Source organism: Mammaliicoccus lentus (genome assembly GCF_002902755.1).
Taxonomy (GTDB): domain Bacteria; phylum Bacillota; class Bacilli; order Staphylococcales; family Staphylococcaceae; genus Mammaliicoccus; species Mammaliicoccus lentus.
On sequence record NZ_PPRS01000007.1, the window covers coordinates 1 to 115,343 of the forward strand.

The following is a 115,343-nucleotide window of genomic DNA, read 5'->3' on the forward strand; positions in this document are numbered from 1 at the left end:
GTATTCTTCTAGATGATTATAGATTTTTATTTTATAACTATATTGAACGAGATAAAATGATAAAAAAGCAGAATAGACAAATAATATACTAAGAAGAAATGGTAAAATAAATCCATCATTTTTAAATAAATATCGTTTCACGAATTGTGATTCTCCCCTTAATGATTTCTAAGTCAATCTGTATATTACCATTATCGTTTTTATTGATTTTAAAAGATTTAATTTTATTTAATAAAGTTATATATCCTCTGCCATTTATACTTTTATAAATTTTAGAATTTAATAAGGTATACTCAGAACTCGAGAGTTTATGGGTAAAAATTATTTTATTATGAACCTGATTAAGTTTGATTTCAGCCTCTTTGCTCTCTTCTATAATATCTTTTCTAAACATTATTAATTCATATTCACTATGATTAAAAGCATTTTCTTTCAGAGCATATATACTTTGAATTAAGAATGGTATTAACGCTAATATAATCATTAAAAATGATAAAGATAATAACATTTCTAACATCGTAAACCCTTTGTTATTTCTGAACACAAACTTTTTCATAACTATACACGTCTTCCAAGCATACTTTGTCATTCAAATGACTTAATTTTATTTTAGTAGTATCGTACTTTATTTGTTTGGATTGTACTGATTGATATAGAATTTGATAAAGCTTAATTTGTTTCTGTTCACTTTGTATATGTTTATTTAATGTATGAACTATCGGTAATAAAGTGCCTCCTAACAATACGATAATAAATATAGATAACATTAAATCTATAAATACATAACCATTATTTTTCTTCAACAATTCTATACCTCCCTTTTTCAATACGAAATATGACAAGATAACGTTTATTATTAAACTCTAGTTTTAATGTTCCAAATTGATTGATATTACCTTCTCCATCGTAAACTAATGTAGTGAATTTATTATCTTTAGATATTTTTCCTTTATATAGATTAATTGAATTTATATTTCCGTTATTAATTTGATATTGTATTTTGGTTGAATTTGGTTTAAACCATACAAGTATAGGTTGTTTAGTTGATAAAGATTTGGTTTCTAAATATTCTAATTTTGTTTCAAAATCATTAATGCCACTTGTTAAACCAAATTTATCTACAGAATTAATTGAAATGTGTATTGTTATGAGAACAATAATACTTAGAATACTCAACACAATTACCATTTCTATTAACGTGAAGCCTTTATTATTCATTATTGAGCTACTACTTCTCCGTTATTTAAAACAATGTTCTGACCAGATTTACAAGTCAATTGATTCTCTTTTATGAACCCATCACTTACTAAATCATTAATTGAATTTGGCTTAGCATCGTGTTTTAATGTATATGCTTCTACTTGGCCAGCAACCATTTTAACTTGTGCCTGACAACCAGTACTTTTCACGGTTTCAGACTGCTTGCTTATGTTAGGGATTATAATTATAAGTAAAATACTTATAATTAATAATACGATTAACATCTCAATCAACGTGAAGCCTTCTTCTTTTTTAAAAAACTTTATATTTTTCATTCTTTCATTTAATGCCATCAACCATTTGTAGCATTGGTAAAATAATAATTAAATATAATGTGACGATTAGGAATGCCAAAGTTCCAAAGACGATGGGTTGTACCCACTTTAAATGTTTGATAATAGATTTTTCTAATTTCTCAAGCATATATACACTAAAATAATATAATTCTAAGTCTAATTTAGATTTATGTTCTCCATGTGTAATATATTGAATCAGAGTACTATCAAAACAATTCAAGTTATTAATCGCTTGAGGTAAGGAGTCTCCTGATTTGATCGATTGTTGAATAAATAATCCGATATATTTTAATACATCGTCTTTAGTCTGCATAATATAAATTTCAATTATTTTATGAAGCGGTATGCCATTTTGAATAAAAAATGAAAAGTCTCTAGATAATCTATATGAGCGATACATCGAAATATATTGATTCAAAATAGGAATTTTATTAAAAAAGTAGATTTTCTTTGATACTTCTATACCTATATAGAAAAAATAACCTAATAACAATGTGAGTATTGCGATTAAAAATATAATTAATAACGAAGTTGGTAAGTAAGAAAATATTGTAGATAATACTTTTAATGAGGTAGAGACATTTATGTTCATTGATTGATAAATTTCATTGAATTGAGGGATAATCGTATGATTAACTGCGGTTAGTAACATGAAAAATATAAAAAATAAAAGTGTTGGATATTGAATCGTTTTTATAAATTTTTGTTTCACTTGTTCTATCTATTTTAAATACAAAATTGAGTGATCTATAGAATCAATCATATTGCCATATTGTTCACCAAAATAAATTTGAGTGATAATAACTTGAGGATAATTTAAAAATGAAACAACTTCATGAAGATGACCAGTATTTTTTACTATTTCAATAAGCTTTTCCTTAATACGTAACCTTGATAATTGCGAAAATTGATCAGTTAGTAATTGTACTGATTCCATTAATGTGAAACCTTGCTTTAACATATCTGATAAGCGTGTTAAAAATAGTATTTGGTCTTTCTTTAATATATTGCCTTTCTTCATCATGATTTATTTTCTAAATATAGATTAATTTCATGACTAAATATATAAGTCATTTGTCTATATCTATTTCCTAATTGGTCATTTAAAAGTCTTTGATTGGCTATACATGCGATACCTTGTTTTATTTGCTCTTTAGATATTCCAAGTTCTAAAAGTCTATAAATAGCCCCTAAATTATCTTTCGCACGCATTGTAGATAATATTAAATGACCACTTAAACTTGCTTGTATAACTTGCTTGGCTGTTTCTTCATCTCTAATTTCTCCTATCATGACAACATCTGGATAACATCTTAAAATGGCTTTAAAAGAATTATGATAATTTATGTTTGCTTTTTCATTTACAGAAACTTGTACTACACCATCTAAAACTTGTTCAACTGGGTCTTCAATCGTAATAATATGTTTATCTTTAATTTGTTGTAAGTCATATAAAAATTGGTACATAATCGTCGATTTACCCGAACCGGTTGGTCCTGTGAACAAAAATAAGCCTTCGGAATTAAACATTTCTTCTTTAATCATTTTATAATTGTCATCAATATTATGGTCAATATATTCTTCGAAATATTTAGGCGTTAACCTAATTGAGCAAGACTCAATTCCTAGACTTAAAGGTAAAGTGGATATTCTTAAATAATATTTATATATATCATCAAATATATATTGACCACTTTGAGCTTTATTCCTTTCACTTACATCTAGATAAGCAATAAACTTCATATAAATTAATAAACGGTTATATAAAGCGTTATTAATATCACAATCATAAATCGTATTCTCACCACTTATCCTCAACTGAACTTTGACTCGATCCTCTTTCACTGGAATAAAATGAATGTCAGTTGCTTTCAAAATAATAGCATCTTTGATAATTGTCTTAAATAAAGTTTCCATAATCGCCTCCTAATATATATAAACGTAATGAAAACCTTGTTTTACTTACTATATACTTTATATTTTGTAGTAATGCCTATTTACTTTTACACATAGTAACTTTATAATTGTAAGTGACTAAGAAAGTAAACACAGAGGGGGTTCATAAGAAGATGGATAAAGTTTTTAAAACTCTAGGCTTCTGGACTGCTATATTTGCTACAATGTTTTATGTTGGCGGTATGAACATGATGGCTTATTTCTTCGTAGCTCAAACAGGATTTTTCGTATTGTTGGGATACTTAAAATTAACAGAAAGAATGTATATGTATATATTCGCACTATATTTAGTTGTATGCTTTGTTGGATTTACATATTATTCAACATTCTTACTAGAGCCAAGTTTCGGACATCATGGTTAATAGAAGTTTATCTCAACCTAAAAACACCAATTCGTTATTTAACGAATTGGTGTTTTTTATAGCTTTAACTAAAACCATTTAAATAAGGATTGCTCATTTCTTCTTGTTCTATTGTAGTATCTGGACCATGGCCAGGGAACACGGTTGTATCTGGATTTAAAGATAGAAGTTTATCTTCAATAGAATTTAATAAAGTTTGAGTATCTCCTTTATATAAATCTGTTCTACCTATTCCACCTTTAAACAGTGTATCTCCAACGATTGCAAAGTCATCAAATACAAACGTTAAACTGCCTGGTGAATGACCAGGTGTATGCAGAGCTTCAAACTCAAACTCACCTATAACATGATGTCCTTCATCAATCACTGTTGGTATTGTTTTTTGTACTACTTGAGGTAACTGATATGCTTCAAACTTTTTAGAACCATTTTTTACAGTATCAGTTAACCAAGATTTTTCTTCGTTATGAACATAAACTTCAACGCCCTGCTTGTTGACCACTGCATCTATTCCACCAATATGGTCAAAGTGTGCATGTGTTAATAATATGGCAGCTAATTTTTTATTAAATTTTTTTATACGTTCATTTATAAATTCACCGTTATCACCTGGATCGATAACTAATAGTTCACTTTCACCTTCAATTATATAACAATTTGTTTCAACTATTCCTAAAGAATAACTATGGACTTTCATTTTCTTTCCTCCTCTTGTAAAAAGTATCTCGACAAAACACAATATTAATTATACAATTAATATGATAATAAAAGAAAAATGTATTGGGGGTAATGGAATGCCATTTATCGACACAGGGGAACTATTTGAATTATTCGGAGTAAAGATACATATCGGTGTTAATATTTTCTCATTGTTAATGCTAGCGGTATTTATACTCGGAATATTCGGTTTAATTTCAGCATTCAAAAACAAAAATGTTTTAGGCATTCTTTTTGGTGCGATTACAGTAGTAGCATTTGGTTTCTTTTCACTTGCTACAATATTCACATATGGATATCCAATATTAAGTCATTAAAGAAAGACGAGTTAAAACTCGTCTTTTTTTTATTTGTCTAAATGTCTTTGTACTGAATCTAATTTTTCATTCATTTTTCTCGATTTGTCTCTTCTATCATCAATCCTAATATTTGTACAAACTCTATCTAGTCCTTTATTAAATGGACTTTCATGAATCTCTTGTACAACTTCTAATAAATCTTTTAAGTCACCTTCAATTAATGTGTTCATTGGTGTTAATTGAAAATCTATTTTACCAGCTTCTTTATGTTTTTCCAAAATTAATTGAATATCAGCGATATACTCACTTACACTTGGTCCTCCAGTCCCGACTGGAATTACTACGACATCTACAATTGCCATTATGCATTCTCCTTATCTATTACATATGTTTTAATCAATGCTGCTGCACCAATAATCCCTGCATCATTACCTAAACTCGCAACAACAATTTCTGTGTCTTCTTTAGCAGGCTTGAACGTCATTTTTTCATAATGCTCATTGATATATTCAATTAAAATATCACCGGCTTTACTAACGCCTCCCCCAATTATAATATATTTAGGGTTACTCATGACACTCATAATACTTGCCGCATACGCAATATAATTAGCAACTTTATCAATTATAAATAAACTAAACTCGTCTCCTATTTTTGCTGCATCAAAAACATCTTTTGCTGAAACATTTTTAGTTGTGATTAAGTCGTGGATACTAGATTTAACACTCATATTTGAATAATAATGGTGTACTAAATTAATAACACCAGTAGCAGAAGCTACAGTTTCTAAGCAACCTTTCATACCACAATTACATCGGAACCTTTTTTCATGATCTACTACGAAATGCCCAATTTCAGCTCCCGAACCATTATGTCCATGAACTAATTCATCGTTAGAGACGATTCCACCTCCAACGCCAGTTCCTAATGTGATGCAAACAACATCACTTTCGTTTTGTCCGCCACCTTTAAACTTCTCTCCTAAAGCAGCTACATTAGCATCATTATCTACATAAATTGGGCCATCAAAATATTGTTGCATGATTTTTCTAACTTCAATTTTACCTGTCCAATTTAAATTGACCGCTCCATGAACTATGCCATTATCAAAATCTATTGGCCCAGGTACTCCAATTCCCATCCCAAGTACGTCTGATAAAGTAATATCATGTTTTTTTAAATGTACGTTGAAAGAATCGGAGATATTCTCTAATATTCCTTCCCCTGCTTTATTAGTCGCTATTTCCCATTTTTCAACTATGTCTAATTTTTCATCGAAAATCCCTAATTTACAAGTAGTTCCGCCAATATCAGCTGATAGTATATATGTCATTTATTTTCAATCCTTCTCTGATTTATAATTAATCTTGCTTGTAAAAATGTTTCCTTCGAAATTAACATCGATTTGTATAAATCTTTAATTTCTTGCTCCATCATTTCTAATTGATCATCTTCATTTTTAAAATATATTATATAACCAAATTTTTTCAACAATTGTTGTACATCATATAAATTATTCATCTTTAACTCCTAAATGCTGCGATTTCTTTCTTCAAAGCACTGTAATTTTTATTATTTCCATTTAATTTTATCGCTTTATCATTAAATTTCTCTGCTTTATCGTAATCATCTTTTGCACGATAACCTAATGCGAGTTGATAATTTAAATCTGCTGAGTCTGGAAAAGCTTTTAATCCTTTTTCCCATTCTAGTATAGCCTCGTCTAATGACTTATCATTAGCTTTAATTAGACCGCTAAGTATATATGTTTCATCTGACTCAAAGTGCTTATTTTTTATATGTGTAATCATCTTTTCAGCGCTATTAAAATTCCCTTGATTCATAGCATCTTTCGTTAATTCATCATAAATATAATGTTGTTGCCTATTAAAAATTACGATTATGAGAATAATAGTTAATACGAAAAATCCAATGAAATATAACCATTTACGCTTATCGTTGTCCATCCATTTTTGAATGCAATACATAATGATAGCACCACCGATAAATCCACCTAAATGAGCAAAATGGTTAACATTATTTATGAATAACGTAAATAATGAAATAATCAAAATACCTATAAATGTTTGTAAAACAAATTGTTTATTAATATTACTTTTAGTAAATAGATAAACGATAAACGCACCAATTAACCCGAATATTGCGCCACTAGCACCAATCGAAATAGAAGTTGTATCAATACTTAAAGAAACGATGCCAGCGAATAAACCGGAAATTAAGTATATCGTCCCCATCTTTATAGAACCTATGGCTCCTTCTATCAATTTACCAAATACGATTAACGAGAACATATTCATAAGTAAATGTGTGATGTCTGCATGTAAAAACATGGAGGTAAACAATCTATACCATTCGCCATGCACCACATTGAAATGAACGAGTCCTCCATAATCTATTAAGCTAATTTGTGAATCTCGCTTAAACACTAGAACTATTGATAACCATACAATGACATTAGTTGCGATTAAAAAATATGTTACTGGTGAAAATTTCAACATAAATTTATCTATAAAACTAGCGTTTAATAATTTATTTTTATATGTTGTAACAGACATTAATTTATTACGTTTAATTTGATGTTTTGTCACTACATGTGATGTTACTTTCTCAAAATCTTTAATTTCATTAATAACATAGTATTTAATTTTAGGACGACTAGTTTGCTTAAACTCTGTTAAGTCCATCTCTTTATCAGATATATAAAATACATCTAACTGTTCAAAACTAAACCCTATAAACTCTATTAAATTACTAAGATGGTCTGTGACTTTTTTAAAGTCAAAGTCCACTTCTTGATGAGTTGGTGTTTTATGTATAAATCGTTTAACTGTTTTTTTAGCTTCATGAGTCAGCCAAATTTCGTCATTATTCTCATCAATTGATAATATTGTATAACCTTCTGTGTACACTAAATAATAAATCGACTTCCACATTCTTTTTAATTTTTCCATTTATTTTTCTCCATATACTTCTCTTGGTAATAATAATTCTTGTACTGGTACATCATGACTTTCTATATCAAAACCATGAATTTGTATTGGATATACTAAACTTAAAGTTGAACCAGTATAATCCGCAAGATATTTGTCAAAATATCCTCCACCATAACCAATCCGATAACCATCATGACGAAATACAACACCAGGTACAATAATTAAATCGATATCATCACTTATTTCCGTTTCTTTAGTAATAAATCTTATTCCTTTTGAATCGAATGATATAGAATTCATATCGTATAATCGCTGAAACTTCATTTCTTTTGTTAAGTAATTTGTCGTCGGTACATAAACTTCTTTATTTAATTTAAGCAATTCTTCGATAATAGGATCCGTATTCACTTCATGGTCCATGCTCAAAACAATTGCTACAGATTTAGCTTGTATAAAATAATCATGTTTAAATAATTGTTCATATAAATCTTCATCAAAAGTTAATTTTTGAGCTTTAGTTTGTTCTTTCATTTCTTGAAGCACTTTTTTTCTAAGTAATTTTTTAGTAGTCATGGTCTTCTACACTTCCTAAATAAATTATTTAAAACCACGTTAGACACCTTTAATAATAACATAAGAAATACAGGGTAAGGTAGTTGTTGCACCTTATAAATTCATTTTCATTATATAAAAATAAAAAACACATAACTATAAAATAGCCATGTGTTTTCATTCGTTTTATTATTTAGTTTCTCTATGAAGAGTGTGTTTACCGTCGCGAGCACAATATTTTTTCATTTCGATTCGCTCTGGGTTATTACGTTTATTCTTTTTAGAGATGTAGTTTCTTTCACCACAATCAGTACATGCTAAAGTTACGTTTACGCGCATGATGAACCCTCCTGTTCTTATTTCAATTAATATACGACCTTTTTATAATACCATCTATGGTTACAGAATTCCAGTATTATTTTTCAATAGATTCATAGTGTTCACCTGTTATATAGTAATAACAACTTTCACTTATATTTTTTATATGGTCGCCTATTCTTTCTAAATACCTTGCAGCTAAATGTGCTTGAGTCGAAATAAATGGATCATCATCTATTAAATAAGTTGTATTACTAATTTCTCTATACAAATCATCAATATCTGTATCTCTTTCAATAATCTCTTTGATTAATAATATATCTTTATTTCGAATTGCATTTTCTAAATCTTTTAACATTAACATCGCTAATTTACCCATTGTTTTTAATCTTGTAAGAATAAAATAATCAGTAATAATAACACGCTTCCTAATTTGAGCAATGTTCGTTGAGTTGTCCGCCATTCTTTCTAGTTCAGAAGCAATTTTAAGTGCAGAAATCATAACGCGCAAATCTGTAGCCATTGGTTGTTGTTTTGTAATTAATATTACTACTTTTTCATTAATATCATATTCCATTTTATTAATTTTACTATCATAAGCAATAAGTGCTCTAGCGTTTTTTTTATCTTCATCGCTTAACACTGACACAGACTGTTCTATCATATTATATACTTCTTTACCTAATTCAAATAAATCTTCTATAAGTGCTTTCAGTTCGCCTTCGTACTTTTCTCTTATAACCATATTAACCAAATCTCCCTGAAATGTAATCTTCAGTTTGTTTGTCAGCCGGATTAGAAAAGATTTTGTCAGTGTTATCAAATTCATTTACGTATCCATTTAAGAAGAAAGCTGTTTTATCAGAAATTCTAGCTGCTTGTTGCATGTTATGTGTAACAATAATGATAGAGTATTTTGATTTTAAGTCTTGTACTAACTCTTCAACTTTAAGAGTTGATATTGGATCTAAAGCCGATGTAGGTTCATCCATTAAAATAACATCAGGTTCTATTGCTAAACAACGTGCAATACAAATTCTTTGCTGTTGTCCCCCAGATAAACTGTAAGCATTTTGATCTAATTTATCTTTACACTCGTCCCAAATTGCAGCGCCTTTTAAAGAACGTTCTACAATTTCATCAAGAATTTTTTTATCTGTAATACCATGAATTCTAGGTCCATAAGTTATGTTATCATATATTGATTTAGGGAATGGATTTGGCTTTTGGAACACCATACCAACATTCGTTCTTAATTCTTCAACACTATATTTCTTATCAAAAATATTTTTATCTCTATAAATAATTTCTCCAGATGTTTTTACACTTGGAATTAATTCAATCATACGATTTAACGTTTTGATATAAGTTGATTTACCACAACCAGATGGTCCTATAATTGCTGTAACTTCATTTTCAGCAATATCTAAATTTATATTTTTTAAAGCATGGAAATCACCATACCATAAATCTAAATTGTTTGTTTTGTATACAATATTTTTTTCTTGTTCTATAATCTTTTTATTTTCTAAGTTTTCATTTGATGTAGCATTTTGAGATAACTCTCTTATTTTAACGTCTGTCATCATTATGACCCCTCTTCATTTTGATTTAAAGTTTACGTTGATATTTATTTCTAATATATATAGCTATTGAGTTCATTATTATGAGTATGATTAACAATACAATAATTGCCGCTGATGAGACCAATTGAAATTCAGCTTGTGGCAGTTTAGCCCAGTTGTATATTTGCATTGGTAAGGCCTGGAATGAATCAAATATACTATTTGGTGTTTTCATTAATATGGCTGGTATACCGATTACTACTAATGGAGCAGTTTCTCCTAACGCTCTCGATAAAGCTAATATGGTACCAGTTAATATTCCTGGTATAGAAGCTGGCAATACAACATTTTTAATTGTTTGCCACTTAGTACTGCCTAAGCCTAAAGAAGCTTCTCTAATAGACGAAGGCACTGATTTTAGCGCTTCTTGACTAGCTACAATGATAATTGGCAATATCATTAAAGACATCGTTAGTGCTGCTGCTATTACCGATTTCCCTAATGATAAATTCTCAAATCCTGCGCCTCGAACAAATATTGTTAGCCCTAATAAACCAAAGACTACTGATGGTACACCTGCTAAGTTAGAGATGTTCACTCTAATGAATTTTGTGAACCAATTTTCTTTAGCATATTCCACCATGTATATAGCTGTTCCTACTCCAAGAATGATAGATATTGGTGCAATCGTCATCATTAACCAAAGTGTACCAATTAACGCACCTTTAATACCTGCACTGCTTGGTGTCGTAGATGAGAAATTAGTAAAGAAATCCACATTAAGATGTGTCATTCCTTTTCTAAATATATCAAATAACAAAATAGCTAATACGACTAAACCTATTAGTGTACAAATTAAAAATACACTTTTAATAACTTTATTTTTCATTAGCCTAGTAGGTAATTTTTTGCGAACTATTGATTGATCTACTAAATTTGTATTCGACATATTAATACTCCTCTCTAAAGCGCTTCGTTACCCACTGAGAAATGATGTTCATAATAAATGTGAATAAGAACAATGTGAAACCAACCGCATATATACTGTAATAAATATCAGAACCATATGTTGCGTCACCAGTTGCAACTTGAACAATAAACCCTGTCATGGTTTGTATAGAACCTATTAAACTAAATGATGAATCCGGTGTGCTACCAGCTGCTAGTGAAACAATCATTGTTTCCCCAATTGCTCTAGAAATCGCTAATACAATTGAAGCAATGATGCCTGATAACGCTGCAGGAAACACTATTTTTGTAGCAAGTTCAAATTTAGTAGCTCCTAAACCTAATGCACCCTCTTTAATAGAATCAGGTACTGAACTCATAGCATCTTCACTCATACTTGTAATCATTGGTATAATCATGACCCCCACGACTAAACCTGGACTAATTGAGTTAAAGCTGCCTAATTCTGGGAAAACGCTTCTTAATATTGGTGTAACAAAAGTTAAAGCAAAGAAACCATAAACAATAGTTGGTATACCCGCTAAAATTTCTAAAATCGGCTTAATAATTCTTCTTGATTTATCCGATGCATACTCACTTAAATACAGTGCTGCTCCTAATCCAACTGGTACAGCAAAGACTGTTGCAACTGCAGTTACTTTTAAAGTACCGAGAATTAGAGAGAAAATTCCGTATTTAGGATCAGAAGAAAACGGCGCCCATTCTTTTGATAGTAGGAATTCCATTGGATTTACTCTTGTAAAGAAAGTTACTGTCTCAGTTAAAAGTGTAAATAATATCCCGATAGTTGTAAGTACTGAAACAGAGGCAATAAGTAGCAATACAATTGGAACTGCTTTATCAGCAAATACTTTTCCTTTATTATTATTATTTTTCTTTATTAATTCTTGAACAGAAGTTTGTTCTTTCATACAATTGACTCCTTCATTTTGAAAAAGGGCGACATTAAGACGCCCTTAGCTTTGATTGATTTTTATTTATTTTTTAAACTTTTCTAATGTTTCTTTATCTTTGTCATATTCTTCATCTTTAAGTGGAACATATCCTGCATCTTTAGATGCTTTCTTAGAATGTTCAATTACATATTCCATAAATCCGTGGAATGCATCATTTTCTTCTAGTGATTTATTTTTAGCGTATACAAACAATGGTCTACTTAAAGGATAAGAATTATCATTTATTGTTTTTTCTTCTGGTACTATTGCTTTATCTTTATCGTCTTTAATTTTCACTGCTTTTAATGAATCTTTATTTTCTTGATAGAAGTTATATCCAAAGAACCCAATTGAATCTTTGTTATCTTGCACTGATTTAACAATAACGTTTGTATCAGCATTTTTTTCTGATTTTAAATCTTTCTCATCTAATACTTCTTCACTAAAGAAATCGTAAGTACCGTGAGATTGGTCTGGTGAAAAAGCTTTTATTTTTTTATCTGGGAATTTAGAATTTACATCTTTCCAAGTTTTAGCTTCACCATTATAAATTTTTGCTAGTTCATCTTTACTCAATTCGTCTACAAAATCATTTTCTTTATTAACTGCTACTGTTAAACCATCTTGAGCTACTTTAAATTCTGTATATTCTATGTTTTCTTTTTTAAGTTTCTCTTTTTCTTCATCTTTAATTTCTCGAGATGCATTCGAAAAGTCTGTTTCACCAGCGATAAATTTTTCAAATCCTCCACCAGTTCCCGAAACCCCGATTGATACTGACACATCAGGCTGATCCTTTGAGAATTCTTCATTTATTTTTTCCATTACAGGTGCTACTGTTGAAGAACCATCACCTTTAACTTCACCACTTAATTTATCGTCTCCAGAAGATTTGCTTTCTCCTGAACTAGATTTTTCTGCTGCGCCTCCACAAGCACCTAATAATAGTGCAGAACTTAATGCAGTTGTAGTTCCAATCAATTGCCATTTTTTCATGTCAAATCCTCCTATTAATTACACCCTTAATCTTTATTACATCTTCACTTTACAATTACTTTATTAATTACAAATAAACCTAATGTAAAGTTTGTGTTAAGACGTTATGAAAGCGTTTATATCGTCATTAGTTGTGACAAATATAAGGCGAAAAGGCATAAAACAGCTAAATATAGCTGATAAAATAAAAGAGGAGCTTGGAATATAAATCCTCACTCAAAATAAATAAGTCCTCACTTTACTGATTTATTCAATTAGAAATGAGATATTATTTTTATATAAACTTCAATTTTGTTCGTGCATGCTTGCCTAGAGTATCTACTCTCTTCTTATTTCTTCATAAACAATAAGTGCGAGTAATAGATTGGTTAATTATGTTGCACGTGGACCTCGTCTTGCAACATTCGCTACTTTATTTACACAAATAAGAGGCTGAGACAATTTATTTGTCTCAGCCTCTTTATGAATTACTTCTTATCTTTAAAGTAATAATTTATGATATCTCTACCTAAGTCCCCACCTGGTAACCATGGTTCTGGTACTGGTTGGTTTGTATATGTGATTGAGAATGATAACTCAGGGTCTTTAGCTGGTGCATATCCTACATATGTTGAGTTAACCTGTGGTTTACCATCTTTAAATACTTCTGCTGTTCCAGTCTTACCTGCTGATCTAACTACAGTATCATGGAAACTAGAATACCCTGTTCCTTCTTCTTTATTAAATGCCATATCGAAACCTTTTTGGACTTGTTTTATTTCTTTATCATTATTGTTTACTTTGTTCATCACTTCACCTTTAAATGATTTCTTAATAGGTCCAAGTGAATCTTCATTAGTAGAATTTCTAATTTCTTTTGCTAAGTGTGGTTTTAAGCGGTAACCATCGTTAGCTATTGTAGAAACATATTGTGATAATTGTATTGGTGTATAAGTATCAAATTGTCCAATTGCTAAATCAATATAATTACCTGGATTATCTTTAATAGGTTCGATTTGACCTGCTGTTTCATTTGGTAAATCTATACCTGTTTTAACACCTAACCCTACTTGGTTTAACCCTTTTCTTAATTTAATACCGGCTTCTTCCACATCAGATGGTAATGACATACCACTATTATATGGTGTTTCCGCTAATAATAATGCTGTTTTATACATAAACACGTTAGATGAATGCATAAGTGCTTCAGCATCTGTTATTCTCTTCGTACCATCTTGGTTAAAGTAAGAACGTTTTGTTAAACCACCACTAAATTTTAATGGTTCATCGACCATTGAATCTCCAATTTTTAATGCATCGTTTTGATAACCCGCTAATAAAGTAGCGCCTTTTACAGATGAACCAACTGTATATTGACTTGTAATATTTCCGATATGATTGTCAGTAATTTTGCCATTTTCATCAATATCTCGACCTGCCATTGCAAGTACATCACCATTTCTTGGGTCTTGTACAACAACCATCACTCGATCCATATCTTTGGCACCTTTATTTCGTAATGATTCTATATGTTTATCAACATATTCTTCAACTTTTTTCTGTAAATCTATATCGATTGTTAAGACAAGATCATTACCTCTAGACCCTTCAGATATAACTTCAGAACTTGTTATTTTTCCGGATTTATCAGTAACGTATTTCATTTTTTTCTTAGAACCTTTTAGAATATCTTCATATTGGTATTCTAAATATGATTTACCTACTCTATCGTTTCTTGAATATCCTTTTGATAAATAGTCGTTTACTAATTCTTTCGGTAAACCTTCCTCTTTGCTAGAAACATCACCAAATAATGTTCTTAGTGTTTCTTCATATGGATATCTTCTTTCCCAGTCCATTGTCGTATTAACACCTGGTAATTCAGATAAATGTTGAGATACTGCTGCATATTCTTCATTGCCTACATCTTCATTTTTTATGACTACCGGGCTTAACTGAGAACCTGAATTCATTTCTCTAAAAATAGCTAAAACTTGTAAATCGTCTTTAGATAATTCATCTGTATATTTCTTCGTCACTTTATTGTATAAAGCTTCATCATAATCATCTTGACTTATGTTACCGTCAGAGAAAAGTGCTTGTTCATCTTTCATAAGTTTTTGCACTTTATCTTGATTTTTGATAATCCAGTAATCTTGTTTATCTCGATCTGTGATACGAGAAGTATCCATTTTTATTAAATGAGATAATTTTTCTGCAATATCTAAAATATCATCCTGACTCGTTCTTCTATCTCTTGTATATGTAATTGCTTTCTTAGATTCATTATCGACTAGTACTTTTCCATTTCTATCGTAAATTCGACCTCTAGGGACCGACTCGTTCACAGTTATTGATTCTGTACTATCAATTGTTCTCTTATACTCAGCACCTTTTACAATTTGTAAATACCCTAATCGCATAATTAAGACTGAGAATAAAATGACAACTATCCCTAAGATGATACTTACGCGTTTATTCATTAAAAGTCGAAATTCTTCTTCTTTAGATTTCTTTTTTAATCGTTTCAAGAACTAAACCTACCTTTTCAACTCTAATATAATACTTTCATAATATATGATTATAGCTAACAATGCCATTGATATAGTTGAAATTTTATAAAAAAAGAGAGCGAGAGGAAAATCTCTTTTTTCTAAAAAGATTTCGTTATCTCACCCCAGCTTGGATGATTAGGAATGAAAAAAGCTTGATATAAGAGAATTTCAATCCAATCAACTACTGCCAATAAAAAACAAGTCCGGGACAATTAATTATGCCCCGGACTCTATTAATAAATTATTTTGCTGCTTGGTATAATTCGTTTACTTTATCCCAATTTACAACATTCCAGAATGCACTGATATAATCTGGACGTTTATTTTGGTATTTCAAGTAGTAAGCGTGTTCCCAAACATCTAATCCTAATACAGGAATTTTACCTTCAGATAATGGGTTATCTTGGTTTGGAGTTGAAACGATTGATAATTCACCGTTATCTACAACTAACCATGCCCAACCTGAACCGAAGCGTCCAGCTGCTGCTGCTGCAAACTCTTCTTTAAATTTGTCTAATGAACCGAAAGTAGAACTGATTGCATCTACTACTTCGCCTGATGGTTCAGAAGCATTTGGAGTTAACATCTCCCAGAATAATGAGTGATTGTAATGTCCGCCACCATTGTTTTGAACTGCAGTACGGATATCATCTGGTACAGAATTTAAGTTTTTAATAATATCTTCAATAGATTTACTTTCTAAGTCAGTACCTTTAACTGCATCATTTAGTTTTGTTACATAAGTGTTATGGTGTTTCGTATGATGAATCTCCATTGTCTCTTTATCGATGTGTGGTTCTAATGCATCATACGCATATGGTAATTTTGGTAATTCAAAAGCCATAAATAATCATCCTCCTCATTTGTTTTACATACTTATCTTATCAAGTTTATTCTATTTAAACAAATCTTTTGTTTATTAATATTCAAAATATTTAGTTTAGTATTTAATCATGTTGCACTTAAATCGATTTATCATTATTATTAATTAAGAATGAGGTGAACGCATGCAATATGTTAATGAATTAAAGAGATTGATTAAGCATCCAAAAAAATATCCCATGTATAGAATTACTAAATTGAGATATGTTTTTCTACATATATTACTACTGAGTATAATTCTAATTATACCGAATACTATTCAGTATTTTCAAATCACTCAAAATATATCTACATTAGCTCACGAAGAAGTTGATGAAATTCCTAAGTTTAAAATACATAATAATGAAATGAAACTGTCTGAAGAAAAAATCATTAAACTAAATGATAAACATTCTATTGTATTTACTAAATCACAACAATTTAAAATGAAACCCGAACATCTAGTCGTCTTTAAACCACAGGACATAGAAATTTCAAATTATAATGATCATACTAAAATAAGTTATGGTTCTTTATCAAGTGTAATTCATGATGAAAAGGATTTATCTAGTTTTATCGATACTATTAATGCTTCCAAATATTTTTATTTCTCTATCATTATCTTACTATTATTGTTTATACAATTTATGAGTATTTCATTTAAAATTGCTATAGTTGCTTTTATAGGTCACTTAATTAGTATCCTGTTAAATAAAAAATCTAGATATATGACTTGGTTTAAAATGATAACATTTATTATATCTATCCCTACTTTAGTCTTATTATTAGGTATTCTTATTGGGAACGCTTTATTAATGTTTGTATCATGGTGTATAATAATTGTGGGCATTATTGTTACGGCGTATTATTTACCAAACGGAAAGAAACGTGCTAGTCTTAAACAATAATAAATTAAATAAAGGGGTCTTATCATGTCACAAATCACTCATCGTACTAAAACGAAGCCAGTTAAAGTGGGCAATTTAACAATAGGCGGTTCTGATGAAGTCGTTATTCAAAGTATGACGACTACTAAAACACATGATGTTGAAGCAACAGTAGCAGAAATCAAACGTTTAGAAGAAGCAGGTTGTCAAATAGTCCGTGTAGCTTGTCCTAACGAAGAAGATGCTTATGCTATTAAAGACATAAAGTCACAAATTAACATTCCACTTGTCGTAGATATACATTTCAATTATAAATTAGCATTAATTGCAATTGAAAACGGTGCTGATAAGATTCGTATCAATCCTGGTAATATAGGTAGAAGAGAAAAGGTAGAAGCCGTTGTAAAAGCATGTAAAGAAAAAAATATTCCAATAAGAATTGGCGTTAATGCAGGCTCTTTAGAAAAACATATTATAAAAAAATATGGTTACCCTACTGCAGATGGTATGGTAGAAAGCGCATTACACCATATTAAAATACTAGAAGATTTAGATTTTCATGATATTATCGTATCTATGAAAGCTAGTGATGTTAACTTAGCTATAGAAGCTTATACTAAAGCAGCACAAGCTTTTGATTACCCATTACATTTAGGTATTACAGAAAGTGGTACGTTATTTAATGGTACTGTTAAATCATCAGCAGGTTTAGGGGCTATTTTAAGTCTAGGCATTGGAAATACTTGTCGAATTTCATTATCTGCCGATCCAGTTGAAGAAGTTAAAGTAGCTAAATCTTTACTTAAAGCTTTCGGCTTAGCTAGTAATGCGGCTACTTTAATTGCATGCCCTACTTGTGGACGTATTGAAATTGATTTAATATCCATTGCCAACGAAGTTGAAGAATACATTTCTAACCTTCAAGTACCTTTAAAAGTAGCGGTATTGGGTTGTGCAGTAAATGGTCCTGGCGAAGCTCGTGAAGCTGATATAGGTATAGCTGGAGCACGTGGAGAAGGACTTTTATTCATGAAAGGTAAAACAGTTCGAAAAGTGCCAGAAGAAACAATGGTGGAAGAATTAAAAAAAGAAATCGATAAACTGGCAATAGAAATGGAAAAAGCATAAAGTTCAACAAAACAGGAAAAACAAATTAAGGCACAATAAATTTTATTTATTGTGTTTTTATTAAATTTATAAAAAGGTGATTTAAATGACTCGGAAACCAAGATTAGGAATAGATATTGATGGTACAGTTACATGTCCCAAAACTTTCGTTCCTTATTTACAGAAAGATTTTAATGAGAAATTACGTTATGAAGATATAACTGAATACAATTTAGCTAATGTATTAAAGTGTGAGGAAGAAGAAATGTTAAACTGGTTCAAAAATAATGAATCTTATATATATCAAAATTCCCCAGTTGCTGAAGGCGCTAAAGATATATTAAACCAGCTAAAACACGAATATGAATTATATTACATCAGTGCCAGACACCACTATTTAGAAGATATAACTAAGACTTGGTTTGATACACACAATATTCCTTTTGATCAAATCATATTAACAGGGAGCCACGATAAATTAAAGGTTACTAAAGAACAACGTATTGATGTATTCTTTGAAGATAAATTAGATAATGCTTTAGATATTAACGAAAAGCTTAATATCCCGGTCTTTTTATTCGATACGCCTTATAATCAAAAATCACTTAATAAAGGCATATATAGAATTAATAATTGGCATGACGTATCAAGCATTTTAAGTAAAATATAAAAAAGGACTTCTTCACTAGATTTAACAACTAATGAAGAAGTCCTTTTAATTTATCCCGTTTTACAATTTTCGCATTTACCGTATACTTCTAATTTATGTGAAGTAATTTCAACATTTCCTAACTGTTGTTTGATTACATCCATTGGACAAAAATCAATAACTTTTGTGTTTCCGCATGATTCACAAATAAAGTGATGATGGTGATGATCCTGACATGAAATTCTAAACTTCATTTCTCCATCTATTTCCGTACTTTCTATAATATTTAGAGATTTAAATAAATATAAGTTTCTATAGATAGTATCAAACGATAAACCTTTGTAATCATCTTTCAAAGCTTCTTGAATATATTTAGCCGTTATATATTTATCTTCATTAACAAATAATGAAATAATATCGCGGCGTTTATTTGTATATTTATGTCCTTCACTCTTCAAGATTTGAATGGCCTCTTCTACTTTCAAGATGATAGCCTCCTTTTTTTATCAATACTTTACTATAAGTAATACTTCCTAATAACTCTATTATCAATAAACCTACTATAATACCACCCGGAGAAATATTCAAATAGAATGAAAGTATTAATCCCAGTATTACAGATAATTCACCAAATAAGATACTTAATCCTATTAGTTGTTTAAAGCCTTTTGCTAGTCTCATACTCGTAGCAACTGGTAAAGTCATTAAACTACTGACTAATAATATTCCTACAACTCTCATTGAAGCGGAAATAACTAGCGCTACAATGACAATGAATAATAATTGAATCCACTTAGGCATCCCTATTACTCGAGAATATTCTTCATCAAATGATAAAACGAAAAGCGATTTATACAGTAACATAACAAATATTAATACGATGATTGTTATAGCCAATATCGTAAATAAGTCACTTAAATTTACAGCACTAATTGATCCAAATAAATAACCAAATAAATCTTGATTAAAGCCACTAGCTAAAGAAATAAAAATAACACTTATTCCAATACCTGCGCTCATAATAATTGGTATCGCGATTTCTTGATAATGTTTGTATTCAGTTCTTAACTCTTCAATTAATAAAGCACCTGCTATCGAAAAGATAATACCGAACCATATAGGATTTACAGCAGCAAATACTGGACTAATGCTCATAAAGAACAGTCCCATAGAGATACCACCAAGCGTCACATGGCTCAATGCATCCGCGATAAGAGATAATCTTCTTACAACGATAAAAGCACCAATTAAAGGCGCAATTAGCCCAACAAGAATACCACTAATAAACGAATATCTTATAAAATCAAAATTCATAAAAGCATCGATCATACACAGCACGACCTTTCGAGCTCATATGATTGTGTATGCTGTTCATACGTAACCCAATACGCATTAGAATCATTGGGTGTACCTTCCATATATCATAACTCCTAACCATTTTTGTTTTGTTTATTATACTTTAGTTTATGTAGCAAGAAGCTAATCACTTAAAATCATATTTATCCTATTAACTAACATTTTCATTTAAGTTACACAATTCTTACTTTTTTATTAATAATTTTTATAGTCATTTAAAGTACTATTAGTAGTGTAAATCGTATTCATTACTAAATCAACCTTAATTGTTTTATAAAATAAAGTTTTAACCTCAATGTATTATTTTAAAATAGTAATAAAAAATAGCCGCTTGTGTAGCACCACAAACGACTAAACTTCAATAAGCTATGGTAAAGTAGACCTATTATTATCTATGGCCTAACATTTTACACTTAGTACACCACCCAAAGCTACTGAGTGTTTTTAGATTTATATAGTAACATTACATTTTGTAATGCGCAATATTTTTTGTCTATTCGCTTATGGCTTCTTCTTCAACACAACAACTTCTATCGTGCTGATGGTCTACGAACTGGACTGGATGTCCATATATTTTAGAAATAGCTACTTCATCTAATGATTTGAATGATTCGCTTGTTCCATGGAAATGTATGTGTTGGTTTAGGCATGCTACTTTACTTGCCGTGTCTGCAACTACACCAATGTCGTGTGTTACTAAAATAATTGTGATTCCCTCTTCTTTCAGTTGTGTTAATAACTGATAGAATTCTGATACGTGTCGTGCATCTATACCAACAGTTGGTTCATCTAATATTAAAATGCTTGGTTTAGATATTAAAGCACGTGCGATAAAAGTTCTTTGTTGTTGCCCTCCTGATAATTGGGCTATATTTTCATTTTTTAAATTACTTATATTTAAACGTTCTAATATTTCATCGACTTTTGCTACATCATCTTTATTAAACCATTTAAACAAACCTTTATTTTTAGTTAATCCACTCATAACAACTTCTTTTACAGTTGCAGGAAATCCTGAACTAAATGCGTTAGATTTTTGAGATACATAACTTATTTTTTCCCATGATTTATATTGGTTTATTTTTTTACCACTTATATATATATCACCCTTTTGTAAAGGTAATAATCCTAAAATTAATTTTAATAACGTAGACTTACCTGATCCGTTCGGACCTACAATAGCTAAAAAGTCTCCTCTGTATATTTGGATATTAATATCTCTTAATGCTAATTTACTAGGATAACTATAACTTATGTTTTTTAATTCGAAAATTGGTGTTTCATTTTCCACATTATTCACCTCGTCAATAGATTACTATACAACGATTATTTATAAATGTAAATAGTAATGTTTACGAATAAAAAAGAATGCTATATGATTAGCATTCTTTTTTTATTATTGATTAAATATTTTATCTTTTAAATCTGGATCAAATGTACCATTCTTTATCATTTCAATCTCAAATTTATATGGTGGTTTTTTATTTTTCTTATCATCACCGACATATGGTGTTTCTAATATTTTTGGCACGTCATTGAAAGCTTCATGGTTTACAATATAATGTAATGCATCATAGCCAATAGAACCAAAACCTATATTTTCGTGTCTATCTTTTCTCGCACCTTGTGGGTTTTTACTATCGTTAACATGTAGCACTTTAATTCTATCAAGCCCTACAATTTTATCGAACTCATTTAATACACCGTCAAAGTCTTCTTTAACATTATATCCAGCATCATTTGTATGACATGTATCAAAACATACTGATAACCTTTCGTTATGTTCTACACCATCAATGATTTGAGCAAGTTCTTCGAAAGTTTTACCACATTCTGAACCTTTACCTGCCATTGTTTCTAAAGCAATACGAACATCATTATCGTTAGTTAAAACTTCATTTAAACCTTCTATAATTTTTTTAATACCTTTTTCTTCTCCAGCCCCAACGTGAGCGCCTGGATGTAAAACAATATCTTTCGCCCCAAGTGCTTCAGTACGTTCAATTTCAGATTGTAAAAATTCTACGCCTAAATTAAACACTTCAGGTTTCGTTGTATTCGCAATATTAATAATGTAAGGTGCATGAACAACAATATTTGAAAGGCCATACTCTTTCATAGCTGCTTGACCATTTTCAATATTTAAATCTTCTATTTTTTTGCGTCGTGTGTTTTGAGGCGCTCCAGTATAAATCATAAATGTTGAAGCATTATAACTAGCAGCTTCCTCTGCTGCTTGAAGTAACATCTTCTTACCACTCATAGAAACGTGAGATCCAATTAACATATCTGACACCTATCCTTTTCTACTTTGCTTTTTTGTACGTTTAGAATGTGCTTTTTTCTCTTTGAATTTCAGCTCATCTAATTCTTTCTTGAATTTCTTTTTATATCCTGGTTTTACTTTATTTTTTTTGTTACGTTTAATTCTTTGTTTTAAACTTTGTTCTATATTATCTTCTTTTTTAACACGTCTTGTACGTTTTTGACGATCTTTAATCTCGACAAATTCACCATTTTTTATATCAACGTGATTAAATTTATAGTTTTTCTTTTCGATTTGCGTAATTAAATCATCTTCATCAGGCGTATATAAAGTAATAGCAATACCTTTATAGTCTCCACGACCTGTACGACCAACTCTATGTGTAAAGAAGTCAATTTCTTTTGGCAAGTCATAGTTAATAACATGGCTTACACCTTCAATATCGATACCTCTTGAAGCTAAGTCACTTGCAACAACAAATTCGAAGTCTAACTGCTTAACACGTTTCATTTGTTGTGTACGTTCTCTTGGTGATAATCCACCATGAATAACACCAACTTTATAACCATGTTCAGATAAATAAGCCACTAACTCATTTGCTCTATCACGACTATTAGCAAAAATAATTGCTAAGTATGGATTAATAACGTCCATTACTTTTAACATTTTCGCTTGTTTCTCTTCACCTTTAGTAGGTATTAAATAAAAATCTATATTATCTTTATTAGATGATTCTGTTTCTATTTCAACAAATTCAGGTTTATCTAAATATTTATTTAAAAATGGATGTAATGCTTTAGGTATAGTTGCACTAAACACAGAAATTTGAGCAGATTTATCAAGTCTGCTAGCAATGCTGTCTACTTTAGGCATAAATCCTAAATCAATCATTAAATCCGCTTCGTCAATTACTACTGATTTTGCTAAATGTAAATCTAATGCTTTTTCTACAGCCATATCATCAATTCTATTTGGAGTTCCTACCACAACTTGTGGCGTGTTCTTAGACTTATCTATATCTCTTGATTTATCTGTACCACCAATATATAAATTGACTTTTATACCTTTTTTATATTCCGCTAAATGAGATGCAGCGTTATACAATTGTTTAGCTAACTCTCTTGTTGGAGCTAATATAATAACTTGTGGCTCTTTTAAATCTACATCTATTTTATCAAATAGTGGTAATAAAAATGCATGAGATTTACCTGTACCAGTTTGTGATTGTCCTATTATATTTGAACCCTTTTTAATTTTTGGTATTACACGTCGTTGTACTTCTGTCGGCTGGTTAAATTTCAAATCTTTAACTGCCTCAACTAATTCATTTTCTAATTGAAAATGTTCAAACGGATGCTTAGACATAAGCGACCCTCCTCGTTTCTTTTTCACTTCATATATTATATAGTAAATGAAAGTAATATGATAGAGTTTAAGGTTATTTTGATACTTTAATTAGTTTCAATCATTCTTGACACTTGTTATAATGATTAAGAATAAGGGGGGCTTTGTATGGAAATCGTTAAAATAACGCCTAGAGGATATTGTTATGGTGTTGTAGATGCCATGGTTATTGCACGAAATGCTTCATTAGATAAAACGTTACCGCGTCCGATATATATTTTAGGTATGATTGTTCATAATAAACATGTGACTGAAGCTTTTGAATCTGATGGTATTATTACTTTAGATGGCCCAAACAGACTAGAAATTTTAGAACAAATCAACGATGGAACTGTTATATTTACTGCGCACGGCGTTTCTCCAGAAGTTAAACGTCGCGCCAAAGAAAAAGGGCTTGTATGTATTGATGCCACTTGTCCTGATGTAGAAAACACACACCAATTAATTAGAAATATGAAATCAAATGGCTATAACGTTGTTTATATAGGTAAAAAAGGCCATCCAGAACCAGAAGGTGCAGTAGGAGTAGCACCAGATATTGTACATTTAGTTGAAACAATTGATGATATTAATGCTTTACCCGAGTCTTTAAAAGATAAAAAATTAATCGTAACTAATCAAACTACAATGTCTCAGTGGGATGTTAAACACCTTATGGACGAATTAAAAGAACAATATCCAAATATCGAAATACACGAAGAAATCTGCTTAGCGACTCAAGTTAGACAAGAAGCTGTTGCTAACCAAGCAAACCAAGCTGATTTATTAATTGTTGTTGGCGACCCAAAAAGTAACAACTCTAATAGATTAGCACAAGTCTCTAAAGAAATTGCACATACAAATGCCTATAGAATTTCAGATATAAGCGAACTAAAAATTGAGTGGTTGCAAGGTGTAAGTACCGTTGCAGTAACAGCAGGTGCTTCCACTCCTACACCAATTGTTAAAGAAGTAATTGATTATATTAAAAATTATGACCCAACAAATATTGACGTTGAAAAACTTAAAAGTAATGTGCCAGTTGAAAAAATATTACCAAAAATTAAAAAACCAAAGCCTGTAGAAATTATGAAGTAATAATGATTAAATATTATAAGTTGCAGTGAAAGATTTCAAATCGGTGGAGTTTTTCACTGCTTTTTTATAGGGTAAGTATTAAATAGATAAGTTTTATTGGATTAATTAAATAAAAAAAGTCTGCGACACAAACAAATGCCCCAGACTAATTGATTAAACCTATTAATTGTACTTATAGTTTATTACATATATTCGTAAGGATCAGTATTAATATTTGATGATACAACGTTTATTTCACCATTAGTCCAATCTTCTAGTAATGATTTTAATCCGTCTTTCATGACATATTCACTATAGTGATTGGCATCTAATACGTTTATACCATCCATTATTGAATCTAAAGCTTCATGATGTTTCACATCGCCTGTAATAAATAAATCAGCCTGTTTATTTTTAGCGATATGAGCATAACCAATACCAGCTCCACCTACTATAGCAATTCTCTTAATAGTAGCTTTTTTATCACCTATAAAACGAACTGCTGGTATATCTAACTGTGTTTTATAATGTCCAACAAAATCCTCTACAGAAAGTTCTTGTGGTAATTCTCCTATAATACCTAAACCTACTGAAGAAGCTTTCTCCATTTTAATAAAATCAAAAACAGGTTCCTCATAAGGATGATATTCGTATAATAATCGTGTTGCTAAAGCTTTATCTTTCCCATCAATCATTAACTCTAATTTCGTTTCATAAACTATTTTTGTTTTATTAGATGTACCTATATGGGGATTAGCATTTTCACTTGGCTTGAATTGGCCTTTACCTTGTGATTGGAAAAATACATTACTATATTCTTCTGTTTGAGCTAATTGATGATTATCAAATGCCTTTTTCATTTCTTCTACGTTTTCATCTGGTATAAATATTTGCAGTTTATAATATGTTTCATTTTGCTTATCTAAAATTTCCACATTAGTAAGTCCTATATTCTGACCTATCATATAACTTACACCTTTATCATACACATCTAAATTTGTATGAAGAGCAATTAATTGTATGTCATTTTGGATTAATTTTCTTATAATCGGTCCATAACTATCATTTGTGATGTTTTGAACACCTTTAAAAATTAAAGGATGATGTGCGATAATCGTATTGATATTTTGTTCAATTGCTTCATCTACTACTTCATTCGTGCAATCGAGAGTTGTTAGTATACCATTCACTTCATTTTCTTGGTTACCAACCAACAAACCTACATTATCCCATGATTCACTACTTGAGAATGGTACATGCTTATCTATTACTTGTAATAAGTCTTTAATAATCATCATAGCACCTCTTTAATCTGTTTTATTTGCGCCTGTATTTCATTATAACGAGTTTGGTCTTTATGATTTTTTAGCTGATTACTAATATTCTCTAAAGATTCAATTTCTCTTTCCCATTTTTCATAAAATAATTCATCTTTTTCTATCATTAATTTAGGACCAAACTTTAATTCATTCTCACTTAATTGCATTTTCCCTTTTTTAGCAACAATAATCTCGTATATATGCTTTTTATCTTTAATCAATTGCTCTGCTTCAATGTTGTATCCTAACTTTTTCAATACTTGTCTAATTGGTAACGCATGTATATTAGCTTGTAATATTAAATCAGGGTAATGTATCAATTTTTCTTTACCTTCATCTAATATTTGAGCAATTAAAGGTCCACCCATACCACATATTGTAATAACATCTACCGTACCATTTACAACTTCTAATCCATCGCCTAACTTTATCTCAATAGACTTCGAAAGTCCGTGTAACTCGGTGTTTTTTTGAGCTGATAGAAATGGCCCTTTAACAACTTCCCCTGCGATAGCTTCTTTTACTAAATTATTTTGAATGGCGTAAATAGGCAAATAAGCATGGTCTGATCCTATATCTGCTAATTTATTATGATTTAAGTACTCACTAACTTTTGTTAAACGTTTATTTATTTGGATCATGACATTTTCCTTTCATTAAAAAAATCTTTTGCCAAGGCAAAAGATTTTTTATTATTATTTAGCATCTTCTTTTAAATATTTGACAAGTGTGTCTAAATCTTTGTCTGAAATAGTCGCTTCGTCATGCGCAGGCATTGAACCTTTACCATCACGGATGATTTTTTTCATTTCACCAGCGTCATTAGAACTACCAGCTAATTTAGGACCCATTCCACCTTCAAGATTTTGTCCATGACAACTTGTACAATTATCTTTTGCAAATGTTGCAGCGTCAAACTTCTCAGTTTTTTCACCGCCACCTTTGCCTTCTTTTTCTTCATCCTTGTTAGCACCATGTGCTGACATGAAGAATATTAATCCCACACCGAGTAATAAAATCAGAATAAACGGGAAAACAGGATTACGATTCATTCATACAACCTCCCTTTTATTAAACCTTCATACAATTATATTTTATATTAAAACAACGCATTGTCAAAGGCTTTTTGGGATTAATATTAACTTTTACAAATTAGTCCATAAAATCTTTCAAGCGTTTACTTCTTGATGGGTGTCTTAATTTGCGTAAAGCTTTTGCTTCGATTTGTCTAATACGTTCTCTTGTTACACCAAATACTTTTCCTACTTCTTCTAAAGTACGTGTACGACCGTCATCAAGACCAAAACGTAATCTTAATACATTTTCTTCTCTATCCGTTAATGTGTCTAAAACATCCTCTAATTGCTCTTTTAATAATTCATAAGCAGCGTGGTCAGAAGGACTTTGTGCATCTTGATCTTCTATAAAGTCACCTAAATGACTGTCATCTTCTTCACCAATAGGCGTTTCAAGTGACACTGGTTCTTGAGCATTTTTCAAGATTTCGCGTACTTTTTCTGGTGGTAAATCCATTTCTTCACCAATTTCTTCTGGTGATGGATCTCTACCTAAATCTTGTAATAATTGTCTTTGAACACGAATTAATTTATTAATCGTTTCTACCATGTGTACTGGAATACGTATAGTACGTGCTTGGTCAGCTATAGCTCTAGTGATAGCTTGACGAATCCACCATGTAGCATAAGTTGAGAACTTGAATCCTTTGTTAAAGTCGAATTTTTCTACAGCTTTAATAAGACCCATGTTACCTTCTTGAATAAGGTCTAGGAATAACATACCTCTACCAACGTAACGTTTAGCTATACTTACTACAAGTCTTAAGTTCGCTTCAGCTAAACGAGACTTCGCTACTTCATCGCCTTTTTCTATTCTTTTAGCTAATTCAATTTCTTCTTGTGCTGTTAATAGATTTACACGTCCTATTTCTTTTAAGTACATTCTTACTGGGTCATTTATTTTTACACCTGGAGGAGCACTTAAGTCATTTAAACTTAATTTATCATCAGTATCAGTAGAATCTTTTTCGTTAATAAGATTGATTTCATTTTCATTGATCAAATCAAAGAAATCATCCATTTGATCTGAATCCATTTCATAATTTTGCAATTTATCAGCAATTTCTTCATGACTTAAATGTCCAGCTTTTTTACCTTGTTCAATTAATTGATGCTTAACTTGTTCAATTGTTAAAACTGCTTCATTGTTAGCGCTATTGATTTTATTTAATTCTTTGTCAGACATGAATAGGCCTCCCGGTTATTTAACTCTTACATTCTATTCCGATTATATTGTACAATTTGTTCCAAATACTGTCTTTGCAACGCCATATCACCTGATTGCATTGCTTTATTTAATTGTTCATTTAAATATTCGATTGTATTTTCTTTAATTTCTTCAGGACTGATTATATTAATATAGTCTTCAATTTCTTCACTTTCTGGATCGTCATTAATAAGCAATGAATCGAGGTACATAACGGTTTCCATAATATTATGATCTTCAATGTAACTCGAAAAATCACTAATATTAAAGACATCGTTATTCTTATAATACCCATTTAAACGTGAAAAAATCACTCTATTATTCAATGAAGTAAAATCTTCTTGATTAATCCTAGAATGATATTCTAAAAATAACTGTTTTTGATTCATAAAATGTTTTATTAATGCTTGTTCAGCTCTACCGACTTTATCTAGTTTTTTTTCCTTGAAATCCGGAACATATTGGTCGTAATCGATAGTATTTTGAACTATATTAGGCGAGAGTTGATTTTTTAGACTGTTAACATCTACTTTATACAAATCAGCAACTTGTTGCAATACTTTTTTTCTTAAAAAGTCTGAGCGAATAAGATTTATATCATTAATTAATTCTTCTAAGTGTTGCTCGTGTTTTAAATCGTTGTTTTCATTAGCATAATATAATTGTTGTGCTTTAAATCCAACAAATGATTGTTTTTGACTATCTACAAACGATTTAAACGCTTCGTTTCCGTACTCTGTAATATAATCATCAGGGTCCATTTTTTTAGGTAAATGAACTACATAAACATTTATACCTTCATTTAATAATATTTTACCTACATTTAAAGCTGCTTCATTCCCTGCGAAATCTCCATCATACAGCAAAGTTACATTAGATGCCAGTTTTTTGACCATAATAATATGTTCTTTTGATAAAGCTGTTCCCATTGTTGCTACAACTTGCTTTATATCCGCTTGATCTGCTTTAATAACATCCATAAAGCCTTCTAATAATATCACTTCATCGTTTTGTCTAATAAACTTTCTTGCTCGATCGATATTATAAAGCATTTTTCTCTTTTGAAATATAGGAGTTTCTGGGCTGTTTAAGTATTTAGGTGTCTGATCTGTATATGTACGCCCTGAGAAACCAACTGTTTTACCTTGAAAGTTTAATAACGGGAATATTATTCTATCTCTAAATCTGTCGAAATAATCAAAAGTTTCATCATTTCTACTTAATAACCCTGCCTCAAACGCTAATACTGCATCATATCCATTTTTTTCAAGAAAATCATGAGTAAATTTAGAATGGTTAGGTGAATAACCAATTTTTCTATCATTAATTAATTCATCTGTAAATCCTCTAGATTTTAAATATGCTAAAGCTTCTTCTCCTTCTTCAGTATGTTTCAAAATATAATGAAAGTTATTTGCCATTAGTTCGTGCATTTCAATCATTTTTATATGATCGTCTACTATTGCCTCAGAAGAACTCGGTTCATTACTTTCAACATGAATATCTACTCTACTTCCAAGTTCTTTTACTGCTTCAACAAATGGAATATCCTTAATTTCTTGAATAAATTGAAAGACGTTACCACCTTTTTTACAACCAAAACAATGACATATTTGTTTATCTTCAGAAACAGAAAAGGACGGTGTTTTTTCATCATGGAAAGGGCAAAGTCCAATATAATTACGACCTTTTTTTTCTAACTTTACATATTCACTTACAACATCTAATATGTCATTTTTTTCCCGAATTTCGTTTATTGTTTCTTGTTCAATTCTCATTATTTCACCCTTTAGCGGTTTTGTTGAGTAATGATTTTTATAATATCATTAGCTGTTTCTTCTATTGCTTTATCTGACACATCAAGTACAGGACAGCCAATTTTATCAACTACTTCTTCAAAATAGTGTAACTCTTCTTCAATACGGTCATCTTTCGCATAATTTGCATCATCACTTAAACCTAATTGTATTAATCTCGCTCTTCTAATGGCATTTAAATTTTTTTGATTAATTTTAAGCGCTATACATTTTTTTGGATCAATATCAAATAATCCTTCTGGAGGTGCTACTTCCGGAACTAATGGAACGTTCATCACTTTATATCTTTTGTGAGCTAAGTATTGCGATAAAGGGGTTTTAGAAGTTCTAGATACGCCTATTAGTACAATATCTGCTTTAGGTAATCCTCGTGGATCTCTTCCGTCATCATATTTAACAGCAAATTCAATAGCTTCTATCTTCTTAAAATAATCTTCATCTAATTTATGAATATTGCCTGGTTCATTAAGAGACTTTTCATTTAACTCATTGCTCAGTATTGTCATTAATGGCCCCATAATATCTACGTTTTCTATGTTATGTTCTTCTAGTTGTTCCTTTAAGTAATTTCTCATATCAGGTTTCACCAATGTATATACAACGATTGATTTTTGTTCTAAAGCGAGTGATACTACTTCATTAATATTATTTTCATTTTCGATGTAAGGCAATCTAACAATATCCAATGCATTACCTTCTGTTTTAAATTGTGAAGTACATGCTTTAGTTACAAGTTCAGCTGTTTCTCCTACTGAATCAGATGCAATGATTATTCTAATTTCTTCCATTTGAAATATTCCTCCTACTCGTCTTCGATAAGTGAAACAAAAGCTCTAGTTATAGTAGTTTTTGTTATTCTACCTTTAACCTTCAATTTATTATCTTTTACTTTTTTCACTACTGGTAATGCATCAATTTGCTTATCAATTAATAATTTAGCAGCATAGATTAATAAATCTTCTTCTAAACAAACTGTAATATTTGGCATGCGGCTCATATTTATACTTACTGGTGTCTCTTTTAAACTTTGACCACCAATTGCTGCTCTTAAAAGGTCTTTTCTTGAACATACACCTATTAAATAACCTTCTTTATCGATAACAAACAATGTTCCTACATCTTCTAAAAACATTTTACAAATTGCTTCATATACTGAAACACTTTCTTCTATAACAACTGGTATAGCCATAGATTCTTTAATTGTTATTTTTTTGATAGAATCACTTAATAATTGTGTACTAGATTTTCCTGTATAAAAATACCCCACCCTCGGTCTGGCATCTAAATATCCAGCCATTGTTAAAATAGCGAGATCCGGTCGTAAAGTTGCTCGCGTTAAGCTTAATCGTTGAGCAATTTTTTCTCCTGTTATCGGGCCATTATTTTTCACAATTTGAACGATTTGCTCTTGTCTTTGATTTAATTCGATTTCTCTCACCCCTTCAAACACAACTCAGTTATATTGATTATAACATGACTGATAAAATATACTCAATTTGAATACTTGTTTTTACTTGATTAGTACCAAATTGCGTGCTATATTTTAATTAACTTTGAAATTAAAAGCGAGTTAAGGACGGTGAAAGCTTAACAATAAAGTTTTGGCTTACAAATATATATATAAAGTGAGTGGCTACACTAATTTGGGTGGAACCGCGGGTAATATACTCGTCCCAAGGCATTGATACTTGATGTCTTGGGGCTTTTTTAATTAAATGAGGAGTGAATTTTTTTATGGCAAAAGATATGGATAAGATAGTTACGTTAGCGAAACACAGAGGTTTTGTATTCCCAGGAAGTGAAATTTATGGTGGTTTAGCTAACACATGGGATTATGGTCCTCTAGGTGTAGAATTAAAGAATAATATCAAAAAAGCTTGGTGGCAAAAATTTATTCAGCAGTCTCCGTATAACGTTGGTTTAGATGCTGCAATTTTAATGAATCCAAAAGCTTGGGAAGCATCAGGACATTTATCAAACTTTAACGACCCAATGATTGATAACAAAGATTCAAAAATTCGTTATAGAGCAGATAAATTAATTGAAGATTACATGCAAAATGTTGAAGGCGATGAGAACTTTATTGCTGATGGCATGAGCTTTGATGAAATGAAACAGTTAATTGAAGACAAAGGTATCACTTGTCCAGAAAGTGGAACAGCTAACTGGACTGACATTAGACAATTCAATTTAATGTTTAAAACTTTCCAAGGTGTAACAGAATCATCTACAAACGAAATTTTCTTACGTCCTGAAACTGCACAAGGTATTTTTGTTAACTACAAAAATGTTCAGCGTTCAATGCGTAAAAAATTACCATTCGGTATCGGACAAGTTGGTAAATCATTTAGAAATGAAATAACACCAGGTAACTTTATTTTCAGAACAAGAGAATTTGAACAAATGGAACTAGAATTCTTCTGTAAACCAGGTACTGAAATTGAATGGCAAAATTACTGGAAAGATTTCGCAGCAAATTGGTTAACAGATTTAGGTATTAAAAAAGAAAATACTAAAATGCGTGATCATGATGAAGATGAATTAAGTCACTATTCAAATGCTACAACTGATATTGAATATAAATTCCCGTTTGGTTGGGGAGAACTATGGGGTATCGCTTCAAGAACAGACTATGATTTAAAACAACATAGTGAATTCAGTGGTGAAGACTTCAATTATCACGATCAAGAAACAAATGAAAAATACATCCCTTATTGTATTGAACCATCACTTGGTGCAGACCGTGTAACATTAGCATTTTTATGTGATGCTTATGAAGAAGAAAACGAAGGTGAAAAAGAGCAACGTACAGTAATGCATTTCCACCCTGCTCTAGCACCATATAAAGCAGCAATTTTACCATTAAGTAAAAAGCTATCACCTGACGCTATTAAAGTTTATGAAAAATTAAGTGCAAACTTCGCAATCGACTTTGACGAATCACAATCTATTGGTAAACGTTACCGTCGACAAGACGAAATTGGTACACCTTACTGTATTACTTTCGACTTCGACTCATTAGAAGATAATCAAGTAACAGTACGTGACCGTGATACAATGGAACAAATTCGTATGCCAATTGATGAAGTTGAAAACTTCTTAGCGGAAAAAATTAAATTCTAATTTTTAATTTAGAAAACATACACCCCTTAAATGAAATTTAAACGCTCATTTAAGGGGTGTTTTTATATTTTTAAATTTTCAAGTTGCTTTATTAACTTTTTGGTTTTAAAAATAACGCCTATATATTCATCGTACATATTATCGCTAAGGTTTTGTATTTCTTTTTTTATATCATCATTGATTTTAAAACTATTTAAATTCTGTATTGGTAATTGATACATTAAATTCATAAGATACAATGCTCTATTTGAAATTCTAAATGCATGCTCATCATGAATTAATGCCTGATTACTTAAGGGACCATTATATATAAAGCTGTAAGCATTAAGTTGTTGTTGATCCATATCACCTGTTACAACACATGCATTAAACCTTGGTTCATAACCATATTTAGGCATACATTTTAAAGCGACAATCATACTCATTGTGTCAGCGTCGACACCCTTCTCTACCGCTTGAAAAACACCTAGCAATAATTCATAGAAAAATGCATCATGCTCTTCAGCTTCAAGTGCTTTATCTATTACTTCTATGCAATAAGCACCATAAGCGCTTTTAAATATATCACTTTGCATCTTTCTATGACTATTAATAATGTCAGCAGAAGTTAAAGTGCCCATTCCTTTAAATTTAGAAAAAATAAACAAGCCATGTACAAAGGGTTGAGTAGCACCTTGTAAATGATGACTTGTTTTTTTTGCACCTCTAGCCATAAGCGGAACTTTATGACCATGTTCATTTAAAATTGTAATGATTTTATTATTTTCACCGTAATCTACAGAGCGAATGACAAAACCTTCTTGTTTATAAAGCACTTTATCATCGCCTCCATTCTCATTAATACTCGTCTTCGCGATAACCCATTTGCTTAATAAAGTTAGGTTTATTACGCCAATCTTTTTGTACTTTAACCCATAAATCTAAATAAACTTTAGAACCTAACAACATTTCAATGTCTCTACGTGCCCGTTTACCTATTTCTTTAAGCATTTTTCCACCTTTACCGATGATAATACCTTTTTGTGAATCACGTTCTACATAAATTGTTGCTTCTACATGAACTTTTTCATTTTCAGCTTTTGTCATTTTATCAACATTTACACCTACTGCATGTGGTATTTCTTGATTCGTCAAATGCAAAGCTTTTTCTCTGATTAATTCTGCTACAACAAATTGTTCAGGGTGATCAGAAATTTGGTCTTTTGGATAATACATTGGACCTTCTTCAAGATATTTTTTGAATTGAGCTAATAACGTTTCAATATTTAAGCCTTCTAAAGCTGATATTGGAACAATTTCTGCAAATTCCATAGTTTTTTGATATTTTTCAATTTCAACTAATAATTGGTCAGGGTGTATTAAATCAATTTTATTTAAAACTAAAAACACTGGTGTTTTAGTTTGTTTAAGTAACTCAATGATATATTCATCACCTTTACCTATGTTTTCATCAACATTTACCATAAACATGATTAAATCCACTTCTTTTAAAGTGTTTTTCGCTATTTTCATCATGTAATCTCCTAAAGCATGTTTAGGTTTATGAATACCTGGAGTATCAATAAATATCATTTGTGCATCATCCGTTGTTAATACACCTTGTACTTTATTTCTAGTAGTTTGTGCTTTATCTGACATAATCGCAACTTTATGACCTATAACTTTATTCATAAATGTTGATTTGCCGACATTAGGTCTACCTATAATAGATATAAAACCTGATTTGAATTCGCTCATTTATCCTAAATCCTTTCCTGAGAAACCGAGTGGTAATAATTCATTAACAGTCGTTTCAATTCTTTCTTCTGTTTGATTTGTTAAAAATACTGGCATATCATCGTCACATAGTTCTTTAAGTACTTGTCTACATGTTCCACATGGTGAAGAAGGTTCATCAGCATCAACTGTAATTGTAATACATTTGAAATCACCGGGTCTATAACCATCTGACATTGCCGCCACTAAAGCTGATCGTTCTGCACAAATAGTTGATGGATAGGCTGCGTTCTCAATATTTGCGCCATAGTATGTTTTTCCGTCTTTCGTTATTAAATAAGCACCTACATTAAATTTAGAGTAAGGTGTATACGCTCTTTTTTGCGCTTCTCTAGCACCTTCATACCATTCTTTTAAAAATTCCATATTTTCCATCCCCTTAAAAAATATTTAACAATTTAGGTAAAAATATTATTATCCCGATAATGATAGCCATAATAGATGCTAATAATACTGCTAAAGCAGCTGTATCTTTAGCGTGCTTTGCTAGTATATGAAAATCATCAGTGTACATGTCTACAATGTATTCTATTGATGTATTGAGCACTTCTGTTATTAAGACTATAAAAATGGCAATTAAAACAAATAACCATTCATACATATTTAACTTAAAAACAAAACTCAAAACAATAACAATCAGTGCCATTAATAAATGAAATAAAAAATTATTATCTTTCTTTAGAATCGTAAAAAGTCCTACTACAGGAAATTTAAACCTATTAAAAAATTTATTCACGTGTAAGTCCAAACTCAGTTAAAATTTCATCTTGTCGTGAAAACATTTCTTTTTCTTCTGATTCTGTCATATGATCATAACCTAGTAAGTGTAAAAAGCCATGTAATGCTAAAAATCCTAATTCTCTACTTAAGCTATGATTATATGATTCTGCTTGCTCTTTAGCAACTTCTAAACAAATTATGATATCACCTAATATTCTAGGCATATCTAACCCTTCAATCTCTGGTTCATCTTCTTCTAGAGAAAATGAAATAACATCTGTTACTTTATCTTTATCTCTATAGTCTCTATTGATTGCTTGTATTTCGCTTTCATCGACAAATGAAATAGATAATTCTGCTTCTTCTTCAATTTTTTCCTTTTTAGCAGCAAATTTTAATAGTGATTCTATTTGTTCTTTCGTATCTTGATTAATGACGTTGTGATCATCAATAAAATCCATTGTTAACATGTTATTTCTCCTCTTCATAAGCGTTAATTATTTTACCAACTAATGGGTGTCTGACAACATCAGTTTGTTCTAAGTAAGTAATTTCAATACCTTTAATACCACTTAGCTTTTGGTCCGCTTCAATTAAACCACTTTTAACGCCTTTAGGTAAGTCAATTTGTGTTCTATCACCCGTGACTACCATTTTTGAGCCAAAACCTAATCTTGTTAAAAACATTTTCATTTGCGGTAAAGTTGTATTTTGGGCTTCGTCTAATATAACGAATGCGTCATCAAGCGTACGCCCTCTCATATAGGCTAAAGGAGCAATTTCAATTGTACCTCTTTCTATTAAGCGCGCTGTTTGCTCAGTCCCTAATATAGTGTGCAAACCATCATAAAGTGGTCTTAAATAAGGGTCGACTTTTTCTTTTAAATCGCCAGGTAAGAATCCTAAAGATTCTCCAGCTTCAACAGCTGGTCTTGTTAATACGATTCTTTTAACTTTACCTAAGCGTAACGCTCTTGCAGCCATTACGACAGCTAAGAATGTTTTTCCGGTACCTGCTGGTCCTATACCAAACACTAAATCATTATTCTTAATGTTATTAATATATATTCTTTGGCCCATTGTTTTGGCTCTAATTACTTTACCATTACTATCTTTCGCAACTTCTTCGTCGTATAAATTGACTAATTTATCAATTGTACCTTTTTCAGCCATTTTCACTGCTGCTTGTACATCATTTATCGTTATATTCGAACCACTTTCAATTACTTTAAGTAAATTCATTAATACACGTTCAGCTTTTTCAACATTTTCTAAACGTTTACCACGAACACTTATTTCTTGTCCTCGTGTTAAAATATCCACCTCGAGTTCTTCTTCAATATATTTTATATGCTCATCTCCATTACCTAGTAATGCTTGAGCTTGATCCATACTCTCGATTTGAATTAGTGTAGGCATTAAATAACTCCTTTATTAGTTGAATTGTTACCACTTTAAATGTACCAAACCTTTGTCTAACGTGCAATCTTATGCACTTTATTTTGAATATTATTTAAGTTTTCCTGTGATTTAATCATTTTATTTATTTTTTGAAATTCACGTAACCTATTACTATTATTTAACTTAATATCCGGATTGATTCGAATTAATGTAATAATAAATTCTCTTTCTTCTATTGGAGAAACTTTTTCTATAATTTCTCCTTTGTATACTATTTCTATCATACTATTTCCTTCGATAGATTTCGCCATATTTAACTGTTCAATATTAAATATATTATATGTTTTTTTGAAAAGACCTCTACGTATAGTCAAGAAGTGTTCTTTTACACTATATCTCTCTAGAAGTATATTAATTATAATTAAAAACACTAGAACAAAAGTAATAAAAATTAGTAATTTATTACTTATAAGTAACGGAATTAAAGATATTAAAAATAGCAAAATTGATATCATTATAGATGAAACACTTAGTTTCTTTTTAAATATCATTTTTATCACACCTTTGTTCTTACTAAGTTTATTGTAATTCTAAATCTACAATTTGTGAATAAAAACTAAAGGTATTATCAAAATAAAAACTCAGAGAAAATTCTAGTTGTAAGAATTTCCCCTGAGTTATGCTACTCTAATAAATGTTAATCTCTAGCTATTCAACTTATTTGATGCCCTCTGGTCTTTTAAGAATTTCTGACCAAATAATACCATTAACAACATTGTTCTCGTCAATATTTACAGCTTCATCATTAAATTTATGTTTACTATTTAAGTAGAGTTGTTTAACCATCGTTCTTCTAGTTCTTTCAGAAAGTTGAGTATTATGAATAATCTCATTAGCTTCTTCTTCAAGTTTTTCAAAGCTTTCCTGTTGAACTTTAGATAAAGATTGTTTTTCTTCTTTACTAAATTCTAATAAATTTTTGATTGCTTCTTTTTGACGCATTGGTTTATTTTTATGAATTTCTTCTTTTCTTTTATTAATCAATTCATTTTCATGAGCATCTGTTGACTGAGCTTGGCTTTGAGTTTGTGGCTGAGTTTCACTATTATTTTGCTTTGTATTTACTTGCTCAACATCTATCCCTTGTTTCTCTAGATGATTGGATAGTTGTTTAGCTAATTGTTTATAGTGGTTAGACATTCGATCAGTCGAACTAGTTTCAGCCTTTTCTTTATAGGAATAGAACTTTTTAACTAATTCTTGTAATTCTAGTTGAGCATTATCCACTTGATTACTAGCTTGTCTTTGGACTGGCTTTTTACTCGGATTTGGATGTGCAGGCCATTGAGTATTTTGCTTTTTCTTTTTATTTTTAGCGCCATTTTCAACTATGCCACTAATCACACTAATAATAATCCAAATAACAAAGATTATAATGCCTATCTCCATTTAAATCACCTCTCTTATTCGTTCGGTGAATTTGCGTCTTGTGGATTAGTACTCTTATTTATAGCTTCTCTCATACCAGTATCAGCTTCTATATTTTTTAAATTATAATAATCTTTAACGCCGATATTGCCTGATTTAAGTGCTTCAGCCATTGCAAGAGGTACTTCAGCTTCAGATTCAACAACTTTAGAACGCATTTCTTGTACACGTGCTTTCATTTCTTGTTCTGTAGCTACAGCCATTGCACGACGTTCTTCAGCTTTAGCTTGTGCAATATTTTTATCTGCAAGTGCTTGCTCAGTTTGAAGATCTGCACCGATGTTTTTACCGATATCCACGTCTGCGATATCTATAGATAAGATTTCAAATGCTGTACCTGAATCTAAACCTTTACTTAACACTGTTTGTGAAATACTGTCTGGATTTTCAAGTACTTTCGTATGGTGTTTACTTGAACCAATTGTTGATACAATACCTTCACCAACACGTGCGATGATTGTATCTTCACCAGCACCACCAACTAAGCGATCAATATTTGCTCTAACAGTAATTCTAGCTTTCGCTTTAACTTCAATACCATTCATAGCAACACCAGAAATAAATGGTGTTTCAATTACTTTAGGGTTAACTGACATTTGTACAGCTTCTAGAACGTCACGACCAGCTAGATCGATAGCTGCACCACGTTCAAATGCTAAGTTAATCTCAGCTCTTTGTGCTGCAATAATCGCATCTACTACTCTATCAACGTTACCTCCAGCTAAATAGTGAGATTCTAATTGATTTGTAGTTAATGCTAAACCTGCTTTATGTGCTTTAATTAACGGATTAATAACTCGTCTTGGTGAAACACGTCTTAAACGCATTCCGACTAATGTTCCTATTCCTACTTTAACGCCTGCAGCTACAGCTGAAATCCATAATCCAACTGGTACAAACGAGAATAGAATCATAAGTAATACAATAACAATTACCGCAATAATGATTATGGCGATTAAACCTGATAACATATGCAACTCTCCTTAATTTAAATTTCTCTTACGACTACTCTTGTACCTTCAACCTGTACAATTTTAACTTGTTGGTCTTTTTGAATAAAATTACCATCAGAAACAGCATCTATTCTATCATCATCAACAAGGATAATACCTGAGGGTCTCAGCGCTGTAAAAGTTGTACACACTTTACCAATTAAATGACTTCTATCATCATGTGATGTATAACCTGACTCTTTGTTTGTAGAATCTCTAAGAATGACTTTTTCAAAGAATGGTATTTTTCGATTAAAACCTTTCACTAATATCACCCACTCTATAGTTGTTAAAATTAAAGCAACTGCAATAATAGCGCCCATGATTAATAAATTATCACCAACTAATATAAAACTGCCGATAATTGCAATAAAACCAAGGATACCAAGTACAGCGCCTACAACAAATAATTCAATAATGACTAAAATAACACCAATTGAAAACAATAAAACGGACATTAAACTAATTTCATCAACTATTACAAAACCTATAAAAAATATAAGTGTACATATAAAACTTGCAATGCCGGCAAAGTTTATACGTTCTGAATATAGTTGATAAAGTGCGCCTAGAAAAATAATACAAGTCAAAATCAATGTAATAATTGGCGAAGATATAAAGTCACCAAATGAAGAAACACTTTGACTTGAAACAATACCTAAATTTATGTTGTTTTGAATAAACATAAGTATGTATTCATACGCTGATGTCAATATTACCACCCCTCTATTTCATTATACAATAAATCACCAGTGAACTAAAACGTATATATCTTTTATTCTAAATATTTTATAGAAAAGTTTTTTATTTTCAATTTTTACTATATTTTATTTAGAAAAAAGGAATAGAAAACTCATTTTTCTAAAAATATCGTATACCGATGAATAGGATTGAAAAAGCTTGATATATTTATATTTTACTTAAGTCAGCTATTGCCTATATAAAAAAGCAGTCCGAAACCTATAGGTCTCGGACTGCTTTAACATTTAATTTACGCAAGTAGATTTCATTATAATTAATTAATATTCTTTGAGGGAGTTCAATAGAAAATTAATTATTTAAATTTACGTTTGCGAGCTGCTTCTGATTTCTTCTTACGTTTAACGCTAGGTTTCTCATAGAACTCACGTTTACGCACTTCTTGAATCGTACCGCTTTTTGAAACTGTACGTTTAAAGCGACGTAATGCATCTTCGATTGATTCGTTTTTACGAACTACTGTTTTAGACATCTGTATTTCCCTCCCTCCAAATATCAACAAAGCTTTATATGTCAGTTACATAGTAAATATATTACTATGTACTTAAACATTATAAAATAAGTCATTTTTTAAGTCAATAATCATTTGCAATGAATCTTAATATGCAACTAATCTTTCGTCTTTATTTGTTGCATGATTGATTACTTTTACAAGTTTTCCTTTATTAATTGGATAACCTGGTTCTATTACTTTAACTTTTACTAATTCTCCAATTAGAGATTCATCTCCATCAAATTCTATCTTCATGTAATTATCTGCATAACCAACTAATTTACCATCTTTAGAGCCTTTTTCTTCAGGAATGACTTCTAATACAGTTTGGTCGAATTTTGATGCATAATCTTTTGCAAGTTGATTTGATAGTTCTATAAGTCTATGAACACGATCATTTTTAATGTCTTCATCTACTTGATCTGTCATTCTTGCTGCAGGTGTACCTGTTCTCATTGAATATGGGAAAACATGCAGTTCAGAGAATTGATGCTTAACTATGAAATCATAAGTTTCTTGGAATTCTTCTTCAGTTTCACCTGGGAAACCAACTATAACATCACTTGTTACTGCTAAACCAGGTAATGCTTTATGAAGTTTTTGTAGTCTTTCTGAAAAATGAGCCATAGTATATTTTCTTCTCATACGTTTCAATACAGAATCAGAACCGGATTGTAATGGAATATGCAAATGCCTTACGACTTTTGTAGATTTATCGATAACATCGATAACTTCATCTGTTAATTGACTCGCTTCTATAGAAGAAATTCTAATTCTTTCTAAGTTTTCTACTTCTTCTAAATCACGTAATAATTGCGCTAAGTTATAATCTTTTAAATCTTCACCATATCCACCTGTGTGAATACCAGTTAATACGATTTCTTTATATCCTGAATTTACAAGTGTTGTCGCTTGGCTAACTACTTGTTTAGGATCTCTTGAACGCATTAATCCTCTAGCCCATGGAATAATACAAAAAGTACAGAAATTATTACAGCCTTCTTGAATTTTTAATGAAGCACGAGTTCGGTCAGTGAAATAAGGTACTTCTAGTTCTTCATATTTTCTATTCTTCATGATGTTTCCAACACCATTTATTGGCTGTCTGCTTGTCTTATAGTCTTCAATATAAGAAATTAACTTATGACGATCTTGAGTACCTACAACGATATCTACTCCTGGTATCGCCATGATTTCTGCTGGAGATGTTTGCGCATAACAACCTGTTACACATACTACTGCATCAGGGTTTTTACGAATAGCTCTTCTTATAACTTGTCTACTCTTCTTGTCTCCTGTGTTAGTCACTGTACAAGTATTTATAATAAATACATCAGCGTTTGTTTCAAACTCTACTCTTTCGTAATCATTTTCCTTAAATAATTGCCAAATTGCTTCAGTTTCATAATGGTTAACTTTACAACCTAAAGTATGGAATGCTACTGTAGCCAACTATATTCACCTCATTAATTCTAATTGATAGCTTAAAGCAGCTAAAGCATACAATGGAGCGGTTTCAGCCCTTAATATTCTCGGTCCTAGACTTATGTTATATCCATCTTCAAATAAAGCAACTTCTTTTTCAGAAAGCCCACCTTCTGGCCCAAAGATGATTAAAACTTTTTGTCCCTTTTTTAAGTTAGAACCAATTTGATGTAAATTACTTGTTCCCCCACGTTTAGCTTCTTCTTCATAAGCTATTAATACATAATCATATTCATTTATAATATCACAAACAGAATTAAAATTCGACATATACCTGATATCTGGGATAGTCAAACGCATGCTTTGCTCACTTGCTTCTTTAATGATTTTTTGCCATCTATCAATCTTTTTAGACTGCTTTTTATGATCTAATTTAACTACAGAACGTTCAGATTGAACAGCAATAAAATGGTGTGCGCCCATTTCTGTTGCTTTTTGAATCATCCACTCATATTTATCGCCTTTTATTAATCCGCTAGCGATTGAAATCTCGACAGGTAATTCTGTCTGTCTCGTCGTATCTTCTAATGTCAGTACTTCTATATTTTGTTCATGAAAATCTATAATTTTGCAAATCATCGATTTTTGATCATTAAAAGTGATGATAATCTCATCATCAACTGTCATTCTCATTACATTTTTTATATGGTGTATGTCTTCGTTATTATGTAGAAAAAAACGCTGATTTAACTCAGCGTTTTCAAGTAAGAAGTATCTTTGCATTGTTCTCCTACTTTCTAGCTCTTATTGAAACCCAGCCGTTTTCTTTTAAAACTTTCTCAATTTTAAAACCAACTTCGGTTAATCTATTAGTGATTTCATCGCATTTCTCATCAATGATGCCAGATGTTATAAAGAAACCACCATCGTTAAGTCTATCGTAACTATCTTCTATCATTAAATCTATAACATGCGCTAAAATATTTGCAATAATAACATCGTATTGCTCAGTTTCTTCTGTTAATAAATTCCCAGTCTCAACTTTTATACTATTTTCGCAATGATTTTTTTCAAAGTTTTCTTTAGCAACTTTAACAGCTAAGTCATCTAAATCAATAGCTTTGATAGATTTAACGCCTAATAAATAGCACCCAATGCTTAAAATACCTGAGCCGGTACCAACATCAATCACTTTATGATTTGGCTCTACAACTTCTTCTATGTGTCTTAAACACATACTTGTAGTTGGATGATCTCCTGTACCAAAAGCCATCCCTGGATCAAGTTCTATACATAAACTGTCATCAGCGTTTTCATATTCTTCCCAACTAGGAACAATCGCAAAGCGTTCTGAAGCTTTAAAAGGATGAAAATAATTCTTCCATTCATTTTCCCAGTCTGATTCTTGAATGACCGTCTTTGAAAAAGCCAATACTTCCGGTTTAATACCATCAATATTTGAAATTGTATTTTTTATTTCTTGTTCTAGCGATTCAGTAAATACTAGTTCACTAAAATAACATTTCACTCTAATATCATGATCTGGGTAATCATCAGGATTTAATTCATATATTTCACCATAAACATCGATGTGTTCTTTATCTAGTTCAGATGAATCTTCAATAACAACACCATTTGCACCTAATTCATTTAATAGTGCTGTTACGACAGGTTCTGATTCTTCATTTATCATTATAGAATACTCAATCCAATTCACGGGCTATTCTCCTTTAAAGAACTTTTTAGCTCTATCTTTTAAACTTGAAGGTTGTTCTGTTAATGTTTCTCCACCAATTTCAGCGAATTCACGTAGTAATTCTTCTTGACGTTCTGTTAATTTATCCGGTGTTACAACTTTTACAGTTACGAAATAATCACCTTTACCATAACCATGAACATTTTGAATACCTTTTTCACGTAATCTGAACTGCTTACCAGTTTGTGTTCCTGCAGGTACTGTTAGTGCCACGCTGCCATTTAATGTCGGAACAGTTACTTCATCACCTAATGCTGCTTGAGGGAATGATAGATTTAAGTCGTAGAATATATCGTCTCCATCACGTTTGAATTTATCATGAGGTCTAACTCTAAATACCACATATAAATCACCTGCTGGACCACCATTAACACCTGGTCCACCTTTGCCTGCTAGACGAATTTGTTGATCATTATCTACACCTGCTGGTACTTTAACTTTGATTGTAACTTTTTTGTTTTGAGTACCTTTACCTTGACAATCTGGACATTTCTCTTCAAATTCTTGTCCAGTACCATTACATTCAGGACAAACTTTTTGCGTTTGCATTCTACCAAGAATTGTATTTTGTTCTACTGTTACATGACCTTGTCCATTACAATATGAACATGTTTTCTTCTTAGTTCCTGGTTTAGCACCGTTACCATGACAAGTATCACATTCTACATCTTTACGAACTGTAATATCTTTTTCAGTACCAAATACTGCTTCTTCGAATGATAACGTCATGCTATATTGTAAGTCATCACCTTGTCTCGGTGCATTAGGATCTCTTCTTGCACCGCCACCAAAGAATGAACCAAATATATCTTCGAATCCACCAAAGCCAGAGAAGTCTTGACCTCCAAATCCTTGTGATCCTCCACCAAATCCTTGTTGTGATGCATTATGTCCAAATCTATCATATTGAGCACGTTTATTTTCATCACTAAGAATTTCGTATGCTTCAGATAATTCTTTAAATTTGGCGTCAGCACCTTCTTCATGGTTTATATCTGGGTGATACTTTTTTGATAATTTTCTATAAGCTTTTTTAATTTCATCTTGTGAAGCATCTTTAGATACACCGAGTACTTCATAGTAATCTCTTTTAGCCAAAAAAATCTCTCCTTTACACATTGATATATTACTAGAAAAACTTGAATTAAAAAAGCCAAAGCCAATCACATTGACTTTGACTTTTTAATGAGTAATATTATTGTTTTTTATCTTCGTCGTTAACTTCAGTATACTCTGCATCTACTACATCATCATCTGAATTCCCTTGTCCTTCAGCTGATTCTGCACCTTGTTGTGCTTGAGCAGCTTGTTCATACATCTTCACTGATAATTGTTGAACGATTTCTTCAAGAGCATCTTTTTTAGTTCTGATATCTTCAATATCGTCGCCTTCTAATGCTTTTTTCAATTCTTCTTTAGCATCTTCAGCTTTAGTTTTTTCACTTTCGTCAACATTATCACCTAAGTCAGATAATGTTTTATCTACAGTGAATACCATTTGGTCTGCTTCATTTCTTAAATCGATTTCTTCACGACGTTTTTTGTCTTCTTCCGCATTTTTCTCTGCGTCTTTAACCATACGGTCGATTTCATCGTCTGATAGTGAAGAACTAGATTCGATTGTGATTTTTTGTTCTTTATTAGTACCTAAATCTTTAGCTGTAACATTTACAATACCGTTTTTGTCGATATCGAATGATACTTCGATTTGAGGTACACCACGTGGAGCTGGTGGTATATCAGTTAATTGGAATCTACCAAGTGTTTTGTTATCAGCTGCTAATTGACGCTCACCTTGTAATACGTGAATGTCTACCGCTGGTTGGTTATCAGCTGCTGTAGAGAATACTTGAGATTTAGATGTTGGGATAGTTGTGTTTCTTTCGATTAATACTGTAGAAACGCCACCCATTGTTTCAATACCTAATGATAATGGTGTTACGTCTAATAATACAACGTCTTTAACATCACCAGTTATAACGCCACCTTGAACAGCAGCACCCATTGCTACTACTTCATCTGGGTTAACACCTTTGTTAGGATCCTTACCGATTTCTTTTTTAATTGCATCTTGTACAGCTGGTATACGAGTAGAACCACCTACTAGAATTACTTCATCGATATCTGAATTAGATAATCCAGCATCTTTCATAGCTTGTCTAGTTGGACCCATAGTTTTTTCTACTAATTCACTAGTTAAAGCTTCGAATTTAGCTCTAGTTAAAGTAGTTTCTAAGTGTAATGGGCCATTAGCGCCACCTGAGATAAATGGTAATGAAATTTGTGTTGAAGATACACCTGATAAATCTTTCTTAGCTTTTTCTGCAGCGTCTTTTAGACGTTGTAAAGCCATTTTATCTTGTGATAAATCAATGCCATTTTCTTTTTTGAATTCTTCAGCTAAATATTGAATGATAACGTCGTCAAAATCGTCACCACCAAGTTTATTGTCACCAGCAGTTGCTAATACTTCGAATACACCGTCGCCTAATTCTAGAATAGACACGTCAAATGTACCACCACCAAGGTCAAATACAAGTACTTTTTGATCTTGCTCTGTTTTATCTAAACCGTATGCTAAAGCTGCTGCAGTTGGCTCGTTAATAATACGTTCTACTTCTAAGCCAGCGATTCTACCAGCGTCTTTAGTTGCTTGACGTTCAGAGTCATTAAAGTAAGCTGGAACTGTGATTACTGCTTTAGTTACGTTTTCGCCTAAATAACTTTCTGCTGTTGATTTAAGATTTTGTAGAATCATTGCTGAAATTTCTTGTGGAGTATACTCTTTATCTTCTACTTTTTCTTTGTAATCAGTACCCATATGACGTTTTACTGATTGAATTGTATTAGGGTTTGTTACTGCTTGACGCTTAGCAACTTCACCTACTTGAGTTTCACCGTCTTTAAATGCTACTACTGATGGTGTAGTTCTGTTACCTTCAGGGTTTTGAATAACTTTAGGTTCTCCACCTTCTAATACTGATACTACTGAATTTGTTGTACCTAAGTCTATACCTATTACTTTATTCATAAGAAAATTCCTCCAATTATTTATTTGCGTTTTAAATTCAATTAATTATTCATTTACTTTAACCATTGCTGGTCTTAAAACGCGTTCTTTTAATTTGTAACCTCTTTGTAGTTCTTCAGTAATAACACCTGATTCAAAATCAGGATTGCTATCTTGCATAACTGCTTGATGTACAGTTGGATCAAATTCTTTATTCTCTGACTCAATTTCTTCTAGACCATTTTCTTTTAATGATCTCAATAAGTCATCATAAACCATTTGTACACCTTTTTTAAATGATACGAAATCTTCTGATTCGCCTTCTTGTTTTAGTGCGCGATCCATGTTATCCAATGCTGGCAACACATCTGTTAAAACACGTTGCGCTTGGTAATCTTTCGCCACACTAGCTTCTTGTTTCATTCTACGCTTGTAATTTTCAAACTCAGCATACAAACGTAAGTATTTTTCTTCTTCTTCGTTTAATTTTTCTTTTAATTGTTCGAGTTCAGTTTCCGGAATTTCGACTGTTTTTTCAGTCTCTTCAACCTCTTCTACATTTTCAACTTCTTCATTTTCGTTACCATTAGTTTCTTCAGTGGCAACGTTTTGAGATTGTTCAGACGACTCGTCGAATTTTTCATTTTGATTTTCTTCCGTCATTTCATGCCCTCCATTTTCTTTCCTTATTTAAAAATGATTCAAAAGTTGAATCACTTTATTGTAATGCATTGCAGTTGGACCTATAACGGCTAAATGACCGCTTATATCTCCCGAAATCTCATAACTTGTACTTACTATTGAAATACCTTCTAAGTCCTGATTAATTTCTTGTCCAATGTTTACGCTAATGGAATCATTAGCTGTTTCGTTTAAAAATTGGGCAATTCGTTCAGATTCCAGATACTTTAAAATTGACTGTATCATGGACACATTCGAAACGTTTAACGCCTCAATCAAGTGCATTTTTCCACCTAAAAACATTTCTTCATTTTGATCATTAATTTGTGTAATTAGCGCGTACTTAAAATTATTTATAAATTGTTGATCAATAAATGACAACGTTAATGATTCTAACGTGTTTATCAATGTAGATAAAGTATTTTGCTTAAAATGTAGATTCAAGTAATTCATAAACTTTTCTATTTGTTCATGTGTTATGAGTTTAGAAATTTGTAAATGAACTTTCTCTACATATCCATCTGCAAAAACGATAACACTCATTAAATGATTAGGGTTCACTCTAACGAAATGAATTTCAAAAATATGTCTTGAAAATTTATTGGGTCCTAATACAACAGTCGTATAATGAGAACGATTGGATATTTCCAAAGCTAACCATTTTAGCATTGCATTAACATCATATTGATTATCATCATAAAATTGGTTGAACCAGTCTATTGATTGTTTACTACGTGATTTAACCTTTAGTAATTGGTCAACATAATGTCTAATTCCTTTTTCAGAAGGAACTCTTCCTGATGAAGTATGTGTCTTCTCGAGGAGTTCTAATTCTTCTAATTGTTTCATCTCATTTCTAACTGTTGCTGGGCTTATAGGCAATTGATGCCTTTCAATAATCGACTTAGAACCAATTGGCTGGCCTAACTCAACATAATCCTCAACAATTACATTTAGTATTTGTAATTGTCTCTCAGTAATCATGTTATCACCTCGATTAGCACTCTATCTATCCAAGTGCTAATTATAATTTATCAAATTGGTCAAAGTAAGTCAACATTAAACCCTCGAATTTTTGAAAGATTTTTCATTCTTTTATTTAAGTTAATAAAAACTGCTCAAATACTTCGTTACCAATGATTTGACCACGTTCACTTAAGTATAAATAATCTTCATTTTCATTTAACAAACCATTTTCCAATAAATTATTAACCTTTTGACCAAATACTTCTTCAATCGTTTGATCAAATTTTTTATAAAATCTAGATTTTGAAACACCTTCAGTCATGCGTAAGCCTAAGAACATTTGTTCTTCCATTTGCTCTTTCAATGTAACTTCACTATTTTGCAGTACAGGCATTTCTCCATTAGTTAGTTTATTTATATATTGATTAACCGGATTAATATTACTATATCTCACACCGTTTATATATCCGTGTGCGCCAGCTCCGAAACCATAATATTCTTCATTCTTCCAATATACTTTGTTATGAAGTGATTCATGGCCTACTTTAGAAAAATTAGATATTTCATATTGATGTAGAGGTGATTTTTTTAATTTATTTTGTAAGTGTTGATACATTTCTTCACCTAAATCTTCATTAGGTAATTTTAATTTTCCTTTTCTATATAAATTATAGAATTGAGTTTTAGGTTCAAGTATAAGTGCATAGCTTGAAATGTGGTCAACATCAAGTGATAATGCTTTATCTATTGATTCATCAAATTGTTTCAACGTTTGACCAGGTAAGTGAAACATTAAATCTAAACTAACTGAGCCTATATTATGTTTTCTAGATAACTTAACTGCTTTTTCAATATCGTCACTATGATGTGTACGTCCTAAAATTTCTAATAAACCATCATCAAAAGTTTGCACTCCAAGTGATAACCTATTAACACCATATTTTTTTAAAAGTTGAATTTTACCTTCAGTTAGTTCATCCGGGTTTGCTTCAAATGTATATTCATCAGTTACAGTAAATAAATCATTTATTGATATTAGTAGTTTTTCTAATTGAACTTCTGATAATGCTGTTGGCGTCCCACCTCCAACAAAAATTGTTTCTACAACTTTATCTTTGCGAGTAGACATTTCTTTTATTAAGCAATCTAAATATTCATCAACAGGCTGATTGGCTATAAAAAACTTATTAAAATCACAATAAGTACAAATTCTAACGCAGAAAGGTATATGAATATATACACTTTTAGCCATTTAAATCCTCCTTTAAAAATAAAAACAGCTACTTAAACGCAGCTGTTTCTTGTTTAATCTTCATCCATTTTCAGTACTGCTAGGAATGCATCTTGTGGAATCTCAACGTTTCCGACTGACTTCATCTTAGCTTTACCGGCTTTTTGTTTTTCAAGTAATTTACGTTTACGACTAATGTCACCACCGTAACATTTTGCTAATACATTTTTACCCATAGATTTTATGTTTGTACGTGCTACTATTTTATTACCAATTGCTGCTTGAACTGGCACCTCAAATTGTTGTCTAGGAATTAATGTTTTAAGTTTATCTACAATTGCTTTACCTCTTTCGTAAGCAAATTCTTTATGCACAATAAAGCTTAACGCATCTACTTGGTCTCCATTTAATAAGATATCCATTTTCACAAGTTTACTTTCTTGATATCCGATTAATTCATAGTCGAAAGAAGCATAACCTTTCGTATTAGACTTCAATTGATCAAAGAAATCAAATACAACTTCAGATAAAGGAATTTCATAAATAATATTCACTCGAATATCATCTAAATAATCCATTGTAACGAAATTACCACGTTTTTTCTGACATAATTCCATTACTGCTCCGACATAGTCACTTGGTACCATCATAGTCGCTTTAACATACGGTTCATAAATCGTGTTGATTTTTTGTGGATCTGGGAATTGTGAAGGGTTATCAATTTCAACTTTCTCTCCATCTGTTAATTCACATTCGTAAATAACTGAAGGTGCAGTTGCTATTAATTCAATGTTAAATTCACGTTCAATTCTTTCTTGTATGATTTCCATGTGTAATAATCCTAAAAATCCAGTTCTGAACCCAAAGCCTAATGCTTGAGATGTTTCTGCCTCAAATTCTAAAGAAGCATCATTCAATTGAAGTCTTTCTAAAGCTTCTCTTAAGTCATTATATTTACTATTGTCTATTGGATAAAGCCCACAGAATACCATTGGATTCATTTTCTTATAACCTTGAAGTGGTTTGTCTGCAGGTCTGTCAGCATTTGTTATCGTATCACCTACGTCAGAATCAGCAACGTTTTTAATAGATGCAATTATATATCCAACATCACCTACTGATAAAGTTTCAACTGGTAATGGTTTAGGTGTATTAATACCTACTTCCGCAACTTCAAAAGTTTTACCTGTGGACATCATTTGAATTTTGTCTCCGGCTTTAACTGACCCTTCAACTATTCTAATTGAAGAAATTACACCTCTATAAGCATCGTAAGTAGAATCAAATACTAATGCTTGTAGTGGATTTTCTGGGTCACCTTCTGGTGGTGGTACTATTTCAACGACTTTCTCTAATATTTCTTCGATACCAATATTAGCTTTCGCACTTGCAAGTACCGCATCACTCGCATCTAAACCAATAACATCTTCAACTTCTTGCTTTACCCTTTCCGGTTCAGCAGCAGGTAAATCGATTTTGTTTATTACTGGAATCAACTCTAAGTCATTGTCTAAAGCAAGATAAACGTTTGCTAAAGTTTGTGCTTCGATACCTTGAGCTGCATCTACGATTAGAATAGCCCCTTCACATGCAGCTAATGAACGTGATACTTCATAAGTAAAATCGACGTGTCCCGGTGTATCAATTAAATGTAGTATGTATGTTTCCCCATCTTTCGCTGTATAATTTAATTGAACAGCGTTTAATTTGATAGTTATACCACGTTCTCTTTCTAAATCCATTGAATCTAATAATTGAGACTTCATATCTCTCGTCTCAACACTTTTCGTATTTTCCAAAATTCTATCAGCTAATGTTGATTTTCCATGATCAATATGAGCAATAATAGAAAAGTTTCTTATTTTCTTTTGGCGCTCTAGGCGTTTCATTCTGTCCATTTGAACTCCAACTTTCTCGTTAATTTTACATCTTCAGATGTAAGTAGCATCTTTGATATGATACCTTCTTTATAGAATAAATGCAAACCAATTACCAAACTGTTCATAAAGTGTTAAGCTTTATAAGGAATATGTAAATAATGATTGCACTTAAGGCGTACATTTGATAAAATATTTTTTGTTGCAATCAAATTATTTGATCACGGACAACATATTTAGGAGGTGACTCTCATGCCAAACATTAAATCTGCAATTAAACGTGTTTCTGTAACTGAAAAGAAAGACGCTGCAAACATTTCACAAAAAAATGATATGCGTTCAGCTGTTAAATCTGCAAGAACTGCTATCGAAAATAATGCTGATAACAAAGGTGAATTAGTTTCATTAGCTATCAAAAAGGTTGATAAAGCTTCTAAAAAGAACTTAATTCATTCAAATAAAGCTAACAGAATTAAATCTAGCTTAATGTCTAAAGCTAACTAATTAACAAAAGCTACAGTTCATCTGTAGCTTTTTTATTTTTAAATTTTCAAGATAAACAACTCTAAAATTAAAACTTTATCCATGTATGAAGATTTTAATTCATAGTCAGTATCAGCACATATATCTATCGTCTTTAACAGTCTTTCTAAAGATAAATTTCTTATAATTCTTAAGGCTAATTTCACTCTATAAGGATGTACTCCTATTGTTTTAGCAATTTGTTGCTCACTGTAACTTTTGCCGGCTAATATTTTACATTGATAGTACAATCTATAATTACTTGTTATTAATGCTAACAACTTAATAGGCTCTTCTTTCAAATTTATTAAATCTTTTAGCAATTCAATAGACTTCTCTTTTTTTCCTTTTTGTATATACTCCGTTAATAAAAATACATTTTGTTCAAGAGAACGGCTAACTATTTCAGTAACATCTTTTTTATTAATAACTGGTTCATCACCAATAAATAAAATTAATTTTTCTAATTCTGCATGTATAATATTAAATTGAATACCAGTTAACTCTAAAAATGCGACGAGTGCGTCTTCTTTAATGTCTTTATACTGCTCATTTAAATATGACTTAATCCATTGTTTCATTTCTTGTTCTGACATTTGCTCTATTTTATTTAGTGTTGCATTCTTTTTAACAGTTTTTACGAGTTTCTTTCTTTCATCTAATTTTTCGTTACTTACATCAAAAACTACTAGCGTATCTCCATCATATTGCTCTATAAATTCAAGTAAAGCATCAGTACTATGGTTAATGCTATTATTCACTTTTTCACCTGTAAATAAGTAAGCATTTTTAATATGAACAACTTTCTTGTCTGAGAGGAAAGGTAAAGTTAACGCTTCTTCTATTGCATTAGAAATGGGTGTTTCGTATAAATCATATTTGGCGTAATTGAATTCATCACGCCCTTCTTTTAAATATTGATTGATAATTTCGTTAGATTTTTTCTCTATTAATGCATCTACTGCACCATAATTTAATACAATATTATCTTTCAAAATAAGTCTTCCTCTCTTATAAAGTTCTAATTAAGTATAGCATTTTTAAGCTTATTATCATATAATGAATGTAAGTATAGGAGGGAGTCATATGAACAGATTTGAAGGTGAAAATACTCAAGGGCGTAACAATGACGTTAAAGACTCTGGATTAGGTTTTATTGTAGGCTTCTTATTTTTAGCAGCGATTTATATCATTGCTCAAGTATTCAGCTTACTACCTAACTAATAGTACATATTTATATTTTTTAATCAAGGCTGGGACATAATAATGTCTCAGCCTGATTTATTGTAATCGTATAAACCATTAGTTGTTGATATCCCAGCTTTAGTCAATGTGATGGTTATTCCCCCTATATCTTGCGTGTTTAATATTTTACATTTATGGTTTTGAAGTTTTTTAATAGTTACTTTTTTAGGTAAGCCATATTTATTTCCTCTACCAGCACTTATAATACATAACCTAGGTTTCACTCAAGATAAAAATTCTTCAGTTGAACTCGTTGAACTACCATGATGTCCGACTTTTAAAATATCATATTGATGATCAATTTTATTTAAAACAGCTCGTTCATTATTCTGCGTTGCATCTCCTGTAGAAATTATCTTCTTATTGTAAACTTCTAATTCCGTTATGATTGAATTTTCATTTTTATCAGGATGACTTTTTGTATCTTGATTATAAAACCTATAAATCGCTTTACCTACTTTTATATTTTTCAACCCTACACTATCAATAATAGTTATTCCTTTTTGTTCAAGGCTACTAATTAGTAACTTCAATTCTTTGTTATCCCAAGTTCTTTTATTTATTATTAGATTTTTAATTTTTATTTTTTGACTTAATTCTTCTAGTTCTCCCATATGATCTAAATGTGGATGTGATACAATTAAATAATCGATTTTTCGAATGCCTTTTTCATGAAGTTCAGGTATTAATACAGACTTTGTACAAGAAAGTTCATTATCTTTGATTTGCCAGTCTTTTTTATTTGATAACATTTTACCGCCTGTATCTATCATTACAATTTGATTTGTATCTTTATGATATGAAACCATTGCATCCCCTTGTCCCACATCCAAAAACCTTAATATCACTCTATCTTCTTTAAAATCATAAGTTATAGTTATAATAACTAATATAAAAATAATAATAGCTTTAAAAATTTTCTTTTTAAGAATATACATACTTATCATCACACAAATAATAAATATTAGAAAATACGATATATGAGAAAGATTCCTTACTACAATATCTTCTATATTGAAATTATTTATTATTTGTATAATATCAATAGTTATACTTAACATTAAATCTGTTAAATATATCAAAATATTAGGTACAAAGCCGATTGTTACATAGATAATCAAAAAAATCATAACTAGAGGGAATAATATTAATTCAAACCAAGGAATAAAAAAGAAGTTGGTTAATAAACCTAACCATTGAAAAGTATTAAAATGCATAATAAGAATAGGAAAAGTAGAAATTTGAGCTATTAAGTTAATACATATTAGTTTATAAATGAAATGAAATGTTTTAATAATGGGGATAGTAAGTAGTAAAAATGTAGAAACTAAATAAGATAATTGAAAACCTATGTCATAAATTATAAACGGTTTATACATGACAGACAAAATAAAGGTAATTGAAAGAATTTGTAGTGAATCAAGACGTGTAAACTTTTTAATCACAAGATATAACATTACAACAGCTACTGCTCTAATAACACTTGGACTTAATCCTGTTAATACTGCATATATAGGTAATAAAATAAAAATAATCAGTTCTGCCTGATGATATCTTAGCTTAAATTTCAACAATATATTAAACAAAAACACACTGAGTAAAGCAACATGTGAACCACTTACTGCATACAAGTGGTATATACCTAAATGTATTAATTCTTCAATTCGTTCGCTAGATAAATACTTCGTTTCTCCTAAAGTCAATGCAATAATATCTTCAATATATTTTGAATTTAACCTTTTTAAATTTAAAATAAGATGTTCCCTATGAAACTGCAATTTTTCTAAAAGATTCAATTTACTATTAATACAAGATTTGAGAAACAGTTGTTTAATTTTAATGATGCCTTCAATATCTTGTTGGATAAGATATTCTTTATAGTTAAACTTCAAACTATTAGTATTAGGTAAAGGGTTACTATAATCATAATAAACTTCACATTTTTTAAATAAAGGTAAGTTATTAAGGATTTTATCTTTTTCTTCTTTAGATTTAATTGTGTAATAAACTTGATAAGTTTCACCTTTTTGTTGAGCAATTGATTTAAATAAATCACCGTCAATTACCATATCATCTTTAAATTCTATAAAATCATGTAACGGTGCTTTGTTACGCTTTTCATGATTAAACGAATCCAATTGTGGTAGTTGTATTGACGGTAAAATTAAATAACCAATTACGACAAAGATAATACCAAGTATCGCAATTCTATATGATTTCAATTTGATCATACAACTTAGCATGACTATACTTAAAAATATCATCCCGATATAAATATTAAAGACAATTAAAATACCTGATAATAAATATAAGGCTAAGTAAAAATACATAACGCTGCGTAACCTATTATTTTAAATATTTCATAATATCTTCAGGATGGAAATCAATTCTTTCAAAATGAACACCTGATTGTTCTAATAACTGAATCGCATATGTATGATTGTGATAATCGTCTGCATAATAAATTTGTTTAATGCCAGCTTGTATTATAGATTTAGTACAGTTTAAACAAGGAAAGTGTGTTACATATATTGTTGCGTCTTCTGAAGATACACCCAATTTTGCGCACTGAATAATAGCGTTCATTTCAGCATGGATTGTTCTTATACAATGTCCGTCGACAACTAAACATCCATTATCAATACAATGTTCTTCACCTGAAACAGACCCATTGTATCCCCCTGCAATCACTCTATTATCTTTAACGATAGTTGCACCTACCGACAACCTTTCACATGTTGATCTTAGTGATAACAAATGGCTTTGAGCCATAAAATATTCCTTCCACTTGATTCTTTCCATATTAATCATCCAACCTTTCATATACTATTATTGTAAGTATTATGTTTATGAAATGCAATTTCAATTTAAAATGACATATTCTTTCAAAGATTCTACTGTTTTATCTCCAAATCCTTTTATCTTCTTCATATCGTCTATAGATTTAAAATCTCCTTTTGCTTCTCTATATTTTATAATTGCGTCGGCTTTACTTGGTCCTATCCCGGGTATTTTCTGTATTTGTTCTTTAGTTGCAGTATTAATATTTACTTCAACATTTTCATTTTGACTACTTTGCTTATTCAAATTTGAAGGTATTTTTTCACCTTTCATTGGAACATATATACTCATTTGATCTTTTAATTTCTCTGAAAGATTTAATTTAGATAAGTCAGCTTACTCATTTATTTGTGCTTTCTTTAAAACATCATTTATTCTTTCTGAAGATTTCATTTCATATGTTTTTGGAAATTTAACAGCTCCTTTAACATCTACAATTACTTCTTTAATATTTTCTTTAGATGATATTTCTCTCCTATCTATTTCTTGCTTTGATTCTTTACTTTCTTCATTTTCAATCATTCCACTATTATTTTTATTTATAGTTTCTATTGGCTCTTCCTCTGGTTCATTCATTCCAAAAATTAATTTCAGTATGATAATCAAAGCTATAAATCCAATTAAAATATAACGATAATATTGCGAAAAATACTCCTTAATCATTTTGATTTTATCCAAAAAAACACCTCCTACATATATAAACGTAAAAGGTGTCAAAAATTACTTATTCATTTTTTGAGCAACGATAAATTGTCTATCGCCTTGTTCACTATACGTATCTATATCAAAATCAGTGAATTTTGTTTTAATTTCAAATCCTGCTAGTTTTAATAATTCTTCGTATAAACTTATTTCAAAAGTACATTGGTAGTGCTCTTCATCAAATCGTTCGTATAAACCATCTTCGCGTTCTACGAAAAATGACATCTGATGATAAACGCTATTAGGTTCTTCTCCTGTTATAGCCTGCCAAATTAGCGTAAGGCGTTCTTCTTCATCGATATAATTTTGGTTATTAAATTGATGATTCATCTTATATATGCTATGGACATCAAAAATAAATATACCCTCGTCTTTTAAATATTTATCTATATAATTAAATACTTGTAATATATCTTCCGGTTCAGTCACATAGTTTAAACTATCACAAAATATAGTAATCATATCATATTGATTTGGTAGTTCTAAATCTCTCATATCTTGACAATACCAATTTATAGATGGATTACGAAACTCTGCTATTTCTAGCATTTCTTGACTAATGTCTACACCACTCACTTGACCATATTCAGTCAATTGCGAAGTTAATGTACCTGTTCCACAACCTATATCTAATATTTCATTTTCTGAGCTACTTATAAAATGCTCAACTATATATTTCCACTTATGATAAGGTTGATCAGCTGTCAACAAATCATAATAATCGCTCATTCTATTATAAGCCATTAAGACATAACCTCATTCAAGGTAATGATTGGTGCATCTTTGTATAATCTTTCCAAGTTATAATAATCTCTTTCTTCTCTATGGAATACATGTACGACTACATTACCTAAATCGATTAAAATCCATCTTGCTTCGTTAAAGCCTTCTAGTCTTTTGACATTAACTTCATTGATTTCCGCTTCGTCTTTAACATTTCTAGCGATAGCTTGTACTTGTTTATCACTATTACCATGACAAACTACAAAGTAATCAGCAACATCACTAATACCTTGCATATCGATTGCTATTATATCTTCTGCACGTTTATCATCACATGCAATTAAACTTTGTTTCATTAATTCATTCGAATTCATTTAATCATTCCTTTATTGTTCTGTATGCATATTATAATAATTTAAGCATTCAATTGTTTTTAAATGTACAGTTTTATCTTTACCAACTAAATGTAACACTGTTCGTTTAGATATTTCATAAATCGCTTTATCTAAATTTTTATCTTTAAACACGATATCTCTAATATCATCTACACCAGGTTGCGTTCTTTTAGGTTCAATATAATCAGCGATAAAGATTATTTTCTCAGTTTTATTCATATGCGCTCTACCAGTAGTGTGGTTATATATCGCATAATATACTTCCTCATCATCAATTTCATATTCATCTTTTAATCTTGCAGCTGCCACTGGCCCATGTAAAATCTCAGATCCATAGCTTAATAAATCTTGACCTAAATCATACTTCGTTACACTTTGATACAACTCTGATAACTCTTCATATTTACATAAGTCATGTAGAATGCCTGCGAGCTCAACTTTTTTCGGATCTCCATCAAAAATTTCCGCCATTTTCTTACCAGTTTCTGCTACTCTTATTGAATGGTTATAACGTTTTGTGGGTAAAGTTTCTTCTACGAGTTTAACTGCTTTTTTAATCTTCATACAACCGTCCCCTTTTGATATATCTTTCAATTCTTGGTGTAACTAACATCTTGACTGAATGATGATTTTTACAACGATTTCGTATACTCGTCGAGCTTATATCCATCCTTGGGATATTTAGGGATAACATACCACTATCAACATTTTGTTTATCTACTTCTCTATTGACCACTACAAACGTAACCATTTCTTTCAATTTATCAATATTTCTCCATTTATCTAAATTTACATATTGATCTGTTCCGATGATTAAATAGATTTGATATTCTGGATATTCATTTTGAATTTCACTAATAGTATCAAAAGTATAACTTGTTCCTTGTCTGTTTATTTCTCTTTTATCAATTACGCCGAATTCTAAATCTTCAATTGCTAACTTTAGCATGTCAATTCTTTCATTTTCTAACAACTGAGATTCATTGTGGCTTTTTAAAGGTGATTGATAACTTGGTAAAAACACAAACTCATCTGGTTTAACAAATTGATAGGCTTCACTCGCAACTAACATATGGCCTACATGTATTGGATTGAATTGGCCACCGTATATCATGATTTTTTTCATTTTATTTAAGGTAATTCTATTTTTTTGTTTTCTTTAGATTCTTTATAAAGAATAATGATACTACCTATAAGTTGAACGAGTTCACTTTCAGTTTGTTCAGATATTGAATTTGCTACTTCTTTATGATCATCCATGTTGTTTTGTAAAATGTGTACTTTAATTAATTCTCTTTTTTCTAATGCCTCGTTTAATTGTTCTATCATGTTTTCACTTATTCCGCCTTTACCTATTTGGAATATTGGATCTAAGTGATGTGCTTCTTTTCTTAAATATCTCTTTTGTTTACCTGTTAACATATTTATCTCCTTTTAAGTTCTTCTATAACTTTATTTTTCATTGCTTTTATATCCGCAGTTTCACCTGTCCATATTTTAAAACTTTCTGCACCTTGGTATATAAACATATCTAAACCATTATATATAGTTAATCCTCTACTTTCACATGCTCGTAAAAGTGGTGTTTTGTCTGGGATATAAATAATATCACAGACTAAAGCATTTGCGTGAATTTCTTCTATAGGTATAATGAGTTCATCCGATGATTCATTCATACCAACTGGTGTCGTATTAATAATAATATCGAATTCGTTCAAAATAGGCTTTATTTTATCTAATTGATACTGATTAATATCTAAATTCCAATTTTCAAATCTTTCAAGACTGCGATTTGCTACAGAAATTTTCCTTTCAGTATACTTCATCATTTCAGCGACTATGCCTTTACTTGCACCGCCAGCACCTAGTACAAGTATATTTTTGCCTGCTATAGAACCATAATTATCTAGTAAACCTTTAACAAATCCAATACCATCTGTATTATAACCTGTCCATTTATCACCATCTATATGAACAGTATTAACAGCTCCTATATGCTCAGCATTTGTAGAAATTTCATCTAAGTATGGAATAATCGTTTCTTTATGTGGAATCGTAATATTAAATCCATCAAGTTCTTTTTCTTTTATGATATCTCTTATATGCTGCATATGTTTAGGGTCTATATCAAGTGCTATATATTCATCATCTCTTTCTAACGCTTCAAAGTTATTTAAATGCATAATTGGAGAAAGAGAATGTCCTATTGGATGTCCTATAACTGCAAATTTCATGTCGCTCACCTCTTATAAAATTGATTTTCTTGATGTAACCTCTACCTCTTTAGGTGCTATTACGTTTATTTCTGCGCCTTCGTCCACTGTAATAAAGCCTAACCCAGAAATCATAATATCACGTCTTTCATCTTTAACAAATATTTCATTGTTTTTCAAATTATTAAAATTAAAATTTTCTTTAGAATATGGTGGTTTTAATAATTCCCCAATTTGGCGTTCCCATAGATCATCAGCATTTTCTAGCTTTGTTCTATGAATATTCAAATCATTTGAAATGAAACAAGTTAATGAACGACGTCCACCTTTTTTATAATCAACTCTTACTAGCCCACCTAAGAATAAAGATTGTTCTTCATTCAATTGATAAACTTTAGGTTTAATTTCTTTTTTCGGCATTATTACTTTTAATTCTTTATCTGTAACATAATGAGTCATTTGATGACTTTGGATAATTCCAGGTGTATCAAACATATAAGAATCATCATCTAAAGGTATATCTATCATATCTAAAGTTGTACCTGGAAAATGACTTGTTGTGATAACATCTTTTTCTCCAACACTCTTTTCAATCAAACGATTTATAAGCGTAGATTTACCTACGTTTGTCGTACCTACAACAAAGACATCTTTTCTATCTCTGATTTCTTCTATTGTGCCTAATAGTTCATCAATTCCTTGATTTTTAGCGGCAGAAATAAGTACAACTTTGTCAGGATTTAAACCATAATCTTTCGCTCTTTGTCTCAGCCATATTTCTACTCTCTTTTTATTAATGGCTTTTGGTAAAATATCCATCTTGTTTGCAACTAAAATCACTTTTTTCTTTCCTACAATATCCTTTAGTCGATGTATCATTGAACCTTCCAAATCAAATACGTCCACTACGTTTACAATCAAACCATCTTCATTATGAAGTGATTTCAACATATTTAAAAAATCATCACTTGTTAAATCTACATCTTGTACTTCATTATAATTTTTTAGTCTGAAACACCTTTTACAAATTACATCTTCTTTATGCAAGCTGGATTTTGGAACGTAACCCGCTTCGTTCGGGTGTTCTGATTGTAAGGTTGCCCCACAACCAATACATTTTGCTGTTTCTGTCAAATTTATTCCTCCCAATTAATTAAACCTTTTCTTTTGAAACGATTTAATAATCTTCTTTCTATTAATCGATTAAATTTAGTAATTAAACCGTCTGTTTTTTTCACAGGAACAACCATAATTGTATATAAACCATTTCGGTTGCCTCCAAATACATCTGTTAACATTTGATCGCCTATTACAACCACTTCTGATTTTTGTACATTCATAAGATGAGAAGCTTGTCTAAACGCTTTACCTCTTGGCTTACGAGCTTTAAATATAAAATCAATGTTTAATGTTTTTGAAAATGATTCTACACGCTTTTGACCGTTATTAGAAACAATCGTTACAGTAATATCATTTTCTTTCATTCGTTCAAACCAATTTCTCACATCATCTGTTGGATCTTTAACATCCCAACCAACTAAAGTGTTATCTAAATCTGTAATAATAGCTTTAATGCCTTTACTTTTTAAATGCTCTGGACGAATATGATAAATTGATTCTACATATTCATTTGGTAAAAAATATTTTGTAAATATACCCATGTTTACACCTCTATATTATTTCTTATTCTAACATAAAAATAACTTAAATTTCTTTTACATAAAACAAAATAAAAGTGTTGCAAACCTTTAAAGATTTGCAACACTCAATATTATTCTGTAATTTCACGGTCAGAAGATTTTTCAACATCTGTATTCGCATAAATTACAAATCCAACAAGTGCTGTAGCAATGACAGCGATAGCCATTAATATTAACATTTTACTGCCTCCTTATGCCACTCTATTTAATAATAATTTTACAATTTTACTTGAGTTCACGCAAGCAACTTTTAAGAATTCATCAAAAGTCACATCTGATTCTTTATCAGCTAAATCTGAAACTGCTCTTGTTACTATAATCGGAACTTCATATTGATAACAAGTTTGCGCAATAGCGCCAGCTTCCATTTCAACGACACTAGCTGTAGGGAATGTTTCTTTTATTACTCTTCTTTGTTCTAAAGAACCAATAAAACTATCAGCTGTTGCAACTTCTCCAACAACTCCGTTTAATTCTAATTCTTCAATTGTTGAACGCGCACTTTTAATTAAATGATTTTCTGTCGTATAAGATTCAGGCATGCCAGGAACTTGTCCCATTTTATACCCAAATGCAGTAGCATTTACATCATGATAGTAAACTTTATTACTTATAATAATGTCACCTATATTTAAATTAGGATCAATAGCTCCAGCTGAACCAGTGTTAATAATTAGATCTGGTTTAAAATCATTAATCATTAAAGCGGTAGTAATTGCTGCATTAACTTTACCTATACCACTTTGTGCAAGAACTATTTCTTTTCCTTCTAAATGTCCTTTATAGAATATAACATGTGCTTTTTTAATTGTTTCTTTATTTTCTATAGCGGATTTTAATATTTCAACTTCTTCTTCCATTGCTCCAATAATACCTATCATGTTAAATCACTCCATCATGTTCATTCTTATATATATTAACATAATAGACTTAATTATAGATATAAATTTAATTATTCCATAAATCTTGTAGACCTTGTAGAGATAAGACACCTGCTATCAATGTCGTTAATACAGCTATTACACCTATTACAAGCATCCAAGTTGGATGTCTATAATCTCCAACAATACTCTTTTTACGAGACGCTATTAAGATTGTTCCTAAAGTAACTGGTAATATTAATCCATTCATAGCACCTGCAATTATTAATAACTTAACTGGTTTACCAATCGTTAAGAAAATAATAGAAGAAATTACAATAAATAATATAATTACTAAGTTTTTATGGTTTTTAATTGATGGATGTAGCGATTGTATAAAAGTAGTACTTGTATAAGCACAACCAATAACTGACGATAAAGCCGCTGCAAATAATACAACTCCAAAAACTTGTTTGCCAACTGGACCTAGGACATGTTCAAATACCGATGCTGGAGGGTTATCTGGATTAAGTGTAAATCCAGTGACTACAACACCTAAAACAGCTAGAAATAAAAATGTTCTCATTACGCCTGTTGTTAATATACCCGAAATTGCAGCTCTGTTAACAAAAGGAATGTAATGCTTACCAGTTATACCGGCCTCGAGTAATCTATGTGCTCCAGCAAATGTAATATAACCACCTACCGTACCACCAACTAATGTAATAATCGGTACTATCAGCTTATTAATATCATCTGGTACTATCATTTTTTGAGCTGCTTCCATTACAGGCGGTTTTGTTAAAACCATAACATAAGCAACAATTGCTATCATTAGAACACCTAGTATTTGTGTAATAATATCTACAACTTTCTGTGCATTTCTAACAATAAATATTAATATTGCTAATACACCAGTTATACCGGCACCTATCCGTACATCAATACCAAAAATTGCATTTAAACCTAGACCTGCACCTGCTACGTTACCAATGTTAAATGCAAGTCCACCAATAGCAATTAATACCGCAATAAATGTACCTAAACCTTTGAATACATCATTAGCAATATCTTGGCCGCCTTTACCGACTACTGTAATTACTCGCCATATATTAATTTGAGCACCTATGTCTATAATAATAGATGCTAAAATAGCAAAAGCAAAACTAGCCATAAACTGTTCTGTGAATACTGCCGTTTGTGTTAAAAATGCTGGGCCAATAGAAGATGTGGCCATCAAGAATACGGCACCCCATAGTATTCTACGATGTTTATTAGTATATTCAAATGGCTTGCTTAAATCATCATACCCCTTTTGTTCTTTCATGTACATTCCTCCTAGTTTAACGCTTTAATCTCAATACCTTCAGATTTAAATTGCTTTATTATTTCTTTTACAAAATTTAAAGCATGTTCACCATCACCATGAACACAAATTGTATCTGCTTCTATATCTATTTCTTTACCGTTTATAGATGTTACTTTCGATTCTTTTACCATTTTTAATACTTGATTAACCGCTTGTTGTGTATCGGTTATTAGAGCACCTTCTTTCTTTCTAGAAACCAACTGTGCATCGTCTTCATAAGCTCTATCAGCAAAAACTTCACTTTTATATTTAAGATCAAGACGCTTACAAGATTTAATAAGTTCACTGTTAGACAATCCTACGAGAAATAACTGGTCATCAAAGTCTTTTACAGCCTTAACAATAGCATCAGCTATCTTTGAATCCCTAGCACCCATTTGGTACAAAGCGCCATGAGGTTTTACATGATAAAGTTTTGTATCATGTATTTTACAAAATGCTGACAGTGCACCTAATTGATAAATAACCAAATCATATACTTCTTGCGGTGTTACATCAATATTTCTTCTTCCAAACCCTATTAAATCTTGGTAGCCCGGATGTGCACCGATATGAATATTATGTTGTTTAGCAATTTCAACTGTTTGATTCATAACATGTTGATCACCTGCGTGAAAACCACATGCTACGTTTGCTGAAGTTATTAAAGGTAATATCGTCTCATCATCACCTAATTTATAATTACCAAAACTTTCACCTAAATCACAATTTAAATCAACTTGCATGATTCCCATCTCCTTTATACTATTTTATGTTCATGTAAGAATTTAATTGTTATATCATTGTCTATGTATGGTTGATAACTTAAGACTCGATACAAGAAGTCTAATGTAGTAGGAAATCCTTCTATTACAGTCTCTTCAAGCGTACCTTTCATTTTTTCTATAGCTTCTTGACGATTAGCCCCTTTAACAAGTATTTTAGCAACTAATGAATCATAATAAGGCGGTATTTCATAGCCATTATATAACATGCTATCTATTCTTGTATTAAATCCATTAGGTAAGTGAAGCGCATTCACTTTACCAGCAGCCGGTCTAAATTTCTTCTCAGGATCCTCTGCATTAATTCGACATTCAATAACATGTCCATTAAAATTAATATCTTCTTGTTTGATTTTTAAATGTTCACCATTAGCCATTAATATCTGTTGTTTAATTAAATCAATATCAGTTAATAGTTCTGTGACAGTATGTTCTACTTGAATTCTTGTATTCATTTCTAAGAAATAATAACCATCATCTGTCAATAAAAATTCAATTGTTCCTGCCCCTTCATAATCACAAGCTAATGCAGCTTTTACAGCATCTTCATGTAATGAATCTCGTGTGTCTTTGTCTAAGGCCGCACAAGGTGCTTCTTCTATTAATTTTTGGTTCTTTCTTTGTATAGAACAATCTCTTTCACCTAAATGGACAGCTTCTTTATGTTTACTTCCTAAAACTTGTACTTCCACATGTCTTGCTTTATCTATAAATGCTTCGATATATACTCGTTTATCATTAAAATATTTTTCACCTTCAGATTGTGCTTCTTTAAAATATTTTTCTACTTCGGTTTCATCATTTACGATTCGAATACCTTTACCACCACCACCGCTGGCAGCTTTAATCACAAATGGATAATTAATTTCTTTAGCTATGTTTTTTGCATCAGCGACATCTGTAACCTCCCCAATAGATCCTGGAATAATTGGTACATCAGCATTATACATTGTTTCTCTAGCTTTAATTTTATCTCCCATCAAATCCATAGTGCTATAACTTGGACCTACAAATATAAGATTTTCTTCGTCTACTCTTTTTCTAAATGTAGTTGATTCAGATAAAAAGCCATAACCAGGATGTATTGCCTCAGCTTTACTCATTCTACATGCTTCTAAAATACGCTCGATATCCAAATAACTGTCTATAGATTGATTGGGTCCAATACAATACGCTTCATCTGCTAATTGTACATGTAAACTATCTTTATCTGCTTCTGAATAAATAGCTATGGTTGTGATGTTCATCATCCTACAAGTCCTGATAATTCTAACAGCAATTTCTCCTCTATTAGCTATTAATAAACGTTTAATCATTACAATTCCCCTTTTTTACTTTAATGTAAAGATTGTTTGTCCGTATTCAACTGGTTCTCCATGGTCAATATGTATTTCTTCAATAACACCATCTTCATCACTCGTTATTTCATTAAGAACTTTCATCGATTCTATATATCCTACTACTTGTCCTTTGTTTACTTTATCTCCTATATTTACTAATGGATTAGATAACGTTTCTTCATCTTGAAGATAAAAAGTACCAATAATTTCAGCATTTATAGATTTTGGTTCAGATTCTTCATTAGTATTTTGTTTAGTTGTTTCTTTAGGTTGTTGTACTACTTCTGAATTATGAGAATTTAAATCTAATTCAACTTGAAACTGTTCTTCTTTATATTTCATATAAGGAATATCATTCGTTTTCATTAAATTGATTAATTGTTCTACTTTTTCTATACTCATTTTTATTTCCCCTTTATTAATTGTCCTAATTTTTTAGATTTAGGTCTAATAAAATCTAATGATTTGAATTTTTTAATCTTTATTAGGTCTAAATCACGTTTCACCTTGTTTGAATATTCTTTGTATGATTCATTGGCTTCTTCGACTGAAATCCATTTAAATGTTATTTCATCATTTGCCTTTAATTGAGATAATCTTTCTCTGCCCACGAAACTAACTGTAGCTATCTTAGTGTAGCCACCTATTGTTTGTCTGTCGTTTAGAAGAATAATAGGTTGGCCATTGCTTGGTATTTGGACGCTACCAGGTGCAATTGGTTCAGATATAATATCCGCACTATCCAGATGTTCTAAGTTAGATTCTCCGATTATTCGATAGCCCATCCTATCTGACATATCCGAAATCTTATAAACTTGTTCTGTTAATAACCTTTTTGAAGCATCAGTAAACTGGTCGAATTGTAATCCTTTTATTATTGGTATAATATATTTTTCCTCGTCTTCTTCAACATTAAACTTATTACCTATGACGTCGTGGTTTAAATTTTTATCTTTAAAGCTTAAAGTGTCACCAGACTTTAATGTTCTACCTTTGTACCCACCTATACCACTACGTGTATGAGTTGATAAACTACCTAAAATAGGATCAATATTCAACAATTTATGAAATGCTAAATATCCTCTTGTTCCTTTAGTGATTTGCTTAATATTTAAAACTTGACCTTTATCTACAAAAATTGCAGTATTTACCGGTACAGTTAAATTATCTAAATATATTTCAGCGTCATATGCGACAAATGTAATAATGTTTGATTCTGAAAATTTCAATGTCGGACCATTTAAAGTAACTTCTAACACAGCTGAATTTTCATTATCTACCAATGCAGTAGCTAATTTATAAAAATATTGATTCATAACGCCAGCAACTGAAAAACCATCTTTTTCATGTTTATACCTACCTAAATCTTGTACTGTTGTAAACAACCCAGGTTTTATTACTTTCATCTCACTTCACCAACTAACTGATTATAATCATACGTACCATCTAATATCTCTTTCTCAATTTTGTTATAAGTTTCTTCGTCTATTGATTCAAAAGAAATATAGTCTCCAGCTTCATATAAAATCATTGGATCACGATTTAAATTAAATACATCTATAGGTGTCCTACCGATAATTTGCCATCCCCCTGGAGATTCTTTAGGGTATAAACCAGTTTGGTTATTAGCAATCCCAACAGATCCGGCTGCAATTTTCTTTCTCGGTGTTTCCTTTCTCGGTGTATGTATTTTCTTGTCTAATCCACCTAAAAATGGAAATCCTGGTAAAAATCCTATAGCATATATTAAATATTGCCCACCAGTGTGAATATTAATAACATCCTCTTTTGTTATATTTGCATGATCTGCAACTACATTTAAGTCCGGTCCATATTGCTCCCCATAAACAACTGGTAATGTAATGCACTTTTTAGATTGGTTAGATGATTTTTTAGTTTTTTCTATTTCGTTTAATTTCAAGTCTTCTAACAATTGCTCATATGTAAAATTCAAACCATCAAACTCAACCATAATAGAATTATACGAAGTTGTAACACTTAGTACACCTGGATGATTTAATTCTTCTAGTTGCATAGCTAAAAATGAAATTTTTTCTTTTACATCAGGATTAATTTCATTTTTATCATAAATCATGAAATGTGTTTCGCTAATCGCTTTTATATTCAATTTTACCCCCCTTTTTATTAGCCATAATAATCAGACTATTTAAATTAATACTTCACTATAATAACATGAATTAAATCAAAACAAAAAGGCTGTTTATACATTTAATGGAAATGCATAAACAGCCTTTTTATATTTTGTAAAAATATTTAGTCTATTTTTACTATTTTAACTTTCATTTCATTACCATTTGGTAATGGAACATTTACTTCTTGATTTAATTTTTTACCTATTAATGCTTTAGCAATTGGAGATTCGTTAGAAATTTTACCTTCAAATGGGTCTGCTTCAGCTGAACCTACTATTTTGTAGCTTTCTTCTTCGTCGCCTGGTATTTCTGTAAAAGTAACTGTTCTACCAATTTGAATTTCATTTTTAGCACCATTATCTTCGATAATTTGAGCGTGACGAATCATATTTTCTATTTTTTGAATTTCTTGTTCAATAAAGCCTTGCTCATCTTTTGCTGCATCGTATTCTGAGTTCTCAGATAAGTCACCAAAGCTACGAGCAACTTTTATTTTTTCAACGACTTCTGGTCGTTTAACTGTTTTTAATTCTTCTAATTCTTGTTCTAATTTTTCAAAACCTTCCTGTGTCATAGGAAATTCTTTTTGTGTTTCCATTCTTCCATCTTCCTTTACTTTGTAATTATTTAGATATTTTGGACTAATGATTGAATCTTAGTCGTCATGATGTCTATTGCAACCTTATTACTACCACCTTCAGGGATAATGATGTCTGCATATTTTTTTGTAGGTTCTATAAATTGAATATGCATAGGTCTAACAACTGATAGGTATTGATCTATTACTGAATCCATTGTACGTCCACGCTCTTTAATATCTCTCGTTAAACGTCGAAGTATTCTAAGATCAGCGTCAGTATCAACATAAATCTTAACATCCATCAAATCTCTTAAATCTTCATTTTCTAAAGCGAATATACCTTCAAGTATAATTACATCTTTAGGTTCGAACCTAATTGTCTTATCACTTCTAGTATGATTTGAATAATCATAAGTTGGAACTTCAATTACATTTCCCTCTTTAAGATTTTTTAAATCATTCACTAACCTTTCGTTATCGAAAGCAAATGGATGATCATAATTTGTCTTCAACCTATCTTCAAAAGACATATGTGATTGATCTTTATAATAGTAATCTTGTTCAATTAAAGCAACACTATATCCATCTAAATCTTTCATTATCTCGGATGTTACAGAAGTTTTCCCTGAACCAGAACCCCCTGCAATACCTATTATTGTTGTCTTTCCCATCAAACTAATCCCTTTCTCATCATATTATTTGGGTATATTGGATGATCCACTTTAATTTGTATTATTTGTAGTGGATGTCTCGCTGCATCTAATTCCACGCCATCTTCGTCATATATTTTATCAATAACTTGTGTGAAATTATCAATTTCAGGTCCAAAGAATTCAATTTTCTGACCAGGCTTAAAATAATTTCTTTGTTGAATAGTTGCAATTTGTGATTCTGGGTCATAGTCTATCACTAAACCACAAAAATCAAAAGGTGTTTTTTTATTTGCTTCGCGGCCAAACATTTGCTCTTCAAAATGAGGGACACCTTCAAAGAATGCTGGAGCTGTATCTCTATTAGCACATTTATCAAGTTCAACTAACCATTCTGGATCAATTTTAAAGTTCTCTGGATCTTCAGCGTAGCTATCGATAACTTTTCTGTAAACGGATACAACTGTTGCGATATAGTGCATAGATTTCATACGACCTTCAATTTTTAAAGAATCAATACCGATGTCCATCATTTTAGGTATAGATTCGATTAATTTCAAGTCTTTTGGACTCATTGCAAACGGTGTTGTATCTTCATCGCCAAAATAAGGCTCTAATTCGCCATCTTCTTCAACTGTTATTAAATCATAATCCCAACGGCAACTTTGACAACAACCACCTCTATTTGAGTCTCTCGCTGTCATATGATTGCTTAATGTACATCTGCCAGAGTATGCAATACACATAGCACCGTGGATGAAAGTTTCTATTTCAATATCTACTTTTTCTTTCATTTCACGCATTTCTTCAGCACTAGTTTCACGAGCTAACACGACTCTTTCTAAGCCTTCTTCTTTCCAATATTGAACAGCGCGATAATTAGATAATGACTGTTGTGTACTTAAATGAATTTCTAAATTAGGCGCAACACGTTTACATGTTTCAATAATAAGTGGATCGGCAACTATTATGCCATGAGCACCTGTATTACTTAATCCTTTTAAGTAATCTTCCAAGCCTGGAATATTCTCATCATGAGCAAATATGTTTGTCGTAACGTATATTTTAGCACCATATTTATCAGCAAACTGAACACCTTCAGCTATCTCTTCCATAGTGAAATTATCAGCATTAGATCTCAACCCATATTCTTGTCCACCTAAAAAGACAGCGTCTGCACCATAATGGACAGCAATTTTTAATTTTTCTAAATTGCCTGCAGGTGCTAGTAATTCTGGTTTTTTCAATTTTGATTTACGACTAGCGCCAATAGGTTCTAATACTTTCATTTTAATCATTCCTTTAATCTAACTTAGTAAACTGTTTGTTTAAATAAGAAACCTTGATCCATTGGACGATGATCTTTTTGAACATCTTCAATAGGCTCTAATAACATAAATTTTTCATCTTCATACAATTCTGGGTCTTCGTAATATAAATCGATGGCTTGTCTATACTGCTCTGTAGCTACATTTATATATTCTTCTGTTTGTAAAACACCATCAATTTTTAAACTGTCAATATTTGCTTCTAATAGCTCTTCTAAATCTTCAATTAAACAAATATCATTAGGACTCATAATATGCGTACCATTGCTATCTTCATAAATTGGATATTTATTACTTCGTTCTTCATCATACAATAGCATATCTTTATTTTCTTCTCTGTTTTCTATCTTCATTACTTTATCTTGATACATAAAGTAATTACCTAGCAGTTTACGTTTAGATTGGAACATACATGTCATTCCATGAACTTGCACTTCTATTTCCACATTGCTGTTTTTCTTTATTTCGATTACTTCTTCTATGCTTAGTTCACGTGCAAGAACTGCTCTATTAGCACCGCGTTCTCCCCAATAATTACATTGGAAATGATTTGTGACAATAGTTTCAGCATTCCAATTTAAAGGTATTGGGTTCTCTTGTTCTTTTACTGCCATCAATACTGCAGGATCTCCAAAAATAATGCGGTCAACGTTTAATTCATGTAATAAATCAATATATGCTTCTAGATCAGCTATATGTTCATTATGAAAAATAGCATTTACAGCTACATATGCTTTTTTACCATGTTCATGAATAATTTTAATAGCCTCACGTAATTCGGGTTCTTTAAATTCTCCTGCTAGTCTTAAGCCAAATTTTTCTTCACCAATGACAAACGCATCTGCACCTAATTCAATTAAAGTCTCAATGTGGTTGATTGACTTAGGCGTAACTAGTAATTCTGTCATACTTCTAACTCCTTTTTAGAAATAGCTATGCCATCTCCTACGTTCATTAAAGTTGTCTTATAGTCTTTGCGATTTATTAACCACTCATTATAATTTTTAACTTTTTTAACCATTTGTCTTACATTTCTACTTCTAACAATATCGATATCACTTACAAATCCATGATATAAAATATTATCAGTAATAATGACCCCATCATTTTTTAAAAATGGCTCATATAGCTCGAAAAACTTTTGTGATTGAGCCTTAGCTGCATCAATAAATATCATATCAAATTTAATTTCATTTGGAATGAATTTTTCTGCTTTTAAAGCATCAGCGAAAATGGGATGAACTTGATTTTCAAAACCATATTGTTTTATATTGCGAGCAGCTAGCTCATACATTTCTTCATTTCTTTCAATAGTCCAAACTTTAATATCGTTATGACATGAAGCGAAATGCATTGCACTATATCCAATAGCTGTACCAATTTCTAAAATATTTTTAGCTTCTTTTATTCTAATAATTTGTTTTACAAATTCGGTCGATATCTTATCCATAATTGGGACATTATGTTGAGCAGCATACGGTCTCAAATCATCAATTTGAGATGAGTTTTGAAATAACAATTGTTCAATATACTCTATATCTTTATCCATGTCATGACTTCCTTACACTTGAATATAATAAAAAACCCAACTAGTTTATATAACTAGTTAGTATGTCTCACTCATTTATTTATATGGTTTTATAAACATTAGATATTTTATCACATAATGACATAAATAGTAAGAGTAAATTTAAAACAAGAACGCTTATAATCAGTTTCAGCGTTCTTGCTTTAATATTTTATTTAGATTGGTTTTCTTTTTGTTCTTTTAAACTAGATGAGAATAATACTTTACCACTATTGTTTTTTGTAAAATAATAGTAATCCGTATCTGGTGGATTAATTGTTGTACTAGCTGTTTCTTCAGAAATATTGCTTATTGGTCCAATTGGAATACCCTTGTGTGTATAAGAGTTATATTTGGAGTCATTATTAAAGTCACTTTCTGACAAATCCTCATTTGGTTCTTTTCTAACTGCATATCTAACAGTCGCGTCAGAATCTAAAGCACTTTGCGGGTTATTTTCTATTCTGTTTATTAATAACGAAATATATCTTGATTTGTCAGTTATCTTCTTCATTTCCGACTCAACTATTGAAGATATTGTCATACATTCATGGAATGTAATTTCAGTTTCTTGGTAGTTTTTTGTTATCTTAAAAGCACCATTGTCTTTATATTTCTTAAATGTAGTGTCATAAGTATTCTTCAACATTTCATCTATAATATCATCTAATGATACATCACTTTCTGAATATTGATATGTATTCGGAGCTAAATACCCTTCTAAAGGATATCTAATATCTTTATTCATTATCTCGTCAGTTAACATGTCAGGATATTTTTTTTGGAATTTCTTTATGTAGTCTCTATCCCGCATTTTCTTCTTAAAAGTTTCTCTTGATATTGAAGTGTTCTCTTCTACTACTCCCGCTATTAGTTCAATTGTAGAACCTTCTTTTATTTCAAATTGAACTGCAGTTTTTAAATAAACTTTACCAGATTCTAAACTTTTCGCTATTTCTTTGAGCGTCATAGATGGCGAAAACTTATATTCACCTGCTTGAAAGCTAGAAATATTATTTAATTTTAAATAATATTTGAATGTCGTAGCGTTTCTTATAATATTTTTATCTGCAAGTTGGTGACTTAACGTTTCAGTCGTAGTATTTGGATTAACAGTTATGATAATTTTTTCATTGCTGTCAGCATTTACTGGTCTCGTATTTACTCCTGCAACAATTAACCCTATTAAAACTGTTAGTATAAATAATAAGAAAAGGATGACTAAAATCGTTAAACTTATATACTTAGATAACAACCTTGCATCTTTATAAATACTATTTTTCTTCATAAGCCACTTTTACTCCTTAGATAAATAAATTGTCCCTAATGATTATATCACATTAGGGACAAAGTGTACTATTACAAGTGAAGTTTAGATATCATCCATTTCAGTGTTTACGATTTCTTCAATCATATCCCACTCTTCATCTGTTTCAACTGGTAATAATTTCCCGCCTTCACCGTCATCATTAGCTTCATTAATCATTGGAATCAGTTCAATTTCTTCGTCTTGATCCGAACCTTCTTCTGCTAAGATGATATATTCTTTTTTGAATTCAGGATGGTAGAATTCTAACACTTTACGATAAAGAACTTCGTTATTATTCTCATCGATTAAAGTTAGTAATTCCTCTTCGTTATTAATTTCTAAATGTCCTTCATGATTTTGTTCACTCATTATTAATTCTCCTCTGTATGCGTTATTTAATAGAATCCAAATAACCTTGTAATATAAATACTGCAGCCATTTTATCTATTACTTTTTTTCTTTTTTTACGAGATACGTCCGCTTCAAGTAATGTTCGTTCAGCGCCGACAGTACTTAATCTTTCATCCCACAATTTCAACTTCAAATCAGGTCTTTTCTTCTCTAATAATTCTTTAAAGTAGATGGAAGCTTCACCACGTGGGCCGATTGAATTATTCATATTCTTAGGCAATCCAATAATGACAGTGTCAACATCATATTGATCTATAATTTTGATTAATTCATCAAAGCCAAAATCTTCTGTTTCTTCGTTAATTTGGAGTGTATCGATACCTTGAGCTGTCCATCCCATAGCGTCACTTACAGCTACACCTATAGTCTTACTTCCAACGTCTAAACCAATTATCCTCTTGTTAAGCATTGAATTCATTTTCTTGCTTTAAATAAGTTGATACTAGTTCTTCCATTATATCATCTCTGTCTAAGCGTCTTATTTGATTTCTAGCTTCATTGTGTCTAGGGATATACGCAGGATCACCAGAAAGTAAATATCCAACAATTTGATTTACTGGATTATATCCTCTTTCTTCTAAAGTGCGATAAACATTTTGTAGTACTGTTTTGACATCTTCTTTTGGAAATTCATCATAATTAAATTTCATTGTTTTATCAAAATTATTCATCTTTTTTTACACTCCTTAACTCCATTAACTTAGTATTAATTATATCATATTCCTTTAATACTTAAAATTATAGAGTTTTAATGTAGTTTTTAACAAACTGTAATGCTTCTGTTACTTTGGAAGGATCAGTACCGCCACCTTGTGCCATATCAGGACGACCGCCACCTTTACCATTAGTAATTTGAGCAGCTTCTTTAATGATATCTCCTGCTTTAACTTTATCTGTTAATGATTTTGGAACTGAAGCTACTAATGATACTTTTTCGCCGTTAACACTTGCTAACAACAATACGGTATCTTGCATTTTTGATTTATAGTCATCCATAATTGTTCTCAATACTTTTGGATTTTCTGCTTCAACTTGTGTAGACAATACTTTTATACCGTTAATTTCTTCTACACTTTCTTCAATATTACCTGTTTTTAAATCCGTAATAACTTTATTTTTATGTTGAAGTTCTTTTTCTAAGTCTTTAATTTGTTGTTGAATTTGATCAATTTTTTCTATTGTTCTATCTTGCTCTTTTACTTTAACATGACTCATTACATCGTTAAGAATTTGCTCTGTTTCTTTTAATGTTTCGTATGCTACCTTGCCAGTTACTGCTTCTATTCTTCTTACACCTGCACCAGTACCTGATTCTGAAACGATTTTAAACAATCCAATTTCGCTTGTGTTTTGGACATGTATACCACCACAAAGCTCAATAGAGAATGGCGACATATCTACAACGCGTACAATATCACCGTATTTTTCACCGAATAATGCCATTGCACCTTTTTCTTTAGCTTTATCGATAGACATTTCTTCAATTTGGACTGCAATGTTTTCCCAAATTTTTTCGTTCACTATTTGCTCTATTTGTTCTAATTCTTCAGCAGTTACTTGTCCAAAGTGAGAGAAATCAAATCTTAATCTTTCGCTTTCAACTAGTGAACCAGCTTGGTTAACATGATTTCCTAATACTTCTTTTAATGCTGCATGTAATAAATGGGTAGCAGAATGATTTTTTGTAATACTTCTTCTTTCATCTTTATTTACAAATGCATCAACTGTAGTGCCTACATGAACTTGTCCAAATGTAACATGACCAGTGTGTAAGTTTTGACCATTTGGTGCTTTAGTAACTTCTGTCACTGCAATTTCGAATTGATCATGTCTAATGATTCCTGTATCGGCAACTTGTCCACCAGAAATTGCATAAAATGGCGTTTCTCTTAAAATAAATTGTATCGTTTCTCCACTTTCTGCTTCTTCACATATTTCGCCGTTTAGAATAATATCTGTGAGTTCTGTTTGTATTTCTGTTTTATCATAACCAACAAATGTGCTCGGTGTTGTTAATTTACTCAACACTTCATTTTGAACTTGCATAGATTGCGTTTTTTGACGAGCTGCTCTTGCTCTCTCTCTTTGCTGACGCATTTCATCCGCAAAGCCTTCTTCATCTATTGATATACCTTCTTGAGTTGTGATTTCTTCTGTTAACTCAATTGGGAAACCGTAAGTATCATAAAGTTTAAATGCATCTGAACCTGATAATATATGATTATTCTCTTTAGCTTTAAGCATCATCGTGTTAAGAATCGCAAGACCTTCTTCTAAAGTTTCATGGAAACGGTCTTCTTCTGATTTAACTACTTTCTTGATGAAATCGCTTTGTTCTTTTACATTTGGATAGTATGGTTCCATTATTTCTGCAACAATATCAACTAGTTTATATAAGAATGGTTCATTAATTTTTAAACTTTGGCTAAAACGTACTGCTCTTCTTAATAACCTTCTTAATACGTATCCACGACCTTCGTTAGCAGGTAGTGCGCCATCACTAATAGCAAAACTAATCGTTCTAATATGATCAGAAATAACTTTGAATGCTGTATCTTGTTCTTTATTTTCTCGATATTTCAAACCACTAATAAGTTCTACTTGTTCAATAATTGGAATAAATAAATCAGTATCATAGTTTGTTGGAACATCTTGAGCAATAGATGTCATTCTTTCTAGACCCAATCCCGTATCAATATTTTGATTAGGTAATGGTGTATATGTGTGATCACTATTATGGTTAAACTCACTGAATACTAAATTCCAAACTTCTAAGTAACGCTCGTTTTCTCCACCTGGATACATTTCTTCTTCAGGATCTTCTTGTCCATATGTTTCACCGCGGTCATAAAAGATTTCAGTATTAGGTCCAGACGGTCCTTCACCTATATCCCAAAAGTTACCTTCGATTCTAATAATTCTACTCTCTTCCAAACCAATCATGTCACGCCACAAATCATAAGCTTCTGTATCTTCTGGATGTATCGTAACGTACAGTTTTTCAGGATCCATAGCCATCCAACGTTCGCTTGTTAAAAACTCCCATGCATATTGAATAGCTTCTTTTTTGAAATAGTTACCAATTGAGAAATTACCTAACATTTCAAAGAATGTATGATGTCTTGCCGTAAACCCTACATTTTCAATATCGTTTGTACGAATTGCCTTTTGAGCGTTAACAATTTTAGGATTTTTAGGTATTTCACGGCCATCGAAATATTTCTTCAATGTCGCAACCCCAGAATTTATCCATAATAACGTATCATCATCGATAGGTACTAAAGGTGCTGATGGTTCAACCATATGCCCTTTTTCTACGAAGAAATCAATGTACATCTGTCTTATTTCACTAGCTTTTAAATTTTTCATTCAAATCACTCCTCAAAATAAATAAAAAACGCCCATCCCTAAAAAAGGGACGAACGTATCGCGGTACCACCCTAGTTATGACACAATGTCATCACTTTAAGTTTATTTGATTATAGTTCAAAGAAGCAGCGTTCAATAAATAATGTCATGTTTTTCACCAACCAACATGTCTCTCTAAGCGATTATTTATTTACTCCTCTTCTTTTCTTATTCTATTTGATTATAAGCAGAGTTATTTTGTATGTCAATTATTTCATGAAGTCATAAGGTGTTTTATTTTGCATGTTTATCATTGGATCAATTTCATACATATTTTCTTCTGTCAGTATCAAATTTTTGATTTCAGTTGGTTCCTCTGTATCATCATTACTAAAATACAGTTTAAGTTTTGTATCGAAAGACGTCATACGTCCATTTCCTAATGTTTTAATACCTTGATTAAAAGCATTTTCCTCACCACAGACAACTAAAGACTGTTTTGCTCTTGTTAAACCAGTATATAAAATGTTTTTCTGTAACATTCTAAAGTATTGTCTAACAATAGGCATGATAACAATCGGAAATTCCGAGCCTTGTGATTTATGAATTGAACAACAATATGCATGTGTAACCTCTGATAAATCTTGTTTCGTGTAAGTTATTTCATTTCCCTCATAATCAACGATAATAACATCTTTCCCTAAAGCATTTTCTTCAGCTTTATATACGCCTATAACAACACCAATATCACCATTAAACACGTTATCGTCCGGTCTATTAATAAGCTGTAGTACTTTATCCTGTTCACGATACTCTACTTCACCGTATTGTAAAAACCTTGTTTCTTCAGTTTTAGGATTTAAAATGTCTTGAAGTAATTGATTTAACTTATTGATACCAGCTGGACCACGATATATTGGCGCAAGAACTTGAATATCTTGCATATTATATCCTTTTTTAACTGCACCTTGAACAACTTTTTCAACGACTGAAGCAATTTGGTTACTGTTACAACTGATAAATGAGCGGTCATGATGTTTTTCATTAATAGAAACTGGAATATTATTTTTTATTTTATGTGCTAAATCAATGATTGATGAACCTTCTTGTTGCCTATATACTTCTGTTAAGTTCACACGTGGAATGACTTTTGAATCAATTAAATCTTTGAATATTTGACCAGGTCCAACTGAAGGTAATTGATCTTCATCACCTACAAAAATAATTTGCGCATAATCAGGTACTGCTCTTAAAAATTGGTACATTAACCATGTATCAACCATAGACATTTCATCCAATATAATTAAATGAGCATGTATATCATTATCTAATACATCATCAGGTTGAGTATCTTTACTCCAACCTATCAATCTATGGATAGTCATGGCTTCTAAACCAGTTGATTCACTTAATCTTTTAGCTGCTCTTCCTGTTGGAGCTGCTAAAACTATTGGAAAATCAGTTCCTTCTTGATAATCATCATAATCCAAACTAACGCCATGAATTTCAGAATATAGCTCACATATTCCTCTTATAACAGTCGTCTTACCTGTACCAGGACCACCTGTTAATAACATCATTTTATTATTGATGGCTGTTTCGAGTGCATTCTTCTGCCCTTCAGCATAAGAAACGTCATTCATGTCTTCTATTTCACCAATATGAAGTTGTAAATCACTTTTTTCAATTTCTTTTAAATCTTCTTGGTGTTGATACAATCTATGCATAATTTGAACACTTTTAGCTTCTGAGTAATATAAAGATGGCATGAAACAATTATTGTCTTCTATTATAATTTTACTTTCTTCACTCATCTCAACCATAACATCATTAATTTGCTCTTTTGCTACAACTTCAGGTTGGTTATGATTTAATAATTCATATGCACCATTGATCAAAATATCAATCGGTAAAAATGTATGACCGTTTTGTAACGATTGCTGATCTAAATAGTAATTCACACCCGCCACAACACGTTCATTATGGTCTTTTGAAATACCAATTTGTTCAGCGATTTGGTCTGCTCTTTGAAAACCAATACCATTTATATCCATAACTAATCGATAAGGAGACTGTTTTATGATGTTCATTGTTTCTTCTTTATACGTTTGATAAATACTCATGGCTAGTTTAGGTCCAAACCCTAATTCATTTAACTTTATCATGATGCGTTCTATCGCTTGATTTTCTCTTATAGATTCTACTATAGTACTACGTTTTTGTTTGTTTAATTTAGGTATTTCTTCTAATACATCTGGATCATCCAATATTTTTTGTAGTGCATTTTCACCCAATTTATTGACGATTGTCTCTGCAGTTTTCTTACCTATTCCTTTAAATAAATCACTGGACAAATAATGAATGACACCTTGTTTCGTTTGAGGTAATTCTTTCTCGAAAGTGTCAGCTTGAAGTTGCTTTCCATATTTAGGATGTTCAATAACCTTACCTTTAAAAAGATAAGTTTCACCTTCTACAATTTGAGGAAAATACCCTACTATAGTGACTTCATGGTCAAAATCTTCATTTGAATCCATCACATCAACTTTTATAACAGTGTAATAGTTATCACTATTTTGAAATAATATTCTAATAACTTCACCTTTAACATGTGAAAGATCAAATAAAGATAAATTTTCCAATGCTAGTCCTCCTCTGACATTTGTTCAAACATTTTAATTGCGTGTCCACTTAATAAATGGTCCGGTTGTATCTCTACTGCTTTATTGAAGTATTGTAACGCTTCTTCAGCATCTTCATTTTTCATATATTTTGCTAATCCTAAATTATATAATGCATCCACATGTTGTGAATCTTTTTCAAGCACATTTTCTAATTGCGTAATGGCTTCTCCAAACATTTCTACTTGGCAAAGTGTTAAACCATATTGAAAAGCTATTTCTAAGTCATCTGGTTTTAGTTCATGAGCTCTCATAACGTATGGCATTGCTTCAGTATGTGCTCCTAATTCGTTAAAACACATGCCTAACATAAAGTTAGTATCTGAATCATTTAAACCTTTTTGAATAGCAAATTGATATAATTTAACAGCTTCATCAAATCTTTGTTGATTGTAATATAAATTCGCTAAACTATAATATGCACCACCGTGCTCTTCATTTATAGTAATAGCTTTTTGGAAGAATTTTTCTGCTTTTTCTATTTCATCCGCTTCAGCCAAAATAGTACCCGCATTAATGTAATTCGTCACTTCATTTGGATTCTCTTCTATATTTTCAAATAAACATTTGAGTGCTTCATCAAATTTTTTATTTTCTATTAATTCTACGATTTCATTTTCGTTATGCATGATTTAACTCCTTTAAAATTATCATTGACTACCATTATAACAAAATTAAAAAGAGGTGTATCTTAAAAGATATCACCTCTAAAAATTTTATACCATATAGTCTAATTGCTTTTCAGTTTTATATACTTCATCAATTGTAGCGCCACCTAAACAAACTTCACCATCATATAATACGACAGCTTGTCCAGGTGTAATTGCTCTTACTGGTTCTTCAAAAATGACTTTAATTTGGTTATCTGAAATTTTTTCTACTGTAACATTTGTATCTTTTTGTCTATATCTAAATTTTGCAGAACACTGAATTGGTGTGCTGAAATCTAATTCATTGATGAAAGAAATATCAGAAGCGATTAAGTAATCACTATATAAAGATTCATGGTGAAAGCCTTGTTCAACATATAACACATTATCTTTAAGGTTTTTACCTACAACAAACCATGGATCTCCGTCTCCGCCAATTCCTAGACCATGTCTTTGTCCAATTGTATAATACATTAAACCAGTATGTTCTCCCATATCTACGCCTTCAAGTGTTTGCATTTTACCATTTTGAGCAGGTAAATATTGAGATAAAAATGTTTTAAAGTTTTTTTCGCCGATAAAACAAATACCCGTAGAATCTTTCTTTTTAGCAGTTGCTAAATCTTGTTCTTCTGCAATTTTTCGTACTTCACTTTTTTCTAATTCTCCTAATGGGAACATAACTTTAGAAAGTTGTTCTTCTGTTAATTGGTTTAAGAAATAAGTTTGGTCCTTATTATTGTCTACGCCTCTAAGCATTTCTACTTTATCGCTATCGCGTCTTACACGAGCATAATGACCTGTAGCAACATAATCTGCTCCAAGTTTTAAAGCATGATTTAAAAATGCTTTGAATTTAATTTCTTTATTACACATAACATCAGGGTTTGGTGTTCTTCCTTTTTTATACTCATCTAAGAAATACGTAAACACTTTATCCCAATATTCTTTTTCAAAATTTACTGCATAATAAGGAATATCTAGTTGGTTACATACTGCAATAACATCATTATAGTCTTCAGTAGCTGTACAGACACCATTTTCATCAGTGTCATCCCAATTTTTCATAAATATGCCTACGACATCATAACCTTGTTCTTTTAATATATGCGCAGTTACAGAACTATCTACGCCCCCGCTCATACCTACGACTACACGGGTAGATTGATTATTCATTTTCTTCCTCCTTAAATTGATGATATATTTTCATAATTGCACTTACAATATAGTTAATCTCTTCTTCAGTTGTCTCTAATCCAAAACTAAATCTTACAGATTTTTTCGTTCTTTCTTCATTGCCAAACATCGCTTGTAGTACATGAGATGGTAGTGTAGATCCAGCTGTACAAGCAGAACCACTTGAAACATAAATATTAGACATATCCAATAACGTAAGCATTGTTTCAACTTCTATAAATGGAAAGTATAAATTCGTTATATGGCCGGTTGTATCTGTCATACTTCCATTAAGTTCAAATGGTATCGCATTTTGTTGTAATCCTACGATTAAATTTTGCTTTAAATTCATTAAGTGTACATTTTGGTAATCCATATTTTCATTAGCTTCAATTATAGCCGTTGCCATTCCACAAATATAAGGAACATTCTCAGTACCTGCTCTTCTCTTTAGTTCTTGTTCTCCACCTTGAATAAATGTATTAAACTGAATATCCTTTTTAACAAGCAAAGCACCTATACCTTTTGGACCACCAAATTTATGAGCTGTAATACTTAGCATATCCATAGGCATTTCATTAAAATCAATAGGCATATGTCCAATTGCTTGAACAGCATCGACATGGAATGTAATTTCTTGTCCTTCAATTATTTCGGCAATCTCATATAAAGGTTGAACAGTTCCAACTTCATTATTAACAAGCATAATTGAAATTAAAGTTGTATCTGGTCTAATGCTCTCTTTTAAATGTTCTAAATCTACAACACCATTTGGATGAACATCTAAATAAGTGACTTCAAATCCTTCACGCTCAAGTTCTTCAAAGACATGCAATACAGAATGATGCTCTATACTGCTTGTGATAATATGCTTTCCTTTATTTTCTTTTTTTCTCGCAACGCCTTTTATTGCCGTATTGTTTGCTTCTGTCGCACCACTTGTAAATATAATTTCATTTGGTTGAGACCCTAAAACAGATGCAATGTCTCTTCTCGCTTGATCTAAATATTTCCTCCCATCTCTACCTATAGAATGTATAGAAGATGGATTTCCATAATGCTCTGATAATATTTCTGTTATTTTTTCAGTAACAACAGGTTTTACTGGCGTTGTCGCTGCATAATCTGCATATACTTTCATCTTGAACGTCCTTTCTTAGTTTTCAATGTCACTATTCTAGCACCATTTTATAAAATTGACTAGAAGTCTGTTTCTTTATTTCTTTCATCTGTATATTGCTCTAATATTTTTAACTCATCCTTCATCGATTCAGCATCAATAGGTGTATTAATAGATACATTTTCATGAATGAGCTTACAGTTTTCAATCTTCCAAACTTGGTCTCTTATTTCATCTTTAAAAATTTCATCATGCGACACAATAATTACTGCACCATTAAAACTTTGGATTAATTGTATGATTTTCTCTTGCATACCAATATCAAAATAATTAGTTGGTTCATCTAAAATTAAGATGTGTGGGTTAGAAAAATATAATTTTACAAATTGTAACCTGCACTTTTCTCCCATTGATAACTGACGAACTTTATCATTCATCCTGCTTTTATCAAAATAAAAACTCGCTAAAATAGTCCTCGCGTCTGTTATCGTCATATTCTCAATATCCATAACTTCTTCTAATACCGAGTTGTTTGGGTTTAAATTTTGAAAATCTTGCGAGAAGTATCCTATGTCTAAGTCAGGGTGCTTTTTGACAGCTCCACTCATTGGTAATAAGTTACCTAAAATTAATTGTATCAATGTAGATTTACCGGACCCATTTTTACCTTCTATAATTACAGTTTGATTTCTTTTTATTTCAAAATAAGTGTCTTTAAAAATTTCACGACTCTTATATGAAAATGAAACATTTTCGAATCTTACTAAATAATGTGATTTAAATTCATTATTTTCTATAGAAAAGGATTTATTTTCTTCTAACGGATTATCAGATTTTGATTCTTCTAATTTACGATTTAACTGATGTTCTTTTGATTTAAATCTTTTAGCTAATTTACTTAATTGTTTTTGAGCATATGGACTTCGAACAGAAGCTTTCTGAGCAGCGCTTTGATACCATTCTTTGTATTTCTTAATACTTTCTTCTATTGCTTTTTGTTCTTTCTGTTCTTTTTCATATTTTAATTTTTCTGTTTCAATTTCAATATCTTTTTGATTTTTATAATCATCATAATGACCTGAATATCGAGTTGCACCATCTTTTGTGAGTTCTAAAATAGCATATGGTGTTTCATTTAAAAACTCTCTATCATGCGAAACGAATAGAATAGCTCTTTGTTCTGATTTAAAAGCTTTTATTAGCCACACTTTCATCTCTTTATCCATATGGTTAGTTGGTTCGTCTATTAATAATAATGGTGCATCTGATAAAATAACTTTTAAAAATGAGACTTTAGTTTGCTCACCACCACTTAAAGTGCCTATCTTTTGCTCAAAATGTGTTGATGATAATCCTAATTTATTTCCTTCAATAATAATGTTATTTTCAACGTTATATCCGTCTAATTCTATATAACTATTTAAAGAATCAATGTCAGATAAATCTTTTCTCAATCCAACTAACTTTGGATATGCAGACATGACATAATCCATAACATCAATATCATCATATTTACTTAAATCTTGTTCCATCATGGCTGTATCAATCAATTCATTTTTATGAATATGATGTAATAGCGTAGATTTACCAACACCATTAACGCCGATAATGGCTAAATGCTCATGGTCTTCGATATGAAATGACAAACGTTTTATAAGCTGTTTATTCTCAATTTCTAATGGTTTTTCTTCAAATAAAAATAGCATAATGTTGCCTCCCGACCCATGTATTACACATACAAGGACGCACCATTACACTATTCTCAGTAATGGTGGCTTACAATATTTAGACATATTTATCCAATCATATTTAGACATATTTATCCAATCATCATTGTGTAATACAATGGTATTTTTACGTAATCAAATTAAGTGCGTAAAAATTATTGGATGTCCATGTCTAATATTGATGCCACCTTTCGCTAAATTTCCATATAGTATAACGAGAAGTTTTACATTAGTCAACTTTTAATGAGCAATTTCATAGAGCGCCTTCTTTACTATTGTTATACTTCGATTATATAAATAAGTAAGGAGAATTAAACATGCAATCACATTTCCCAATTTCTGCTTTGAATCTTGTTCCTTTAAGAAAAGGAGAATCAGAGCAAGAAGCGATTCAAAATATGGTACAACTTGCACAACATGTAGAAAAATTAGGTTACGAACGTTATTGGATAGCTGAACATCACAATGCACCTAATTTAGTAAGTTCTGCAACTGCTTTATTAATACAACATACTTTAGAACATACAGATTCAATCATGGTAGGTTCAGGTGGTATCATGCTTCCTAACCACGCTCCACTAGTCGTAGCAGAACAATTTGGTACAATGGCTACTATGTTTCCAAACCGCCTTAATTTAGGACTTGGTCGCGCTCCCGGCACTGATATGATGACTGCTTCTGCACTAAGACGTGATTCACATAAAGGTGTATATACATTCGGAGATGACATTAAACAATTATTAAAATATTTCGGTCCTGAAGAAGATCAATCATATGTAAGACCTTACCCTGGTGTAGATACAAATATCCCTATATACGTGTTAGGTTCATCAACAGATTCTGCACACTTAGCAGCTCGCCTTGGTCTACCTTATGTGTTTGCAGCTCATTTTGCACCACAACAAATGGCACAAGCTATAGAAATTTATCGTGATTTATTCGAACCATCTGAGTATTTAGATAAACCACGTGTGACAGTATGTTTAAATGTCATAATAGGAGAAACAGATGAAGAAGCAACATATTTATCATCCACTATGCATTTAATGTTCTTAGGTATTGTTAGAAATTCACGTTTACCATTACAACCACCAACAGATCAATTAGAAAATATTTGGTCACCTCAAGAAAAATATATGGCACAAGATAAAACAAACACTTCATTTATAGGTAGTGAAGAAACAGTTAAAAAACAATTTTTAGCATTCCAAGAAAAATATAATGTAGATGAAATTATGGCAGTTAGTTATATTTATGATTTAGATAAACAGTATAAATCATTTGAATCATTCAAAAAAGTAGTAGACGAAATATACAGTGAGTAAATTAGATATAAAAACACACAGTCCGAGACATTTTTAAATGTCTCGGACTGTGTGTTTATGTTCTATTTTAAATTATTATTAATATATTCTTGTACACTTGAATTGAATAGGACACCACTGTTATGTTCACCTGTAACGCCACCATAATGAATACCAATCAATTCTTTATTAGCGTTAAATATAGGTGAACCTGAATTACCACCGTATGTGCTTAAATCATATGTAATGCTACTGCCTGAAGCGGATAATACATTACCTTTACTTTCCCATAAAGTAGCTAATGGCTTGTCACCAGGATAACCTGTAACTGTAATTGGATCACCTTTTTTCACAGATGATGTATCTACTGGACTTGAAGGTTGAACTACATCACCAATAGACTGTCCTTTACTATTCTTACCAACATGGACCACAGCTAAATCTTCTCCATCTGGAGCAGTTGTGTAATCAGTAGCTGTGAAAGTACCAAACGGGTAATTTCCTTCGCCATTTGCTCCTGGTGAGAATTTCAATTGAGATGCATCACCATTCGTAAAGTCTACTACATGTTTATTTGTTAAAATTGTATTTTTACCTACTACAACCCCAGATGCTATAGACGTACCGCCTATATCAGCAAATGCTACAGATTGGTAATGTCCAGAAGTCGTGTCTGTTATTTGCGTGCGGTCATTCTTAGGTAATATGACTCTTGGTTGTTTTGGTTCATTATGTGCATTTGCTTCTAATGGTGCACTAACTAAACCAACCATAATAACGGAGACTAAGGCCAACATAAATATTTTTAATCTATTCATTTAAAACACTCCTTTGTTGTAATGTACAATTATTTTAATATGAAATTAATATTCTAGGATAAAAATACCCTACTTTGATATTATTTATACCCAACTGTTAACTTTTATAGCAGTTTTTTACAGTTGGGCACTGAAATCGTACACTTAGGCATAAAAAAAGAGATTGAACGCTCGCGTTCAATCTCAATTATTTTTAAATATAGAACATATAACCTTCTAATTCATCTTGCTTTGTATAGTTCGCTAAATATTCTAAAGTCGTATTATCCAGCACTTCTTTAACAGCGTCACGTATTCTTATCCATAACTGTTGTTGAGCTGGAGGTTCATCTTCTATTCCTTCGACTAGTGTAATTGGTCCTTCTAATAACCTTATAACATCCCCAGCAGTGATTTCAGATGGTGATTTTTGTAATTCATATCCCCCTTTTGCACCTCTGACACTTTTAATAAGACCAGCATTTCTTAATGGCCCTACCAATTGTTCTAAATATAAATCACTTAAATTATTTTCTTCGGCGATAGACTTCAATGATGTACATCCTTGACCATAACGCTTGGTCAACGATATCATTAGTGTTAAGCCATATCGTCCCTTAGTTGAAATTTTCATGTACTACACCTCTTGTTTTCTTTAAAAAGTATTGTTTAACTTATTTTATCATTTTTTTGACAGTTTGAGTAATTAGAAAGGTTGATCACAGATGAAAAACGAACCGTTAGCATATAGAATGCGTCCAAAAACGATAGATGATGTCATTAGTCAAGATCATTTAGTTGGACCTAAAGCCATTATTAGACGAATGGTAGAAACTAAAAGATTAACGTCTATGATTTTTTATGGGCCCCCAGGAATAGGAAAAACAAGCATTGCACAAGCTATTGCAGGTAGTACACAATATAAGTTTAGACAGCTTAACGCTGTTACAAACACGAAAAAAGATATGCAACTTGTCGTAGAAGAAGCTAAAATTTCTGGACAAGTTATATTACTGTTAGATGAGATTCACAGATTAGATAAAGCGAAGCAAGACTTTTTATTACCTCACTTAGAATCGGGCAAAATAGTTTTAATTGGTGCAACCACTTCAAATCCATATCATGCTATTAATCCAGCGATTAGAAGTAGAGCTCAAATTTTCGAATTATATCCGCTAGAAGAGGAAGACATTATAGAAGCTTTAAATCGTGCATTAAACGATGAAGAAAATGGATTATTATCATATCAACCTGAAGTAGATGAAGAAGCAATCGCTTATTTCGCACAAGCTAGTTATGGTGATGTAAGAAGCGCTTTGAATGCATTAGAACTAGCTGTATTAAGCGCAGATATCGAAAATGACACTCGACACGTTACGGTTGAAGACGCAAAAACATGTATACAAAAAAGCGCTTTTCAGCATGACAAAGATGGTGATCAACACTACGATGTCATGAGCGCATTCCAAAAATCTATTAGAGGTAGTGATGTAGATGCTGCACTACATTATTTAGCACGACTTATAGAAGCTGGAGACTTACCTACTATAGCTAGGCGTTTATTAGTTATTAGCTATGAAGATATTGGTTTAGCTTCACCAGGCGCTGCAGCAAGAACATTATCAGCAATTGAAGCAAGTGAACGATTAGGATTTCCCGAAGCACGTATTCCATTAAGTCAGGCAGTTATAGAGCTGTGCCTCTCTCCTAAATCTAACTCAGCTATTACCTCAATAGATTCAGCATTATCAGATATTAAAAATGGTAAAGCAGGTCTTGTGCCAAAACATTTAAAAGATGGACACTATCAAGGTGCTAAAGATTTAGGTAACGCAATAGGCTATAAATATCCTCATAACTATGAAAATAGTTATGTAAAACAACAATATTTACCTGATACGTTAAAGCATAAACAATACTACCAACCAAAATTAACATCCAAAGCTGAACAACAATTTGCAGAAGTCTACAAAAATTTAAAAAACAAAAAGTAATTTATAATAAAGTCATCTAGAATATAAACGGAGTCAACATTATACAAAATCGTAGGAAATATCACTCTAACAGGCTTGTTTATCATCACTAGCTCGTTAGAGAATGTAACGAGCTTGTCTTATATTTCATGCACGTTAGAGAATCCATTATTCTCTTATTCATTATAAACAATAAGCTACACGTACTTATATAATAAAAACAGGCTGGGACATATAAATGTCTCAGCCTGTTGTTTTTACTTATCTTTAACTCTCTTAACATGAATATCTTTTAGTATGTCATTCACTACATAACTAGCACAAATCAATCCTACTGTACTTGGTACAAAAGCATTTGAAGATGGTGGCATTTGTGCTTTTCTAACTTTAGCATTTTTATCTCCGACGACTTCATTAACATCTTCTCTTATTACAATAGGACTTTCATCACTAAATACTACATTTATTCCTTTATGAATTCCCATTTTTCTAAGTTTAAGACGAATAATTTTTGCCATTGGATCAGTATGTGTTTTTGAAATATCAGCAATTTCAAATCTAGTAGGGTCTGTTTTATTTGCAGCCCCCATACTTGAAATCACGTTGATGTTTCTTTCTAAACATTCTTTCATAAGATGTATTTTGTACATAATTGTATCACTAGCATCTAAAAAATAATCTATATCGTATTCATTAAATAATGCTTCGTATGTTTCTTCTGTATAAAACATATGTAATGAAGTGACTTTGCAATCTGGGTTGATTAATCTAATGCGTTCTTCCATTAAATCAACTTTAGATTGTCCAATTGTTGTAGTAAGTGCATGTAATTGTCTATTCACATTTGTAATATCTACATCATCTTTATCGATTAAAATTATATGTCCTATATTCGTTCTTGCTAGTGCTTCAGCAGCAAAAGAACCAACGCCGCCTACTCCTAGTACAACAACTGTTTTGCTTTCAAGTAAATCTAATCCTTCTTTACCAATCGCTAACTCATTTCTTGAGAATTGATGTTTAGTCATATTTTTAACTCCTTTACACAAAAATACGCAAGACATAGAGTCTTGCGTACCGATAGAATCCAATTGTGCCGTAATATTGCGTGCTAGATCATTTTGGCCTGCTAAATACAGGTGGGTGCCCTGTTTCTTATTTTGCATGTCCTCCTTAAGAGGCGTATGCGCTATTAAGAAAACCCATTAGGCTCCCTTGATCGAAAGTGTTAGGTCAAAATACATAAAGCGTATCACGAACACTTCAGATGTCTACCTTATAAATTTATTTTATCATAATTCTTTTAAATAACAAGTATTTATACTTTTGTTATTCTTCGTCTAAATCTAATTGTAAATGTAATTCTTGTAATTGGCTATTTGATACTTTGCTTGGTGCGTCAGTTAATAAACAAGATGCGCTTGCTGTTTTAGGGAAAGCAATTGTATCGCGTAAATTAGTTCTACCAGCCAATAACATAACAAGTCTATCCAACCCTAAAGCAATTCCACCATGTGGAGGTGCTCCATATTTAAACGCTTCTATTAAGAAACCGAATTGTTCTTGAGCTTCCTCATCTGTAAACCCTAAAGCTTTAAACATTTTTTCTTGTAAGTCAGATTTGTGGATTCTGATTGAACCCCCACCTAATTCAAATCCATTTAATACAATGTCATAAGCATTTGCTTCAACATTTGTAGGATCTGTTTCTAACATATCTTCGTGTTCTTTTTTAGGAGCAGTGAATGGATGATGGGCAGCAACATAACGGTTAGTATCTTCGTCATATTCAAATAATGGCCAATCTGTAACCCATAAGAAGTTATATTGATTAGGATCTATTAAGCCACGTTCTTTACCAAGTTTATTTCTTAATTGAGCTAAACTAGCTGCAACAACATCTTTTTTATCTGCAACAAATAGAATTAAATCACCAGATTTTGCTTCTGTTTCTTTTAATAATTCTTCTGTGTGTGATTCATTAAAGAATTTGCTAATTGGACCGTTTAATCCTTCATCAGTTACTTTAACCCAAGCTAAACCTTTAGCTCCGTATATACTTGCAAATGATTGTAATTGATCAATATCTTTTCTTGAATAGTCGTCTGCTCCATTTTCAACAACTATCGCTTTAACTTCCCCACCGTTTTCAACAGCACCTTTAAATACTTTGAATTCCATTTGTGAAGCTAATTGTGATAAATTGATTAATTCCATACCGAAACGTGTATCTGGTTTATCAATACCATATCTCTCCATTGCTTCAGCGTAAGTCATACGAGGGAATGGTGTCGTAATATCGATTCCTTTAACGTCTTTCATAATACGTTTCATTAAACCTTCGTTCATTGTCATAACATCTTCTTGATCAACGAAACTCATTTCGATATCTATTTGAGTAAACTCAGGCTGTCTATCAGCTCTTAAATCTTCATCTCTGAAACATTTAACGATTTGATAATACTTATCAAAACCGCCTATCATTAATAACTGTTTAAAAATTTGTGGTGATTGAGGTAATGCATAAAATTCACCATCATGGACACGTGATGGAACTAAGTAGTCTCTAGCCCCTTCTGGTGTTGATTTCGTTAAAACAGGTGTTTCAACCTCAAAGAAATCTCCTTCATCTAAGTAGTTTCTAACAGAGCGTGTAATTTGATGTCTCATTTTAAATGTTTGAGCTAAACTTTCTCTACGTAAATCTATATATCTATATTTAAGACGAACATTTTCATCTATATCATTTACATCTGTAATTGAGAACGGTGGTGTTTCAGATTCATTTAATATTTCTATACTTGAAACTTGCACTTCTACTTTACCAGTTTTAATTTTATCATTAACTGATTTTTCATCTCTTTTAGTTACTTGACCTTTAACTTGTATAACATATTCAGAACGAACTTTATCAGCAATTTTTAAAGCTTCATCTGAAAAATCTGGGTTAAAAACAATTTGTACTACGCCTTCACGGTCACGTAAATCTATAAAAATAAGTCCGCCAAGGTCACGTCTTTTTTGTACCCATCCGTTTAAAGTTACTGTCTGTCCAATATATTCTTCTGTTACACTTCCACAATAAGTTGTTCTTTTATTCATTATGATTCCACCTTTAAATAATTCTCTAATTCTGAAAATGCTACTGGTTCACTTTCGCCAGTTTTCATATTTTTAACTTCTACTTGCTCTTTTTGTAATTCATCTTCACCAATAACAATTGTATAAGTTGCATTTAATCTGTCAGCTTGTTTCATTTGGCCTTTTAATTTTCTACTTAAGTAATCTTTGTCACAACTAATACCTGCTAATCTTAGTTTATTAAGTAATTCTACTGAATAATGATCAGCTTGCTCTCCCATAGTAGCAATGAATAAATCTATAGAGTCTTCTTGTTCTATTTCAATGCCTTCCGCCTCTAGAGCGAGCAATAGTCTTTCAATACTTAAAGCAAATCCTATACCTGTTTCTTTTGGACCATCTAATAATTCTAATAATCCATTATAACGTCCACCGCCACATAGAGTTGTAATAGCTCCGAATCCTTCTGCATTGCTCATTACTTCAAATGCAGTGTGCGTATAATAATCTAAACCACGTACTAAATTGCTATCAATTTCATATTCAATACCAATTTCATCTAATAGTGTTTTAACTTCTTCGAAATAACTTTTTGAATAATCATTCAAGTATTCAGTAATTTTCGGCGCATTTTTTACAGCTTCTTTATCTCGATCAACTTTACAATCTAGAATGCGCATTGGATTTGTATAAAGTCTGTTTTGACAATCTTGACAAAATGTATCAATGACTGGCTCAAAATGTTCTTGTAATGCTTTAGAATAATCTGCTCTTGATTCAGCATCACCAATACTGTTAATAACTAGTTTTAAGTTTTTCAAACCGAATGACTGATAAATGTGTACAAGCATTGCAATAATTTCAACATCGATTGCAGGATTTTCTGATCCAATTGCTTCTACTCCAAATTGAACGAATTGACGATAACGTCCTTTTTGTTTTCTTTCGTATCTAAACATAGGACCAGTATAATATAATTTTACAGGCTGATTCGCATTACCTTGCATTTTATTTTCTATGAAACTTCTCACTACACTAGCAGTACCCTCAGGTCTCAATGTGAGACTTCTATCACCTTTATCTTTAAATGTGTACATTTCTTTCTGTACGACATCAGTTGAATCTCCAACACCTCTACTAAATAAATCCGTGCTTTCAAATATAGGTGTTCTAATTTCTTTATAATTATAAATTTTCATCAGTTCGTGTAATTTATTTTCAATATACTGCCATTTATAACTATCTTTCGGCAAAATATCTTGTGTGCCACGTGGTATATTTATCATTTAATTTCCTCCTTAAAATTAAAAAAGTCCCTTGTATGCTTAATAAACATACAAGGGACGAAGATTCCGTGTTGCCACCCTAATTAGTATTCTCTATAAAAGAATACTCACTTAACAACATTGTAACGGATGTCAATCGATCTTACTTTCATAAGATTCCCTCTTCTTGTGTTCAAAAGTATACGTGGCATCTTTATAACTTTCAGCACATGTTATAATCTCTGTGTTCAGCCTAAAGTGTATACTATTCAAGAATAAACGGTAAGTTTATATTTAGTAATTTATATTAATAGTAACCCCATAATTAATTTCAGTCAACATTTAATTTGAAAAGTAAACTTTCAAACCATCTACAATACCAGTTTCAACTATGTGTCTGTATTTGCGATCAACGATTAAGTTTTCATCAGTTGGGTTGCTTATATATCCAAGTTCTAATAATACAGCAGGTGACTTAGCTTGTCTAATAACTTGGAAGTTTTCATTTCTTACCCCTCTATCAGACAAGATAGACTTTTGATTGATTGAAGTGTGTAAAGTTTTTGCGAAATCTTTATGACTTTCATGATGATAATAAACTGTTAAACCATGTGGATTAGAAGATTCAAGTGCGTCATTATGTATGCTTATGAATACATCTCCATCAGCTTGTCTATCTTTTAATTTAACGTACTCATCTTTTGAACGTGTTAATTTTACTTTAGCACCTTCATCTTTTAACATTTTTTCCAATTCTTTAGCAGTTTTTAACGTCATTACTTTTTCTGTTACGTCTTTGTGTTTGGAGCTTGCCGCGCCTTGATCACTTCCACCATGCCCTGGATCAAGTACAATGGTTTTACCCTTTAATGGTTTTTGGACTGGATCCACATCTTCTTTAATATCTAAATTTGTATGCCAACCAGCAATCCAACCCTTTTCATTGTCACTATTAATGACTTCAAACCATTTACCTTCTCTATCTATGATTTCAAACTTATCTCCATCTTTAACATCAAATATAATTGGATAAAATGCAGCTGGACCGGTTCTCAGTTCACCATCTTCTATCATAGAAAGTGACTTAGGTTCTTCATCTTCTTGTGTTAAGAGATTAATAATAATAATAATAATTAATGCTAATAATATTAATCCCACGATAATAATCGGTATTGGCTTTAGTTTCTTTTTTTTAAACCATAAGCTTATTCGGTTCATTGAATAATACCATCCTTGCTTTCGAAAATAATCGTTATTGGACCATCATTAACAAGTGATATATCCATATGTGCACCAAATTCACCACTTTTGACAGGTATACCATAAGAAGCTAATTGTTCATTAAAATATCTATATATATTGTTAGCTTCGGTTGGTTCTTTAGCATTCGTAAACCCAGGTCTATTTCCTTTTTTTACTGAAGCATATATTGTGAATTGTGAAATAGATAGTATTTCCCCATCAATTTGATGTATATCTAAATTCATTTTACCTTGGTCATCTTCAAAAATTCGAGTTTTGGCGATTTTTTTAGCAATGGCGTCAGCATCTTTATACGTTGACTCTTCACCAACTCCTACTAGCAATAAAAAACCTTGTTTAATTTCATTTTGAATATTTTCAGATGTCACTTTAGCTTGACTTACTTTTTGTAAAACAACTTTCAAAATATCACCTCTTAATTCCATACACGGGTAACTGTATAGATATCGCCTAATTGTTTTATTTTATCAACAATTCGATAAACGTCATTAACGTTTTTAACCATAACACTTATGTTTATAACAGCATTTTTATCTATATCAGCTTTACCTGAAACTTTTACTAATTGTACTTTAATTGAATTTACAACTTGCAAGACTTCATTTAACAAGCCATTTCGATCGTATCCTGTAATTTCCAAATCAACTTGGTAACTTTTTTGTTCATTTGTATTTTTAACCCATTCTACATCAATTAATCTCTCGGTTTCATTAATAATATTAGGGCAATCTTTTCTATGTACTTTTACCCCATGTCCTTTTGTAATGTAGCCGATGATATCATCACCAGGGATAGGGTTACAGCACTTCGATAATTTGATTAACATATTGTCCAAGCCCTCTACATAAACACCTGTTTCAGTACGTATATCATTTTTAATCGGCATAGACTTACTGACTTCTTGAACTTGGTTTAATGACTGTTTTTTACGTTCTATTCTAATTTTTTCAGATAATCTATTAACAGCTTGTAACGCGGTGATGCCTCCAAATCCTACTGCTGCATATAAATCATCTTCGTTCGAAAAATTATATTTCTCATTTACATTTTTGATATTCTCAGAAGTTAATACTTCATCTACGTTGAAACCTTGTTCTTTAATTTCAGCTTCAATCATAAACTTGCCTTTTTCAATGTTTGCAGATCTATCTTGTTTCTTAAAGAAACTGCGAATTTTGCTTTTAGCACTTGAAGAACGCACAATTTTCAACCAATCTCGACTCGGTCCATATGAATGTTTACTCGTTCTAATTTCAACTATATCTCCAGTAGATAATTTATAATCAATCGGCACGATTTTACCGTTTACTTTTGCTCCTATCATCTTATTCCCCACTTCACTGTGGACAGAGTAAGCAAAGTCTATTGGTACAGCACCATAAGGAAGTTCTACAACATCACTTTCTGGCGTAAAGACGTAAACTTTATCACTTTGTAAATCATATTTTAATGATTCCATAAATTCTTCAGCGTCTGGAGATGTGTTATCTGTTTCAGCTATCTCTTGTAACCAACTCATTTTTTGTAAATATTCTTCAGATTTATTGCTTAAGTTTTTACCTTCTTTATAAGCCCAATGAGCAGCAACACCATGTTCAGCTATTTCATGCATCTCATATGTTCTGATTTGAATTTCTAAAGGATCGCCATTTGGTCCAACTACCGTTGTATGCAATGATTGATACATATTTTGTTTTGGCATAGCTATATAGTCTTTAAATCTGCCAGGCATAGGTTTCCAAAGTGTGTGCACTAAGCCCAATACAGCATAACAATCTTTAATAGATGGCACTATGACTCTAATAGCTAATAAATCAAATATTTGTTCAAATTGCTTTTTTTGTTTAACCATTTTTCTATAGATGCTATATATATGTTTAGGTCGTCCGCTTATGTCGCCAGAAATATCCATAACTTCCATTTCTGATTCAATATCTTTAACAGCATTAGCAATATATGTTTCACGTTCACTTCTTTTTTTCTTCATAAGATTAACTATTCTGAAATATTGAACGCTATCTATATATCTTAAAGAAATATCCTCCAGTTCCCATTTAATCGTATTAATACCTAATCTATGAGCTAAAGGTGCGTATATTTCCAATGTTTCTTTTGCTATTCTTTTTTGCTTTTCTTTTGGCATGGCTTTTAAAGTTCTGACGTTATGAAGCCTATCTGCTAATTTCACAAGTATAACTCTTACGTCCTTAGCGATTGCTATAAATAGTTTACGATGGTTTTCAGCTTGCTGCGTTTCTTTTGATTTATATTTTACTTTTTTAAGTTTTGTCACACCATCTACTATAATTGCAACTTCTTCATTAAACATTTCAACCAAATCATCGTAAGTATAAGGTGTATCCTCAATTACATCATGTAAAAATCCAGCAACAATTGTTGGGCCATCTAACTTCATTTCAGTCAAAATACCTGCAACTTGTATTGGATGCATAATATAAGGTAAATTATTTTTTCTAATTTGGCCTTGATGTGCTTTAAAAGCTAAATCGTAACTTTTTTCAACTAATTTGTAAGCTTCTTCGGATAAGTAGCTTTTAGCTTTATATAAAACATCATCAGCACTATAAGGATATTCTTTATTCATAGGGACACCACCTCATCACAAATTTCTCTTTAATATTACTATTATAGCAATTAATATAAGTAATATGCCACATATAATTATTATATTTAATCTAAAAATAAAATAGTCACAAAAGTGACTATTTTATTTGAGTATTTACATACTATTCATCATATGAAATTAAAGATACAACATCGTATCCTTTTAGTTTATCTATTCCGTGTAAATATTTCAATTCTATTAAGAAAGCAATACCTACTACAATACCACCTAGTGATTCCACCAAATGGATAGCAGCTTCTATTGTACCGCCTGTTGCTAATAAATCATCAGTAATAAGCACACGTTGACCAGGTTTAATTGCGTCTCTATGCATTGTTAAAACGTTAGAGCCATATTCTAAATCATATTCATAACGAATAACTTCACGAGGTAATTTACCTTCTTTACGAACAGGTGCAAAACCAATTCCCATAGCATAAGACACAGGGCACCCTATAATGAATCCTCTTGCTTCAGGTCCAACTACTACATCTACTTGTTTGTTTTTAGCATAACTTACAATTTGGTCAGTTGCATATTTATATGCTTCCCCATTGTCCATAATTGTTGTAATATCTTTAAAATTAACCCCTTCTTTTGGCCAATCTTGTACTTCTGAAACATATTGTTTTAAATCCATTAAACTTCCTCCTCAACGTTGCCTATCAATGACTGAATCCATTTGATTAAAGATTGACTGTCATTATATAACAATGTCTTTTCAATTTCTATTTGTCTTTTCTTCTCTTGATACAACGGCGCACTTTGAATGCTATTCTTTTCCGCTTCTTTATTCACTTTTATTATACCATCATTTATTGTAATAAAGTCTAATTCATAAAAGCAATTTAATATGAATTTTAATTGATCAGGTTTAATTTTCAAAAATTGACAAAGTTGCATACCTTCAGTTTGAATATTTGTTTCTGCTTTACTGAGTAATGCTTTATATGTTTCTTTAAATTTTTGTTCATTAGGTAAACCTTCAAAGTATGAATTAGATTGACCTTTAAAAACTAAATAATATTTATCTGCATTAACTTGATTTAAAGTTGTTTTTAAATCATCTAAATCTTTTGGTAAATCTCTAAGCACACACGCTTCAACATTTCTTTCATATCCTTCTCCATAGAACACATATCTATCATTTAGTTTTTCTTCTGTTGAATTAACTACAAACAAAGCGTCTTTTTGATTAATTTTCAATAAGTCTTGTTTATTTTTACTTCTATAATCGAATACTGTATGTTCATTACCTAACTCTAAATCTTTTACGATTATTTGTGGAGATTGATGTCCATTCCATTCGTTTACATTTAAGCTGCCCGCTATATTAATAGTTGTTTCATTTGTTATGTCGTGTTGAAGATGTCCGAAATTCCAATGAAGTGCTGCAATATTTTTGTCGGTTAATGTAAGTTTTAAATGTTTTTCACTTTGTCCAATACCTTTTACCGAATTAACCTGCACATTTTTCACTGCAAATAATGGTGCAGAAATATCAGTTCCAAAAGGTCGTAATCTCTCTAAGTCAAAAATATTTTCAACTGAAATGTCAGATACTTGAATTTCTGAATCCACAGTTAATTGCGGTAATAGTGGTTTACCTTCTGTTAACTTATACATTTCATCATTTAAAGCTTTTTTTAATGATTCTATAGCATCAATATCTAACGTCATACCTGCTGCCATATGATGACCACCAAACTTTTGTATAAGTTCAGAGTTATTTTGAAGAAATTCAAACATAGATACTTGTTCAATACTTCTAGCTGATCCTTTAGCATGATTTTGCTCTATATCCACATTTAACAAGATAGTTGGTAAATGATATTGTTCAACAATTCTTGATGCTACTATTCCGAGAACACCCTCGTTCCAATCTTCTTTTGCTAAAACTAAAAATTGTGCGTTGGTGTCAATTTGTTCTTGAGCGAGCACAAGAGCTTCTTCTGTAATAGTTTCAACTATTGCTTTTCTTTCAGTATTAAAATGATCCACTTCTTCAGCAAGAAATGTCGCTTCATCGCTGTCTTCACACATCAATAATTCACATGCTAATCTAGCATCATCCAGACGACCAACCGCATTTAATCTTGGGCCAATTATAAATCCTACAGTTTGTTCACTGACTTCATCAGTGTAATCTGCGACTTCTAATAGTGCTTTAATACCTGGGGAAGGTTTTTCATTTAAAATGTTTAAACCTCTCTTGACCATATATCTATTCTCATCAGTTAAACTCACTAAATCTGCAATAGTACCGATTGCTACAAGTCCAAGAAAATAATCGGGCAAGTCCGCCTTAAGTGCTTTACATAATTTATAAGAAACCCCTACACCTGCTAAATATTCAAATGGATAGTCGAAGTCAGGGTGCACAGGATGGACGATAGCATATGCATTAGGTTTTGTAATACCAAATTCGTGATGATCTGTTACGATAACGTCTATCCCCAATTCATTAGCAATATCTATTTCATGATGCCCTTGAACACCATTGTCTACTGTAATGATTAAAGTAACGTCCTCATCATGAGCATTGCGAAATGCCCCTTCACTTGGACCATATCCTTCTGTAAATCTATTCGGAATATACCAACCGACTTGAGCTCCAAGTGATTCTAACGTTTTTACGAGAATTGTTGTTGATGTCACACCATCAGCATCATAATCACCATATACTAATATTTTCTCACTATTTTCTATAGCTTTATGTATTCTTGAAACAGCTTTCTCCATATCACTTAACAACATAGGATCATGAAAAAGTTCTTCTTTAGAAAGTAAATGTTCGATATCAGTTTGTGTTGTATAACCTTTAGAAACTAATGCTTTTTCTAATAGCGGGGAAATATTAAATTTTTTAATTATCTGTTTGTCTATTTCTATAGTTTGTCTAGGTATAGACCATTGATAACGTGCTTTAGTCATAACAAATCTCCTCATTTCTACTCAAAACATTATACATGAAAAATTAATGATTCTCTACTAAACAAATTAAGCATATCAAAATAAATATTTTTTGCATAGAATTGATAAACTTCAACTGCATAAAAAAGCACTTATCAAAGCAGACACATAAAGTGTAGCTTTGATAAGTGCTCATGAATTTTAAACGAGTATTTTTTCGTCGTTTGATTTTTTCTCTTCGTAGACAACTAATTTGCCGTCATCAGAATTTTTAAGTTGTTTCTTTTTCAACATGCCCCATAGCGGAACTGCCACGAACACAGATGAGAACACACCTGAAATCAGTCCTATAAGTAATGCTAATGAGAAGTTGAATATACTTGATGATCCAAAGATTAATAGTCCAATTACAACTATTACAACGGTTAACACTGTATTAATTGATCTCGTCATTGTTTGTCTAATAGATGAATTTACAATCATATCAATTGTTTCTGGGTCTTTTATAACTTTGATTTTACGTAAGTTTTCACGAACCCTATCAAATGTAACGATTGTATCGTTTATGGAATAACCGATTATCGTTAATACAGCAGCAATAAATGTAATATCTACTTCTAATCTAAATAAGCTAAACACTGTTACAATCATGAACACATCGTGTAGAAGTGCTAATACTGCAGTAGTTCCCATTCGCCATTCGAATCTAAATGTAACATAAATGACGATACCAAGCGCTGCAATGCCTAAAGCTTTCAATGCGTTTACTGCGAGCTCTTGGCCAACTACAGGAGATACTGTACTAACATTAGGGTCATGACCTAAAGTATCTTTAAAATCAGATTTAACTTTTTTTATCTCCGATTTATCTAAAGCATCTTTAAACTGTACAGTAGCCATTTTATTACCCGAACCACTTGTCGTAACTTGAGAAGGTTCTAATCCCATATCTTTAAATTGTTTAGATACTTGTTCAGTTTTTATTGCATTATCAGATTGTAAATCAACTCTTGTACCACTTGTGAAGTCGATACCGAGATTTAATTTAAATATAGATATTATAATCGCACCAACAATAATAGTTATGATACTAAATGTTAAGAACGGTTTTGCAAGTTTAACAAAATTAACTTTATCATAAGGTGTGCTTAAATCATGCACATCTAATTTTTCGCTAATATCATGTCTTGATTTTTTAGATATGCCGAACCAAGTAAACTTTTTGTTAAAGTAATTTGAGTTAATCAAGATTGATAACAGTAATCTTGTTAAGAATACTGATGCTACAAAACTCATCAGAATAGATAGTAATAACATTGTTGCGAAACCTTTAACGGAACTTTCACCAAATACAAATAATACTAATGCAGCTAATATTGTCGTTAAGTTAGCATCTAGTATTGTAACAAATGATGAACCCGAACCTTTTTTGAAGGCTTGTTTCAATGTCCTTCCGATTCTTAACTCATCTTTTATCCGTTCATACATAATAATATTCGCGTCTACAGCCATACCTACACCTAACACCAGAGCAGCTAGACCAGGTAAAGTAAGAACACCTGAAATAAAGTTGAATGCTAATAATGTTAAATAAACATAAGCGCTTAATGTAACAACAGCAACAACACCAGGTAATCTATAGTAGATTAACATGAATAAAAATACGATACCTACACCAATTGTAGAGGCAAAAATCGTTTCATCTAAAGCATCTTGACCAAACTGAGCACCTACTGAAGTAGAATAAACTTCATCTAATTTAACTGGTAAAGAACCTGAATTTAATAAGTCAGCGATTTGTTTTGCTTCTTTAACGCCTTCTTCACCTTTAAATCCGCCTGATATTTCTACATTTTCAGAATTGATAGGCTGACTAACTGTCGCTGCAGAAATATACTTAGGCTCTTTGCCTTCTTGTTCTTTCTTAGCTTCTTTTTCGTAGCTATCTCCATTTTCGTAATCCATCCAAATAACCATCAGGTTTGGATTCATTTTAGATACTTTTTCAGTTACTCCTTTAAATTTTTCTGCATCTTTTAATTTAAGTGTAACTGCTACTTCATTTGTATTATCTTTAAAACCTTGTTTAGCGCCACCTTGTACTAAATCTTTACCTGATAATAGTACATTATCTTTAGCATCTCTAATTGTTAAGTTAGCTTGAGTCGAAAGTACTTCACGAGCCTCGTTTTGATCTTTAATACCCGCTAATTGTACTCTTATTCTATTGCCTTCCTCAACTTGAATCTTCGGTTCAGAAACACCCAATACGTTAACACGTGATTCCAAAGTTTTGGCGGTCGATTTAACAGCGTCTTTATCTATTTTGTCACCTTTATCTAAAGGATTGACTTGATAAAGAACTTCAAATCCACCTTGTAAGTCTAGACCTAAATTTACATTCTTCGTTATATTTTTACCGGTTGATCCTATTAAAGTAAAAATCAACACCGAGAGAAGTAAAAAGGCTATAATTCTACTACGCTTTTTCACGATAACACCTCTTACTTTTTTTAGTTCACTATATATGTTATAGCATACATTACCAGTTTTTGAATAGTCATAACGTACATGTATCAAAAAAAGACATGGATAACCATGTCTTTAACGTTAAATATATTAAACTAATTCCATCAAAATGTAAACTTTTTTATGAAGGGTCTACTTGTTTGATAGCAGGTTTTTCAAAAGTAATTTCTTGACCTTTGTCATTTACAGTAACAACAACGATTGATTCGTCAACTGCTCTAACTGTACCTTTAATTCCACCAATTGAAGTAACTTTTTGACCTACTTCTAAGCGGTTTAATAATTCGCGATGCTCTTTTGCTCTTTTTTGTTGTGGTCTAATCATTAAGAACCAAACAAGTGCAAATATCAAAATAATTGGTAATAATTGTACTAATACTTCCATAATCATACTCCTTTAAAAGTTTTTGGGGTTATCTACATTTAGTCCATATTGTTCGAAAAATTCATCTTTGAAATCAAGTAATCGATCTTCTCTTATTGCTTGGCGAACATTCTCCATCAATTTTAATAAGAAATACAAATTATGATATGTAGTAAGACGAATTCCAAATGTTTCATCTGCTTTAATCAGATGACGCAAATAAGCTTTAGTATAGTTTCTACATGTGTAACAATCACATTCAGGATCTAATGGTGATAAATCTGTTTGATATTTCGCATTTTTTATCACTACTCTACCTTGTGAAGTCATACATGTACCATTTCTAGCTATACGTGTTGGTAAAACACAATCAAACATATCGATACCTCTAATTGAGCATTCGATTAATGCATCAGGTGAGCCAACGCCCATTAAATATCTTGGTTTATTAAATGGCATTAACGGTGTCGTATGTTCAACCATTCTGTACATCACAGGTTTCGGTTCTCCAACTGATAAACCGCCAATCGCATAACCAGGAAAATCAAGTGAAACTAAATCTTTAGCACTCTGCTCTCTAAGATCGTTGTATTCCCCACCTTGGATTATACCAAATAGAGCTTGATCTTCAGGACGTTTATGAGCTTCAAGACATCTTTCAGCCCATCTAGACGTTCTTTCAATTGATTTCTTTACATAATCATACTCAGATGGCATAGGAGGACACTCATCAAACGCCATCATAATGTCTGAACCAAGATCGTTTTGAATATGCGTTGCCTTTTCTGGACTTAAAAACAATTTAGAACCATTTAAATGATGTCTAAAATGCACACCTTCTTCTTCAATCTTTCTCATATCACTTAAACTGAATACTTGAAAGCCTCCTGAATCAGTTAATATTGGTCCATCCCAATTCATAAACTTATGTAATCCACCCACCTTAGAAATGATATCACTTCCAGGTTGTAACCACAAATGATAGGTATTGCTTAAAATGATTTTCGCTTCCATTTGTTTAAGTTCTTCAGGACTCATCGTTTTTACAGTTGCTTTTGTACCAACTGGCATGAACATTGGTGTCTCAAATGAACCATGTGGTGTATGAACGATTCCCAATCTTGCACCAGACTGTTTACAAGTTTTAATATGCTCATATGTTACTGCAGGCATGTCTTTTTCTCCTTCACTATATAATAATCATTGCATCCCCAAAACTAAAGAATCTATATTCAGATTCAACAGCATGACGATAAGCATTTAAAATATTTTCGCGCGATGACAGCGCTGAAACTAACATGATTAAAGTAGATTTTGGTAAATGGAAATTTGTAATTAAGCCATCAATCGCTTTAAATTCATACCCAGGATATATAAAGATATCTGTCCAGCCACTTTCGGCTATGAATTTATCATTCCTACTTCGTATTGTTTCTAACGTTCTTGTTGAAGTAGTACCAACTGAAATAATTTTTTTACCATCGGCTTTAACTTTATTTAATAATTCAGCAGTATCTTCAGACATTTGATAATACTCTGAATGCATTTCATGTTCGTCGATATTATCTACACTTACCGGTCTGAATGTACCTAATCCTACGTGTAAAGTTATAAATGCAACATGTACACCTCTATCTCTAATTTCTTGTAATAGATTTTTAGTGAAATGTAGTCCTGCAGTTGGTGCTGCAGCTGATCCAACAGCTTTAGCATAAACAGTTTGATATCGGTCTTGATCATCTAGTCTTTCTTTAATGTAAGGAGGTAATGGCATTTCACCAAGTTCATCCAAACGTTCTTGTAAAATGCCTCCATACGAAAGTTTCATAATTCTACCACCTTGGTCTAACTCTTTAACACAAGTAGCAATTATTTTACCTTCCCCAAAAGATACACTTTGATTTATCTTTATACGTTTTGCAGGTTTGATAAGTACTTCCCATTCGTCATTCTCTTGTTGTGTTAGCATTAACATTTCAACTTTCGCACCAGTTTCTTCTTTAATTCCAAATAATCTAGCAGGCATGACTTTTGTATCATTTAGTACTAAACAATCTCCCGGTGATAACTGATGTATAACATCTTTAAATGTTAAATCTTCTAATTCACCTGTAACTTTATCGCATTTTAGTAGTCGACTACTTTCTCTATTAAGCAATGGTGTTTGAGCGATCAAAGACTCAGGTAAATCAAAATCAAAATCTTCAATATTCACAGGCTTTGCCTCTTTCCTCATTCTAATATTATTTCTTTATCTCAAAATGGTCATAACTCACCGCAGTTGCTTTTCTACCACGAGGCGTTCGTTCTATAAAGCCTTTTTGAATGAGATATGGTTCGTACACATCTTCTAATGTAATACGTTCTTCCCCAATGGTAGCAGCAATTGCATCTAGGCCAACTGGTCCACCTTTATAATTATTCAATATACAGTGCATAATTTTATAGTCAATATGGTCTAACCCTTCTTTATCAACTTGTAATAAATCTAATGCATGTTTAGTTGTACCAATTGTTATTGAATCGTCACCTTCAACTTGAGCAAAATCTCTCACTCTTCTTAACAATCGGTTAGCAATTCTTGGTGTCCCTCTGCTTCGTTTTGATAACTCATTTGTACTTTGGTCATCTATTTCAACATTAAAGACTTCAGCAGTACGTTTAATGATTTCTTTTAAACTTCCATCATCATAATATTCTAAACGTAAATGAACGCCAAATCGATCTCTTAAAGGAGCTGATAGACTTCCTACTCTAGTCGTAGCACCCACTAATGTAAATGGCGGTAAATCAATTCTAATACTTCTTGCTTCTTCACCTTTACCAACTACTATGTCTAAGAAAAAGTCTTCCATAGCTGGGTATAAAACTTCTTCTACTACACGACTCAAACGATGTATTTCATCTATAAATAGCACATCACCGGGTTGTAAAGCTGATAAAATCGCAGCTAAATCTCCTGGTCTTTCTATAGAGGGTCCACTAGCTGTACGTAAATTAACGTCCATCTCATTAGAAATGATGTTAGCAAGAGTCGTTTTACCTAAACCTGGAGGACCATATAACAAACAATGATCAAGAGGTTCTTCTCTTAATTTCGCAGCTTTAATAAAAATATCTAAATTAGATTTAATATTATGTTGACCTATATACTGATTCAATGTGTCCGGTCTTAATGATAATTCATTTTGCAAATCTTCTTCAAGTTCATGTTCATCAACTACACGATCATCCAAAAAATCACCTCATTTATTGAATAAGTAGTGCTAAAGCCCTTTTAACACATGCATCTACAGTATCGAATGTTTCTTTTTCTAAAGATTTTTTAACCTTAGTAATTTCACGTTTAGAATAACCTAATGCTTCTAACGCTAATACCGCTTCTTCTAATACATCATTTTTACTTTCGTCAGCTTGAGCAAAGAGCTCTGATTCTTCGGTAATAGTTAATTTACCTTTTAAATCTAATATAATTTGTCTAGCTGTTTTCTTTCCTATACCAGGGAATTTTGTTAAATATGCTTCATTTTCATTCTCAATAGCAATTTTAACTTCATTCGGTGTACTGGCTGCTAATATTGCTAGTGCAGATTTAGGACCAATACCGGTAACTTTAATAAGATTTAAAAACATGTCTTTCTCTTCTAAATCTATAAAACCATATAATAGATGCGCGTCTTCACGTACAATTAGTTGTGTAAAGACTTGCGCCTCTTCTTCTAATTGAGATTGAAAACGATATGAATTTGGTGTTTGTATTTCATAACCTATACCGTTATTTTCAACTACTATATGTGTTGGATATAATTGAGAAATTTTACCTTTTATATATGCATACATTAGATAACTCCCTTTACATGCTCATTCCAATAACTTCAACTTCATCTACGTGTGGACTTTCTTTAATAGCATCCATCAATTCTTCTAGAGATAATTCTATATTAGAGGCATTTAATGAAATCGTTATAGTAGCTCTGTCTTTCATAGGTAAACTTTGATGAATCGTTAAAACAGATCCTTTTAATTCAGCAATTTTATTTAATACAAAAGCAAGCATACCTACTTCATCTTGAACATACAAAATTAAAGTTAAATTTCGTGTTTGTTCCTCTAATCTATCTATAGGGAAAATCGTATCCTTATATTTATAAAATGCACTTCTAGAAAGATTAAACTCTTTCACTGCATCATAAATAGTCAAATTGTTATTTTTCATGAGCGCATTTTTTACTTTTATAGTTTTTTGAACAGATTCTGGCAATACATCTTCCCTAATTAAATAAAACTTCTTTGTTGATTCATTTGATTTTTTCAATTAGAACACGCCCTATTCGACAAATTCAAATTCTCCACCTAATATTCTTACAATATCACCATTAGAAGCGCCTTTTTCTCTCAAGGCATCATCGATACCCATTGATCTCATCTGTCTAGCAAAACGTCTAACAGCTGCATCACGATTGAAGTCAGTCATCATGAATAATCTTTCAATTGAATCACCTGTAACAACATAAGCTCCATCGTCATCACGAGAAATAACAAAATGGTCTCTTGATTTTTCATGTTTATAGACAACTCTATGAATACCTGTTTCTTCTATACTATCGAAATCTACACCTTCAGTTTCATCGAGTAAGTCAGCGATTTGATATAATAATTGATCAACATTTTCGCGTGTAACTGTACTAATAGGAACAATTTTTACATCTTCCTCAAGCTGTTCTTTAAACATCTCTAATTGTGCTTCTGAATCTGGTAAGTCCATCTTATTTGCAACAACTATCTGCGGTCTTCTTGATAAGTTTTCATTGTAAGATTTCAACTCTTGATTAATTGTAACATAATCTTCATAAGGGTCTCTGCCTTCCATTCCACTCATATCAATAATGTGAACTATCACTCTCGTACGTTCAACATGACGTAAAAATTGATGACCTAGACCTACACCTTCTGAGGCTCCTTCAATTAAACCAGGTAAATCTGCCATTACAAATCCTCTGCCGTCTTTAGTTTGTACAACACCTAAATTAGGCTTAATAGTTGTGAAATGATAAGCACCTATTTTAGGTTTAGCTTTAGATACAATTGATAGGAGTGTCGATTTTCCTACGCTTGGGTAACCTACTAAACCTACATCAGCCATTAATTTCAATTCTAGAATAACTTCAATTTCTTCTCCAGGCTCACCATTTTCACAAAAGTCTGGTGCTGGGTTACTCGGTGATGCAAACCTTGAATTGCCTCGACCACCACGGCCACCTTTTGCTACTGTAGCACGTTGTCCATGCTCTACTAAATCGGCTAGTACTTCTTCATTTTCTACTTTTTTTATAATTGTGCCAGGTGGAACTTTTAATACTAAATCACCTGATCCTCTACCATGCATGTTACTGCTTTGTCCATTTTCACCTTTATCAGCTTTAAATTTTCTTTGGAATTTAAAATCTAATAAAGTACGTAATCCTTCATCTACTTCAAATACTACTGAGGCACCTTTGCCTCCATCTCCTCCGGCCGGACCACCAAACGGAACATACTTTTCACGACGAAAAGCAACTAAACCGTTACCGCCATCACCAGCTTTCAAAGATATCTTGACCTGATCTATAAACATGTTTACACCTCTAGTTCATTAATATTAATAAAAAATTCTAATTCACATATTTCTTGATTATACGAAATAATTTCTATATTATAGTTTGAAAAAATTTGTTTAATTTCATTTTCGTTTATCGTAATACCTTTAGCTGATATTATTAATGTAACAAATTCCTGTTCAATAATTAATCCGATATGTGTATCTAAATCGTCAATTTCATTGACGATATGATTCATCCATTTGTGATAAATATTTAACAAAATGTTATCTGATAGGAATAAATTCCTTTGATAATCTTCATCGCTATTACATTCAATTTCAAATGTCCATTTAGAGCCTGACAATGAGATTTTGTGTGAAAATACTTCTTGAACAAACTTTCTGCATGGTGCATTTAAAAATAATTGTTCTTGTTTAAGTTCATGATACAATTCATCTATTAATGAATTAACTTTACTTTCTTTACCCAACTGTTTATAAGTGTATAACAGTTGAAATTGATTGACAAAATCGTGTCTCGACTTTAAATACACATCTAAATCATCCATTTTATCACCTATATTGTAAGTATTCATAAATACTATTATACCATTTTAATCATTTGATTAAAAAAAGAAACACCAGAAAAAATTCTGGTGTCTCAATTTAGTGATTATTCAGCAGCTGTATATACAGATACTCTCTTTTTGTCACGACCAAAACGTTCGAATTTAACAACGCCGTCGATTTTAGCGAATAATGTATCGTCTCCACCGCGACCTACGTTTTCACCAGCGAAAACTTTAGTTCCACGTTGACGATAAAGGATAGAACCACCTGTAACGAATTGACCGTCAGCACGTTTAGCTCCTAAACGTTTTGATTCAGAGTCACGACCGTTCTTTGTAGAACCAACCCCTTTTTTCGATGCGAAAAATTGTAAGTTTAATTTTAACATGAGTTACACCTCACTTGTAATTTAGTTTAATATATAGCCCGTATTCTTCTTCAATAGTCTTTAAAGAAATGATTAGGCCTTGTAATAAAGTTTGCGCTTGTTCATTTTCTAAGTTTACACTACGTATATGAAAATATCCACCATCGTCACTGTAATCTATATCAGGTGTTTCATCAGTTAAACCGATGATTGCATTCGTCGTACCAAACACGACTGCAGATGCGCCAGCGCAGACTATATCTTTGCCGTATTCACCTGAATCAGCATGTCCAGACATAATAATATCTGTAACTTGCCCTTCATCGTTTAAACTAATATCTACTTTAATCATTGCTTAAGCGTTAATTTTTTCGATAGTTAATTTAGTGTAAGGTTGACGATGACCTTGTTTACGCTTGTAGTTTTTCTTAGCTTTGTATTTGAAGACAGTGATTTTTTTACCGCGTCCTTGTTTTTCAACTTTAGCAGTAACTGAAGCACCTTCAACAACTGGTGATCCAACTTTAACTGAATCTCCACCTACAAATAATACTTGGTCAAAAGTGAATGAATCACCTTCATTTACGTCTAATTTCTCAACCCAAATTGTTTGACCTTCTTCTACTTTAACTTGCTTTCCGCCAGTTTCAATTATAGCAAACATACTTGCACCTCCTAATTTTTTAAGTCACGCCATTCATAGGTGACGTTCGTACTTAATACCTATGATTGAGCGGTTGTATGTAGCTTGAAACTACTCAACTTCAATAGATTACCATCTACAGTTACTATTGTCAATATTCTTTAATTAATTTGTATTTCTTTCTAATAATTTCAAAACGAAAGGAAAAATAATAACTAAACAAATTAAATTAAATATTATTGTTGGAATTAATCGGAATAATATAAGATTACCAAAATCTATTGAAATAAATCCTAATATGCCATAAAAAGCCATAACCCATATTTCTAATAATACCACCGAAATAATGAGTAAAATAACCATCATTAAAATATCTCTATAAAATACTTTGAATAATTTATCCATCATTACTACAAATAATGCATAACCAAATGTGTAAACACCATATACGCCGCCATAATAAATGTCAGTAAATATTCCAGTAACGATTGCTAGGATAATCGCTACTTTAGGGTTTTTATAAACTGCAATTATTAGTAAGTATAAGAATGTAAGGCATGGAACGATAACGAATGTTTCATTAAATAGATGAATAGGTGATATTCTAGTTAATAAAGAATCTAGATAAAATAGTAAGACGCCAATCAGAGGAATAACATATAATCTCATTATTCCTCACCACTTTCGTCTGCTGAAAGGATAGTCTCAGGATCTCTATTAGCCACATAGACATGATTAAGGTCTTTAATATTTGTTGAAGTTTTTATGTATGCTACTTTAGACAATCCGTATTCGTCATTTTCGACTTTCTCAACTTCTCCTACCAATAAACCTTTAGGAAGTTGATCGCCTAAACCATTTGTTACTACTTTAGACCCTTTTTTAATTTTGTATTTATTATCGATATCACTAATAACGAGAAGCCCTTTTTCTTCGTCATATCGATTAATCATACCAAAGACATTTTCGCCTTCTTGTTGAATATCCACAGAAAGCTTACTCGTTTTTACACTTGTAGAAATCAGTTCAACTTGAGATGAAAATTGGTTAGCTTTTTTGATTCTTCCTACTAACCCTTCACTAGTGATTACAGCCATATTTTCTTTCATTCCACTTTTTTTACCTTTATCAATAATAATCGTGTTCATCCATTGATCTGGACTTCTTGCAATTACAGTAGCAGGTATTGGATTAAATTGTGAAATGTCTTTCATATCAAGTTCTTTTTTTAATTCTTTGTTTTCTTTTTCCAAACGAGCTTTATCAGCTTTAATCTGTTCAGTGCGCTTTGCTTCTTCTTTTAATTTTTTAACATCATCTTCCGAAGTTGTTAAATTAGTGAAAAAGTTCGATACCATCGTCACAGGATAAGAAACAATTCTACCTCCAAATGATGATGTATCACTAGCATATTGTTCACTAAGCGATGCAGATTGTGCCCTCATTGAATACCCTACTATTACTATTAACAAAACCATGGAAATTAGAAAAAATACTAATTTATTATTTTTAAAAAAATTCGACAATCTAAACACCTCTTAATTTTCAAATGTCTAAATAACAATGATATTACTATTTTATCTTACAGTTCCATTTAAATAAAGTACGAGACTGTCGATATAGTAAAAAAGTTAATATGCTTCTTCAGGTAAGAGTTCAATATTTTGATTCATTTCATTTAAATCATCTTTCAAATCTTGCTCTGTGTGATAAACGTACATTTGTGGTTCACCAAATTTATATAGTATATATTCAGTGCCTCTTTGACCAGCTACGTAATTTTCATTATAGCCCATTCTTTCTAAATCAGACACAGCCATAAACTCTCTCTTATTAATCCAGCTAAAAGCTTGTTTCGTTTGTCCTAAAGGTACATTTCTTAACAAAGGTGTATCTTCTATTGTATAAGTAGAATTAGCTCTCCCAGGAACAACTTGTTCACTTTGTGGTGTTTCATCACTATGATCGAAAGGATTTAATTCACTTAAAGCAGGTACATTTCTATATACAATGATAATAATAACAATAATTGCTATTAATGCTAATAAATTTCTAATTAACCTAAATAACCATCTCAATTTTATGGCACCTCTCATTCAAATTTATTATACATAATTGTTTTAAAACTATCATCAGACTTGGGACCTAACTCTTTAATCATGCTGTAGTCTGATGTAAGATATGTTTGAAGCCTTTATAATGATATTAAGAGGTGAGAATTATGGAGTTAATTTATATTTTCATAGCAATATTATTGTTAATTATATTTTTTAGATTTTTCGTTGGAATATTAAGATTCGCTATAAAATTAGCTATTATCGCTTTAGTAATATATTTTGTATATCAAGGCGTTATGTATTTCATGTGAAATTTATATAATTTTTAAAGCCAACTATACGATTAAGGCCGTATAATTGGCTTTTAATTCTGTGAGAATATTCTTTATCACTTATTTAATAATTTACTTAAAATAAACAATGTAATAGAAACTAATAATCCCCACACAATCCCAGCACCAATACCACCTATAAATAAACCGAAATTGATATTAGTACTACTATCATTTATAGCAATTAAAATAGAACCTAGAAAGACACCAACTATACTCAATCCCATTACAACGCCATAATCCTTTTTAACAATAGCTCGTCTATTTTTATTTTGAAAAACAGTAATTATAAATAATACAGGTAAAATAACTAATATAAACGTAATAATTTGCAAAACTAAAACTCCTGACTTCATTTTACATATATTATAACATTGTATGATTATGAACGTTCAATAATTTCTAAATCTTCTTTTGTAATATAGTCATCTTCAAATAAACTTATAAATTCTCCATCTCCTATAATGATATGATCTAGTAAATCAATTCCCATTAAATCACAACAGTATAATAGTCTTTTCGTAGTTTTGATATCTTCTAAAGATGGAGTTAGGCTTTATCAAGAGTAAATTATGAAAAAAATGGTTTAAATCAATGTTCTTACTTTAAGTACATGTGTTTAACGTAAATGATAATTAGTTAAATATAAAAAGGTTATCCCAATCAATAGGATAACCTCTTTATACTTTACTTTATGGTTTGGATTCGCCACTTCAAAGAAGAAATGAAATCAGAGCATTGAATGTTCCATTTTCAAACAATATATAAATACCTAGCCCAATGAATACAATTGGTACAATCCAACGTTCATATTTCTCAATTGTTTCCGATATAAAATCGAAGGAAGCTAGACGGTAACTGACATAGCACAAAACTCCAACCATAATTAGAAAGACAATAGTGACAATAAAGATTTCAGACATACTTAAGGTCGTGAAGTACGGTATATAAATGGAAAAGTCATCCGCACTGGAAGCCAATACGATGAAAGTCATCGTCAAAAATAACTGATTAAATTTTCCAGAGGAGAATAAGGATAAAATGCTACTTTCATCTTCATCCTCTTCTCCTTTAATCCATATTTTCACGCCTAGGTAAAGTGGTAAAAGTCCAAGTAGTCCGATAACCCATTGCTGAGGAATTAAATTTACAACCCCCTGTGCAACTAAAAGACTTGCTCCTATCACAATTGCAGTCCCTATATATTGTCCTATCCAAATATGTTTTACCTGACCTTTTTTATTTGCGAAAACAAAAGAATTAATATGACGAGATAATCAATTCCTGTTGCTACATATACCGCAGTAGCCGTCAGTATCGTCGCGATCATTTTATCATCTCCAATATTTTAGGGATAGGACTTTTCTTCAAAATGAAAAGTCCTTCCGTAAATTGCACACATATAGTACCTATTTATCCTTCACTCTCATCAGTCGCAAACTATTTAATGCTACCAAAATAGTGGCTCCCATATCGGAAAGAATCGCAATCCAAAGGGTTAGCCAGCCTGGAATAACCAATAGTAAGGCAATTATCTTAATTCCGATGGCAAACGTGATGTTCGCTTTGATGATATTTAGCGTTTTCCTGCTAAGTCTTACTGCAAATGGAAGCTTACTTAAATCATCTCCCATTAATGCAATATCAGCTGTCTCGATGGCAGTATCTGTTCCAGCACCGCCCATTGCAATGCCAACAGTGGATGCAGCAAGTGCAGGAGCATCATTGACGCCATCGCCAATCATAGCTACATTACCATGCTCGGCTTTCATTTTTTTAATATAGTCCAACTTATCCTGTGGCATCAATTCGGACTGAATATCAGAAACGCCTACATGAGCACCGATTGCTTCTGCGGTACCTTGATTATCACCTGTCAGCATAATTGTTT

126 protein-coding genes, 1 other RNA gene, 2 pseudogenes and 2 other annotated features (1 of these 131 running past the window's edge) are annotated in these 115,343 nt (G+C 31.3%); of the genes and pseudogenes, 11 read left to right on the forward strand and 118 right to left on the reverse strand.

Annotation, left to right across the window (positions count from 1 at the left end; translation table 11 throughout):
• Nucleotides 1-121: 121 nt before the first annotated feature.
• Genes comGF through CD135_RS03540 form a run of 7 tightly spaced genes read right to left on the reverse strand, consistent with a single transcriptional unit; the run spans nucleotide 122 to nucleotide 3,473 of the window.
• Complete coding sequence (gene comGF / locus CD135_RS03515; RefSeq protein ID WP_239724188.1) at nucleotides 122-517, reverse strand: competence type IV pilus minor pilin ComGF; 396 nt, start codon at nucleotides 515-517, stop codon at nucleotides 122-124.
• A 13-nt stretch (nucleotides 518-530) separates the two neighbouring features.
• The gene (gene comGE / locus CD135_RS03520) at nucleotides 531-803 is read right to left on the reverse strand and encodes a competence type IV pilus minor pilin ComGE (RefSeq protein WP_228082628.1); all 273 of its coding nucleotides are present in this window, start codon (nucleotides 801-803) and stop codon (nucleotides 531-533) included.
• Nucleotides 790-1,218, reverse strand: a complete 429-nt coding sequence (gene comGD, locus CD135_RS03525) for a competence type IV pilus minor pilin ComGD (protein ID WP_017000239.1) — start codon at nucleotides 1,216-1,218, stop codon at nucleotides 790-792. The genes comGE and comGD overlap by 14 nt, the downstream gene beginning before the upstream one ends.
• Nucleotides 1,218-1,535: a competence type IV pilus major pilin ComGC gene (gene comGC, locus CD135_RS03530; RefSeq protein ID WP_070045385.1), complete on the reverse strand. Its 318-nt coding sequence runs from the start codon at nucleotides 1,533-1,535 to the stop codon at nucleotides 1,218-1,220. The genes comGD and comGC overlap by 1 nt, the downstream gene beginning before the upstream one ends.
• Nucleotides 1,536-1,539: 4 nt before the next feature.
• Nucleotides 1,540-2,268 (reverse strand): type II secretion system F family protein, encoded by a 729-nt coding sequence (locus CD135_RS03535; RefSeq protein ID WP_174700875.1) that lies wholly within the window; start codon nucleotides 2,266-2,268, stop codon nucleotides 1,540-1,542.
• Between the two features lie 9 nt (nucleotides 2,269-2,277).
• Entirely contained in the window at nucleotides 2,278-2,580 is a 303-nt protein-coding gene (locus CD135_RS12960) for a type II secretion system F family protein (RefSeq protein ID WP_174700874.1), read from the reverse strand.
• Nucleotides 2,577-3,473, reverse strand: coding sequence for an ATPase, T2SS/T4P/T4SS family (locus CD135_RS03540; protein WP_103268825.1), 897 nt, complete (start codon nucleotides 3,471-3,473; stop codon nucleotides 2,577-2,579). The genes CD135_RS12960 and CD135_RS03540 overlap by 4 nt, the downstream gene beginning before the upstream one ends.
• Before the next feature lie 152 nt (nucleotides 3,474-3,625).
• Between CD135_RS03540 and CD135_RS03545 the strand changes: the two genes are divergently transcribed.
• Nucleotides 3,626-3,874 carry a DUF2626 family protein gene (locus CD135_RS03545; RefSeq protein WP_017000234.1) on the forward strand — a complete coding sequence of 83 codons (249 nt, stop codon included), beginning with the start codon at nucleotides 3,626-3,628 and terminating at the stop codon, nucleotides 3,872-3,874.
• Between the two features lie 64 nt (nucleotides 3,875-3,938).
• On the opposite strand, the gene CD135_RS03550 is transcribed toward CD135_RS03545, so the two are convergent.
• Nucleotides 3,939-4,571, reverse strand: coding sequence for an MBL fold metallo-hydrolase (locus CD135_RS03550; protein WP_017000233.1), 633 nt, complete (start codon nucleotides 4,569-4,571; stop codon nucleotides 3,939-3,941).
• 97 nt (nucleotides 4,572-4,668) lie between these two features.
• On the opposite strand from CD135_RS03550, the gene CD135_RS03555 reads away from it, so the two are divergent.
• Nucleotides 4,669-4,908: a DUF2759 domain-containing protein gene (locus tag CD135_RS03555; RefSeq protein ID WP_017000232.1), complete on the forward strand. Its 240-nt coding sequence runs from the start codon at nucleotides 4,669-4,671 to the stop codon at nucleotides 4,906-4,908.
• A 29-nt stretch (nucleotides 4,909-4,937) separates the two neighbouring features.
• Here the strand turns inward: CD135_RS03555 and CD135_RS03560 are convergent, their stop codons facing one another.
• The 13 genes from CD135_RS03560 to CD135_RS03620 all read right to left on the reverse strand — a co-directional run bounded on the left by CD135_RS03560 (nucleotide 4,938) and on the right by CD135_RS03620 (nucleotide 16,557).
• Complete coding sequence (locus CD135_RS03560) at nucleotides 4,938-5,252, reverse strand: MTH1187 family thiamine-binding protein (RefSeq protein ID WP_103268826.1); 315 nt, start codon at nucleotides 5,250-5,252, stop codon at nucleotides 4,938-4,940.
• A complete protein-coding gene (locus tag CD135_RS03565; protein ID WP_103268827.1) occupies nucleotides 5,252-6,223 on the reverse strand; it encodes an ROK family glucokinase in 972 nt (323 codons plus the stop codon). Before CD135_RS03565 ends, CD135_RS03560 begins: the two co-directional genes overlap by 1 nt.
• Complete coding sequence (locus CD135_RS03570) at nucleotides 6,220-6,411, reverse strand: YqgQ family protein (RefSeq protein ID WP_017000229.1); 192 nt, start codon at nucleotides 6,409-6,411, stop codon at nucleotides 6,220-6,222. Before CD135_RS03570 ends, CD135_RS03565 begins: the two co-directional genes overlap by 4 nt.
• Nucleotides 6,412-6,413: 2 nt before the next feature.
• Nucleotides 6,414-7,862 carry a rhomboid family intramembrane serine protease gene (locus CD135_RS03575; protein WP_103268828.1) on the reverse strand — a complete coding sequence of 483 codons (1,449 nt, stop codon included), beginning with the start codon at nucleotides 7,860-7,862 and terminating at the stop codon, nucleotides 6,414-6,416.
• On the reverse strand, nucleotides 7,863-8,417 hold the full coding sequence (locus CD135_RS03580; RefSeq protein ID WP_064204534.1) for a 5-formyltetrahydrofolate cyclo-ligase: 555 nt from the start codon (nucleotides 8,415-8,417) through the stop codon (nucleotides 7,863-7,865).
• Between the two features lie 168 nt (nucleotides 8,418-8,585).
• A complete protein-coding gene (rpmG, locus tag CD135_RS03585) occupies nucleotides 8,586-8,735 on the reverse strand; it encodes a 50S ribosomal protein L33 (RefSeq protein WP_016911879.1) in 150 nt (49 codons plus the stop codon).
• A gap of 76 nt (nucleotides 8,736-8,811) precedes the next feature.
• Nucleotides 8,812-9,459: a phosphate signaling complex protein PhoU gene (phoU, locus tag CD135_RS03590; protein ID WP_103268829.1), complete on the reverse strand. Its 648-nt coding sequence runs from the start codon at nucleotides 9,457-9,459 to the stop codon at nucleotides 8,812-8,814.
• A 1-nt stretch (nucleotide 9,460) separates the two neighbouring features.
• Nucleotides 9,461-10,303 carry a phosphate ABC transporter ATP-binding protein PstB gene (gene pstB, locus CD135_RS03595; RefSeq protein ID WP_017000224.1) on the reverse strand — a complete coding sequence of 281 codons (843 nt, stop codon included), beginning with the start codon at nucleotides 10,301-10,303 and terminating at the stop codon, nucleotides 9,461-9,463.
• A 22-nt stretch (nucleotides 10,304-10,325) separates the two neighbouring features.
• Nucleotides 10,326-11,228, reverse strand: coding sequence for a phosphate ABC transporter permease PstA (pstA, locus tag CD135_RS03600; RefSeq protein WP_064211047.1), 903 nt, complete (start codon nucleotides 11,226-11,228; stop codon nucleotides 10,326-10,328).
• 1 nt (nucleotide 11,229) lies between these two features.
• The gene (gene pstC / locus CD135_RS03605) at nucleotides 11,230-12,159 is read right to left on the reverse strand and encodes a phosphate ABC transporter permease subunit PstC (protein ID WP_017000222.1); all 930 of its coding nucleotides are present in this window, start codon (nucleotides 12,157-12,159) and stop codon (nucleotides 11,230-11,232) included.
• Nucleotides 12,160-12,225: 66 nt separating this feature from the next.
• The gene (locus CD135_RS03610; RefSeq protein ID WP_103268830.1) at nucleotides 12,226-13,179 is read right to left on the reverse strand and encodes a PstS family phosphate ABC transporter substrate-binding protein; all 954 of its coding nucleotides are present in this window, start codon (nucleotides 13,177-13,179) and stop codon (nucleotides 12,226-12,228) included.
• A 467-nt stretch (nucleotides 13,180-13,646) separates the two neighbouring features.
• Nucleotides 13,647-15,641: a peptidoglycan D,D-transpeptidase FtsI family protein gene (locus CD135_RS03615; RefSeq protein WP_103268888.1), complete on the reverse strand. Its 1,995-nt coding sequence runs from the start codon at nucleotides 15,639-15,641 to the stop codon at nucleotides 13,647-13,649.
• 313 nt (nucleotides 15,642-15,954) lie between these two features.
• Nucleotides 15,955-16,557 carry a superoxide dismutase gene (locus CD135_RS03620; protein ID WP_016998592.1) on the reverse strand — a complete coding sequence of 201 codons (603 nt, stop codon included), beginning with the start codon at nucleotides 16,555-16,557 and terminating at the stop codon, nucleotides 15,955-15,957.
• A 163-nt stretch (nucleotides 16,558-16,720) separates the two neighbouring features.
• Between CD135_RS03620 and CD135_RS03625 the strand changes: the two genes are divergently transcribed.
• The 3 genes from CD135_RS03625 (at nucleotide 16,721) to CD135_RS03635 (ending at nucleotide 19,238) form a co-directional block, all read left to right on the forward strand.
• Entirely contained in the window at nucleotides 16,721-17,482 is a 762-nt protein-coding gene (locus CD135_RS03625) for a DUF1189 family protein (protein ID WP_016998591.1), read from the forward strand.
• 33 nt (nucleotides 17,483-17,515) lie between these two features.
• Nucleotides 17,516-18,589, forward strand: a complete 1,074-nt coding sequence (ispG, locus tag CD135_RS03630) for a flavodoxin-dependent (E)-4-hydroxy-3-methylbut-2-enyl-diphosphate synthase (RefSeq protein WP_174700891.1) — start codon at nucleotides 17,516-17,518, stop codon at nucleotides 18,587-18,589.
• Nucleotides 18,590-18,674: 85 nt separating this feature from the next.
• A complete protein-coding gene (locus CD135_RS03635; protein WP_064204530.1) occupies nucleotides 18,675-19,238 on the forward strand; it encodes a 5' nucleotidase, NT5C type in 564 nt (187 codons plus the stop codon).
• 50 nt (nucleotides 19,239-19,288) lie between these two features.
• Here CD135_RS03635 and CD135_RS03640 read toward each other — a convergent pair whose 3' ends face one another.
• The 5 genes from CD135_RS03640 to CD135_RS03660 form a co-directional block, all read right to left on the reverse strand.
• Nucleotides 19,289-19,702 carry a Fur family transcriptional regulator gene (locus CD135_RS03640; RefSeq protein ID WP_016998588.1) on the reverse strand — a complete coding sequence of 138 codons (414 nt, stop codon included), beginning with the start codon at nucleotides 19,700-19,702 and terminating at the stop codon, nucleotides 19,289-19,291.
• Nucleotides 19,665-20,546 carry a metal ABC transporter permease gene (locus tag CD135_RS03645; protein ID WP_016998587.1) on the reverse strand — a complete coding sequence of 294 codons (882 nt, stop codon included), beginning with the start codon at nucleotides 20,544-20,546 and terminating at the stop codon, nucleotides 19,665-19,667. The genes CD135_RS03640 and CD135_RS03645 overlap by 38 nt, the downstream gene beginning before the upstream one ends.
• A gap of 520 nt (nucleotides 20,547-21,066) precedes the next feature.
• Nucleotides 21,067-21,864, reverse strand: coding sequence for a metal ABC transporter ATP-binding protein (locus CD135_RS03650; RefSeq protein ID WP_064211044.1), 798 nt, complete (start codon nucleotides 21,862-21,864; stop codon nucleotides 21,067-21,069).
• A 105-nt stretch (nucleotides 21,865-21,969) separates the two neighbouring features.
• A complete protein-coding gene (locus tag CD135_RS03655) occupies nucleotides 21,970-22,860 on the reverse strand; it encodes a deoxyribonuclease IV (RefSeq protein ID WP_016998584.1) in 891 nt (296 codons plus the stop codon).
• A 9-nt stretch (nucleotides 22,861-22,869) separates the two neighbouring features.
• Nucleotides 22,870-24,204 carry a DEAD/DEAH box helicase gene (locus CD135_RS03660; protein WP_103268831.1) on the reverse strand — a complete coding sequence of 445 codons (1,335 nt, stop codon included), beginning with the start codon at nucleotides 24,202-24,204 and terminating at the stop codon, nucleotides 22,870-22,872.
• A 147-nt stretch (nucleotides 24,205-24,351) separates the two neighbouring features.
• On the opposite strand from CD135_RS03660, the gene CD135_RS03665 reads away from it, so the two are divergent.
• Entirely contained in the window at nucleotides 24,352-25,320 is a 969-nt protein-coding gene (locus tag CD135_RS03665; RefSeq protein WP_016998582.1) for a 4-hydroxy-3-methylbut-2-enyl diphosphate reductase, read from the forward strand.
• Between the two features lie 182 nt (nucleotides 25,321-25,502).
• Here CD135_RS03665 and CD135_RS03670 read toward each other — a convergent pair whose 3' ends face one another.
• The 7 genes from CD135_RS03670 to ccpN form a co-directional block, all read right to left on the reverse strand.
• Nucleotides 25,503-26,594 carry a Nif3-like dinuclear metal center hexameric protein gene (locus tag CD135_RS03670; protein ID WP_103268832.1) on the reverse strand — a complete coding sequence of 364 codons (1,092 nt, stop codon included), beginning with the start codon at nucleotides 26,592-26,594 and terminating at the stop codon, nucleotides 25,503-25,505.
• Entirely contained in the window at nucleotides 26,594-27,259 is a 666-nt protein-coding gene (locus CD135_RS03675; protein ID WP_103268833.1) for a tRNA (adenine(22)-N(1))-methyltransferase, read from the reverse strand. Before CD135_RS03675 ends, CD135_RS03670 begins: the two co-directional genes overlap by 1 nt.
• Nucleotides 27,260-27,313: 54 nt before the next feature.
• The gene (locus CD135_RS03680) at nucleotides 27,314-27,670 is read right to left on the reverse strand and encodes a c-type cytochrome (RefSeq protein WP_103268834.1); all 357 of its coding nucleotides are present in this window, start codon (nucleotides 27,668-27,670) and stop codon (nucleotides 27,314-27,316) included.
• A 100-nt stretch (nucleotides 27,671-27,770) separates the two neighbouring features.
• Nucleotides 27,771-28,880 carry an RNA polymerase sigma factor RpoD gene (rpoD, locus tag CD135_RS03685; protein ID WP_103268835.1) on the reverse strand — a complete coding sequence of 370 codons (1,110 nt, stop codon included), beginning with the start codon at nucleotides 28,878-28,880 and terminating at the stop codon, nucleotides 27,771-27,773.
• Nucleotides 28,881-28,906: 26 nt separating this feature from the next.
• Complete coding sequence (dnaG, locus tag CD135_RS03690; protein ID WP_103268836.1) at nucleotides 28,907-30,679, reverse strand: DNA primase; 1,773 nt, start codon at nucleotides 30,677-30,679, stop codon at nucleotides 28,907-28,909.
• 11 nt (nucleotides 30,680-30,690) lie between these two features.
• Nucleotides 30,691-31,506 carry a pyruvate, water dikinase regulatory protein gene (locus tag CD135_RS03695; RefSeq protein WP_016998576.1) on the reverse strand — a complete coding sequence of 272 codons (816 nt, stop codon included), beginning with the start codon at nucleotides 31,504-31,506 and terminating at the stop codon, nucleotides 30,691-30,693.
• A 14-nt stretch (nucleotides 31,507-31,520) separates the two neighbouring features.
• Nucleotides 31,521-32,156, reverse strand: a complete 636-nt coding sequence (gene ccpN, locus CD135_RS03700) for a transcriptional regulator CcpN (protein WP_016998575.1) — start codon at nucleotides 32,154-32,156, stop codon at nucleotides 31,521-31,523.
• A gap of 296 nt (nucleotides 32,157-32,452) precedes the next feature.
• Here ccpN and CD135_RS03705 point away from each other — a divergent pair, with 296 nt between their 5' ends.
• A complete protein-coding gene (locus CD135_RS03705; protein WP_064204526.1) occupies nucleotides 32,453-33,841 on the forward strand; it encodes a glycine--tRNA ligase in 1,389 nt (462 codons plus the stop codon).
• A gap of 62 nt (nucleotides 33,842-33,903) precedes the next feature.
• Here CD135_RS03705 and recO read toward each other — a convergent pair whose 3' ends face one another.
• From recO to lepA, 20 genes are all read right to left on the reverse strand, one after another.
• Entirely contained in the window at nucleotides 33,904-34,656 is a 753-nt protein-coding gene (gene recO / locus CD135_RS03710) for a DNA repair protein RecO (RefSeq protein WP_103268837.1), read from the reverse strand.
• Nucleotides 34,657-34,678: 22 nt separating this feature from the next.
• Nucleotides 34,679-35,578 (reverse strand): GTPase Era, encoded by a 900-nt coding sequence (gene era, locus CD135_RS03715; protein WP_103268838.1) that lies wholly within the window; start codon nucleotides 35,576-35,578, stop codon nucleotides 34,679-34,681.
• On the reverse strand, nucleotides 35,579-35,983 hold the full coding sequence (gene cdd / locus CD135_RS03720; RefSeq protein ID WP_064204523.1) for a cytidine deaminase: 405 nt from the start codon (nucleotides 35,981-35,983) through the stop codon (nucleotides 35,579-35,581).
• Nucleotides 35,984-35,996: 13 nt separating this feature from the next.
• The gene (locus CD135_RS03725; RefSeq protein WP_016998571.1) at nucleotides 35,997-36,353 is read right to left on the reverse strand and encodes a diacylglycerol kinase family protein; all 357 of its coding nucleotides are present in this window, start codon (nucleotides 36,351-36,353) and stop codon (nucleotides 35,997-35,999) included.
• Nucleotides 36,346-36,807: an rRNA maturation RNase YbeY gene (gene ybeY / locus CD135_RS03730; RefSeq protein ID WP_064204521.1), complete on the reverse strand. Its 462-nt coding sequence runs from the start codon at nucleotides 36,805-36,807 to the stop codon at nucleotides 36,346-36,348. The genes CD135_RS03725 and ybeY overlap by 8 nt, the downstream gene beginning before the upstream one ends.
• 1 nt (nucleotide 36,808) lies before the next feature.
• The gene (locus CD135_RS03735; protein ID WP_064204520.1) at nucleotides 36,809-37,756 is read right to left on the reverse strand and encodes a PhoH family protein; all 948 of its coding nucleotides are present in this window, start codon (nucleotides 37,754-37,756) and stop codon (nucleotides 36,809-36,811) included.
• 56 nt (nucleotides 37,757-37,812) lie between these two features.
• On the reverse strand, nucleotides 37,813-38,289 hold the full coding sequence (locus tag CD135_RS13300) for a PH domain-containing protein (RefSeq protein WP_103268839.1): 477 nt from the start codon (nucleotides 38,287-38,289) through the stop codon (nucleotides 37,813-37,815).
• Nucleotides 38,290-38,455: 166 nt separating this feature from the next.
• Nucleotides 38,456-39,187, reverse strand: a complete 732-nt coding sequence (locus tag CD135_RS03745; protein WP_103268840.1) for a hypothetical protein — start codon at nucleotides 39,185-39,187, stop codon at nucleotides 38,456-38,458.
• A 14-nt stretch (nucleotides 39,188-39,201) separates the two neighbouring features.
• Nucleotides 39,202-40,197 (reverse strand): flotillin-like protein FloA, encoded by a 996-nt coding sequence (gene floA, locus CD135_RS03750; RefSeq protein WP_016998566.1) that lies wholly within the window; start codon nucleotides 40,195-40,197, stop codon nucleotides 39,202-39,204.
• A 17-nt stretch (nucleotides 40,198-40,214) separates the two neighbouring features.
• Nucleotides 40,215-40,904 carry an NfeD family protein gene (locus tag CD135_RS03755; RefSeq protein WP_026023587.1) on the reverse strand — a complete coding sequence of 230 codons (690 nt, stop codon included), beginning with the start codon at nucleotides 40,902-40,904 and terminating at the stop codon, nucleotides 40,215-40,217.
• 368 nt (nucleotides 40,905-41,272) lie between these two features.
• Nucleotides 41,273-41,449 (reverse strand): 30S ribosomal protein S21, encoded by a 177-nt coding sequence (gene rpsU / locus CD135_RS03760; protein ID WP_016998564.1) that lies wholly within the window; start codon nucleotides 41,447-41,449, stop codon nucleotides 41,273-41,275.
• 126 nt (nucleotides 41,450-41,575) lie between these two features.
• Entirely contained in the window at nucleotides 41,576-42,922 is a 1,347-nt protein-coding gene (gene mtaB, locus CD135_RS03765; protein WP_016998563.1) for a tRNA (N(6)-L-threonylcarbamoyladenosine(37)-C(2))-methylthiotransferase MtaB, read from the reverse strand.
• Between the two features lie 6 nt (nucleotides 42,923-42,928).
• Nucleotides 42,929-43,678, reverse strand: coding sequence for a 16S rRNA (uracil(1498)-N(3))-methyltransferase (locus CD135_RS03770; RefSeq protein ID WP_016998562.1), 750 nt, complete (start codon nucleotides 43,676-43,678; stop codon nucleotides 42,929-42,931).
• A gap of 7 nt (nucleotides 43,679-43,685) precedes the next feature.
• Complete coding sequence (prmA, locus tag CD135_RS03775; RefSeq protein WP_103268841.1) at nucleotides 43,686-44,612, reverse strand: 50S ribosomal protein L11 methyltransferase; 927 nt, start codon at nucleotides 44,610-44,612, stop codon at nucleotides 43,686-43,688.
• 3 nt (nucleotides 44,613-44,615) lie between these two features.
• On the reverse strand, nucleotides 44,616-45,749 hold the full coding sequence (gene dnaJ / locus CD135_RS03780) for a molecular chaperone DnaJ (protein ID WP_103268842.1): 1,134 nt from the start codon (nucleotides 45,747-45,749) through the stop codon (nucleotides 44,616-44,618).
• A gap of 97 nt (nucleotides 45,750-45,846) precedes the next feature.
• Nucleotides 45,847-47,682 (reverse strand): molecular chaperone DnaK, encoded by a 1,836-nt coding sequence (gene dnaK, locus CD135_RS03785; protein WP_103268843.1) that lies wholly within the window; start codon nucleotides 47,680-47,682, stop codon nucleotides 45,847-45,849.
• A 45-nt stretch (nucleotides 47,683-47,727) separates the two neighbouring features.
• A complete protein-coding gene (gene grpE / locus CD135_RS03790; protein WP_064204516.1) occupies nucleotides 47,728-48,324 on the reverse strand; it encodes a nucleotide exchange factor GrpE in 597 nt (198 codons plus the stop codon).
• A gap of 27 nt (nucleotides 48,325-48,351) precedes the next feature.
• Nucleotides 48,352-49,326, reverse strand: coding sequence for a heat-inducible transcriptional repressor HrcA (hrcA, locus tag CD135_RS03795; RefSeq protein ID WP_016998557.1), 975 nt, complete (start codon nucleotides 49,324-49,326; stop codon nucleotides 48,352-48,354).
• A gap of 115 nt (nucleotides 49,327-49,441) precedes the next feature.
• Nucleotides 49,442-50,560, reverse strand: a complete 1,119-nt coding sequence (gene hemW, locus CD135_RS03800) for a radical SAM family heme chaperone HemW (RefSeq protein ID WP_016998556.1) — start codon at nucleotides 50,558-50,560, stop codon at nucleotides 49,442-49,444.
• A 53-nt stretch (nucleotides 50,561-50,613) separates the two neighbouring features.
• Nucleotides 50,614-52,437 (reverse strand): translation elongation factor 4, encoded by a 1,824-nt coding sequence (gene lepA, locus CD135_RS03805; RefSeq protein ID WP_103268844.1) that lies wholly within the window; start codon nucleotides 52,435-52,437, stop codon nucleotides 50,614-50,616.
• A 231-nt stretch (nucleotides 52,438-52,668) separates the two neighbouring features.
• On the opposite strand from lepA, the gene rpsT reads away from it, so the two are divergent.
• Nucleotides 52,669-52,920, forward strand: coding sequence for a 30S ribosomal protein S20 (gene rpsT, locus CD135_RS03810; protein WP_064204513.1), 252 nt, complete (start codon nucleotides 52,669-52,671; stop codon nucleotides 52,918-52,920).
• A gap of 38 nt (nucleotides 52,921-52,958) precedes the next feature.
• Here rpsT and holA read toward each other — a convergent pair whose 3' ends face one another.
• A complete protein-coding gene (gene holA, locus CD135_RS03815) occupies nucleotides 52,959-53,933 on the reverse strand; it encodes a DNA polymerase III subunit delta (protein WP_016998553.1) in 975 nt (324 codons plus the stop codon).
• Nucleotides 53,934-54,024: 91 nt separating this feature from the next.
• Between holA and CD135_RS03820 the strand changes: the two genes are divergently transcribed.
• Nucleotides 54,025-54,162 carry a YqzM family protein gene (locus CD135_RS03820; protein ID WP_016998552.1) on the forward strand — a complete coding sequence of 46 codons (138 nt, stop codon included), beginning with the start codon at nucleotides 54,025-54,027 and terminating at the stop codon, nucleotides 54,160-54,162.
• A gap of 245 nt (nucleotides 54,163-54,407) precedes the next feature.
• Here CD135_RS03820 and CD135_RS03825 read toward each other — a convergent pair whose 3' ends face one another.
• From CD135_RS03825 to sal(B), 34 genes are all read right to left on the reverse strand, one after another.
• Nucleotides 54,408-56,513 (reverse strand): DNA internalization-related competence protein ComEC/Rec2, encoded by a 2,106-nt coding sequence (locus tag CD135_RS03825; RefSeq protein ID WP_258027583.1) that lies wholly within the window; start codon nucleotides 56,511-56,513, stop codon nucleotides 54,408-54,410.
• 16 nt (nucleotides 56,514-56,529) lie between these two features.
• On the reverse strand, nucleotides 56,530-56,985 hold the full coding sequence (locus CD135_RS03830) for a ComE operon protein 2 (protein WP_103268845.1): 456 nt from the start codon (nucleotides 56,983-56,985) through the stop codon (nucleotides 56,530-56,532).
• Nucleotides 56,986-57,045: 60 nt separating this feature from the next.
• Nucleotides 57,046-57,297 (reverse strand): ComEA family DNA-binding protein, encoded by a 252-nt coding sequence (locus CD135_RS13160; RefSeq protein WP_239746534.1) that lies wholly within the window; start codon nucleotides 57,295-57,297, stop codon nucleotides 57,046-57,048.
• A 63-nt stretch (nucleotides 57,298-57,360) separates the two neighbouring features.
• Nucleotides 57,361-57,702: a hypothetical protein gene (locus tag CD135_RS13165; protein WP_239724152.1), complete on the reverse strand. Its 342-nt coding sequence runs from the start codon at nucleotides 57,700-57,702 to the stop codon at nucleotides 57,361-57,363.
• Between the two features lie 42 nt (nucleotides 57,703-57,744).
• A complete protein-coding gene (locus tag CD135_RS03840) occupies nucleotides 57,745-58,470 on the reverse strand; it encodes a class I SAM-dependent DNA methyltransferase (RefSeq protein ID WP_103268846.1) in 726 nt (241 codons plus the stop codon).
• Entirely contained in the window at nucleotides 58,470-58,823 is a 354-nt protein-coding gene (gene rsfS, locus CD135_RS03845) for a ribosome silencing factor (protein WP_016998547.1), read from the reverse strand. The genes CD135_RS03840 and rsfS overlap by 1 nt, the downstream gene beginning before the upstream one ends.
• A 12-nt stretch (nucleotides 58,824-58,835) precedes the next feature.
• Nucleotides 58,836-59,408 carry a bis(5'-nucleosyl)-tetraphosphatase (symmetrical) YqeK gene (yqeK, locus tag CD135_RS03850; RefSeq protein WP_016998546.1) on the reverse strand — a complete coding sequence of 191 codons (573 nt, stop codon included), beginning with the start codon at nucleotides 59,406-59,408 and terminating at the stop codon, nucleotides 58,836-58,838.
• Entirely contained in the window at nucleotides 59,398-59,970 is a 573-nt protein-coding gene (nadD, locus tag CD135_RS03855) for a nicotinate (nicotinamide) nucleotide adenylyltransferase (protein ID WP_167543688.1), read from the reverse strand. Before nadD ends, yqeK begins: the two co-directional genes overlap by 11 nt.
• Before the next feature lie 5 nt (nucleotides 59,971-59,975).
• Nucleotides 59,976-60,266, reverse strand: a complete 291-nt coding sequence (gene yhbY / locus CD135_RS03860; protein WP_016998544.1) for a ribosome assembly RNA-binding protein YhbY — start codon at nucleotides 60,264-60,266, stop codon at nucleotides 59,976-59,978.
• 2 nt (nucleotides 60,267-60,268) lie between these two features.
• Nucleotides 60,269-61,078 (reverse strand): shikimate dehydrogenase, encoded by an 810-nt coding sequence (gene aroE / locus CD135_RS03865; protein ID WP_016998542.1) that lies wholly within the window; start codon nucleotides 61,076-61,078, stop codon nucleotides 60,269-60,271.
• 12 nt (nucleotides 61,079-61,090) lie between these two features.
• A complete protein-coding gene (yqeH, locus tag CD135_RS03870; RefSeq protein ID WP_103268848.1) occupies nucleotides 61,091-62,191 on the reverse strand; it encodes a ribosome biogenesis GTPase YqeH in 1,101 nt (366 codons plus the stop codon).
• A 2-nt stretch (nucleotides 62,192-62,193) separates the two neighbouring features.
• Nucleotides 62,194-62,718, reverse strand: coding sequence for a YqeG family HAD IIIA-type phosphatase (locus CD135_RS03875; protein WP_016998538.1), 525 nt, complete (start codon nucleotides 62,716-62,718; stop codon nucleotides 62,194-62,196).
• Between the two features lie 230 nt (nucleotides 62,719-62,948).
• Entirely contained in the window at nucleotides 62,949-63,638 is a 690-nt protein-coding gene (locus tag CD135_RS03880) for a 5'-methylthioadenosine/adenosylhomocysteine nucleosidase (RefSeq protein WP_103268849.1), read from the reverse strand.
• A gap of 67 nt (nucleotides 63,639-63,705) precedes the next feature.
• The gene (locus CD135_RS03885) at nucleotides 63,706-64,944 is read right to left on the reverse strand and encodes an NRAMP family divalent metal transporter (protein ID WP_016998532.1); all 1,239 of its coding nucleotides are present in this window, start codon (nucleotides 64,942-64,944) and stop codon (nucleotides 63,706-63,708) included.
• A gap of 11 nt (nucleotides 64,945-64,955) precedes the next feature.
• Nucleotides 64,956-65,711: a 5-oxoprolinase subunit PxpA gene (gene pxpA, locus CD135_RS03890; RefSeq protein WP_016998531.1), complete on the reverse strand. Its 756-nt coding sequence runs from the start codon at nucleotides 65,709-65,711 to the stop codon at nucleotides 64,956-64,958.
• A gap of 14 nt (nucleotides 65,712-65,725) precedes the next feature.
• On the reverse strand, nucleotides 65,726-67,066 hold the full coding sequence (locus CD135_RS03895) for an acetyl-CoA carboxylase biotin carboxylase subunit (protein ID WP_103268850.1): 1,341 nt from the start codon (nucleotides 67,064-67,066) through the stop codon (nucleotides 65,726-65,728).
• 15 nt (nucleotides 67,067-67,081) lie between these two features.
• The gene (locus CD135_RS03900) at nucleotides 67,082-67,492 is read right to left on the reverse strand and encodes an acetyl-CoA carboxylase biotin carboxyl carrier protein (protein ID WP_064211028.1); all 411 of its coding nucleotides are present in this window, start codon (nucleotides 67,490-67,492) and stop codon (nucleotides 67,082-67,084) included.
• Between the two features lie 2 nt (nucleotides 67,493-67,494).
• Nucleotides 67,495-68,496: a 5-oxoprolinase subunit C family protein gene (locus tag CD135_RS03905; protein ID WP_103268851.1), complete on the reverse strand. Its 1,002-nt coding sequence runs from the start codon at nucleotides 68,494-68,496 to the stop codon at nucleotides 67,495-67,497.
• Nucleotides 68,493-69,218: a 5-oxoprolinase subunit PxpB gene (gene pxpB / locus CD135_RS03910; protein ID WP_103268852.1), complete on the reverse strand. Its 726-nt coding sequence runs from the start codon at nucleotides 69,216-69,218 to the stop codon at nucleotides 68,493-68,495. Before pxpB ends, CD135_RS03905 begins: the two co-directional genes overlap by 4 nt.
• Nucleotides 69,219-69,364: 146 nt before the next feature.
• Nucleotides 69,365-69,841 (reverse strand): transcription elongation factor GreA, encoded by a 477-nt coding sequence (gene greA, locus CD135_RS03915; protein WP_016998523.1) that lies wholly within the window; start codon nucleotides 69,839-69,841, stop codon nucleotides 69,365-69,367.
• A 29-nt stretch (nucleotides 69,842-69,870) separates the two neighbouring features.
• Nucleotides 69,871-70,494 (reverse strand): uridine kinase, encoded by a 624-nt coding sequence (gene udk, locus CD135_RS03920; protein WP_016998522.1) that lies wholly within the window; start codon nucleotides 70,492-70,494, stop codon nucleotides 69,871-69,873.
• Nucleotides 70,494-71,762 (reverse strand): peptidase U32 family protein, encoded by a 1,269-nt coding sequence (locus CD135_RS03925; RefSeq protein WP_016998521.1) that lies wholly within the window; start codon nucleotides 71,760-71,762, stop codon nucleotides 70,494-70,496. Before CD135_RS03925 ends, udk begins: the two co-directional genes overlap by 1 nt.
• A 23-nt stretch (nucleotides 71,763-71,785) precedes the next feature.
• On the reverse strand, nucleotides 71,786-72,709 hold the full coding sequence (locus tag CD135_RS03930; RefSeq protein WP_103268853.1) for a peptidase U32 family protein: 924 nt from the start codon (nucleotides 72,707-72,709) through the stop codon (nucleotides 71,786-71,788).
• Nucleotides 72,706-73,350, reverse strand: coding sequence for an O-methyltransferase (locus tag CD135_RS03935; protein ID WP_064204508.1), 645 nt, complete (start codon nucleotides 73,348-73,350; stop codon nucleotides 72,706-72,708). Before CD135_RS03935 ends, CD135_RS03930 begins: the two co-directional genes overlap by 4 nt.
• A gap of 190 nt (nucleotides 73,351-73,540) precedes the next feature.
• Nucleotides 73,541-74,656 carry an endolytic transglycosylase MltG gene (gene mltG / locus CD135_RS03940; RefSeq protein ID WP_103268854.1) on the reverse strand — a complete coding sequence of 372 codons (1,116 nt, stop codon included), beginning with the start codon at nucleotides 74,654-74,656 and terminating at the stop codon, nucleotides 73,541-73,543.
• 84 nt (nucleotides 74,657-74,740) lie between these two features.
• Nucleotides 74,741-75,046, reverse strand: a complete 306-nt coding sequence (locus CD135_RS03945; RefSeq protein ID WP_016998517.1) for a DUF1292 domain-containing protein — start codon at nucleotides 75,044-75,046, stop codon at nucleotides 74,741-74,743.
• 22 nt (nucleotides 75,047-75,068) lie between these two features.
• Nucleotides 75,069-75,497: a Holliday junction resolvase RuvX gene (ruvX, locus tag CD135_RS03950; protein WP_016998516.1), complete on the reverse strand. Its 429-nt coding sequence runs from the start codon at nucleotides 75,495-75,497 to the stop codon at nucleotides 75,069-75,071.
• Nucleotides 75,490-75,759: an IreB family regulatory phosphoprotein gene (locus CD135_RS03955; protein ID WP_016998515.1), complete on the reverse strand. Its 270-nt coding sequence runs from the start codon at nucleotides 75,757-75,759 to the stop codon at nucleotides 75,490-75,492. Before CD135_RS03955 ends, ruvX begins: the two co-directional genes overlap by 8 nt.
• Before the next feature lie 67 nt (nucleotides 75,760-75,826).
• Nucleotides 75,827-78,457, reverse strand: a complete 2,631-nt coding sequence (gene alaS, locus CD135_RS03960; protein WP_103268855.1) for an alanine--tRNA ligase — start codon at nucleotides 78,455-78,457, stop codon at nucleotides 75,827-75,829.
• Between the two features lie 42 nt (nucleotides 78,458-78,499).
• Nucleotides 78,500-78,667, reverse strand: a binding site (T-box leader).
• A gap of 38 nt (nucleotides 78,668-78,705) precedes the next feature.
• The gene (gene recD2, locus CD135_RS03965; RefSeq protein ID WP_103268856.1) at nucleotides 78,706-81,078 is read right to left on the reverse strand and encodes an SF1B family DNA helicase RecD2; all 2,373 of its coding nucleotides are present in this window, start codon (nucleotides 81,076-81,078) and stop codon (nucleotides 78,706-78,708) included.
• 2 nt (nucleotides 81,079-81,080) lie between these two features.
• Nucleotides 81,081-81,746, reverse strand: a complete 666-nt coding sequence (locus tag CD135_RS03970) for a tetratricopeptide repeat protein (RefSeq protein WP_103268857.1) — start codon at nucleotides 81,744-81,746, stop codon at nucleotides 81,081-81,083.
• A gap of 87 nt (nucleotides 81,747-81,833) precedes the next feature.
• Nucleotides 81,834-82,943 (reverse strand): tRNA 2-thiouridine(34) synthase MnmA, encoded by a 1,110-nt coding sequence (gene mnmA / locus CD135_RS03975; RefSeq protein ID WP_103268858.1) that lies wholly within the window; start codon nucleotides 82,941-82,943, stop codon nucleotides 81,834-81,836.
• Nucleotides 82,936-84,084, reverse strand: coding sequence for a cysteine desulfurase family protein (locus tag CD135_RS03980; RefSeq protein WP_103268859.1), 1,149 nt, complete (start codon nucleotides 84,082-84,084; stop codon nucleotides 82,936-82,938). Before CD135_RS03980 ends, mnmA begins: the two co-directional genes overlap by 8 nt.
• Nucleotides 84,085-84,143: 59 nt before the next feature.
• Nucleotides 84,144-85,769: an ABC-F type ribosomal protection protein Sal(B) gene (gene sal(B), locus CD135_RS03985; RefSeq protein ID WP_103268860.1), complete on the reverse strand. Its 1,626-nt coding sequence runs from the start codon at nucleotides 85,767-85,769 to the stop codon at nucleotides 84,144-84,146.
• Nucleotides 85,770-86,107: 338 nt separating this feature from the next.
• On the opposite strand from sal(B), the gene CD135_RS03990 reads away from it, so the two are divergent.
• Nucleotides 86,108-87,115, forward strand: a complete 1,008-nt coding sequence (locus tag CD135_RS03990; protein WP_064204501.1) for an LLM class flavin-dependent oxidoreductase — start codon at nucleotides 86,108-86,110, stop codon at nucleotides 87,113-87,115.
• A gap of 62 nt (nucleotides 87,116-87,177) precedes the next feature.
• Here the strand turns inward: CD135_RS03990 and CD135_RS03995 are convergent, their stop codons facing one another.
• Both CD135_RS03995 and cymR read right to left on the reverse strand, forming a co-directional pair.
• On the reverse strand, nucleotides 87,178-87,912 hold the full coding sequence (locus CD135_RS03995) for a trypsin-like serine peptidase (protein WP_016999256.1): 735 nt from the start codon (nucleotides 87,910-87,912) through the stop codon (nucleotides 87,178-87,180).
• 193 nt (nucleotides 87,913-88,105) lie between these two features.
• On the reverse strand, nucleotides 88,106-88,525 hold the full coding sequence (gene cymR / locus CD135_RS04000) for a cysteine metabolism transcriptional regulator CymR (protein ID WP_103268861.1): 420 nt from the start codon (nucleotides 88,523-88,525) through the stop codon (nucleotides 88,106-88,108).
• 91 nt (nucleotides 88,526-88,616) lie between these two features.
• Between cymR and CD135_RS04005 the strand changes: the two genes are divergently transcribed.
• A complete protein-coding gene (locus tag CD135_RS04005; RefSeq protein ID WP_103268862.1) occupies nucleotides 88,617-89,885 on the forward strand; it encodes a replication-associated recombination protein A in 1,269 nt (422 codons plus the stop codon).
• A 236-nt stretch (nucleotides 89,886-90,121) separates the two neighbouring features.
• Here CD135_RS04005 and CD135_RS04010 read toward each other — a convergent pair whose 3' ends face one another.
• The 28 genes and pseudogenes from CD135_RS04010 to CD135_RS04145 all read right to left on the reverse strand — a co-directional run.
• Complete coding sequence (locus CD135_RS04010) at nucleotides 90,122-90,892, reverse strand: tRNA threonylcarbamoyladenosine dehydratase (RefSeq protein WP_103268863.1); 771 nt, start codon at nucleotides 90,890-90,892, stop codon at nucleotides 90,122-90,124.
• Nucleotides 90,893-90,944: 52 nt separating this feature from the next.
• Nucleotides 90,945-91,137: non-coding RNA, 6S RNA (gene ssrS / locus CD135_RS04015), on the reverse strand.
• A 56-nt stretch (nucleotides 91,138-91,193) separates the two neighbouring features.
• A complete protein-coding gene (gene aspS / locus CD135_RS04020; protein ID WP_103268864.1) occupies nucleotides 91,194-92,966 on the reverse strand; it encodes an aspartate--tRNA ligase in 1,773 nt (590 codons plus the stop codon).
• Nucleotides 92,966-94,231, reverse strand: coding sequence for a histidine--tRNA ligase (gene hisS / locus CD135_RS04025; RefSeq protein WP_016999261.1), 1,266 nt, complete (start codon nucleotides 94,229-94,231; stop codon nucleotides 92,966-92,968). Before hisS ends, aspS begins: the two co-directional genes overlap by 1 nt.
• 321 nt (nucleotides 94,232-94,552) lie before the next feature.
• The gene (locus CD135_RS04030; RefSeq protein ID WP_103268865.1) at nucleotides 94,553-95,428 is read right to left on the reverse strand and encodes an N-acetylmuramoyl-L-alanine amidase family protein; all 876 of its coding nucleotides are present in this window, start codon (nucleotides 95,426-95,428) and stop codon (nucleotides 94,553-94,555) included.
• Complete coding sequence (gene dtd / locus CD135_RS04035; RefSeq protein WP_135020654.1) at nucleotides 95,425-95,877, reverse strand: D-aminoacyl-tRNA deacylase; 453 nt, start codon at nucleotides 95,875-95,877, stop codon at nucleotides 95,425-95,427. The genes CD135_RS04030 and dtd overlap by 4 nt, the downstream gene beginning before the upstream one ends.
• A gap of 11 nt (nucleotides 95,878-95,888) precedes the next feature.
• Complete coding sequence (locus tag CD135_RS04040) at nucleotides 95,889-98,078, reverse strand: RelA/SpoT family protein (RefSeq protein ID WP_064211066.1); 2,190 nt, start codon at nucleotides 98,076-98,078, stop codon at nucleotides 95,889-95,891.
• A gap of 142 nt (nucleotides 98,079-98,220) precedes the next feature.
• Nucleotides 98,221-98,739 carry an adenine phosphoribosyltransferase gene (locus CD135_RS04045; protein ID WP_064204324.1) on the reverse strand — a complete coding sequence of 173 codons (519 nt, stop codon included), beginning with the start codon at nucleotides 98,737-98,739 and terminating at the stop codon, nucleotides 98,221-98,223.
• On the reverse strand, nucleotides 98,739-101,033 hold the full coding sequence (gene recJ, locus CD135_RS04050; RefSeq protein WP_103268867.1) for a single-stranded-DNA-specific exonuclease RecJ: 2,295 nt from the start codon (nucleotides 101,031-101,033) through the stop codon (nucleotides 98,739-98,741). Before recJ ends, CD135_RS04045 begins: the two co-directional genes overlap by 1 nt.
• Before the next feature lie 180 nt (nucleotides 101,034-101,213).
• On the reverse strand, nucleotides 101,214-103,505 hold the full coding sequence (gene secDF, locus CD135_RS04055) for a protein translocase subunit SecDF (RefSeq protein WP_103268868.1): 2,292 nt from the start codon (nucleotides 103,503-103,505) through the stop codon (nucleotides 101,214-101,216).
• Between the two features lie 157 nt (nucleotides 103,506-103,662).
• A complete protein-coding gene (yajC, locus tag CD135_RS04060; protein ID WP_016999267.1) occupies nucleotides 103,663-103,926 on the reverse strand; it encodes a preprotein translocase subunit YajC in 264 nt (87 codons plus the stop codon).
• A gap of 12 nt (nucleotides 103,927-103,938) precedes the next feature.
• A complete protein-coding gene (tgt, locus tag CD135_RS04065; protein WP_016999268.1) occupies nucleotides 103,939-105,078 on the reverse strand; it encodes a tRNA guanosine(34) transglycosylase Tgt in 1,140 nt (379 codons plus the stop codon).
• Nucleotides 105,079-105,094: 16 nt separating this feature from the next.
• Complete coding sequence (gene queA, locus CD135_RS04070; protein ID WP_103268869.1) at nucleotides 105,095-106,120, reverse strand: tRNA preQ1(34) S-adenosylmethionine ribosyltransferase-isomerase QueA; 1,026 nt, start codon at nucleotides 106,118-106,120, stop codon at nucleotides 105,095-105,097.
• Between the two features lie 28 nt (nucleotides 106,121-106,148).
• Nucleotides 106,149-107,141, reverse strand: a complete 993-nt coding sequence (ruvB, locus tag CD135_RS04075) for a Holliday junction branch migration DNA helicase RuvB (protein WP_016999270.1) — start codon at nucleotides 107,139-107,141, stop codon at nucleotides 106,149-106,151.
• 13 nt (nucleotides 107,142-107,154) lie between these two features.
• On the reverse strand, nucleotides 107,155-107,745 hold the full coding sequence (ruvA, locus tag CD135_RS04080; protein ID WP_064211069.1) for a Holliday junction branch migration protein RuvA: 591 nt from the start codon (nucleotides 107,743-107,745) through the stop codon (nucleotides 107,155-107,157).
• A gap of 13 nt (nucleotides 107,746-107,758) precedes the next feature.
• Nucleotides 107,759-108,220: an ACT domain-containing protein gene (locus tag CD135_RS04085; protein ID WP_064211070.1), complete on the reverse strand. Its 462-nt coding sequence runs from the start codon at nucleotides 108,218-108,220 to the stop codon at nucleotides 107,759-107,761.
• A 12-nt stretch (nucleotides 108,221-108,232) separates the two neighbouring features.
• Nucleotides 108,233-109,519 (reverse strand): GTPase ObgE, encoded by a 1,287-nt coding sequence (gene obgE / locus CD135_RS04090; RefSeq protein WP_103268870.1) that lies wholly within the window; start codon nucleotides 109,517-109,519, stop codon nucleotides 108,233-108,235.
• A 2-nt stretch (nucleotides 109,520-109,521) separates the two neighbouring features.
• Nucleotides 109,522-110,079, reverse strand: coding sequence for a Spo0B domain-containing protein (locus CD135_RS04095; RefSeq protein WP_245942502.1), 558 nt, complete (start codon nucleotides 110,077-110,079; stop codon nucleotides 109,522-109,524).
• Nucleotides 110,080-110,156: 77 nt separating this feature from the next.
• Nucleotides 110,157-110,441 (reverse strand): 50S ribosomal protein L27, encoded by a 285-nt coding sequence (rpmA, locus tag CD135_RS04100; protein WP_016999275.1) that lies wholly within the window; start codon nucleotides 110,439-110,441, stop codon nucleotides 110,157-110,159.
• 10 nt (nucleotides 110,442-110,451) lie between these two features.
• Nucleotides 110,452-110,772 carry a ribosomal-processing cysteine protease Prp gene (locus CD135_RS04105; RefSeq protein ID WP_103268872.1) on the reverse strand — a complete coding sequence of 107 codons (321 nt, stop codon included), beginning with the start codon at nucleotides 110,770-110,772 and terminating at the stop codon, nucleotides 110,452-110,454.
• Between the two features lie 3 nt (nucleotides 110,773-110,775).
• Nucleotides 110,776-111,084: a 50S ribosomal protein L21 gene (rplU, locus tag CD135_RS04110; RefSeq protein WP_016911517.1), complete on the reverse strand. Its 309-nt coding sequence runs from the start codon at nucleotides 111,082-111,084 to the stop codon at nucleotides 110,776-110,778.
• 12 nt (nucleotides 111,085-111,096) lie between these two features.
• Nucleotides 111,097-111,169, reverse strand: a sequence feature (ribosomal protein L21 leader region).
• 59 nt (nucleotides 111,170-111,228) lie between these two features.
• Complete coding sequence (gene mreD / locus CD135_RS04115) at nucleotides 111,229-111,732, reverse strand: rod shape-determining protein MreD (protein WP_103268873.1); 504 nt, start codon at nucleotides 111,730-111,732, stop codon at nucleotides 111,229-111,231.
• Entirely contained in the window at nucleotides 111,732-112,589 is an 858-nt protein-coding gene (gene mreC, locus CD135_RS04120) for a rod shape-determining protein MreC (protein WP_103268874.1), read from the reverse strand. Before mreC ends, mreD begins: the two co-directional genes overlap by 1 nt.
• Nucleotides 112,590-112,694: 105 nt before the next feature.
• A complete protein-coding gene (locus CD135_RS04125; RefSeq protein WP_016999279.1) occupies nucleotides 112,695-113,141 on the reverse strand; it encodes a DUF4930 family protein in 447 nt (148 codons plus the stop codon).
• A gap of 367 nt (nucleotides 113,142-113,508) precedes the next feature.
• Nucleotides 113,509-113,787: a hypothetical protein gene (locus CD135_RS04130; protein WP_016999281.1), complete on the reverse strand. Its 279-nt coding sequence runs from the start codon at nucleotides 113,785-113,787 to the stop codon at nucleotides 113,509-113,511.
• 47 nt (nucleotides 113,788-113,834) lie between these two features.
• Nucleotides 113,835-114,005, reverse strand: a pseudogene (locus CD135_RS04135) (JAB domain-containing protein); the annotation flags it as partial.
• A 160-nt stretch (nucleotides 114,006-114,165) separates the two neighbouring features.
• Nucleotides 114,166-114,782: pseudogene (locus CD135_RS04140) on the reverse strand (CadD family cadmium resistance transporter).
• Between the two features lie 79 nt (nucleotides 114,783-114,861).
• A protein-coding gene (locus CD135_RS04145; protein ID WP_103268875.1) for a cadmium-translocating P-type ATPase CadA crosses the window boundary here: on the reverse strand, nucleotides 114,862-115,343 show its 3' portion. It continues 1,933 nt past the right edge of the window; only the last 482 of its 2,415 coding nucleotides appear in the window; its start codon lies beyond the right edge, outside the window; its stop codon occupies nucleotides 114,862-114,864.

Coding starts and splice junctions, on each gene's coding strand:
- CD135_RS03980 (WP_103268859.1), bottom strand. CDS start 84,084: ATGAAAGTATATGCAGATTATGCAGCGACAACGCCAGTAAAACCTGTT.
- CD135_RS03905 (WP_103268851.1), bottom strand. CDS start 68,496: ATGAAAGTAATAAAACCTGGGTTGTTTACAACAGTACAAGATTTAGGT.
- CD135_RS03625 (WP_016998591.1), top strand. CDS start 16,721: ATGCAATATGTTAATGAATTAAAGAGATTGATTAAGCATCCAAAAAAA.
- cymR (WP_103268861.1), bottom strand. CDS start 88,525: ATGAAAATTTCAACTAAGGGACGATATGGCTTAACACTAATGATATCG.
- dnaG (WP_103268836.1), bottom strand. CDS start 30,679: ATGAGAATTGAACAAGAAACAATAAACGAAATTCGGGAAAAAAATGAC.
- comGC (WP_070045385.1), bottom strand. CDS start 1,535: ATGAAAAATATAAAGTTTTTTAAAAAAGAAGAAGGCTTCACGTTGATT.
- CD135_RS04095 (WP_245942502.1), bottom strand. CDS start 110,079: ATGAATACTTACAATATAGGTGATAAAATGGATGATTTAGATGTGTAT.
- hemW (WP_016998556.1), bottom strand. CDS start 50,560: ATGGCTAAAAGTGTATATATTCATATACCTTTCTGCGTTAGAATTTGT.
- CD135_RS04040 (WP_064211066.1), bottom strand. CDS start 98,078: ATGAATAAAGAATATCCTTATAGTGCTGATGATGTTTTATATAAAGCT.
- mnmA (WP_103268858.1), bottom strand. CDS start 82,943: ATGAATAATCAATCTACCCGTGTAGTCGTAGGTATGAGCGGGGGCGTA.
- CD135_RS03930 (WP_103268853.1), bottom strand. CDS start 72,709: ATGACAGAATTACTAGTTACGCCTAAGTCAATCAACCACATTGAGACT.
- CD135_RS13160 (WP_239746534.1), bottom strand. CDS start 57,297: ATGAAAGGTGAAAAAATACCTTCAAATTTGAATAAGCAAAGTAGTCAA.
- CD135_RS03665 (WP_016998582.1), top strand. CDS start 24,352: ATGGAAATCGTTAAAATAACGCCTAGAGGATATTGTTATGGTGTTGTA.
- CD135_RS03925 (WP_016998521.1), bottom strand. CDS start 71,762: ATGAAAGTATTAGAACCTATTGGCGCTAGTCGTAAATCAAAATTGAAA.
- CD135_RS03570 (WP_017000229.1), bottom strand. CDS start 6,411: ATGAATAATTTATATGATGTACAACAATTGTTGAAAAAATTTGGTTAT.
- floA (WP_016998566.1), bottom strand. CDS start 40,197: ATGTTATCAGGTTTAATCGCCATAATCATTATTGCGGTAATTGTTATT.
- CD135_RS03820 (WP_016998552.1), top strand. CDS start 54,025: ATGAACAGATTTGAAGGTGAAAATACTCAAGGGCGTAACAATGACGTT.
- CD135_RS03970 (WP_103268857.1), bottom strand. CDS start 81,746: ATGCATAACGAAAATGAAATCGTAGAATTAATAGAAAATAAAAAATTT.
- CD135_RS03705 (WP_064204526.1), top strand. CDS start 32,453: ATGGCAAAAGATATGGATAAGATAGTTACGTTAGCGAAACACAGAGGT.
- CD135_RS04005 (WP_103268862.1), top strand. CDS start 88,617: ATGAAAAACGAACCGTTAGCATATAGAATGCGTCCAAAAACGATAGAT.
- CD135_RS03675 (WP_103268833.1), bottom strand. CDS start 27,259: ATGATCCAAATAAATAAACGTTTAACAAAAGTTAGTGAGTACTTAAAT.
- phoU (WP_103268829.1), bottom strand. CDS start 9,459: ATGGTTATAAGAGAAAAGTACGAAGGCGAACTGAAAGCACTTATAGAA.
- CD135_RS03755 (WP_026023587.1), bottom strand. CDS start 40,904: ATGTTTATTCAAAACAACATAAATTTAGGTATTGTTTCAAGTCAAAGT.
- CD135_RS04045 (WP_064204324.1), bottom strand. CDS start 98,739: ATGGATTTAAAACAATATGTTTCAGAAGTACAAGATTGGCCAAAAGAA.
- rpsU (WP_016998564.1), bottom strand. CDS start 41,449: ATGTCTAAAACAGTAGTTCGTAAAAACGAATCAATCGAAGATGCATTA.
- CD135_RS03615 (WP_103268888.1), bottom strand. CDS start 15,641: ATGAATAAACGCGTAAGTATCATCTTAGGGATAGTTGTCATTTTATTC.
- hrcA (WP_016998557.1), bottom strand. CDS start 49,326: ATGATTACTGAGAGACAATTACAAATACTAAATGTAATTGTTGAGGAT.
- rsfS (WP_016998547.1), bottom strand. CDS start 58,823: ATGAATTCGAATGAATTAATGAAACAAAGTTTAATTGCATGTGATGAT.
- CD135_RS03655 (WP_016998584.1), bottom strand. CDS start 22,860: ATGTTAATTGGATCTCACGTTTCTATGAGTGGTAAGAAGATGTTACTT.
- CD135_RS03900 (WP_064211028.1), bottom strand. CDS start 67,492: ATGAGTATAGAAAAAGTAGAACAATTAATCAATTTAATGAAAACGAAT.
- rpsT (WP_064204513.1), top strand. CDS start 52,669: ATGCCAAACATTAAATCTGCAATTAAACGTGTTTCTGTAACTGAAAAG.
- CD135_RS03580 (WP_064204534.1), bottom strand. CDS start 8,417: ATGACTACTAAAAAATTACTTAGAAAAAAAGTGCTTCAAGAAATGAAA.
- CD135_RS03565 (WP_103268827.1), bottom strand. CDS start 6,223: ATGACATATATACTATCAGCTGATATTGGCGGAACTACTTGTAAATTA.
- rpmA (WP_016999275.1), bottom strand. CDS start 110,441: ATGTTAAAATTAAACTTACAATTTTTCGCATCGAAAAAAGGGGTTGGT.
- CD135_RS03935 (WP_064204508.1), bottom strand. CDS start 73,350: ATGGATAAAGATATAGAGTATATTGAACAATTGTTATTTCAAAACTCA.
- CD135_RS03825 (WP_258027583.1), bottom strand. CDS start 56,513: ATGTATTTTTACTTAGCCTTATATTTATTATCAGGTATTTTAATTGTC.
- cdd (WP_064204523.1), bottom strand. CDS start 35,983: ATGGAATTTTTAAAAGAATGGTATGAAGGTGCTAGAGAAGCGCAAAAA.
- ybeY (WP_064204521.1), bottom strand. CDS start 36,807: ATGTTAACAATGGATTTTATTGATGATCACAACGTCATTAATCAAGAT.
- CD135_RS03645 (WP_016998587.1), bottom strand. CDS start 20,546: ATGATCGATGCTTTTATGAATTTTGATTTTATAAGATATTCGTTTATT.
- CD135_RS03555 (WP_017000232.1), top strand. CDS start 4,669: ATGCCATTTATCGACACAGGGGAACTATTTGAATTATTCGGAGTAAAG.
- rpmG (WP_016911879.1), bottom strand. CDS start 8,735: ATGCGCGTAAACGTAACTTTAGCATGTACTGATTGTGGTGAAAGAAAC.
- CD135_RS03680 (WP_103268834.1), bottom strand. CDS start 27,670: ATGAATCGTAATCCTGTTTTCCCGTTTATTCTGATTTTATTACTCGGT.
- CD135_RS03695 (WP_016998576.1), bottom strand. CDS start 31,506: ATGGAAGAAATTAGAATAATCATTGCATCTGATTCAGTAGGAGAAACA.
- CD135_RS03610 (WP_103268830.1), bottom strand. CDS start 13,179: ATGAAAAAATGGCAATTGATTGGAACTACAACTGCATTAAGTTCTGCA.
- lepA (WP_103268844.1), bottom strand. CDS start 52,437: ATGGACAGAATGAAACGCCTAGAGCGCCAAAAGAAAATAAGAAACTTT.
- CD135_RS03880 (WP_103268849.1), bottom strand. CDS start 63,638: ATGATAGGTATTATTGGAGCAATGGAAGAAGAAGTTGAAATATTAAAA.
- yhbY (WP_016998544.1), bottom strand. CDS start 60,266: ATGTTAACAGGTAAACAAAAGAGATATTTAAGAAAAGAAGCACATCAC.
- CD135_RS03990 (WP_064204501.1), top strand. CDS start 86,108: ATGCAATCACATTTCCCAATTTCTGCTTTGAATCTTGTTCCTTTAAGA.
- CD135_RS03955 (WP_016998515.1), bottom strand. CDS start 75,759: ATGAATAATTTTGATAAAACAATGAAATTTAATTATGATGAATTTCCA.
- CD135_RS13300 (WP_103268839.1), bottom strand. CDS start 38,289: ATGATATTTAAAAAGAAACTAAGTGTTTCATCTATAATGATATCAATT.
- tgt (WP_016999268.1), bottom strand. CDS start 105,078: ATGCCTGCAGTAACATATGAGCATATTAAAACTTGTAAACAGTCTGGT.
- nadD (WP_167543688.1), bottom strand. CDS start 59,970: ATGAAAAAAATCATGATATACGGTGGCCAATTCAATCCAATACATGTA.
- ruvA (WP_064211069.1), bottom strand. CDS start 107,745: ATGTATGCATATATAAAAGGTAAAATTTCTCAATTATATCCAACACAT.
- CD135_RS03575 (WP_103268828.1), bottom strand. CDS start 7,862: ATGGAAAAATTAAAAAGAATGTGGAAGTCGATTTATTATTTAGTGTAC.
- pstA (WP_064211047.1), bottom strand. CDS start 11,228: ATGTCGAATACAAATTTAGTAGATCAATCAATAGTTCGCAAAAAATTA.
- CD135_RS03550 (WP_017000233.1), bottom strand. CDS start 4,571: ATGAAAGTCCATAGTTATTCTTTAGGAATAGTTGAAACAAATTGTTAT.
- dnaK (WP_103268843.1), bottom strand. CDS start 47,682: ATGAATAAAGTAATAGGTATAGACTTAGGTACAACAAATTCAGTAGTA.
- comGF (WP_239724188.1), bottom strand. CDS start 517: ATGTTAGAAATGTTATTATCTTTATCATTTTTAATGATTATATTAGCG.
- rplU (WP_016911517.1), bottom strand. CDS start 111,084: ATGTTTGCTATAATTGAAACTGGCGGAAAGCAAGTTAAAGTAGAAGAA.
- rpoD (WP_103268835.1), bottom strand. CDS start 28,880: ATGTCTGACAAAGAATTAAATAAAATCAATAGCGCTAACAATGAAGCA.
- alaS (WP_103268855.1), bottom strand. CDS start 78,457: ATGAAAAATTTAAAAGCTAGTGAAATAAGACAGATGTACATTGATTTC.
- CD135_RS03995 (WP_016999256.1), bottom strand. CDS start 87,912: ATGAATAGATTAAAAATATTTATGTTGGCCTTAGTCTCCGTTATTATG.
- pstC (WP_017000222.1), bottom strand. CDS start 12,159: ATGAAAGAACAAACTTCTGTTCAAGAATTAATAAAGAAAAATAATAAT.
- CD135_RS12960 (WP_174700874.1), bottom strand. CDS start 2,580: ATGATGAAGAAAGGCAATATATTAAAGAAAGACCAAATACTATTTTTA.
- CD135_RS03745 (WP_103268840.1), bottom strand. CDS start 39,187: ATGGAGATAGGCATTATAATCTTTGTTATTTGGATTATTATTAGTGTG.
- udk (WP_016998522.1), bottom strand. CDS start 70,494: ATGGGAAAGACAACAATAATAGGTATTGCAGGGGGTTCTGGTTCAGGG.
- pstB (WP_017000224.1), bottom strand. CDS start 10,303: ATGATGACAGACGTTAAAATAAGAGAGTTATCTCAAAATGCTACATCA.
- CD135_RS04030 (WP_103268865.1), bottom strand. CDS start 95,428: ATGAACCGAATAAGCTTATGGTTTAAAAAAAAGAAACTAAAGCCAATA.
- aroE (WP_016998542.1), bottom strand. CDS start 61,078: ATGAAATTTGCAGTTATAGGACATCCAATAGGACATTCTCTTTCTCCA.
- CD135_RS03945 (WP_016998517.1), bottom strand. CDS start 75,046: ATGAGTGAACAAAATCATGAAGGACATTTAGAAATTAATAACGAAGAG.
- recJ (WP_103268867.1), bottom strand. CDS start 101,033: ATGACTAAAGCACGTTATCAATGGTCTATACCTAGACAAACTATAGAA.
- yajC (WP_016999267.1), bottom strand. CDS start 103,926: ATGGAAGTATTAGTACAATTATTACCAATTATTTTGATATTTGCACTT.
- CD135_RS03620 (WP_016998592.1), bottom strand. CDS start 16,557: ATGGCTTTTGAATTACCAAAATTACCATATGCGTATGATGCATTAGAA.
- CD135_RS04010 (WP_103268863.1), bottom strand. CDS start 90,892: ATGACTAAACATCAATTCTCAAGAAATGAGTTAGCGATTGGTAAAGAA.
- CD135_RS03545 (WP_017000234.1), top strand. CDS start 3,626: ATGGATAAAGTTTTTAAAACTCTAGGCTTCTGGACTGCTATATTTGCT.
- CD135_RS03840 (WP_103268846.1), bottom strand. CDS start 58,470: ATGGCTTATAATAGAATGAGCGATTATTATGATTTGTTGACAGCTGAT.
- CD135_RS03540 (WP_103268825.1), bottom strand. CDS start 3,473: ATGGAAACTTTATTTAAGACAATTATCAAAGATGCTATTATTTTGAAA.
- hisS (WP_016999261.1), bottom strand. CDS start 94,231: ATGATAAATATACCACGTGGCACACAAGATATTTTGCCGAAAGATAGT.
- aspS (WP_103268864.1), bottom strand. CDS start 92,966: ATGAATAAAAGAACAACTTATTGTGGAAGTGTAACAGAAGAATATATT.
- comGD (WP_017000239.1), bottom strand. CDS start 1,218: ATGAATAATAAAGGCTTCACGTTAATAGAAATGGTAATTGTGTTGAGT.
- CD135_RS03770 (WP_016998562.1), bottom strand. CDS start 43,678: ATGCAAAGATACTTCTTACTTGAAAACGCTGAGTTAAATCAGCGTTTT.
- CD135_RS03875 (WP_016998538.1), bottom strand. CDS start 62,718: ATGGGTATATTTACAAAATATTTTTTACCAAATGAATATGTAGAATCA.
- grpE (WP_064204516.1), bottom strand. CDS start 48,324: ATGACGGAAGAAAATCAAAATGAAAAATTCGACGAGTCGTCTGAACAA.
- pxpA (WP_016998531.1), bottom strand. CDS start 65,711: ATGCAAGTTGATTTAAATTGTGATTTAGGTGAAAGTTTTGGTAATTAT.
- CD135_RS03635 (WP_064204530.1), top strand. CDS start 18,675: ATGACTCGGAAACCAAGATTAGGAATAGATATTGATGGTACAGTTACA.
- CD135_RS03895 (WP_103268850.1), bottom strand. CDS start 67,066: ATGATTAAACGTTTATTAATAGCTAATAGAGGAGAAATTGCTGTTAGA.
- CD135_RS03670 (WP_103268832.1), bottom strand. CDS start 26,594: ATGATTATTAAAGACTTATTACAAGTAATAGATAAGCATGTACCATTC.
- era (WP_103268838.1), bottom strand. CDS start 35,578: ATGAGCGAATTCAAATCAGGTTTTATATCTATTATAGGTAGACCTAAT.
- obgE (WP_103268870.1), bottom strand. CDS start 109,519: ATGTTTATAGATCAGGTCAAGATATCTTTGAAAGCTGGTGATGGCGGT.
- mltG (WP_103268854.1), bottom strand. CDS start 74,656: ATGAAGAAAAATAGTATTTATAAAGATGCAAGGTTGTTATCTAAGTAT.
- CD135_RS03660 (WP_103268831.1), bottom strand. CDS start 24,204: ATGTCTAAGCATCCGTTTGAACATTTTCAATTAGAAAATGAATTAGTT.
- greA (WP_016998523.1), bottom strand. CDS start 69,841: ATGGAAACACAAAAAGAATTTCCTATGACACAGGAAGGTTTTGAAAAA.
- CD135_RS04105 (WP_103268872.1), bottom strand. CDS start 110,772: ATGATTAAAGTAGATATTAGTTTAAACGATGAAGGGCAAGTTACAGAT.
- CD135_RS03735 (WP_064204520.1), bottom strand. CDS start 37,756: ATGCCTACACTAATTCAAATCGAGAGTATGGATCAAGCTCAAGCATTA.
- yqeK (WP_016998546.1), bottom strand. CDS start 59,408: ATGAAGATTAAAAAAGCAGTTAAACTCGTAGAAGAAACTTTACCCACA.
- mreD (WP_103268873.1), bottom strand. CDS start 111,732: ATGAGATTATATGTTATTCCTCTGATTGGCGTCTTACTATTTTATCTA.
- ruvX (WP_016998516.1), bottom strand. CDS start 75,497: ATGCTTAACAAGAGGATAATTGGTTTAGACGTTGGAAGTAAGACTATA.
- CD135_RS03885 (WP_016998532.1), bottom strand. CDS start 64,944: ATGAAAGAACAAAAGGGGTATGATGATTTAAGCAAGCCATTTGAATAT.
- CD135_RS03560 (WP_103268826.1), bottom strand. CDS start 5,252: ATGGCAATTGTAGATGTCGTAGTAATTCCAGTCGGGACTGGAGGACCA.
- CD135_RS03830 (WP_103268845.1), bottom strand. CDS start 56,985: ATGGAAAGAATCAAGTGGAAGGAATATTTTATGGCTCAAAGCCATTTG.